Source organism: Nocardioides sp. BGA-UO-ETr-FS32, assembly GCF_059567905.1.
Map to the genome: position 1 here is coordinate 54,722 of NZ_JCAQOX010000007.1, position 112,928 is coordinate 167,649.

Genomic DNA, 112,928 nt, shown 5'->3' on the forward strand with positions numbered 1-112,928 from the left:
GGTGTCCTCGGCGTTGGTGGTCGGGTAGACCGTGGTGGTGGCACCGGCGGCGCACATGATCGCGAGGTCGGCGAGGATCCACTCGTAGCGCGTGCCGGACGCGATGCCGACGCGCTGCTCGGGCTCGACGCCCAGCGCGATCAGTCCCGCGGCGAGCGCCTCCACCTTGTCGCCGGCCTGCTTCCAGGTGACCGACTCCCAGGCTTCGCCGCGCGGGAACCGGAAGGCCTCGGCGTCGGGGGTCGCGGCGACCCGGTCGAAGAACTGGACCGCCACGTTGGGCGGCATCGTGTCGAGGAACGCCGTGTCGATGGTGATCGGCATCTGCTACCTACTCATTCGTCGAGGGCGTGACGCGGGGGCGCCACAGCGGGGGCGTGCTGGCTGACTTGGCTGTAACCTAGATCACGGGGTTTACCGAGCGGTAGCAAACACGGCGATTTCTCACGTGGAGTGGCCCAGAAGCAGACTTTCGGCCCGTCCGGCGGTCGTTCCCGGTCCTGCACGTCACTCCTGCACGGCCTTGGTGATCGCGATGCAGCGGGTGATCCAGTCCTGCTCGTCGACACGCAGGTCGCGCCCTGCCCGCCGCGCGTCCTGGACGCTCCAGCCGGCGTTGAGGACCATGCGGACGACCACCCAGTCGCGCGCCCTGTCCTCGTCGAGGCCGGCCGCGTCGACGACCTCGTGGAAGCGCCGGCGCAGTCCGTCGCGCAGGGAGCCGACGGCACCGGGGCCGCTCAGCTCGTCCATCCGGTTCCACAGCAGGGGCGCGGGCTCGTAGTGCGGGTCCCCCGCCATCGGCTTGGGGTCGATGGCGACCCACTCCCCCGTGTCGTCCGCCATCACGTTGGCGTAGTGGAGGTCGCCGTGCACCACCACGGGATCGCCTCCGGACGCGAGCAGGTCGGGACCCAGCGACAGCGCCTGCTCGACGTACCTCCGTGGGACGGGGATGTCGCGCCCGAGCTCCTCGAGGTCGCGCAGCCAGCGCTCGACGTACGCCGCGACGCTCGCGAGCTGGGGCAGCGCGGAGATGTGGAGCCGGCCGTAGAGGTCGCCGACCACCCCGCACGCCTCGACGTCCCACGTGTCGCCGAGGTCCGGGCCGGGAAGCCAGTCCAGCAGCAGCGCGCGCCGGCGCGGGTCGGCCCTGCGGAGGCGTACGGCTCCGCGTCCGGCCCAGTGCTGGAGCGCGAGCCCTTCGTGACGGGACTCCTCGTCGCCGTCGAAGCTGATCTTGAGGGCGGCGAGGGCTCCGTCGACATCGGACACCGGCAGGACCAACGAGCAGTAGCCGTGCAGCGCTGCACCCGCCGGACGCAGCTGCCACTCGCCGAGCAGCTCGTCCGCGAGTCGCGGCAGCCGGTCCAGCCAGCGACCCCAGTCCGCCCCGAGCGTCCGCTGGGCCAGCAGCCCGTCCGGGATCCGGGGCGCGGTCACCCGATGAGGGCGAACGGGAGCACGCCCCCGACGAGTGCGAGGACGATCCCGCCGAGGTAGGGCAGCGCGCGGGCGTACGTCCACCCCACGACGAAGCAGCCGATGGCGGGCACCGCCAGGGCGGGCGCCAGGAGCGACCACGGGTTCTCGCCGCCGCTGTAGACGATGGCGAGGTGGATGTAGCTCAGCGCGAGCACGGCACCCACGGCGGCGACGAGTCGGTTGACGTAGAAGAAGTTGCTGTGCGTCAGTCGCCACCAGAACGCCGACAGCAGCGCCCGCTCAGCCATCGCGCTCCTCACGGCCGGCGCGACGCTGGAGGTCGCGGAGGAGGTCGGCGAGCTCGTCGTCGTCGTGGACCAGCTGCTCGACCCCGTCGGACAGCTCGCGGCCGAAGCGCTCGCGGTGCTCGACCGCCGTCCAGTGGTCGTCCTCGCCGGAGTAGACGGCCCGCCAGGTCGTCCGCCCGGTGAGCACCCGCTCGAGCAGCGCCCGGTCCTGGGCAGGCACCTGGCCGTTGTTGAAGTCGTGCCGGAGCTCGGCCATCGCCGCCTCGCGATCGGCCCGGGCGCGCTCCGCCCGCGGCTCCAACGCCGCCTTGGCCTGGACCATGCGGTCGCGGAAGGCCGCCGTCTCGGCGCGCAACCGGCTCACGGTCGTACGGAGCTCGGCCATGTCGGCCGCGCGCCTGTCGCGTCCGGACATCAGCGCCCCCTCGGGAACGACGGGAGGTGGTCGGACGCGTCGTCGGCCTGGTCGGCGACGTCGGAGTTGTTCTTCGCCGTCGAGCCGAGCACGACGAAGTCCAGTCCCCGCATGACCACCGACACGGCCGCGGCGGTCTTGGTGAGGGCCGGGACCAGGTCGGCGAGCTCCTCGAGGATCCGGACGACGTCGCGGGCGAGGGAGATGATCTCGCGGATCCGGCGCCCGCCGGTGAAGATCTCCTTCGCCAGCTTGGCGAGGCTGCCGGCGAAGTACATGCACAGGTCGTCGATCAGGCTGAGCGTCGTGGCGACGACCTCCATCGCTGCCTTCGTGGCGGCCAGCATGTCGCCGATCGCCATCTGGATCATGTCCACGCACTCGGAGGCGTCGGCCATGCTGTCGCCGAACTCGTCGAGCTTCGCCGTGAGCGCGACCGCGGCGTCCCCGGTCCACACCTCGGGGATGGCCTCGGCCATGGCGCGGTAGTTCTCGGCGAGGATCCCGGCGGCGATGCCCGTGCGCCGCCAGTCCTCGGCCATCACGCTGACGGTGGAGAAGTCGCCGGCGAGCTTGTCGAAGAGGGCGTCGAGCAGGTTGATGCCGATCTGCTCCAGCACCCAGTTGATGCCGCGCACCACGAAGCCGCAGTTGTCCTTGATCTGCTCGACCAGGTCGCCGTCGGCGCCTGCCGGGCCCGAGACCAGGACGCCGCGGGGGTCGCGCAGGGTCACGGCGTAGCTCATCGTTCGCGCCTCTTCCTGTCGAGGTACTGCTGCATCGTCTCCTCGTCCTGCTGTGCCTCGTCGTTCTCACCGGCGTGGTGGACGACGTTCATCGTGGCCTCGATCGCGTCGAGCGGCGCGAGCGGCGAGTGGGTCGGGGTGTGCGACGCCGCGTGCTGCGGCGGGTTGGGCCCGGAGTTGCGGATGGCGTCGTCCACCTCGGGTGAGTTCAGGGCGGAGTGCACGGTGTTGCCGGCCGTCAGCGGGCCCTTCACCGGGTCGGACCAGCCCGGAACGTCCATGCCCGGTCCCATCCCCGGCTGCACCTGCTCGGTGCGCACCTGCAGGGTCGCCTGCGACTCCGTGACGTCGCGGTCCGCGCGGAGGATGTCGCGGCGCGCGTCGGCGATGGCGTCCTCGAGCTCGAAGGCCGCGTGGTAGGCGTCGTCGAGGCACTGGCGGAGGTCGTTGTAGGCGGAGGTGTACTCGCCCTTGAACAGCCCGAGGAACCCGCGGAACGCGTCCGTCTGCTCCATCGCCGAGTTCCACCCCACGAAGGAGTGGGCGTGGGAGGTCTGGCTCCCCAGCTCGTGCATCGTCCGCACGACCTGCGCGCTGCCCTCGCGCGAGATGGACACTTCTCTGGCCACGTCGTCCCCCTGTCGTCTCGACGCCCCGGCACACTCTGCCACGGCGACGCACGAGGTGGCGGGCCGACGCGTGCGGTGCCACGCTGTCAGCCATGAGCGAGCGCAGCGAGCTCGTCATCAAGCACAGCGCGTCATGTGCCTCATGCGCGCACGGAGCGAAGCGAGTACGCGTATGAGCCTGCGTGAGCAGCCGTGGTCGGACGACCCCGTCGGACAGGGCCGCATCCTGGTCCTCACCGACAACCCGATCGCGCGCAGCATCGCCGTGATCGCCTCGACGGTCGGGCGCACCGTGGTCGTCGAGGCCGCCGACGACGGCGGGCCGGGCCTGCACCCGCGGCCCGGTGACGCGGTGGTGCTGTGCGACCACGACGCCCCTGACGCACCTGCCGTGCTGCGCGCGGCGCTCGCCTCGGAGGCCTCGTACGTCGCCATGATGGCCAGCCGCGGCCGGGCTGCGGGACTCCTCGACGACCTCCTCGCCGAGGGCGTCGACGTCAGCACCCTGCACGTGCCGGCGGGCCACGACCTCGGCGGCAAGAATCCGGGTGAGATCGCGCTGTCCGTGGTGGCGGAGATCGTCGCCGAGTCCTACGGCCGCACCGGCGGCCCGATGCGCGGCTGAGCGTGGTGCTCGGCTGGGACGACCTGGCCGCCGCTTCGCTGGCCCGGCAGTTCCCCGACGACCCGGGCACGGTGGCCGCGCGGGTGGACGCGATCGGCGACCTGCAGACGCAGACCGCCCGGTCGGCGTTCATCGGCCTCGGGGCACGCTTTCCCGGCACCACCCACGCGGAGATCAGCGAGGCGTACGCCTCCGGGGCGATCGTCCGCGGCAGCACGATCCGCGGGACCGTGCACACCGCGAGCCCGCGGGCCTACACGGTGCTGGCCGAGGCCACCCGGATCGGGCAGCACCCGCGCTGGGCGCGGATGCTGGGGCTCGCCGAGGAGCAGCTCGCGACGCTGTGGGACTCCGTCGAGGAGTTCGCCCACGAGTGGCGCACGCCCGACGAGCTGCGCGCCCACGTCGACGACTGGCTGGCCCGGCACGCCCCCGGCTCGCTGGCCGCGGCCGCGGCCGGGCCCGGGCGCTACCTCGGCTTCGCACACGGCGCGCTCGTGCGCAGGCCGGCCTCGGGCGAGAAGTGGGAGGGCCAGGGCAAGCCGGTCTACGCGACGTTCGAGCGGACGGGGCCGGCGACGGTCTCCGACGTCGTGCGCCTGCACCTCACGGCCCACGGACCGTCGTCGCGCCAGGACGTCGCCTGGTGGTCGGGCATGCCGGTGGCGGCGGTCGAGGAGGGACTGGCCGGGCTCGACGTGGTCGAGGACGTGGGCCCGGACGGCCGCGCCTACGTCGACCTGTCCGACGCGCCGCCGCCGCGGGACCTGCCTGGCGTGCGCCTGCTGCCGGAGTTCGACGCGCTGCTGTGCGGCTACGACTCGAAGGTCCGCGACCGGTTCGTCACGCCCGAGCGCCACCGGCGCCTGTGGAACGAGTCCAACGGGATGCTGCTGCCCCCGCTGCTCGTCGACGGCCGGATCACCGGGTTCTGGCGGGCGGCCGGGACGGCGAGGCGACGGCCGCTCGAGGTGACCTGGTTCGCCCGGACCCGCCGCCCGCGCCGGGCCGAGCTCGACGAGCCGGTCGCCGCGCTCCAGGCGGCTCTCGACATCACCGTCACGGAGGTCTCGCTCATCCGCGAGCAGGTGTAGCGGCGCGGATCTCCTCGGCCACCATCGCCATGGTGGTGCGGGCCCGCACCGGGTCCTCGGTCAGGAAGTAGTGGTCGACGTCCGGGGTCACGTCGTGCACCACCCGTACGCCGGCCGCCCGCAGCCGGTGGGCGTACGCATCTCCCTCCGCACGCAGGACGTCGCGCTCGGCGGTCAGCACGACGGCGGGCGGCAGCCCTCGCAGGTCGTCGGCCAGCAGCGGGGAGGCGTACGGCTCGAGGCGGGTCGCCGGGTCGGGGAAGTAGACGCGCCTGACCAGGCGCCGCAGGTCCGGCGAGATCATCCCGGGGTCGTCGTCACGTGGCTCGGCCGACAGGTCCAGCGCCGGGATGCCCAGCACCTGGAGCGTCGGGGTGAAGGCGCCGGAGTCGCGGGCCTGGAGGGCGACCGACGCCGCCAGCCCGCCACCGGAGCTGAAGCCGCCGACCGAGACGGGCGTGCCGTCCGCGGCCAGGTGTGCGGCGACGTCGTGGGCCTGGTGCTGTGCCACCGGGTAGGTCACGCGCGGGGCGACCTCGAAGTCGACGTTGGCGACCACGACGCCGGCGGTGGCGGCGACGTAGCGGCACCACCAGTCGTCCATCCCCGAGTGGCGCATCAGGAAGGCGCCGCCGTGCAGGTGCACGTGCACGGGGAGCGACCCCGGACCGGGACGGTAGAGGCGCACCGGGACCCGTCCGTGCCGCGTCGGGACGTGCGTACGGGTCGGCCGCGGCAGGTCCTGGCCGGCGAAGCGCAGGTCCTCGCCGTAGGACACCGTGAAGCGGGCACCGGCGCGGATCAGCTCGACGCGGATCCGGTCGGCGAGGAGCATGCCGGTTCTTCGCGGCGGCGGGCCGGCACGGATTGGTCGGCCCGGCCCGGCGACAGCCTCAGGGGGCGTCGGCCGGCTCGAGTCGTAGCGCGATCTCGGGCACCCGGCCGACCGTCGGGCTGCAGCCGCCCGGATCGAGCCGGGGTTCACCGAGGGCATCGACCAGCGCGGTGCCCGCCGCAGGTCCGGTGACCCGGAACTGCCACCGGCCGGCCGTTCCCGCGAGCCCGCAGGGCAGGTCGCAGACCAGACGACCACCGTCGAGGGAGAGCCCGGCGGACCGGGGCGAGGAGACCAGGAGGCGTCGATCCACCGGCACGCCGTCGAGGCGCAGGCGGGACAGCTCGAGGACGCGCACCGGCTCGCCGTCGACCCCGGTCGCCGAGTCGAGGACCAGCGAGGGGCCGACCTCACGGACGACGTGGGCGCCGGCCTCGCACTGCGAACCGTCGGCACACCCGGTGAGGAGCGAGCCGACGACGAGCACCGCCGCTGCGCACGTCCTGCGGGCCGTCATGGCAGGTGTGACGAGCAACGTCGTGCTGCGGTTCCACCCGCCGGGACGGACCGACGGACCGGTCAGCCGACCCGCTCGAGGGTGACGACCGCGACGGTGCACCGACCGACGACCTCTCCCGGTCCGGCGACCAGGCTGCTCATCGCGAGGTCGCCGCCGCCCTTCACGACGTACGCCGCCTGGTCCGCCGCGAGCGGCAGGGTGGACGAGCGGCCGAGCTCCAGCACCGTGACGTACGCCGTGACGCCCGGGTCGGCGATCACGTTGAGCGCGCGCACCGGCCCTTCCGGCACCGAGGCGACGACCTCGGCGTCGCCCGGGAAGGCGAACGGCCGCTGCGGCTCCACGACGTGGGCCTCGCCGTCGACGTCGAGCGAGAGCACCGGGCCGTCGACCACGGTGAGCACCCGGTGCTGGCCCCCGAACACCGAGAACGGACCGTCGGAGACGATCTCGGCGAGGCTGATCCGCCACGAGCGGTCAGCCGCACGGAGCAGCTCACGCGTCGTGCCGCCGCCGTTGGGCCACGGCTGCGGCGCGACGTCCTCGGCCCGGACGACGGTCACTTCTTGCCGGACTTCTCCGTCGGCTGCGTGGTCGACAGCGCCGCGACGAAGGCCTCGGGCGGGACCTCGACGGTGCCGATGTTCTTCATCCGCTTCTTGCCGGCCTTCTGCTTCTCCAGCAGCTTGCGCTTGCGGCTGATGTCGCCGCCGTAGCACTTGGCGAGCACGTCCTTGCGGATCGCGCGGATGTTCTCGCGGGCGATCACGCGGGCGCCGATGGCGGCCTGGATCGGCACCTCGAACTGCTGGCGCGGGATGAGGTCCTTGAGCTTGCCGGCCATCATCACGCCGTAGCCGTAGGCGGCGTCCTTGTGCACGATCGCCGAGAACGCGTCGACCGGCTCGCCCTGCAGCAGGATGTCGACCTTGACCAGGTCGGCCGCCTGCTCGCCGGAGCGCTCGTAGTCGAGGGAGGCGTAGCCCTTGGTGCGGGACTTGAGCTGGTCGAAGAAGTCGAAGACGATCTCGCCCATCGGCAGCGTGTAGCGCATCTCGACGCGGTCCTCGGAGAGGTAGTCCATCCCCTGCAGGCTGCCGCGCTTGGTCTGGCAGAGCTCCATGATCGTGCCGATGTAGTCGCTCGGGCTGAGGATCGTCGCCTTGACCACCGGCTCGCGGACCTCGGCGATCTTGCCCTCGGGGTACTCGCTCGGGTTGGTCACCGTGACCTCGGTGCCGTCCTCCATCACCACCTCGTAGACCACGTTGGGCGCGGTGGAGATGAGGTCGAGGTCGAACTCGCGCTCGAGCCGGTCACGGGTGATCTCCATGTGGAGCAGGCCGAGGAAGCCGATGCGGAAGCCGAAGCCGAGCGCGCCGGAGGTCTCCGGCTCGAAGGTCAGCGCGGCGTCGTTGAGCTGGAGCCGCTCCAGGGCGTCGCGCAGCGTCGGGTAGTCGTCGCCGTCGATCGGGTACAGCCCGGAGTAGACCATCGGGTTGGGGTGCTTGTAGCCGCCCAGCGCCTCGGTGGCCCCGTGGTGCTGGCTGGTGACGGTGTCGCCGACACGTGACTGGCGCACGTCCTTCACGCCGGTGATGAGATAGCCGACCTCGCCGACCCCGAGGTCGGCGGCCTTGACGGGCTCGGGGCTGATCACGCCCACCTCGAGCATCTCGTGCACGGCGCTGGTCGACATCATCTTGATGCGGTCGCGGTGCGTGAGCTTGCCGTCGACCACGCGGACGTAGGTGACCACGCCGCGATAGGTGTCGTAGACGGAGTCGAAGATCAGGGCGCGCGGGGGCGCGTCGGCGTCGCCCACCGGGTGCGGCGTCTGCTTGACGATCTCGTTGAGGAGCCCGGCGACGCCGACACCGGTCTTGGCGCTCACCCGCAGCACGTCCTCGGGCTCGCAGCCGACGAGGCCGGCCAGCTCGGCCGCGTACTTGTCGACCATCGCACCGGGCAGGTCGATCTTGTTGAGCACCGGGATGATGTGGAGGTCGGCGCCCATCGCGAGGTAGAGGTTGGCCAACGTCTGGGCCTCGATGCCCTGGGCGGCGTCGACGAGCAGGACCGCGGCCTCGCACGCCTCGAGCGAGCGGGACACCTCGTAGGTGAAGTCGACGTGGCCGGGGGTGTCGATCATGTTGAGGACGTAGGTGCCCGGCTCGGCGCCCTCCTCGTTGTCGCCCGGCACGGTCCACGGCATCCGCACGGCCTGCGACTTGATCGTGATGCCGCGCTCGCGCTCGATGTCCATCCGGTCGAGGTACTGCGCCCGCGCCGCGCGCTCGTCGACGACACCGGTCAGCTGGAGCATCCGGTCGGCCAGCGTCGACTTGCCGTGGTCGATGTGCGCGATGATGCAGAAGTTGCGGATGATCGACGGGTCGGTCGAGCCAGGCTGGGGCGCGTTCTTGAGGCTCACGGACTGCTTTCGGGAGTACGACGGCGGGGTCGGGTCATTCTTCCACGCGGTGCGTGGCGTGCCGAACCGACGACGATCGTTAGCGTGACCGCGTGACCCGGCCCCCGCGAGCAGCGCACCTGCCCCTCGTCCCCGCGGTCGCCTTCGTCCTGGTGTGGTCCTCGGGCTACATCTCCGGGCCCGCCGCCGTGCGGGCGGTCGCGCCGTTCACCGTGCTCGGCTGGCGCTTCGTGCTCGCAGCCGTGCTGGCCGTCGCGCTCTCGCTGGCGCTGCGCCGCCCCACCCGCATGGATCGGGCGACGCTGGGCCGCGTCGCCGCGGTCGGCCTGGTGATGAACGCGGTCCAGTTCGGCCTGATGTACGTCGCCTTCGACCTCGGGCTCGGCGCCACCCTGGCCTCGCTCTTCCACGCGCTGAGCCCCGTGCTGACCGCACTGCTGGCGGCCGCGATCCTCGGCGAGCGCGTCTCGTTGCTGCAGGTCGGCGGCTTCGTGGTGGGCGTCGTCGGCGTGCTGCTGGTCCTGGGGGCCGACCTCGGTCGCGCCGGGGGCCCGGCCGCCGTCCTCATCGGCTCCCTCAGCATGCTCACCCTGAGCCTGGGTACCCTCGGCCAGCGCTGGATCGGCGCACAGCCCGACCTGCTGTGGTCGGCCGCCGTCCAGTTCGCCGTCTCCGCTCCCCCGCTGCTGGTCCTGGGGTGGACCACCGAGGGCGCCTGGCCGGTCACGGACGGCCGCCAGGCGCTGGTCGCCGTGCTGTTCCTCGCGATCGTCAACTCGATCGTCGGGCTCGTGCTGCTGTCGCTGCTGGTCCTGCGCGGGGGCTCGGGCGCCGCGGCCAGCCTGTTCTTCCTCAGTCCGCCCGTGACGGCGGTCCTCGCCTGGGTGGTGCTCGACGAGACGCTGTCGGTGCTGCAGCTGGTCGGGCTGGTGGTGGCGGTCGTCGGCGTCGGCGCCGCGACGCGGACCCGGACGGCCGCCATCCCGCCCGCGGGATGACTACCGCGCCGTCGGCACCCAGTAGCGCCGCTTGTCCCGGCGTACGTCCTCCAGCGTCCCGCCGGCGGCCTCGATGACCCGGATCGACCCGACGTTGTCGTCGTCGCAGGTGACGAGGGCGGAGTCGATGCCCAGCGTGTGCGCCCACGGGAGCGCCTGGCGCAGCATCGCGGTGGCGTGGCCCTCACGCCGGCGGGAGGGGCGTACGTCGTAGCCGATGTGCCCGCCGACGTCGAGGAGGAAGTCGTTGAGCCGGTGCCGGATCGCGAGCCGACCGAGGTAGTCCTCACCGTCGACCCACCACAGGGTGGTGCACGGCACGTGCTGCTCGGGCCGCGGCGTCTCCTCGAGGGCGTCGGCCCTCACGGCCTCGACGAACACCTCGAACGCCGTGGGCTCCTGCCATCCCGGGGCGTTGTGCTCGATCCACGCGGCGGTCTGGCTGTTCTCGGCGCCCTCGGCGACGAACTCGTCCATCGCCTCCAGGAACGACGCGTGGACGGACGTGGTCGGCAGGACGAGCTCGGGCATGGCGCCATCGTGCCGTGCCGCTCCCGCGGCCCGCACGCGGGTTTCGGAGGACCGGTCTCAGAACACGACGCGCGTGGCCCGCAGCCGGTCCGCTGCCGACTGGTCGCCGACCGTGGCGAGGGCGCACTCGTCGGAGCGACCCGACAGCAGCCGCATCAGGGCGACGGCGTCCTCGGTGATCGTCGCGATGGGCGTGCCCTCGCCGACCTGCCACCGACCGCCGCCTCTCCCCGTGAGCTCGAGGACCAGCGCCGGACCGGACCAGGCGCGGTCGAGGTCGCGCACCACCTGGGCGACGACCTCGTCCTCCCCCGCGCCGAGAGGCATCTCGCGCCCGGTCGCCCGGTGGAGGTCGACCCGGTGGAGCCAGACGTCACGGACGTAGATGACGTCGAGGAGGTACGCCAGCCGCGCACCGCGCCCCAACCCGGCGAAGGCGGGCAGGACCGTGCGCCGCAGCAGCCGCGGCTGGCGGCGCCGCCCGTCGGGCGCTCCCGCGGCCCAGCGCCGCAGGTCGGCGGCGAGCTCGGTGTCCGACAGGTGGGTCCGGTCCCCGATCTGCCGCTCGCACAGCAGGTCGACGAGGTCGCCCCGTCCACGGCGCAGGTCCACGACCGCACCGCCCAGGTGTCGCAGCATCACCGGCAGCCGACAGGCCTCCTCCGCGGCTCCCGCCAGGTGGGCCACCATGTCGCGCACCCGCCACTCGGTGCAGTCCGTGGGGCGGCCCCAGTCGGCTGCACCGAAGGCGTCGACGGCCAGGAGCAGTCCTTCGTACTCGGCGGCGGCGACGTCGCGAGCGGTGTCCCGCGAGGTCTGCGGGAGTGCGGCGGCGCGGGTCGCGGTGGTGGTCATGGCTGGCTCCGGGGTGAGTAGTGGGTGACGAACATCCGCACGAGGGCGGATCGGTGGCGGGAGGTGCGCCCGAGGTCGGCCGGCACGCCGGGCTCGTTGGAGAGCTGCTGCGAGATCACGCCTGCGGTCAGCGCGGCCCACACCTGCACCAGCTCCTCGACGTCGTGGGACCGGTCGACGAGACCGAGCTCCTGCGCCGTGGCGAACGCGGCGCCCATCTGCGCCACGGCCGCCTCGGCCGGCCCGTACGCAGCCGGGGACGGCTCCCACCGGGCGATGGGGCGCCAGAACATCAGCTGGGCCTCCGCCGCGTGGTCCAGGGCCCAGCCCACCGCGACGTCCATCGCCTCGGTGAGCAGCGCGTGGAGGTCGGTGTCCTCGTCGGGGACGAGGTGCTCCACCGCACCGCCGAAGTCCGTCCAACCCCGCCGGAACAGCTCGTCGCACAGGTCGGCCCTGCTGTCGACGTAGCCGTAGAGCGACGGGGTGCGCATGCCGACCCGACGCGCCACCTCGCCCAGCGTGAGCCCGGCAGCGCCCTCCTCGGCGATCACGGCGCGGGCAGCCGCGACGATCGAGTCGGTCGTACGCGCCCGCCGGTCGGCCACCTTGCCCATGCCACGAACGATTCTCCTAATACCATTAGGAGTCAAGGCCGGTGCAGACCTGGGTATCGGGTCGATCCGCGACACGTCCGTGGGGAAGGATGCCGCCATGTCGCGCTCGCCCCTGGCCCCCTACCCCGCCCCGCACGGGAAGACTGCCCGGCGCCTGGAGTGGGCCTTCCTTCCGGCGAACCTGCGGGCCTACATCGAGCGCAAGTGCGGATCCCCCGTCGTCTCCGCCATCTCGCAGACGGGCGGGTTCACCCCCGGCTTCGCGTCGGTGCTGGTCTGCGAGGACGGCTCGCGCCACTTCGTGAAGGCGGCGTCGGTCAAGGCGCAGCGGACGTTCGCCGACTCCTACCGCGAGGAGGCCCGCAAGCTCGCGGCGCTGCCCGTCGCGGTCCCCGCGCCGAGGCTGCTGTGGCACCTCGACGACGACTGGGTGGTGCTGGGCATCGAGTACGTCGCGGCCCGCGCGCCCCACCGACCGTGGGTGCGCGAGGACCTCGACGCCCTCCTCGACACGCTGGAGGACGCGGCCGACGCGGTCACGCCGCCGCCCGCCGGGCTCGCCCTCGACGCCGCCGCCGACGACTTCGCTCCCCTCGTCGAGGGGTGGGCGGAGCTGCGGGAGCGGCGTACGGACCTCGATCCCGCGCACCTCGCGGAGGCCGAGGCGCTTGCCCGGCGCTTCGCCGAGGTCGTCGGCGGCGACACCCTCGTGCACACCGACATCCGCTCCGACAACGTGATCATCGACCCGGACGGCCGGGCCCTCGTCTGCGACTGGAACTGGCCGGTGCGCGGCGCGGCGTGGTTCGACTCGTTCGCGGCGCTGATCGGACCGCGCGGCGAGGGCGTCGACGTCGACGCGGTGATCGGCGAGCGACGGCTGCTGTGCGACGTCGCCCCGGAGGCGTACGACATCAACCTCGCGCTCTACGTCGGCTACTTCCTCACCCAGTGCGAGCTGCCGGTGCCGCCGACGTCGCCCCACATCCGCGACCACCAGCGGTGGCAGGGCGAGGTGTGCTGGGACTGGCTGGCGGAGCGCCGGGGCTGGTCGTGACGACGCCCCGCGCCGTCGGCGTACGCCTCGCCTACAACGCGATCCCCGCTGCGGTCCGGGACTGGGTGGACGCCGAGCTCGGGTCCCCGGTCACCTCGACGGCGGAGCAGCTCGGCGGGATGTCGCCGGGGTGCGCGACCAGGTTGACCTGCGCCGACGGGACCCGCGCCTTCGTCAAGGCGGTCGGATCCGGGCTCAACCCCGACACGCCCGGGTTGTTCCGCCGCGAGGTCGCGGTGCTCTCGCACCTCGGCGAGCACGAGCTGTGGGCGCGACTGCTGGCGGCGTACGACGACGGCGAGTGGGTCGCGCTGCTGATCGAGGACGTCGAGGGCCGTCACCCCGACTTCGACGACCCGGCCGAGCTCGACGCGGTCCTCCACGGGGTCGACCGGCTCTCGGAGGTCCTGCAGGAGCGCCACCTGCCGGCCTCCGTGCCGCTGGTCGAGCTGTCCCAGCGCTTCCGGCTCTGGTCCGACACCCTCACCGCGTTGCCGCAGGCGCCCCGCGAGGCACCCGTGCCCGCGTGGGTGCACGCCCGGGCTCCGCACTGGGCCGCGCTGCTGCGGGACCTGGCCGAGCAGCCGGCATCGCACGTCGCCCACTGGGACATCCGCGTCGACAACCTGCTGCGCCGACCGAGCGGCGAGCTGGTCTTCCTCGACTGGGGGATGGCCGCCCGTGGTCCGGCGTGGGCGGACCCGCTCCTCGCCCGCCTCGAACGCGTCGAGGACCCCTGGTTCGACGCCTCGATCCCCCTCTCGCCGGCCCTGTCGGAGGCCGGCGAGGAGGTCGTCACCGCGTTCCTGGCGGGGTTCGGCACCCACCTCGCCGTACGCTCGGTCGTGGCCGTCGACGTGAACCTGCCGACGCTCAACGATTTCCGTCTGCGGGAGTCGCGCCGCATCCTGGAGGCAGTCGCCCGCCGCACCGGCCGACCCCGCGTCTGAGCGATTTGGGCGCGCGCGCGCCGTGGCGGTAGTGTTCCTCCTTGCGTGTCCGGCACCCGACCCTCCCCGTGCCGATCTTGGGAGGGGTTGCCTGGCAGCCGACAAGCACAGACTTTCCCATTCCGGTCAAGCCCTTCCGGTCGAGCACTCAAGGATCCACACGTGGCGAACATCAAGTCCCAGATCAAGCGCAACAAGCAGAACGAGAAGGCGCGTCAGCGCAACCAGGCCGTCAAGTCGCGCCTGAAGACTGCTGTCCGCAAGTTCCGCGAGCTGTCCGACGCCGGCGACAAGGACGCCGCCGTGACCGCCGGTCGCGACGCCATGAAGGCGCTCGACAAGGCCGCGTCGAAGGGCGTCATCCACGCCAACCAGGCCGCGAACCGCAAGTCGTCGATCGCCAAGAAGGCCGCGTCGCTCTGACCCGGACCTTCCCGCTGGACACCCGCCCCCGTGGCGGGTGTTTCGCATTTCGGGGGGTCAGCGGGCCGGCGGGGGTGGGTACGTCATGGCGCCCGGCTGCCCCAACGACCACCTGCCATGACGTACGGGCAGGAGGTCATGGCGTCCGGTCGCTGCGTCAGCGGCTCTCGCGCAGCCCTGCCACCGTGAGCACGAGCCGCTCGAGCGTGTAGGACGCGTCGTGCGCCTGACCCTTGATGTCGGCATCGGCGACCGCGACCGCCCGGACCGCGGCGGCGATGCCCTCGGGGTTCCACGAGCGGGACTGGTCCCGGACGGTGCGCACCTTCCACGGCGGGACGCCGAGGTCACGCGCGAGGTCGGCGTCGCGAGCCCCCCGCGGGGCGCCGAGGTAGCGCGCGAGGCCGCGGGCCGACGCCGCCATGGCCGAGGTGACCAGGACCGGGGACGTGCCGGAGTCGAGCGCCCAGCGCAGCTCCTCCAGCGCGACCGCCCGCCGGCCGGCGAACGCGGCGTCGGCGACGGTGAAGGACTTCGCCTCCGCGCGGCCGCCGAAGTAGCGCTGGACCTTGTCGACCGTGAGGTGCTCGCCGTGGAAGTCGTTGGTGAGCTGGTCGGCGGCGGCCGCCAGCGACCGCAGGTCGGTGCCGACGGCCTGGACGAGGAACGCGGCCGCGTCGGAGTCGATCCGGGCGCCGTGCGAGGCGACCTCGGAGGACACGAAGGCCGGCATCTCGTTGGCCCTGACCTCCTCGGACTTCACCTCGGTGACCGGGCCGAGCTTGCGGAGCTTGGTGAGCACGCCGCTGCCCTTCTGCCCGCCGGAGTGCACCAGGACGAGCGCGACGTCGTCGGCCGGGGCCGCGCAGTAGGCGAGCAGGCCGTCGACCGACTCGTCGGGCAGGTCCTCCAGCCCGCGTACGACCACGCACCGGATCGAGGAGAACAGCGACGGTGCCGACATCTCTCCCAGCGACGCGAGAGTGAGGTCGGACGCGGGCGACTCGGCCATCTCCGCCTCGGCGTCGTGGGCGCGCACCGCGTCGCGGACCGAGGCGACCGTGCGGGCGGAGAGGTATTCCTCCTTGCCCGTCACGAGGACGACGTGGCCGAGGACCTGCGCGGCGGAGGGGGTGCGTGCCATGGTGCGCCCACCCTATCGACCGGCGGCGACACCGACCTCGCCGTCGGTGACCACCACGACCACGTCGCCGGCGAGGTCGGTGCGCCACACCTGCGCGCCCGAGGCCGACAGAGCGGCCAACAGGTCCGCCGCGGGATGCCCGTAGTCGTTGCCCTCCCCCACCGACACCAGGGCGAGCCGGGCGCCGAGCGAGGTCAGCCAGTCCACGTCCTGGTGCCGGCTGCCGTGGTGCGGCACCTTGAGCACGTCGACGCGGAGCCCGCCGAGATCACGCGCCAGTGCGGACTGCGCGGACGGCTCCACGTCACCGGTCAGCAGGATCCGTACGCCGGCGACCTCGGCGAGCAGCACGACGCTGGCGTTGTTGGGTGCACTCTCCCCCGCGTCGCCGGCGGGAGCGCCAGGCCGCGGCCACACCGACTGGAGGGTCACCTCACCCACCCGGCGCGTGAGTCCGTACGCAGCGGTCTCGGGCGCGCCGCCCGCCGCCGCCTCGACGTCGCGCACGCCGCCGGCCGGCTCGAGCAGCGCCGTCGCCTCGACGGATTCCACCTCGCGCCCGTCGCCGACCCCCGCCAGGCCGCCCACGTGGTCGGCGTGGAAGTGCGTCAGCACGACCAGTGGGACGCTCGTGACGTCGAGCCGGTCGAGGCAGACGTCCATGGCCGCGGGGTCGGGTCCGGCGTCGACCACGACGGCGGAGCCGGGTCCGGCGCGCAGGACGAGCCCGTCGCCCTGGCCCACGTCGCACATCGCCAGCACCCACCCCTCGGGCGGCCAGCCCGGCGTGGGTGGCCGGGCCGCCATGACCACGACGAGCAGGCCGGTGCAGGCGAGCGACGAACCCGGTCGGGCGAGCAGCCGCGGAGCGAGGGGCACCGACAGCAGGCACAGGACGGTGAGGGCGGCCAGCGGAAGCGGACCGGTGCCCCAGCCGACCGCTGCGGTCGGCACCGCCGCTCCCCACCGGGCCACGGCGATGATCCACGCGGCGGACCACGCGGCAGGCGCGGCCACCACCACGCCGAGCGGCATCCACAGCAACCCCAGGAGACCGCCCGCGAGGCCGAGCACCGTGGCGGGCGCGACGGCGGGTGCGGCGAGGAGGTTCGCGCCGACTGCCACGAGGCTGACCTGCCCGGACAGCGCCGCCACCACCGGCGTGCAGGCCACCTGCGCCGCGAGCGGCACCGACACCGCCTCGGCCACCCAGCGCGGCGTCCACCGCATCAGGGCGTCGCGCCACACCGGTGCGAGGAGCAGGATGCCGGCGGTCGCCAGTGCGGACAGCGCGAACCCGGCCGTCACCGCCAGCTGGGGTCGGAAGAGGAGAAGGCCGAGGACCGCCACGCCGAGACCGCGTACGCCGCGTGAGCGCCCGTTGCGCCCCATCCCGACGAGGGCCACCGCCCCCATCGCGGCGGCGCGCACGACGCTGGGCTCGGCTCGTGCGGTCAGCACGAACCCGACGATGCCGACCACACCGAGCGCGTAGAGCCACGGACCGCGCATGCCGATCCACCGGCCGAGGACCAGCAGCGAGCCGACCACCAGCGTGAGGTTGGTGCCGCTCACCGCCAGCAGGTGCGTCAGCCCGGTGGTGCGGAAGTCCTCGGCGAGGTCGGGGTCCAGGCCGCCGTCGTCGCCGACCACCAGTGCCGGCACGAGCTCGCGGGCGTCCGCGTCCCGACCCGAGACCGCCTCGCGCACCGCCCGGCGTACGGCCGCGGCAGCGTCCCACCACACGTCGGGCCGGGACGTCACCCTCGGCGTGCCCGTGGGCCGCACCAGCGCAGCGACGTCGTCGTCGCCCGGCACCAGCCGTACGGTCGTCTCGAGCCTGGTGCCCAACGGCTGCCGCGGCCAGTCGGCGTCGGCCATCACGACGACCGGAGCGTCGAGGCGCCACGTCCTCCCTCGCCCCTCGAGGCGGGTCACGTCGGCCCGGAGGACCTGGAGCTCGCCGTACTGGCCGGGCACGACCCGCACGTCGGACGTCACCTCCAGGTGCACGGACGCCACCGCGCGCTGCTCGGCCAGCACGGCGAGCGGCGACGTGACGACCAGCGCCTGGTGGAGGGCGGCGACCCCGGCCACGGCCACGAGTGCCGCCAGCGGTGCCAGCCACGCGGCCCTCCACCACCGGCGCAGCACCCCGGCGCCGACGAGCACCACGATGCCGCAGGTGCCGCCCAGGGCTGCCCAGCCGGGCAGGAGGAGCACCAGCAGGGCGCCCACCCAGGCTCCCCCGCCGAGGGCGATCGCGCGCAGGTCCGGCACGGGTCGCGGTCAGCCGCGGTCAGAGCGTGACGTGGGGCGCCAGGTCGGCGAGGGTGGCCTCGCCGATGCCGTCGACCTCCAGCAGCTCGTCGACCGAGGTGAAGCCCCCGTTGGCGTCGCGCCAGCTGAGGATCGCCTCCGCGGTCACCGGACCGACCCCCGGGAGGGTGTCGAGCGCAGTCTGGTCCGCGGTGTTGAGGTTGACCAGGGCATCTGCGTCGGGGACCGTCGAGCCGAGCGATCCGGCCACGCCTGCAGCCGCCTCGACGCCGACCAGGATCTGCTCGCCGTCCACGACCGGCCGGGCGAGGTTGAGCGACGTCAGGTCCACCCCGCGCCGAGCCCCTCCGGCTGCCTCGAGCGCGTCCACTACCCGCGAGCCGGGCGGCAGCACCGCGATGCCCGGACGACGCACCTTGCCGGCGACGTCGACGACCAGCTCCTCGGTCGGCGCAGCAGCCTCGGACGCCCCGCCGGGTGGGGCGACGGGGGCGAGCGGTGCGGGAGAGGCGGCCGCGTCCGCAGACGGCGCCACGGGCACCACCTCGGCCTGGTCCCGTACGGCCCACCAGGCCGCCAGGCCGACGGCGACGGCAGCCACGCAGCACACCACAGCCAGGTGGGCCGGCCCGAGCTGGAGCCCGCCGATCCGGAGTCGCCGCGACGCGTGCCGTCCCGGCACGGGCAGCACCACCGGGGCGGGCGGGTCGTCGGGACGCTCGCGGACCCGGGTGTGCGCGGGCACGGGCACCTCGTCGGCCTCACCTCGGACCGCGGCCAGCTCGGCGCTCAGGGTCGCCAGCCGGCGCGACACCGCCTCGGCGTGCTCGGAGGACGACTGGGATCGGCGCATGGCTCCACGCTAGGAACGCCACCCGGCCCTCCGACAGGGGCGGCCGGCAATCTGTGGACAGGGCCGCGCAGATCGCGACGGCTCAGGTGGATCAGTCCCGCGGGGCCACGCAGACGGCGACCATGCCGGGTCCGACGTGCGCGCCGAGCACGGCCCCGAGCTCCCCGCACATCACCTCGCGACCCTCCAGCCCCTCGGCCAGCCGCTCGGTGAGCGTCGCCGCGAGCTCCTCGGCCCGGCCGGCGTTGGCGAGGTGGGAGACGCACACGTCGACGGGCCGGTCCCCGGCCGCCTCGACGGCGAGCTCGGCCAGCCGCGCCAGGGCCCGGGAGGCCGTACGCACGCGCTCGCGCGGCGCGACCTTGCCGCCGGCGATCTCGAGCAGCGGCTTGACCGACAGCGCACTGCCGAAGATCGCGGCGGCCGCGCCGATCCGTCCGCCGCGGCGCAGGTACTCGAGGGTGTCGACGTAGAACAGCGAGGTGGCGGCCTCGCCGCGGGCCAGCGCGGCCTCGGCCGCCTGCTGGGCGGTGCCCCCTGCCGCCAGCACGTCGGCGGCGGTGAGGGCGGCGTAGCCGGTCGCGATGCCGACCTGGCCGGAGTCGACGACGTGCACCGGCAGGTCGACCTCCAGCGCGGCCAGCTGGGCCGACTCGAAGGTGCCGCTCATCTCACCCGACAGGTGGATCGAGACGATCTCGTCGACGCCGTCCGCCTCGAGGGAGCGGTAGAGCTCGGCGAAGAGAGCGGGTGCCGGCCGGGACGTGCTGACGGGCACGAAGTCGCGCAGGGCCTTCGCCACCACCTCGGGGGTGGCCCCGTCGGGTCCCTCGTCGAGCACCCGCGCACCGATGACGACCTGCAGCGGCACCACCCGGATGCCGTGCGCCTGCGCCACCTCGGCGGGCAGGCTCGCGGTCGAGTCGGTGACGATCACGGTGCCGGACACACCCGAAGGCTAGTGGCAGCCACGGGCTGCGGGAGCAGCCGCTCACCGTGCGGCGGCGTGTTGCAGGCCTCGGGGGCCTCCGCTTGGATGTCCGGATGCGTGACAGGCCCGGGACCTTCGCCGACGCACTCAGGTCTGCCATCGACGCGCGCGGACTCAGCCTGGACCGGATCACCGACCACCTCGCCCAGCGTGGCGTCTCGGTCAGCTCGGCGACCCTGAGCTACTGGCGCTCGGGCCGCAGCGAGCCCGGGCGGAGGTCGTCCCTGGCGGCCCTGCCACACCTCGAGGAGGTCCTCGGCCTGCCCGCAGGCACCCTCACCGCCGCCCTTCCCAGCACGCGCGAGCGCGCGCCGCGGCACGCCGTACGGGGACTCGACGTCCTGTGGCCCGAGGAGCCCCACTCCGCGGTCCTCGGTCGGCTCGACACGAGCTGGGACACCGAGCTGGCGCGGGTGTCGGTCCACGACGTCCTGCACATCGGCCCCGACCGTCGCCAGGTCCGCCTCACCGTGCGGCAGGCGATGCGCGCCCGTGCCGACGGCCCCGACCGCCGCGTCGTGATGCACTCCCAGGACGACCTGGACGCCGGGCTGCCCGAGATCCGCCCGCTCCGCGGGTGCGCGCTCGGACGGGTGGAGCGCGACCCCGAGGCGGGCGTCGTCGGCGCCGAGCTGGTCTTCTTCCGGCCGCTGCGCCGCGGCGAGACCGTGATCGTGTCGTACGAGGTCGTCTCCCCGACCCCCGGCCCCCGCGAGCACGAGTACACCCGCCGCCTGCGCCTGCCGATGCGCGAGTACCTCCTCGAGGTCGCGTTCGACCCGTGTGCGCTCCCGGAGGGCGTGACTGCCTTCACCGAGGGCCGCGAGCAGCGGATCACCCTGGACGGCGACCGACGCGCGCACCTCGTCCACACCGACACCGCACCGGGGACGACGGGGATCCGCTGGAGCTGGCCGAGTTAAGTGTTAAGCGGGGCCTGCCCCTTGCCCGGGACCGGGTCGGAAGGTCAAGGTCAGCCTCGTCCATCTGTCTCGGGAAGGATCCATCGATGAACCATGCACGCCCCCGACTGGCGGCAGGCCTGATCGCCTCGCTCGCCGGTGCCGCACTCGCTGTCTCGCCGACCGCCACCCACGCGGCCGGAACGGAGAAGCCGCAGGAGGCCCCGCAGGCCTCCGCCGCCGACGACGGCCTCGCGCCGGTCCTCGGCTCCTCGGCCGACGACCGCTACATCGTGGTGCTCGACAAGGAGGCGCCCGGCAAGAGCCTCCGCGCCGCCAAGGCCGACGTCCGCGCCGAGGGCGCGAGCATCACCCACACCTACACCTCGGTGATCGACGGCTTCGCCGCCAAGCTCAACAGCGAGGCGCTCGCCGCGCTGCGCAAGAACCCCAACGTCGCCTACATCGAGGCCGACAAGCCCGTGCAGCTCGACGCGACCCAGTCCCCCGCCACCTGGGGCCTCGACCGGATCGACCAGCGCGACCTGCCGCTCAACAACGCCTACACCTACAACGCCACCGGTGCGGGGGTGACGGCCTACATCATCGACACCGGCGTGCTCAACACCCACACGCAGTTCGGCGGTCGTGCGGTCTCTGGTTACACCGCGATCAACGACGGCCGCGGCACCACCGACTGCAACGGCCACGGCACGCACGTCGCCGGCACGGTCGGCGGCTCGACGTACGGCGTGGCCAAGGGCGTACGCCTCGTCGCGGTCCGCGTCCTCGACTGCAACGGCAGCGGCTCGAACTCCGGCGTCATCGCCGGCGTCGACTGGGTCACCCAGAACCACACCGCCGGCTCGCCGGCCGTGGCCAACATGAGCCTGGGCGGCGGCATCTCCTCCGCCCTCGACACGGCCGTGTCGAACTCGATCGCCGACGGCGTCACCTACGCGCTCGCCGCCGGCAACGACTCCGGCGCCAACGCGTGCAACAGCTCGCCCGCCCGCGTCGCCGCCGGCCTCACCATCGGGTCGACGACCAACACCGACGCGCGCTCCAGCTTCAGCAACATCGGCTCGTGCCTCGACATGTTCGCGCCCGGCTCCAACATCACCTCGGCCTGGCACACGGGCACGTCGGCGACCAACACCATCAGCGGCACGTCGATGGCGACCCCGCACGTCGCGGGCGCAGCAGCGCTCTACCTGCAGTCCAACCCGTCCGCCTCCCCGGCGACGGTCAACAACGCGCTGATCTCCACCGCGACCACCAACAAGGTCACCAACCCCGGCACGGGCTCGCCCAACCGCCTGCTCTACGTCGGCACCGGTGGCACCACCCCGCCGCCGGACCCGGAGCCCACCACCTGCAGCACCATGCCCGAGAAGGAGACCGGCTCGCTGAGCTCCGGTGGCGTGGCCTACCACCCCGGCACGAGCGACTACTACTACTCCGGTGCCGGCACCCACGTGGGCTGCATCTCGGGCCCGTCGGGCACCGACTTCGACCTCTACCTCGAGAAGTGGAACGGCTCGACCTGGGTCGTGGTCGCGCAGGGCATCAGCAGCACCTCCGAGGAGAAGATCACCTACACCGGCACCGCGGGCTACTACTCGTGGCGCGTGGAGTCCTACTCCGGGTCGGGCAGCTACACCTTCGGCCTCGACCGGCCGTGAGGGTCAGCAGCTGACCAGCACACCTGAGCACGCCGAATGACGACCGGCCCCGCGGCACTGCCGCGGGGCCGGTTCGTCGTTGCGTGGGGTCGCCGAGGTCGGAACGGGTTCAGACGACGACGTTGACCAGCTTGGGCGCGCGCACGATCACCTTGCGCACGGTGGCGCCGTCGATCGCGCGCTGCACGCCCGCGTCGGCGAGGGCAGCGGCCTCCAGGTCGGCCTCGGAGATGTCGGGCGACACCTCCAGGCGCGCCTTGACCTTGCCCTTGACCTGCACCACGGCGGTGACGGTGTCCTCGACCAGCAGCGCCTCGTCGACGACCGGCCACCCGACGCGGGCGACCGTGGGCTCGTGGCCCAGGCGCTCCCACATCTCCTCGGCCGTGTAGGGCGCGACCAGCGACAGCAGGACCGCCACCGCCTCGGTCGCCTCGCGCACCGCCGGGTCCGCGGGACCGCAGCCCGAGTCGATCGCCTTGCGGGTGGCGTTGACCAGCTCCATGACGCGGGCCACCACGACGTTGAAGCGGTAGGTCTCGACCAGCCCGGCCGCGTCGTGGACGGTGCGCGCGGTCGTACGCCGCAGCGCCAGGTCGCCTGCCTGCACGTCCGCCCCCGGGGCCGAGGTGACGTCGCCGGACAGCCGCCAGGCTCGCTGCAGGAAGCGCAGCGACCCGTCGGGCGACATGTTGGCCCAGTCGATGTCGTCCTCCGGCGGACCCGCGAAGACCAGGGTCAGCCGCACCGCGTCGACACCGAAGGCCGCGAGCTGGTCGCCCAGGTTGACGCCGTTGCCCAGGGACTTGCTCATCTTCTTGCCCTGGTTGATCACGAAGCCCTGGTTGAGCTGGGCCGACCACGGCTCGCGGAAGTCGACCAGGCCCATGTCGTTGAGCACCTTGGTGAAGAACCGGCCGTAGAGCAGGTGCAGCACCGCGTGCTCGACGCCGCCGACGTAGAGGTTGCACGGCATCCAGGCGTTGACCTTGGCGCTGTCGAAGGCCTGGGTCTCGTCGTGCGGCGAGCAGTAGCGGAACATGTACCAGGACGAGTCGACGAAGGTGTCCATGGTGTCGGTGTCGCGGGTCGCCGGGCCGCCGCAGGTCGGGCAGGTCGTGTTGACCCACTCGCTCGCGCCGCCCAGCGGCGAGGTGCCCTTGGGCTTCAGGTCGGCACCGGTCAGCACCGGCAGCGTCACCGGCAGCTGGTCCTCGGGCACCGGGACCTCGCCGTCCACCGGGCAGTGGATGATCGGGATCGGCGCGCCCCAGTAGCGCTGGCGGCTCAGCAGCCAGTCGCGCAGGCGGAAGTTGACCGTTCCGCGGCCCAGCCCCTGGCCTTCCAGGTAGGCAATGGTCGTCGACTTGGCCTCGGCGACCGCCAGGCCGGACAGGTCGATCTCGTCGTTGGCGGAGTTGATGGCCGGCCCGTCCCCGGTGAAGGCCTCGCCCTCCCAGCCGTCCGGCGGCTGGACGGTCCGGATCACCGGCAGGTCGAACGCCTCGGCGAACTCCCAGTCACGCTGGTCCTGGCCGGGGACGGCCATGATGGCGCCGGTGCCGTAGTCGGCCAGCACGTAGTCGGCGGCGTAGACCGGGATCTTCGTGCCGGTCAGCGGGTTGGTCGCGTGCACGCCCAGGAAGACGCCGGTCTTGGGCCGGTCGGTGGACAGCCGGTTGATCTCGGTCTCCTTGCGGACCTCCACCAGGTAGTCCTCCAGGGCCGGTCGCTGCTCGTCGGTGACCAGCTCACCGGCCAGGGCGGCGTCGGCGGCCACGACCATGAAGGTCGCGCCGAACAGGGTGTCCGGCCGCGTCGTGTAGACGGTGACCGGCTCGTCGCGGCCGTCGATGACGAAGTCGACGTGGGCGCCCTCGGATCGGCCGATCCAGTTGCGCTGCGCGGTGACCACGCGGTCGGGCCAGGTCTTCTCCAGCTCGTCCAGGCCGTCCAGCAGCTCCTGCGCGTAGTCGGTGATCTTGAAGTACCACTGGGTCAGCTCCTTCTTGGTCACCTCCGCCCCGCAGCGGTCGCAGACGCCGCCGACGACCTGCTCGTTGGCCAGGACGGTCTGGTCGTTGGGGCACCAGTTGACCGGGCTGTTCTTGCGGTAGGCCAGGCCCCGCTCGTGGAACTGCAGGAACAGCCACTGCGTCCACCGGTAGTAGTCGGGGTCGCTGGTGTTGAAGGTCCGCGACCAGTCGAACGACGCGGCGTACTTCCGGCACGACTCGATCGAGCGCGCGATGTTGGCGCGCGTGTAGGTGTCGGGGTGCTCGTCGTTGCGGATCGCGGCATTCTCCGCGGGCAGGCCGAAGGAGTCGAAGCCCATCGGGTTCAGCACCTCGTAGCCGCGCTGCCACCAGTAGCGCGCGACCACGTCGTGCAGCGCGAACACCTCGGCGTGGCCCATGTGCAGGTCGCCGCTCGGGTAGGGGAACATCGTCAGCGCGTAGCGCTTCTCGCGCGGGCTGTCGTCGTCGGCCCGGAAGGGGTCGAGCTCCTCCCAGACGCGCTGCCACTTCGTCTCGGTGGCCGCGATGTCGTACGTCGCGCGCTCGGCGTCGTGGGCTCCGCTGTCCTGGCTCATGGCGTGTCCTCTTGTTGCGGTCTGCTGGTGTGTCGCTGCGATGGCATGAAAAAACCCCTCACATGGAGGGGTGGCCGCGTGTCGGGTCCGGTGGGACGCGATCAGCGCGGCTGTCGAAGAAGGAGCTGCTGGCGCACGAGGCCATCCTAGCGTGTCCCCGCCACCGGCCGCGAAGGGATACTGCGATCGTGACCGCCGACCTGGACAGGTACTCCGACGTGCTCGCGCTCCTGCGCGAGCTGCCGACGCTCTGCCCCGGCGTACGGGTCGTCGTGGTGAGCGGGTCCGCGGTGACCGGGGGCTACGACGCTCACTCCGACCTCGACGTCCAGGTGTGGACCGACGGTCCCGCGACGGCGACGTACGACGAGGCGCTGACACTCGTCCACGACCGCCTCGACGTCGACCACGTCTGGCGGGTGGCCGCCGACCGCTGGCCGACGGCGGCCCAGGGCTTCATCCACCTCCAGCCGGACGCCGCCGACCTGTCCCGACCCACGCGGCTAGTCGACTTCTTCGTCGACCGGCTGCCGGAGCGGCTGACCATCGACGTCCGACGGCACGGCACGCCCGAGGTGCTGCACGACCCGGACGGCCTGCTCCACCTCGAGCACGACGACGAAGGGGCGATGGAGTCGCAGCGCAGGCGGGCGGTTGAGCAGGCGGCCGCCCGTCGCCAGACCGGGGCCTGGCTGGTCGAGCATGCGGTGGCCCGTGGTGACGTGGCAGAGGCGACGTGGTTCCACATGCGGTTCGCGCTCGAGCCGCTGGTGACCCTCCTGCGCATCCGGCACTGCCCGGCCCGCCACGACTTCGGCCTGCGCTACCTGCGCACCGACCTGCCGGAGGGGATGGCCGAGCGGGTGGAAGCACTGCTGCCCGGGCCGGACCTCGTGGACCGGACCCGGGCGGCGTTCGCGTGGCAGGACGAGGTCCTGCGCGAGCTCACGTGAGGCTCAGCTGACGAACCGCGGCGTGAGCGGCGGGTTCCACCACTCGCCGTTGTAGGCCTTGACCGCCCCGACCACGTGGAGGATGCCGGCGATCACCGGCGGCACGAAGAACACCGGCAGGAAGACGAGGAAGCCGACGCCGAGGGTGATGATGCCCAGGACCACGTAGAGGACCGTGACGACCACCAGCCAGATGAACATCGAGATCTGGACGTTGAGCGAGTTGGCGGCGTGGGACCGGACGAAGGGACCGCGGTCCTTGTACATCACGTAGACCACGATCGAGGCCAGGAACCCGAGGAAGCCGGCGGAGAACACCATGGCCGCGACGGCTCCGGCGTGGCTGATGGCGCCCCACGTGCGCTCCTCCTGCGGCGAGATGGTCGTCGGCGCGGCGCGGTAGGCGGTCTCGGGCTGCTGGCCGAAGGACTGCTGGCCGTAGGGCCGCGTCGGGTCGGGTCCCTGCGCATCGCTGGGGTACTGGTCGGACATCTCACTCACTCCTCGACGGGCCGGGTGCCCTGCTGTCGAGGACAAGCCAACCACGCACCCCAGCCGTTTTCACCCCGTTCCGGGGTCGAGTCAGGGTGCGGTCAGGGTCGCACCCGGGACGACCTCCCAAGAAGTGTTTGACAGTCGTCGCGTACTGCCGCACACTCACTCCCCAAGAACTCTTGGAGGGATACGCCGTGGTGGACGAGACCGAGACCGACGGACAGGCGGTGGCCCGGCTGCGGGCGACCGCGCACCCGGTGCGGCTGCGCATCATGTCGCTGCTGACCGCGCAGGCGATGAGCGCCGCGGAGGTCGCCCGCGAGCTCGAGCTCACGCACGCCAACGCGTCGTACCACCTGCGGGTGCTCCACGACATCGGCGAGCTGGTGGTCGAGAGCGAGGAGAAGATCCGCGGCGGGACGGCCAAGCGCTACCGCTACGACGCGTCCCGTGAGCTCGCCGACCGCAGCAGCGGCATCGACGACCGGATCGCCTACGCACGCGCCAACGCCGTCGAGGTCGAGCGCCGCCTGCGCGACGCGGCGAAGGGCGCGGCCTCGTCGAGCGACCTCGAGGCCTGGGTCCCCGTCGAGGTGTGGCACCGCGCCCTCGACCTGCTCCACGAGGCGTCGCACCTCCTGCACGCCGAGGCCCGACCGGCAGGTACGCCGGACACCGTCCACGTCAGCGCCACCACGAATGCGTTCACGATGACCGGCGGGCTCGACGGCGAGACCGTGCGCTGGATCCCGGCGAGGAAGATGCAATGACCTGGGCAGCCGCGATCGCGCCGCTGCGCAACCGCAACTTCGCGTGGTACTTCGCGTCGCGGTTCGTCAACACGCTCGGCAACATGATGGCCAGCATCGCGCTCGCCTTCGCCGTGCTGGACATCACCGACTCCCCCACCGCCCTCGGTCAGGTGCTGGCCGCCCACACGATCCCGATGGTCGCGCTGCTGCTCTACGGCGGGGTGATCGCCGACAGGTTCCCGCGCACCCTGGTGCTCCAGTTCTCCAACCTCGCCTCGGCCGTGAGCCAGGGCGCCATCGCGGTCCTGGTGCTGACCGGTGAGGCCGAGGTCTGGATGCTCGTCGTGCTCTCGGGCGTGCACGGTGTCGTGTCCGGAGTCGGTTTCCCGGCGATGGCCAGCGTCCTGCCGCAGCTGGTCGAGCGCGCTGACCTCCAACCGGCCAACGCACTCGTCTCCCTGACCCGCAACGGCATGATGGTGCTCGGTCCGACGATCGGCGCGCTCCTGGTGGTCACGGTCGGCTCGGGCTGGGCGCTCGCGGTGGACGCCGCCACCTGGCTGCTCGCCGCACTGCTGCTCCTGCCGGTGCGGCTGCCCGCCCGCCAGCCGCGGGGGGAGGCTCCTGACACCGTCCGCGAGCTGCGCGAGGGCTGGTCGTTCTTCTGGGCCACCCCCTGGCTGTGGACCGTGGTCGTCGGCTTCGGCGTGCTCAACGCGATCCACACGGGCGCGTGGTTCACCCTCGGCCCTGCGGTCGCCGACGACACCATCGGACGCCAGGGCTGGGGCTACGTGCTGTCCGCGGAGGCGGCCGGCCTGCTCCTCACGACCGTGGTCCTGCTGCGCGTACGCCTCGAGCGCCCCCTCCTGCTGGGGATGCTCGGCGTGGCGATGATGGCGCCGCCGATGCTCCTGCTCGGCGTCTCCCCCACCCTGGTCGGACTCGTCACCACGGCCTTCCTTGCCGGCGCCGGCACCGAGATCTTCGGCATGGGCTGGAACCTGGCCATGCAGGAGAACATCGAGGACGGCATGCTCTCGCGCGCCTACTCCTACGACGCGCTCGGCTCCTTCGTCGCGATGCCCATCGGCCAGCTCGCCTACGGTCCGCTCGCCGTGGCCTTCGGCTTGAAGCCGGTGCTGGTCGTCTCCGCGATCGCCTATGCCGGTGTGGTGGCGCTGGTGCTCAGCTCCCGCTCCGTACGCGAGCTGCCGCGCGCACCGGTGACCCCTGCGTCCGCGGTGACGACCACCACGTCCTAGGGTCCCGGCATGGGAGTCATGGAGATGTTCCGCCTGGACGGCAAGGTCGTCATCGTCACCGGCGCCTCGAGCGGGCTCGGAGTCGCGTTCGCCCACTGCTTCGCAGAGGCTGGCGCCGACGTCGTGCTCGGCGCGCGCCGCGTCGAGAAGCTCGAGCGGGTCGCCGCATCCGTACGCTCGACGGGCCGCCGGGTGCACACGGTGGCCACCGACGTGGCCGATCCCGAGCAGTGCCAGCGACTCGTCGACGAGGCGATGGCGAAGTTCGGCCGGGTCGACGTGCTCGTCAACAACGCCGGCGTCGGCACGGCCGTCCCCGCGACCCGGGAGACGCCCGAGCAGTTCCGCTCGGTCATCGACGTCAACCTCAACGGCTGCTACTGGATGGCGCAGGCGTGCGGGCGCGTCATGGAGCCCGGGTCGAGCATCATCAACATCTCCTCGATCCTCGGCATCACCACCGGCGGCCTCCCGCAGGCGGCGTACTCCGCCTCGAAGGCGGGCCTTGGCGGGCTCACCCGCGACCTCGCCCAGCAGTGGACGGGCCGCAAGGGCATCCGGGTCAACGCCCTCGCACCGGGCTTCTTCACCTCCGAGATGACCGAGACCTATCCCGACGGCTACCTCGACCTCGCCCTCCAGCGTGTCCCCGCCGGCCGCAAGGGCGACCCTCACGAGCTTGCCGCGACGGCCGTCTGGCTCGCGTCCGACGCCGCCGGATACGTCACCGGGCAGATGATCCCGGTGGACGGCGGCCTCACGATCGCCTGACGCGGCGCACGACGATGTCCCACGGGGACTACAAGGCGTTCTTCGCCGCCGCCTGTGCCGGTGACGTGAGCCTGGTCGAGCACCACCTCGACGCCGGCGTCGACGTCGACTTCGTGCATCCCGAGCTGCAGTCGACAGCGCTGGTCGCGGCGATCGAGGAGGGGCGCGCCGATGTGGCGCTGCTCCTGCTCGACCGCGGCGCCTCGCCGACCTTGCGCTCGCCGCTGGAGGGCATGACACCGCTGGAGGCCGCCCGCGCCGCCGGGCTCGACCGGGTCGTGGACCGGCTGGGCTAGAGCCAGGGCTCCCCGCGGACCACGCCGTCCGTACGCCGTCCCACGGCCGCCTCGTCCAGCCACCGCTGCTGCTCGCCCTCGGCGAAGCGCCCGCTGCTCCCTGACCCGTTGAAGTGGCGCACCACCGACCGGTCGCCGTCGCGGACGGCGTACACGCCCCCGCTGAGGGCGTGCACGAACGCGTCGTCGACGCGACCGACCTGTTCGGTGACCGGCGGGTCGCCGATGGTGGGCTGGCGCTCCAGCACCTCGACCGGGTCGCCGATGCCGACCACGACGACACCGTGACGGTCCAGCGGGTGCACTCCCGTGACCACCGTGACGGGCTGAGTTCCGGCCGGTCCGACGAGCCGCACCGACCTGACGACGTCGACCGCTATGCCGTCGGCCCAGACGACGTCGACGTCCCGAGCGGCGCCGAGGCCTGCGTCCACGACGGCCTCGACCCACGCCTGCGCGCGCTCGACCGCCGACCCCGATCCGGCCGAGGGCTGCAGGGCCGACGCGGGGAAGCGCCGCCGGTCCGGCCAGGCGACGACACCGACCCCGTCGATCGTGAAGTGCGTGAGGTCACCGGACGCGGTCCTGAGGGCGAGCCTCGCCACCGGCTCGCCGTCCTGGCCCCAGGACATCGACCACGCGCTGCCTCCGACCGGCTCGCCGACCGGGTAGAGGGAGACCCGCACGCCCGCGACGTCGTGGAACACCCGCCGCGGCCAGTGCGCGCTCGGCTCCAGGCCCAGGGCGAGGAGCAGGTCGGCCACCCGCTCGGGGTCCGGCGGGGTGAGCGTGACCTGCTCGACGACCGGGCCGTCGGCGGGGCCAGGACCCATCGGCGTCGTCCACTCGATGAGGAAGGGCAGCGACCCGTCGTAGGGCCCGGGTCCGACGTCGCAGACCTTCCACTCCACGACGTCACCGTCGGGCGTGCGACGGGAGCCGGGCACCGCGTAGCCCGGTTCGGAGCCGGCGTCGGCCAGCGCCGTACGCGCCGCCTCGATGTCGTCGACCGCGATCGCCCACGAGATCGGGCCGCGGGCCGAGCGGACACGGTCCAGCCACGGGTTGGACGCGTCGCTGCCGGGAGCGATCAGCTCGACGTACGCCGGCCCCGGCCCGCGGACCAGGGCGTTGACCGTGCCCACGGGGTGCGCTCCCCCGCGTGCGGCGGGGACACCGGCTGCGGTCCACCGGGCGATGGCGTCGTCGAGGTCCTCGACGGCGACGACGAGGTGGTCGAACCGCGCGGACACGGTCGGCTCAGGCAGCGGCCGCGAGGATCTCGGTGACCGCGGCGACCAGTCCGGCGATGTCCTCGTCGCTGGCCACCAGCGGCGGGGCGAAGCGGACGGTCGAGCCGTGGGTGTCCTTGGCGAGGATGCCGCGGGCCATGAGCGCCTCGGACATCTGGCGCCCGGACATCAGTGACGGGTCGATGTCGATGCCGGCCCAGGCGCCGCGGACGCGTACGTCGGACAGGCCGTTGCCCACCAGGGGGCCGAAGCCGGCCTCGAGCTGCGCCCCGATCTCGGCGGAGCGCGCCTGGAAGGTGCCCTCCTCCAGCATCGCGACGACCTCGGTGCCGATGGCGGCGGCGAGGGGGTTGCCGCCGAAGGTCGAGCCGTGGGAGCCGGGCGTGATGACGTCCATGACCTCGCGGTCGGCCGCGATCGCGGAGACGGGGTAGATGCCGCCGCCGAGCGCCTTGCCCATGATGTAGATGTCGGGGACGACGTCCTCGTGGTCGCACGCGAAGGTGCGGCCCGAGCGGGCCAGGCCCGACTGGATCTCGTCGGCGACCATCAGCACGTTGCGCTCGGTGCAGAGCGCGCGCAGGTCGCGCAGGAAGCCCTCGGGCGGCATCACGACGCCACCCTCGCCCTGGATCGGCTCGAAGAGGACGGCGACCGTGGTCTCGTCGATGGCCGAGGCGATGGCCTCGATGTCGCCGTACTTCACGCCGCGGAAGCCGGTGGTGAACGGGGCGTAGCCCGACGTCGCCACGTCGTCGTCGGAGAAGCTGACGATCGTGGTGGTGCGGCCGTGGAAGTTGCCCTCCATGGTGATGATCGTGGCCTGGCCGGCCGGCACGCCCTTGACCTCGTAGCCCCACTTGCGGCTCACCTTGATGGCGGTCTCGACGGCCTCGGCGCCGGAGTTCATCGGCAGGATCATGTCCTTGCCGGTGAGGCGGCACAGCGCCTCGGCGAAGCCGCTCAGCCTGTCGTTGAAGAACGCGCGGCTCGTCAGCGTGAGCCGGCCGAGCTGCTCACGCGCGACCGCGACGAGGCGCTCGTTGGAGTGACCGAAGTTGAGCGCCGAGTAGCCCGCGAGGCAGTCGAGGTAGCGCTTGCCGTCGACGTCGACGACCCACGCGCCGTCGCCCTCGGCGAGGACCACCGGGAGCGGGTGGTAGTTGTGCGCCGCGTAGCGCTCGGTGGCCTCGATGTGGGCGCTCGTGAGCTCGGAGAGCTGCGGCGACGTGGTGCTGGTGGAGAGGTCGGTCGCGGTCATGAGCACATGGTGCCACCGCCCCGATCCGTTCGCCGACTCGGCGATGCCCGAACGCGCGAAGAGGCCGGACCTCACGGTCCGGCCTCTTCGTTGGTGGAGCTGAGGGGACTCGAACCCCTGACCCTCTGCATGCCATGCAGATGCGCTACCAGCTGCGCCACAGCCCCAACAGCCGAGAACATTAGCCGACGTCTCCCGGAGGGTGAAATCGGGGTCCCGGTTCCACGAAGGATCAGGTGATCCAGCGCCACAGGAGCCAGATCCCGAGCACCGTGGCGGCGATCCCGGCAAGGAGCGGGACCACCATGAGCGCCACCGCTCCGGCGACGTACGCCGGGCTCGGGGGCTCGCGCAGCGGCTCGCGCTCGACCTCGCGGAGCAGCAGCCGCAGGTTCTTGCGATTGGCCCGGTGGGCGACGTCGAGGAGGTCCCCGATGCCGGGCACGAGGCCCAGGACCGCGTCGATCACCAGGTTGAGCCCCATCCGCGCGAGCACCACCATCGGCACGCGGGCGCGTACGGCGTCGCGGACGATCACGCCCGACAGGGCGCTGCCCACGACGTCGCCGATGCCCGGCACCAGGCCGATCACGGCATCGAGCCCGACCCCGATGCGCGTGCCGGGCACGGTCACCGCGTCGTCCATGACCCGGGCGAGCTGTCGACTGAGCGCCACGTCGACCTCACGCGCTCGCTCGCTCGCCGGCGGCCTCACGGGGTCGCGACCCGGTTCCAGGCCGTCAGCCGCCACCGCTCCGCGCCACCGGTCCAGAACGACGCGGAGTGCTCGAGCTCGACCCACCCGCAGTTGGCCAGGCCGCCGAGCGCCTCGCCCGCTCCGCGGCCCCAGCCGAGGAAGGCGGGCACGGCAGTCCGCAGCGCGGCGCCGTGCGAGACGACGAGACCGGTCTCCCCGTCCCCCAGCGAGTCGGCGTACGTCTCGAGCGCGGGCAGGAAGCGCGCGAGCACGTCGTCGTCGGTCTCGCGCCCGGGGATGCCGGCGATATCGCCCGCCAGCAGGGCGGCGTACTCCTCGGGGAACGCGGCGGCGTACTCGTCCGTGGTCAGGCCCGTACGGTTCGGGCCCACGTCGAACTCCCGCAGCCGCGCGTCGAGGGACGGCTCCGTGCCGCACTCGGCCGCGACGGCCTCGGCCGTGGCCGAGGCGCGCGCCAGGTCCGAGGACCAAACCGACACGGGCGCCATGGCGGCCAGGAGTGGCGCGACCTCCTTCGTCTGCGCCAGGCCGACGTCGTCCAGCGGCACGTCGGCGTGCCCCTGGGCGCGACCGGCGTCGTTCCAGGCGGTGCGCCCGTGGCGCAGGAGGACCAGACGCCTCACGTGAGGGTCAGCGGGATGAGCGGGCAGTCGCTCCAGAGCCGCTCGAGGGCGTAGAACGAGCGCTCCTCCTCGTGCTGGACGTGGACCACGATCTCGCCGTAGTCGAGGAGCACCCAGCGGCCCTCCTTGTGGCCCTCGCGCCGGATCGGCTTCGCACCGGACTCGCGGAGCTTGTCCTCCACCTCGTCGACGATCGCGCCGACGGCCCGCTCGTTGCTCGCGCTGGCCAGCACGAACGCGTCGGTGATCGCGAGCTGGTCGCTCACGTCGAAGGCCAGGACCTGGTCGGCCTTCTTGTCGTGCGCGGCCTGGGCCGCGACGGCGACGAGCTCGAGGGCGTGGTCGGTGGCAGTCATGCAGTGTCCTTGCTGGTGTCGGGTGCGGCGTAGAGGTCGTGCTTGGCGATGTACTGCACCACACCGTCCGGCACGAGGTACCAGACGGGCTCCCCGCGACGCTTGCGCTCGCGGCAGTCGGTGGACGAGATCGCCAGGGCCGGGATCTCGACCATGGTGACCCGGTCGGCGGGGATCCTGGCGAGCGCCTCGGGGTCCATCTCGTAGCCCGGCCGGGTGCAGCCGACGAAGCTCGCGAGATCGAAGAGCTCCTCGGCGTCACGCCAGGTGAAGATGTCGGCCAGGGCGTCGGCGCCGGTGATGAAGAACAGGTCCGCGTCGGGCATCTCGGCCTTGAGGTCGCGCAGCGTGTCGATCGTGTAGGTCCTGCCCGCACGATCGATGTCGACCCGGGAGACGTTGAAGCGAGGGTTGGCGGCCGTGGCCACCACTGTCATGAGGTAGCGGTGCTCGGCCGCGGTGACCGCGCGGTCGCTCTTCTGCCAGGGGTCCCCGGTGGGCACGAAGACGACCTCGTCGAGGTCGAACCAGGCCTGTACCTCGGACGCGGCGACGAGGTGGCCGTGGTGGATGGGGTCGAACGTGCCGCCCATCACCCCGACGCGACGCCGGGCCACAGGAGCCGCCACCGGATCAGCTGTGCTCGCGCCCGCCACCGAAGGAGACCACGGCCAGGAGCAGCACCATGAGGAGGACCAACGTCACGCCACCGATGACGTAGGGGTGGACGGCGGGCTCGCTCTCGGCCTCGGCGGCAAGCGTGATGACGGTGCTCAGCATGGGCTCACCCTACCGGCATCACCGCACGTGGCCCTCGCCGACCACGACGTACTTGCTCGATGTCATCTCCGGGAGGCCCATCGGACCACGCGCGTGGAGCTTCTGGGTCGAGATCCCGATCTCGGCGCCGAAGCCGAACTCGCCTCCGTCGGTGAACCGCGTGGACGCGTTCACCATCACCGCGGCGGAGTCGACCGCGGCGACGAACCGGCGGATCGTCGCCTGGTCACGGGCCACGATCGCCTCGGTGTGGCCCGAGGAGAACCGACGGATGTGCTCGATCGCGCCCTCGACGTCGGCGACGACCGCGGCGGAGATCTCCAGCCCGAGGAACTCCGCGGCGTGGTCCTCGTCGGTGACCGGGACGACGTCGTCGTACTCGGCGAACGCACGGTCGCCGTGCACGAGCACCCCGGCGTGCTGCAGCGCCTCCACCACGAGCGGCAGGAACTCGTCGGCGACGTCCTCGTGCACCAGCAGCGACTCGGCGGCGTTGCAGACGCTGGTGCGGTGGGTCTTGGAGTTCATCACGATGGCGAGCGCCTGCTCGAGGTCGGCCGAGGCGTCGACGTAGACGTGGCAGTTGCCCACGCCCGTCTCGATGACCGGCACGGTCGACTCCTCGACCACGCTGCGGATCAGTCCCGCCCCGCCGCGCGGGATCAGGACGTCGACGAGCCCGCGTGCGCGCATGAGCGCCTTCACCGAGTCGTGGGTCTCGCCCGGCACCAGCTGTACGGCGTCCTCGGGCAGCCCGCTGCCGGCGAGCGCACCGCGCATCGCCGCGACGATCGCCGCGTTGCTCGACCGGGCACTCGACGAGCCCCGCAGCAGCACCGCGTTGCCGGACTTGAGGCAGATCCCGGCGGCGTCGGCGGTGACGTTGGGGCGGGCCTCGTAGATCATCCCGACCACGCCGAACGGCACGCGCACCTGGCGCAGCTCGAGCCCGTTGGCCAGGGTGCTGCCGCGCAGCACCTCGCCGACGGGGTCGGGCAGTGCGGCGACGTCGCGCAGCCCCTGGGCCATGGCCTCGAGCCGGTCCTGGTCGAGGCGCAGGCGGTCGACGATGTTGGCGGGAGTCCCGCCGGCCTCGGCCCGGGCGACGTCCTCGGCGTTGGCGGCCAGGACACCCTCGGCGCTCGCCACGAGGGCCTCGGCCATCGCGTGGAGCGCGGCATCCTTGGTCGCCCGGGTGGCCGTGGCCAGCTCGTGGCTGGCGGTCCGGGCGCGCCGCGCCACCTCCCGGACGTCTTCCTCGCTGCTCATGGGACCGAGCGTAGGCCGATCACGCCTATCCTCGGTCCATGTCTCGCATCACGGGGGTGATCGTCGCACTGGCGACGGCAGCGGCTGTCCTGACCGGCTCGACCGTGGGCGCGGCGCCGGCTCCGGTCGACGCCACCGGCGCGGACGACCTGCCACGGGAGGTCGAGGGCGGCGTCGAGCTGACGTTGGTCGACGGCGACGTGCTCCGCGTCTGGGTCGACGACGACCACCGGGCGGTCTGGAGCAAGCGCTACGACGCCGTCACCCGGGCGTGGGGCGGGCGCCAGGAGGTGCTGCGGAAGGAGAACCTCTCCTGCGGGGACGTCGAGGGCCGTACGTCGGGGGGAGCCGTCGCGCTCGTCGCGCCGTGCGACCGCGGCGGCTACTCGGAGGACCAGGCGCCCACCGCGTCCCACGCGCTGTGGTCGGCCGACACCGTCACCTGGTCGTCGTTCCCCCTCCAGGGCGAGGCGTACGACGAGCCCGGCGTCTCCCCCGACGGGAGTCGGGCGGTCTGGCTCGAGTTCCGCGGCTACGTCACGTGGGGTCCCGAAGGTTTCACCCGCCGCGCCCTCGAGACCCCGGGGCGCGAGTACACGGCGACCGCGACCATCACCGACGACGCCCAGGTCTCCTACCTCTTCGGCGCGCACGTGTCCCGTCGCCGGTGCGCCATGGTCGTGCTGACCCGGACCGGAGACGCCCCACCGACGCGCCAGGAGGTCGAGATCGACGACGCCTGCCAGGACCGCAACTTCGCCAACGTGGATGCGAACACCGCCGTGTTCGGGGAGTTCGCCCTCCCCTCCTCCGTCGCCGTCATCTCGCGCCCCGACGCCTCGTCCCCCTGGGCTGTGACGCGCCGGCCCCCCATCACGGCGCCGGGCCTCACCCTGGTCGAGCGTGGCCTCGACACGGAGTTCTTCACCGCTCCCGGGGCCCCGCTCGTGGCCCTGGGGTCGCGGACGGGTCGGCGGGTCCGGGCCCAGGTCTACGACCCGGTCGCCCAGGCGTGGGGTGCGGCGGTCACGGTGCACGAGTCGCGCACCCGGTGCCGCTGGGGAGCCGACGGGACCGTCCGGCCTCTGGCCGTCATCGTGGCGGTCGTGAGCTGCGGGGGCAGCAACGTGGTGCTCACCACCCGCGACGGCGTGGCCTGGCAGGCGCTGCGGATGGGGCAGCGCACGCTGGGCCAGTCGTCTGACGGACGGTACGTCGCCGTACCGGGCCCGGACGCCATCCACGTCATCTCGCCCGAGCTCGGCGTCGTGACCCTTCCGGGCGGCACCACCGGACGGTGCGACGTCGTGGTGCCGGACGGTCCGCAGGACGCTGTCCAGCTCGTCGCCGCGAGCGGTCCACGGAGGTGGCCGACACTCCTCCGCCACGTCTCGTCCGACGGCACGGAACGTCTGGGGCGCTTCCCCACCCGCACCCGCGGGAGGTGCGCCGGGGTCGAGCAGTCCTACGACCGGCCCACCCGCTTCGAGATGGACAGCACCCGCACCGGCCAGGGCCAGACGGTGCAGATCGCGCGGCGGGCCGACGGTTGGACGGTGCGGGTCGACCGCTGGTGACCCGGCTCCGGATGCACGAACGCCCCCGGCCGTGGGGCCGGGGGCGTTCGACGTCTCGGGCTGCTCAGCCCTTGCGCTCGGTGATCTTCTCCGTGGCCGCGGGGAGGACCGTGTGGAGGTCGCCCACGACACCGAAGTCGACGAGCTCGAAGATCGGGGCCTCGGGGTCCTTGTTGACCGCGACGATGGTCTTCGAGGTCTGCATGCCGGCGCGGTGCTGGATCGCACCGGAGATGCCGTTGGCGACGTAGAGCTGCGGCGAGACCGTCTTGCCGGTCTGGCCGACCTGGAAGGCGTGCGGCATCCAGCCGGAGTCGACCGCGGCACGCGAGGCACCCACGGCCGCACCGAGGCTGTCGGCGAAGCCCTCGACGGGCTCGAAGTTGCCCCCGGTGCCACGGCCGCCGGAGACCACGATCGCGGCCTCGGTCAGCTCGGGACGACCGGTGGACTGGCGCGGCTGGGTGGCCACGATCTGCGCACCCTTGGCGGCGTCCGACACGGTCACGGCGAACGCCTCGACCGCACCGGCGCCCTCGGCCTCCTCGGGGGCGGCCGAGTTGGGCTTGATCGTGATGATCGGCGTGCCGGTGGTGACCTTGGCCTGCACGGTGTAGTTGCCGGCGAACACGCTCTGGGTGGTCACGCCGCCCTCGGCGACGTCGACGGCGTCGGTGATCAGCCCGGAGCCCAGCTTGATCGCCAGGCGACCGGCGACCTCCTTGTTCTCGAACGTCGACGGCAGCAGGATCGCGGCCGGGCCATCTCCACCAGCCTTCTCGGCCAGCTGCTTGGTCAGTTGTTCGAGCGCCTCGGCCTTCGGTGCGACGAGGAAGCCCTTGATCTGGGCGTCGTCGACGACGTAGAGCTTCGCGGCGCCGTACTTCTTGACCTTCTCGGCCACGGCGTCGCCCTGGTCGGGCGAGCCGAAGAACACCGCGGACGGCTCGCCGAGCCGGCGCGCGATGGTCAGCAGCTCGTAGGTCGGCTTCTTGACCTCGCCGTCGGCGTGGTCGATGACAACAAGAACCTCAGACATGTCTACGCAGCTCCTCAGATGAACTTCTTCGAGGCGAGGAACTCGACCAGCGCACCAGCGCCCGAGCCGTCCTCGTCGGTGACGACCTCGCCGGCCGTACGGGGCGGACGCGCGGTGGTGTCCTCGACCTGGGTGTAGGCCACCGAGAGGCCGACCTGGTCGGCGTCGAGGCCGAGGTCGGTCAGCGACCACGTCTCCAGCGGCTTCTTCTTCGCGGCCATGATGCCCTTGAAGGACGGGTAGCGGGCCTCGCCGGACTGGTCGGTCACGCTCAGCACGATCGGCAGCGTCGCGCCGATGACCTCGGTCGAGCCCTCGTTGTCGCGCTTGATGCGGACCTGGTCGCCCTGCGACTCGATCACCGAGGCCAGCGTCACCTGCGGCATGCCCAGGCGCTCGGCCAGCATCGCCGGCACCACGGAGCCCGAGGCGTCGGTCGAGGCCATGCCGCAGACCACGAGGTCGGCGCCGGTGTCGGCCTTGATCTTCTCGATCGCCTTGGCGAGCACCAGCGAGGTGCCGAGGTAGTCGGAGCCGGCGATCGCGTCGTCGACGACGTGGACGGCAGAGTCGGCACCCATCTGCAGCGCCTTGCGCACCGCGTCGACGGCCTTCTCGGGGCCCACGGTCAGCGCGGTGACGGTGATCTCCTCGCCCTCGCGCTTCTCACGGAACTGCAGGGCCTGCTCCACGGCGTACTCGTCGAGCTCGGACAGCAGGCCGTCGACGCCGACGCGGTCGACGGTGTAGTCGTCCTCGAACTTGCGGTCGGCCGTGGCGTCCGGCACGTACTTCACACAGACAACAATGTTCATGGTGTGTGGCCTCGCGGCCCCTCCTGTGCAGTCGGATGTGCTCGTGAGGTTACTAGCCGGTCAGCGCCCACCGGAATGGCGATCCGGGTGTGGTCGCTCACAGTGACGCTGTCACGGTGAGATCACGGCAGGCGTCGGGTCAGGGCTTGACGATCCGGTCCAGGACCCGGCCGACGACGAGCCAGGCGATCGCCCCGAGCCCCCAGTTGAAGAGCGCGTTCTTGACCTGCGCGCCGTCGCCGCGGAACTGCTTGATGCCGTCCTGGCGGGAGAAGACCCCGACGTCGACGTAGTCGGCGGCCCGCAGGACGAAGTCGACCAGCGAGTTGGACGTGTTGGCGTCCAGGGCGATCAGCAGGGCGCCGATGGCCAGCACCAGGGCGCACAGCGCGCACACCAGCCAGATCAGCTGCGCCAGTCTCGCCCGGATCTTCGTTGCCACAGTCGTCGTCTCCCTTGGTCGTGTCGGGTCTTGTCGTGTCGGCGCTCGTCTCGTGGTGTCGCTCATCGACCCACGAAGGTCGCCTTGCCCGGTCCGTTCTCAACGAACGAGGTGATGCCGCGGGTACGGTCCTCCGTCGCGAAGACGCCGGCGAACTGCTGCCGCTCGATCTCCAGGCCGGTGTCGAGGTCGACCTCGCTGCCCCGGTCGATGCACTCCTTGGCGGCCCGGATCGCCAGGGCGGCGGCCCCGCTGAACTGGGCGGCCCACGCCACGGACTCCTCCAGCACCTTGTCGGCCGGGACGACCCGGTCGACCAGGCCGATGCGCAGGGCCTCGTCGGCCTTGACGAAGCGGCCGGTGAAGATGATGTCCTTCGCCCGGGAGGCGCCCACGAGTCGCGCGAGGCGCTGGGTGCCGCCGGCTCCGGGGATGATGCCGAGCAGCACCTCGGGCTGGCCGAGGACGGCGTCCTCGGCGGCGAAGCGGAGGTCGGCGGCCAGGGCGAGCTCGCAGCCCCCGCCCAGGGCGTACCCGTTGACGGCGGCGACCACCGGCTTCGGGATGCGTGCGATCGCGGTGGTGGCGGAGCTGACCGAGGCGGAGACCTTCACCATGTCGGAGTAGGTCAGCTCGGCCATCTCCTTGACGTCGTTGCCGGCCGCGAAGACCCGCTCACCGCCCCACAGGACCACGGCGCGGACGTCGTCGCGCTCGGTGAGCTCCGCGGCCGCCTCACGCAGGTCGGCCTGGACCTGCACGCTGATCGCGTTCATCTTCGGGCGGTCAAGCCGCAGGATCGCGACCCCGTCGGTCACGTCGATCGAGACGAACTCCATGGTGGCTCCTCATCGTGGTGCGGTCGTGGGTGCGGGCGCCGTGCCGCCTCGTGGGCGCATTGTGCCGTGCGTGGACGATGCCACCACAATGGCTCGCGTGACACCGCCCCCCGAGACGACGACGGCCTGGAACCACGACGGCGAGACGATGGCCGTCTGGCCGGGACGCAACTACCCCCTGGGCGCGACGTGGTCGGCCGAGTCCACCAACTTCGCCGTGTACGCCCCTGCCGCCACCGCGATGTGGGTGTGCCTGTTCGGGGACGACGGGACCGAGGTCCGCCACCGGCTGACCGAGCACTCGCTCGGCGTGTGGCACGGCGCGCTGCCCGGCGTCTCGCCCGGCACCCGCTACGGCTACCGCGCCGACGGCCCGTGGGACCCGGAGGCCGGCCTGCGGTTCAACCCGTCGAAGCTGCTGCTCGACCCCTACGGCAAGGCCGTCTCGGGCGACCTCCTCGTCGACGACGCGATCTTCGGCTACACCAAGGACGACCCCGACACGATCAGCGACCTCGACTCCGCGCCGTACGTGCCGCGCAGCGTCGTGGTCTACGACGACTTCCAGTGGGGCCCGGACACCCCGCCTCGCCGCCGCTGGCGCGACACGGTCATCTACGAGATGCACGTCAAGGGCATGACGATGCTGCACGACCGGGTGCCGGAGGACCTGCGGGGCACGTACGCCGGGCTCGCGACGCCCGCGGTGACCGACTACCTCAAGGACCTCGGCGTGACGGCGGTCGAGCTGCTGCCGGTGCACCAGTTCTTCTCCGAGCCGGCGCTCGCCGAACGGGGCCTGGTCAACTACTGGGGCTACAACTCACTGTGCTTCTTCGCCCCGCACAACGCCTACGCCGCCTCCGGCGACCGCGGGCAGCAGGTCACCGAGTTCAAGCAGATGGTCAAGGACTTCCACGCGGCCGGCCTCGAGGTGATCCTCGACGTGGTCTACAACCACACCGCCGAGGCTGGCCCGCTCGGTCCGACGCTCAGCTTCCGCGGGCTCGACGACCGCGGCTACTACCAGCGCGTCGCGGCACCGGCGACAGAGGCGGGCGAGGAGCCCGGGCCGGTGCGCTACTGGGACGTCACAGGCTGCGGGAACACCGTCGACTCCACGCACACGCAGAGCCTGCGGATGATCCTCGACTCGCTGCGCTACTGGGTCAGCGAGATGCACGTCGACGGCTTCCGTTTCGACCTGATGAGCGCCATCACCCGGACCAACCAGGTCGTCGACATGGGCTCGCACCTGCTCACCGCGATCGGCCAGGATCCCGTGCTGCGCCACGTGAAGCTCATCGCCGAGCCGTGGGACGCCTCGATGGACGGCTACCGGGTGGGCCAGTTCCCGCCACCATGGATCGAGTGGAACGACCAGTTCCGCGACACGGTCCGCGACTTCTGGCGCGGCCACTCCGGCGGCGTGCGCACCGTCGCGACCCGGCTGGCGGGCTCGAGCGACCTGTACGCCGACGACGGCCGCTCGCCGTATGCGTCGGTCAACTTCATCACCGCCCACGACGGCTTCACCGTGCGTGACCTGGTGTCCTACAACGAGAAGCACAACGAGGCCAACGGCGAGGAAAACCGCGACGGCACCGACAACAACCGGTCGTGGAACTGCGGCGTCGAGGGTGAGACCGACGACCCGGAGATCATCGCGCTGCGGCGCCGCCAGGCCGCCAACCTGATGGCCACCCTGTGCTTCTCCAGCGGCGTGCCGATGCTGACGGCCGGCGACGAGCGCGGTCGTACGCAGGGCGGCAACAACAACGCCTACGGCCAGGACAACGAGACCTCGTGGATCGACTGGCGCCCCGACGACGCGTGGCTCGACGTCTACGACATCACCAAGACCGCACTGCGGCTGCGCCGCGAGCACCCGGTGCTGCGGCAGCGCCACTGGTTCGAGGGGCGCCCGACGATCAAGGGCGGGATCAAGGACCTGGTGTGGGTGCACCCCACCGGCCGCGAGATGACCGTCGACGACTGGAACGACGACTCGATCCGCACGATCGGCATGTTCCTCAACGGAGCTCCGCTGCGCTCCCCCGGGCCGCGCGGCGAGCAGGTCCGCGACCAGTCGTTCATGATCTGGCTCAACTCCGGCGCGGACGACGTGGAGCTGGTGCTGCCCGACAACCAGTGGGTCCACCACGGCGAGGTCGTGCTCTCCACGAACGCCGACCTCGCGGTCGGCACCCCGGTCGTGGCCGGGGGGACGCTGGACCTCCAGGCCCGGTCGGTGCTCGTCCTGCGCCAGACCTGAGGCAGGTCTCAGGAAGCCGGCTCGAACACCTCGACGGGGTTGCCGGCCGGGTCGAGGACGAGGACCTGGCGACCGCCCGGTCCCGCGACCAGGTCGCCGAGCGGCTCCACCCCCGCCTCCCGGAGGCGCGCGAGCTCGGCGTCGAGGTCGTCCACCACCAGGTGGATCCGGTTGCGCCCCGGTCCGGCGAGCTCGTCCGGCGTCGCGCGCGCCCCGGAGGTCTGCGGTCCCGAGAGCATCAGGCGCAGCGGTCCTCGCACGACGTCGGCGAACGGCGGCGCCGGGCGGCTGAGCAGGGTGAACCCGAGGACGTCGGTGTAGAACGCGACCGCGGCATCGACGTCGTCGACGAGGTAGCGGACGCTGGCGTACTGGTCGTCCGGCATGGCGGACCTCCTTGTGGACCACGCTGTCCTCCCACACTCGCCCCGGGTCCAGCGGTGGTCAAGGGGCGCATGCGTCAGGTCGCCGGCTCGGCCATCCACTCCATCGGGTCGCCTGCGTCGAGGTCGGTGACGCCGTACGTCTCGAACGCGCCGAGCACGACCAGCCGGCGTACGGCGGCGAAGGTGAGCACGTGCGCGACCATCCCGCCGTAGGTGAACACCCTCGGGGGCTCACAGGTGACGTCGACGAAGGTGTCGTCCAACCGCCCCTCCTCGACCGTGGTCCGCACCTGCTCGAGGAACGCCGGCCCTTCCTCGGAGAGCTCACGCCGCAGCGTGCTCAGCGACTTCCCGCGCTCCTGGGCGAAGTCGTACGGACGCTGCTCGACCGCGGTGTTCCACTGGGCGAGCTGGCCGACGAGCCGGCCGAGCACCGAGCGGATCGACATGTCGTCGTCGATCGTGCCGATGGGCACCTCGATCGGGGCGTCGAGCTGCCCGTCGGTGAGCCGGCCGGCCCGGTCGATCATCTCGCCGGTCAGCCAGACGTGGTGCTCGATCATGCGCGTCATCAGGTCCATCGGGGTCACCTTTCGCGAGGTCGGCAGCCGGAGGCTCCCGGGCGGGTGGAAGTGCACGCCGCTCGGACCCTCGATCCGGGTCCGGGTGGGGTGCTGACGCCAGCGGCTGGGCGGCGCGCCGTACTCCCGCGAGAACGCCCGGGTGAACGCCTCGTGGGAGCCGAAGCCGGCCTCGAACGCGATGTCGACCACCGGCTGCTCGCTGGTCACGAGGCGGTACGCCGCGCGTTCGAGCAGCAGGCGGCGCCGCATCCGCTCAGGCGGCTCACCGCCCGTCGCCGACACCACGCGATCGAGGTGGAACCGCGAGAGGTGGAGCCGCTGCGCTCGCTCCTCGCTGCGCAGGTCGAGGGTCTCGGCCAGGACGTCGAGGAACGCGGCGAAGGTGTCAGCCGCTGTCGTCATGGCCACCAGCCTCGTCCCGGCCGCTCCCCCGCGCTTGATCGCACTTGCCGAGTGTGCACCGGTTCGGCGGCCGTCGGCCCGTCTGGGATGATGTCCGCATGGCCAGCAGCGTTCCCGCGCGACGTACGGAGAAGGGTCGCAGCCACCTCCTCGACCTCGACGCACCCCGTCAGGTGATCAAGGACCCGGAGAAGGACGCGCGCGACCTCGCGCGGGTGCAGCGCTGGGTGATGTCGACGCTGGCCGTCACCACGATCCTGCACCTCGTCGTGGGCCTGGTCGTGGCCGGTGTCATGCTCGACGGGCCGATGTCGTCACGGGTCGGCCTCCACGTCATCGCCGGTGCCTTCGGTGCCATGGCCGTCGCGGCGGGGCGGGCGATCCACGGCAAGGCGATCCTGTCGCCCTGGCTACTGCTCGGGCTCGTCCCGACCGCGGTCGGGCTCTGGCTGACCCTCGGCTGATCCTCCGGGCGCTACGCCGCGACGCGGGACGACTGGCCACAGCGACCGTCGTACGGACCGAGTGGCCGGCCCGGCCCGGCGCACACGCGGCACTCGAGTCCTGCTGAGCGCGTTCGGTCCGTCCGACGGCCGCGTAGACACGCGGACAGAACCCAGAGGTCGCCGGGCCGCCCCCGCTCAGGTGACCGGTCCGGCCGCACTTCTGTCCGCGTGTCCACGCCGTCCACGGTCGGGCTCGGCCGCCGGACTCACCGCGAGGACCGATGACCCTGCCGAGTCCGGCGCGGAGGCTCGTCGCGCAGCACGACCGGCGACGGGAACCGCACCCGGTCGCGCGACCACGGCCGGGTCGCGTCGGAGCGGAAGTAGCCCGTCGACGACGTCACGCGCACGCTCAGCGGGCCGGCAGGGATGCATCGCTGCGGAACGGTCAGGCGCACCCGGTCGGTCCGGCCGAGCACCTGGGCACGCAGGGGATCGCAGGCGATGTAGCTGCCCGCTCCATCGACGTCGTGGGCCGCATGGGCAAGCCGTCGGCGCTGCGGACTGAACGAGACCCCTGCCGTCCCGGTGGCCGCCGAGCCCGCCGCCGGGGTGAGCGACAGGACCACGATCTGCTGGAACCGGCGGGTGGTCAGCACACGACCGAGCCACACCGTGATCCGCACGCTGCTCGCGCGCACCTCAAGGTCGACCCGTCGGATGTCGATCGAGGTCCGCTCGGTCCGACTCAGGCCCCTGACCTCGGCGAAGGTACGGACGTCGCCGGCCCGGTCGCGCACGCTCGTGGTCTCCGGGGGACGGACGGTGGGCGCCGGGACCCCTCCTGCCTGCACACCGGCGAGCACGGTCGCGGTGGTGAGCAGCGCAGCACAGATCCCCATGTCACGAACCTAGGGCGGTCCACGCGGGGAGAGGTCATGTGATTCGGGGACATCCCTACTGACGGGACTCTCGCCCCGGACCTCGGCCTGCGCCCTGTGCGAGGCCTCAGGCGGGCTCGGCCACCAGCCCCAGCTCGGCCACCGACGCGAGCGCGTCGTTCTTGGGCAGGGCACGCACCGTGTAGCCGAACGCGCCGGAGTGGTCGAGCAGGACGGTCGCGTCGAAGCGGTGGCGGTTGCCGTCGTAGGACTCCCCCACCGTCATCGGCGTCACGGACGTCGCGGTCAGCTCGTCGTCCGAGCCGATCTTGCCGTGCACCACCTGTACCTCCACGTCGGACGGCGACAGCGACCCGAGCGCGACCCAGGCACGTACGGCGAGGGTGGCGCCGACCTCGGCCTGGTCCCCGACGCCCTCGGAGTCGACGTGCTCGACCCGGACGCCGTGCCAGGCCGCGCGGACCGACTGCTTCCAGGCGGACAGCTCGTGGGCACCGGCGTAGTCGGAGTTGAGGGAGCGCGCGGTGTGCGCCGCGGGGGCGTAGAGCTCGCGGACGTAGTCACGCACCTGGCGGGTGGCGAGCACCTTGGGGCCCAGCGACTTCAGCGTGTGGCGCACCATCTCCAGCCAGCGCGGAGGCACGCCCTCGTCGTTGGTCTCGTAGAAGCGCGGGACGACCTCGGTCTCGAGGAGGTCGTAGAGCGCGTTGGCCTCGAGGTCGTCGCGACGGTCGGGGTCGTCGATGCCGTCGGCCGACGGGATCGCCCAGCCGTTGTTGCCGTCGTACCACTCGTCCCACCACCCGTCGAGGATCGACAGGTTGAGGCCGCCGTTGAGCGCGGCCTTCATGCCGGACGTCCCGCACGCCTCGTAGGGGCGCAGCGGGTTGTTGAGCCACACGTCGCAGCCGGGGTAGAGCGGCTGCGCCATCGCGATGTCGTAGTTGGGCAGGAACGCGATGCGGTGCCGGATCTCCGGGTCGTCGGCGAAGCGAACCATCTCCTGGATCAGTCGCTTGCCGGTCTCGTCGGCCGGGTGGGCCTTGCCGGCGATCACCAGCTGGATCGGGCGCTCGGGGTCGAGCAGGAGCTTCTTGAGCCGGATCGGGTCGCGCAGCATCAGGGTGAGCCGCTTGTAGGTCGGCACACGCCGCGCGAAGCCGATGGTCAGCACGTCGGGGTCGAGGGCGCTGTCGATCCAGGTCGTCTCGGCGGCGGCGAAACCGCGCTTGGCCGCCGAGCGGCGCATCCGGTCGCGGGCGTCGTCGACGAAACGGGTGCGGAGCGTGCGCTTGAGGTCCCAGATCTCGCGGTCGCCGATGTGGTCGACCATCGGCCAGAGCGCGTCGGTGTCGTCCCCGTCGATGTCGGCGCCGCGGCTCGCGGCGAGCTCGATGACCTCACGGGCGATCCAGGTCGGGCCGTGCACGCCGTTGGTGATCGAGGTGATCGGGACCTCGGCCTCGTCGAAGGCGGGCCAGAGTCCGTTGAACATGCCGCGCGAGACGTGGCCGTGCAGCTGGGACACGCCGTTGGCGCGCTGGGCGAGACGGAAGCCCATGACCGCCATGTTGAAGACGCCGGCGTCGCCGCCGTCGTAGTCCTCCGCACCGAGCGCCAGGACGCGGTCCACGGGGACGCCCGGGGTGGGGCTGTTGCCGCCGAAGTACTGGGAGACCAGCTCGCGGGGGAAGCGATCGATGCCGGCCGGGACCGGGGTGTGGGTCGTGAAGACCGTGCCTGCCCGGGAGACCTCGAGCGCGGTGTCGAAGTCGAGGTCAGGACCGCCGTCGCCGACGGTCAGCTCGCGGATCCGCTCGATGCCGAGGAAGCCGGCGTGCCCCTCGTTGGTGTGGAAGACCTCCGGGGCCGGGGCCCCGGTGATGCGCGACCACACGCGCAGGGCACGTACGCCGCCGACGCCGAGGAGCAGCTCCTGGCGCAGCCGGTGCTCGGAGTTGCCGCCGTAGAGCCGGTCGGTCACGTCGCGGTAGTGGGCGCTGTTGTCCTCGATGTCGGTGTCGAGCAGCAGCAGCGGCACGCGGCCGACCTGCGCCACGAGGATCCGGGCCACGAGGTCGGGACCGTCGGGCAGCGCGATCGAGACGGTCGCCCGGCTGCCGTCGGCCTCGCGCAGCTGGGTGAGCGGGAGCTCGTCGGGATCGAGGACGGGATAGCTCTCCTGCTGCCAGCCGTCGCGGTCGAGAGCCTGCTTGAAGTAGCCGTGCCGGTAGAACAGCCCGACGCCGATCAGGGGGATGCCGAGGTCGGAGGACGCCTTGAGGTGGTCGCCGGCGAGGATGCCGAGACCTCCGGAGTACTGGGGCAGCACCGAGCTGATGCCGTACTCCGGGGAGAAGTACGCGATCGCACGGGGGGCTCCGCCCCCCGTGTCCCCCCCAGGAACGAACGTGCCGGCCTTCCGGGCGTACCAGCGGTCCTCGGTGAGGTAGCGCTCGAGGTCGGCGTGCGCCGCGTCGAGGCGGGCCCGGAACTCGTCGTCGCCGGCCAGCTCGTCGAGGCGCTCACGGCCCACGGCGCCGAGGAGGCGCACCGGGTCGCACTTGACCTGGCGCCACAGCCCGGGGTCGATCGACGAGAACACGTCCTGCGTCGGTGGGTGCCACGACCAGCGGAGGTTGCCGGCCAGGACGGACAGCGCCGCCAGGGGCTCGGGCAGGACAGGACGGACGGTGAATCGTCGGAACGCTCGCACGGTCCTGCACGCTAGGGCATTTCTTGGAACGATCCAAGCGCTCGCGCCGGACCCGTGAGTAACCTCCGCGGGCATCCCGCCGTTGTTGCGGCATGACGCAGCCCCGCCACCGCCTCGGTCGCACCATCCTCGCGACCGTCTCGATCCTCGCGATCTCGACCCTCACCACGATCGCCGCGCCGGCCACCGCCGAGCCCGAGACGATCACGCCGGGCCCCGCCCCCCGCGACGTGCGCACGCTCGGCGACCCGGTGGCCGGCCCCGCCGACATCGACTCCCGCGGCACCGCGCTCCCCTCCGCAGCGCAGCGCCAGGCCGTGGACGCCCTCGGCGGCGTCACCGCCCGGTGGAACTCGCTCGGCACCCCCGCGTCGATCCTCCCGGACGGCGGGAGCCTCGGTGCAGCGCCGGGAGCGCCCGTGGCCGGTGCCCGCGCCTGGCTGCGCGAGCACGCCGCCGCATTCGCCATGTCGGCCGCCGACGTCGACGCGCTCGAGGTGGTCAGCTCCCAGCCCTTCACGCAGTCCGGTGCCCGCGCCGTGCTGTTCCGCCAGGACTTCGGCGGGGTCGCTCCCGCGCTGGGCGGTCTCGTCACCGTGGGCGTCGCCGACGGGGAGGTCGCCTACGTCTCGTCCTCGCTCGCCCGGACGACCGGCTCGATGCCGGCGGCCACGCTGACGCCGCTCGAGGGCTGGCTCGAGGCCGCGAGCGACCTGTCCGTCGGCGTACCGGCAGCCCAGGTCGCGGACATCACGAGGACCGTCAGCGGCGGCTGGACCCGGCTCACCGTCCCCGGCTTCGCCCAGGAGCAGCAGGTCCGCCTGCGCGCCCTGCCGATGGCCGACGGCTCGGTCCGGCCGGTGCTCGAGGCCAACGTCGTCAACGTCACCGGCGGCGCGACCCTGGCCTTCACCTCGCTGGTCGACGGTGTCACCGGCGAGGTCCTCGCGCGCCACAACAAGACCGAGAACTTCGCCTACAACGACGTCTTCACCGGCGCGGTCGACCTGGCGACCGGCTGCGGGCCCAAGCACCCGTTCGACCTCGAGGACGACCTGACCCGGTCGATCACCGCGGTCGCCACCGGGTCGCCCACGGACGACTTCGTCCTCAAGCTCTTCCAGGGCTCGACGCTCATCGCCGGGCAGGACCTCGCCACCAACCCGGAGGCCCTCCAGTACTCGGCCGCCAGCATTCCCGGCGGCACCTACTCGCTCCAGGTCTGCGAGTTCGAGCCCGGCACCGTCGTCCTCGGTCAGTACACCCTCGCCGTCACCACGAGCGACACCGCGGCGCCCGGGACCGGCGACCTCGCCGCCAACCCGCGCTGGCGCCTCTTCACCGCCAACCCGACCCTGGACTCCCCCGAGGAGACCCCGACCAACTCGGTCGTCGGCTGCTGGAAGGTCGCGGCCGACGAGTGCGCCGACTCCCCCACCCCGCTCGCCAACGTCGCGGCCTTCGGTCCCTGGGACACGGTCGGCGCCCTGCCGACCTTCACCACGGTCGGCAACAACGCCAACACCCATGAGGCATGGGCCAGCCCGCTGACGCCGGGGGGCCTGGCCCAGGCGCCGACCTCCCCGGAGCGGCACTACACCGAGGAGTTCGAGGACCACTGGAACAACAGCCGGTGCGACGTCGCCCAGCTCGTGCCCGGCGGCAACGACATCAACGCCTCGGTCGGCAACCTGTTCGCCGCGCACAACCGGATGCACGACTACTCCTACTACCTCGGCTTCACCGAGGAGAACTACAACATGCAGCTCGACAACGGCAGCCGCGGCGGCGTCGGGGGCGACCAGGAGGTCGGCAACGCGCAGGCCGGCGCGATCACCGGCGGCAGCCCGAGCTTCCTCGGCCGCGACAACGCGAACCAGGTCACGCTGCAGGACGGCACGCCCGGCATCACCAACCAGTACCTCTTCGAGCCGATCGCCGGCGCCTTCTACGCCCCCTGCACCGACGGGGGCCTCGACATGGGCATCGTCGGCCACGAGTACACCCACGCCATCAGCAACCGCATGGTCGCCGGCCCTGACGAGGGCCTGACGTCCGAGCACGGCGGGGCGATGGGCGAGTCCTGGAGCGACCTGGTCGCCGGCGAGTACCAGTTCGCGCACGGCTACAGCAACGGCGGCAACGTGTGGGCCGTCGGCGCCTACGCGACCGGCAACACCGAGACCGCGATCCGCGACTACTCGATCGACGACAACCCGCTGAACTTCTCCGACTACGGCTTCGACTCCACCGGGCCCGAGGTGCACGCGGACGGCGAGATCTGGAACGCGACGATGTGGGAGGTCCGGCAGGCGCTCGTCGAGAAGTACGACGCCCAGTACCCGTACGCCGACGAGGCCCTCCAGCTGGCCTGCGCGCAGGCCACGCCGAGCGCCACGCCGCGTCCGGCGGACACCTGCCCGGGCAACCGTCGCTGGGTCCAGCTGATGTTCGACTCCTTCCTGCTCCAGCAGGGCGCCACCTCGATGCTCGACGCCCGGGACGCGATGATCGCAGCCGACCGGATGCGCTTCGGCGGCGCCGACGAGGACGTCCTCTGGGCGGCCTTCGCCCGTCGCGGCATGGGGGCGGACGCCTCGGTCGTCGACGCCGACGACCACGAGCCGGTCCCGGGCTTCGCCACCCCGACCGGTCCGGTCTCGACGATCACCTTCGCCACGACCGGCAAGGCGAAGATCTACGTCGGCGACTACGAGGCCCGCGTGACCCCCGTGGCCGACACCGACCCGGGCACCGAGCTCGGCGCCGGCGCCCACTTCACCCCCGGCACGTACGAGATGGTGGCGGTCTCCCCCGACCGCGGGTTCACCCGCTGGACGATGACCGTCCTCGCCGACGGCCAGCCGCGCACCGAGACGGTGGGTGACGTGGTCAACCTGGCCGGCGCCGCCGCCGGCGCGTCCGTCATCTCCGCCACCGAGGGGTCCCTCAACGCCGACGCGCTGATCGACGGCACGGAGGCCACCAACTGGGGCGGGGTCACCGCGACCCAGGTCGACGAGTCCCAGCCGTCCGTCTCGGTCGACCTCGCCGGCGACGTCAGCACCGTCAGGCGGGTGCAGGTCAGCGCCTACCTGACCCCGGCGCCCGCGTCCGCGACCGACCTCCCGCTGGCCCAGGAGGACCCCGACTCCGGATCCCGCTTCACCGCGCTGCGGCAGTTCGCCCTCGAGGCGTGCACGGCGGACTGCGCATCGGGCGACGCCACCTGGACGCGCTTCTACACGTCTCCCGCCGACGCCTTCCCGAGCACGCTGCCGCGCCCGGTGGCGCCGACGCTCAACCTGCGGGCGTTCGACGTGCCTGACACGCAGGCGGCCGCCGTACGGCTGGTGACCCTCGAGAACCAGTGCACCGGCCAGGAGGCGTACGCCGGGCAGCAGACCGCGAGCACGACGGTGCTGACCGACTGCAAGGAGGGCTCCGACCGCGGCACGATCGTGCACGCCGCCGAGCTCCAGGTCTTCGGCGAGGACGCCACCCTGCCGCAGCAGCCCGACCCGGCGGGCGGCAGCACGGGCGGCGGCACGAGCGGCACCGGCGGCACGGGCACCGGCAGCGGCACCGGCACCACGGCGCCCACGCAGACGCCCCCGACCACGGCACCGACGACCACCCGCGTGCGTCCGACGGTCTCGATGACCGTGCGGCGCAAGCTCCAGACCGCGCAGAACCGGGCACCGAAGCTGGTGATCGAGGTCCGCTCCGACAGCACGCAGCCCGAGCGGGGCCGGCTGGTGGTCGTCATCGACGGGGAGAAGTGGAAGACCGTCCGCACCCGGACCGGCGAGCGCCGGGTCCTGGTCACCAAGCGACTGCTCCGCGGCCGGCACACCGTGCGGGTGCGCTTCCGTCCCGCCGACCGCAGCGCGTTCGCCCCGGCCCGCAGCCGGCTGAAGCGGATCGTGGTGACCGGGGGGTGACCGGTCGATCGGGCCGCGCCGTGTCAAAGGGGTGAGACCGGGACCCGTCCGGCTTGCGTCGCGACCCCGACCTTCGCAAGTGTGGGGTCATGGTTGGACGGATACCCGTGATGGATGTCTCTCCCGTGGTCGACCTGGGTCGCCAGTCGGCCAAGGCCACCGTGGGCGAACCGATGCCCGTACGGGCGTCGGTGTTCCGCGAGGGCCACGACCAGCTGGCCGCCGAGGTGGTGGCCACCGACCCGAGCGGGCGCACCCGCGAGCCGGTGCGGATGCGTCCCGACGGCGATGCGCCCAACCGCTACGTCGCCCACGTCACCCCCGACGCCCCCGGCGAGTGGACCTTCGAGGTCCACTCCTGGTCCGACCCGGTCGCGACCTGGCAGCACGACGCGGGCATCAAGATCCCGGCCGGGGTCGACGTCGAGCTGATGTTCACCGAGGCCCGGCTGCTGCTCGAGCGGGTGGCGGCGGGCACGGGACCGCAGCGGCTCGACACGACGTCGGCTGCCGTCGTCTCCGGCGCGCTCGCCGCCGCGACCGACACCGAGCGACCCGTCGGCGCGCGCCTCGCCGCCCTGCAGGACCCCGACCTCGACGCCGTGCTGCTCGCCCACCCGCTGCGCGAGCTCCTCACGGTGACCGGCCCCTTCCGGTTCCGCGCCGACCGCACCCTCGCCCTCTTCGGCAGCTGGTACGAGTTCTTCCCCCGCTCCGAGGGCGCCACGCGCGACGAGAAGACCGGCAAGGTCACCACCGGCACGTTCCGCACGGCCACGGAGCGGCTCGACCGGGTCGCCGAGATGGGCTTCGACGTCATCTACCTCCCGCCGATCCACCCGATCGGCGAGGTCAACCGCAAGGGCCCCAACAACACCCTCACCCCCGGCCCGGACGACCCCGGCTCGCCCTGGGCGATCGGCAGCAAGGACGGCGGCCACGACGCCATCCACCCCGACCTCGGCACGTTCGCCGACTTCGACGCCTTCGTCGCGCGGGCGCGCGAGCTCGACCTCGAGGTCGCCCTCGACCTCGCCCTCCAGGCCGCGCCCGACCACCCGTGGGTCACCACCCACCCGCAGTTCTTCACCACGCGCGCCGACGGCACCATCGCGTACGCCGAGAACCCGCCCAAGAAGTACCAGGACATCTACCCGATCAACTTCGACAACGACCCGTCCGGCATCTGCCGCGAGGTCCTGCGGATCGTGAAGCTCTGGATCTCCCACGGCGTGCGGATCTTCCGTGTCGACAACCCGCACACCAAGCCGCTCGCGTTCTGGGAGTGGCTGCTCGCCGAGGTGCGGCGCACCGACCCCGACGTGATCTTCCTGTCGGAGGCGTTCACCAAGCCGGCGATGATGCACGGCCTCGGTGCCGTGGGCTACCACCAGAGCTACACCTACTTCACCTGGCGCACCGGCAAGCGCGAGATCGAGGACTACCTCGTCGAGGTCTCGTCCGAGTCCGACCACTTGATGCGGCCCAACTTCTTCGTCAACACCCCCGACATCCTCCACGCCTACCTGCAGTACGGCGGGCCGGCCGCGTTCAAGGTGCGTGCCGCGCTCGCCGCCACCGGGTCACCGAGCTGGGGCGTGTACGCCGGCTACGAGCTGTTCGAGCACGTGGCGGTGAAGCCGGGCTCGGAGGAGTACCTCGACTCCGAGAAGTACCAGATCCGGATCCGCGACTGGGCGAAGCACGACGCGGAGGGCACCACCCTCGCGCCCTACCTGACGCGCCTCAACGAGATCCGCCGTCATCACCCGGCGCTGCAGCTGCTGCGCAACGTGAGCATCCACCACAGCGACGACGACCACGTGCTGGTGTTCTCCAAGAGGCACGAGGACGACGTCGTCATCAGCGTCATCAACCTCGACCCCCACGGCACCCGGGAGACGATGATCCACCTCGACATGCCGGCGCTCGGCCTCGGCTGGCACGACTCCTTCGTCGCGCACGACGAGATCACCGGCGCCGACTGGAGCTGGAGCGGACACAACTACGTACGCCTCGACCCCGGGTGGGAACCAGCCCACATCATCAGCGTCAGGAGGACCCGTTGACCGACCACCCCACGTCAGCCGAGATGCCGACGGACGCAGGTGCGGCCACGGCAGTCCTCAACGCGGAGCCGGAGTGGTTCAAGACGGCGGTCTTCTACGAGGTCCTGGTGCGCTCGTTCCGTGACTCCAACGGGGACGGCACCGGCGACTTCAAGGGACTCATCGAGAAGCTCGACTACCTCGAGTGGCTGGGCGTCGACTGCCTCTGGGTGCCGCCCTTCTTCACCTCGCCGCTGCGCGACGGCGGCTACGACGTCGCCGACTACAACAACATCCTCCCCGAGTGCGGCACGGTCGAGGACTTCCACGAGTTCCTCGACGCCTGCCACCAGCGCGGCATCCGCGTGATCATCGACTTCGTCATGAACCACACGAGTGACGCGCACCCGTGGTTCCAGGCCAGCCGCAGCGACCCGGACGGGCCCTACGGCGACTTCTACGTGTGGTCCGACACCGACGAGCTCTACCAGGACGCGCGGGTCATCTTCGTCGACACCGAGCCGTCCAACTGGACGTGGGACCCGGTCCGCCAGCAGTACTTCTGGCACCGGTTCTTCCACCACCAGCCCGACCTCAACTTCGACAACCCCAAGGTCCACGACGCGATGCTGGACGCGATGGCGTTCTGGCTCGACATGGGCCTAGACGGCTTCCGCCTCGACGCCGTGCCCTACCTCTACGAGCGGCCGGGCACCAACGGCGAGAACCTGCCCGAGACGCACGACTTCCTCAAGAAGTGCCGCCGCTTCGTCGACGAGCACTACCCCGGCCGCGTGCTGCTCTGCGAGGCCAACCAGTGGCCGGCCGACGTCGTGGAGTACTTCGGCCCCGAGAAGACCGACGACGGCCGCTGGATCGGCACCGAGTGCCACATGGCCTTCCACTTCCCGGTGATGCCGCGCATCTTCATGGCCGTGCGTCGCGAGTCGCGCTTCCCGATCTCGGAGATCCTCGAGCAGACGCCGTCGATCCCCGACGGCTGCCAGTGGGGCATCTTCCTGCGCAACCACGACGAGCTCACCCTCGAGATGGTCACCGACGAGGACCGCGACTACATGTGGTCCGAGTACGCCCACGACCCGCGGATGAAGGCCAACATCGGCATCCGCCGGCGTCTCGCGCCGCTCCTCGACAACGACGTCAACCGGATGGAGCTGTTCACGGCGCTCCTGCTGTCGCTGCCCGGGTCCCCCGTCCTCTACTACGGCGACGAGATCGGGATGGGCGACAACATCTGGCTGGGCGACCGCGACGGTGTGCGTACGCCCATGCAGTGGACGCCCGACCGCAACGCCGGCTTCTCCTCCGCCACGCCGGGCAAGCTCCACCTGCCCGCCATCCAGGACCCGGTCTACGGCTACCAGTCGGTCAACGTGGAGGCGCAGCTGGAGAACACCTCCTCGCTGCTGCACTGGACCCGCCGCCTCGTCCACGCCCGGCGCCGCCACCCGGCCTTCGGGCTCGGCGACTTCACCGACCTCGGCGGCTCCAACCCGAGCGTGCTGTCCTACGTCCGCGAGCACAGCACCGACGAGAGCCGCGACGTCATCCTCTGCGTCAACAACCTGTCCCGGTTCCCGCAGCCGGTGGAGCTCGACCTGCGCCACTGGGAGGGCATGGTCCCGGTCGAGCTGCTCGGCGGGGTGCCGTTCCCGGCCATCGGCGAGCTGCCCTACCTCCTGACGCTGGGAGGCTACGGCTTCCTCTGGCTTCGCCTGACGGATCCCGACGCCACGGGAACGGGAATGGGGGTGGAGCAGTGATCGAGGAGCTGAGGAGCTATGTCGCGGAGGCCCGCTGGTTCGGCGGCAAGGGTCGTGACTGGGAGCTCACGGGCGTACGACGCGTGGGCGAGCTGCCGGACGCCCCGGACGGCCTGCGCGTCACCATCGAGCTCGCGGAGGTGACCTACGGCGGGGACGCCGCCGACACCGAGCTCTACCAGCTGCCGCTCGCCTACTACCGCCACCCGCAGGACCGGCTCGCCCACGCGATGGTCGGCGAGTGGCACGACGACGAGCTCGGCCAGGCGTACGTCTACGACGCCGTGCACGACCGCGAGTCGATGGCGCTGTGGCTGAAGGCGTTCGCCGCTCCCCCGACGAGCACGGCCCGCGGGCTGCTCGCCTTCCACAGCCTCGCCGGCCACGACCTCGACCTCGAGGCCCACTCGACTCTCTTCTCCGGTGAGCAGTCCAACTCCTCGGTGGCCTTCGGCGAGGACGCGTTGATGAAGGTCTTCCGCAAGGTGACCCCGGGCGTGAACCCGGACATCGCCATCCACCAGGTGCTCACCGAGGCCGGCTCGACCCACGTCGCCGCCCTCTACGGCTGGCTCGACCTGGTCGACGAGGAGACCAACACCACCATCCAGCTGGCGATGCTCCAGCAGTTCCTCCGCACCGCCAGCGACGGCTGGGACCTCGCCCTGGCCAGCGTCCGCAACCTCTTCGCCGAGGCCGACCTCCACGCCGACGAGGTCGGCGGCGACTTCGCCGGCGAGGCCGCCCGGCTCGGGGTCGCGCTGGCCGACGTGCACGACGACCTCGCCGAGCACTTCCCGCTCGAGCAGCGCGACGCCGCCGTCGTCGACGGCCTGGCCACCGCGATGGAGCAGCGGCTCACCGCCGCGATCGACGTGGTGCCCGACCTCGCGGCGCACGAGCCCTCGCTGCGCGCGACGTACGCCCGGCTCCGCGAGCTGGACCACATCGACGTGCAGCAGGTCCACGGCGACCTGCACCTCGGCCAGACGTTGCGCACCTCCAAGGGGTGGAAGATCGTCGACTTCGAGGGCGAGCCGGCCAAGCCGCTCGCCGAGCGGCTCAAGCCGGACTCGGCGTGGCGCGACGTCGCCGGGATGATGCGGTCCTTCGACTACGCACCGCGCGTGGTCGCGCTGAACAGCGGCGGCTACGACGCCGAGGAGTCGGACCAGCGGGCCTACCGGGCCGCGGAGTGGTCGGCACGCAACCGCGCCGCCTTCCTCGACGCCTACACCGTCCGGCGCGGGGTGCAGGCCGACAGGGCCGCGGAGATCCTGCTCGACGCCTACCTCGCAGACAAGGTCGTCTACGAGGCGGTCTACGAAGCACGCAACCGACCGGGATGGCTGTCCATCCCGCTGGCAGCGTTGGGAGAGACGCGATGACTGAGACGACACACGCCCCCGGTGAGCTCGACCTGCACCTGATCGGCGAGGGGCGCCACGAAGAGCTCTGGCGGGTCCTCGGCGCGCAGGTGGGCGAGGACGGCACCTCCTTCCGCGTCTGGGCGCCCAACGCGCTGGAGGTCCAGGTCGCCGGCGAGTGGGCCGGCTGGGACGGCTCCGCGCACCCGATGACCAGGCTGGCCGACTCCGGCGTGTGGCACGTGCACGTCGAGGACGTCGGCGTCGGCGCCCAGTACAAGTACCGCCTGCGGGGCGCCGACGGCCAGTGGGGCGACCGCGCCGACCCGCTCGCCCAGTACGCCGAGAAGCCGCCGAGCTCGGCCTCCCGCGTCTGGCGCTCCGAGCACCAGTGGGGCGACGACGCCTGGCTCGAGGCACGACGCGACAGGCAGCCGGCCGACGAGGCGATGTCGACCTACGAGGTGCACCTCGCGTCGTGGCGCAAGCACTACTCAGGCGAGCTCTACTCGTGGGACGAGATCGCCGACGCGCTCGTGCCGTACGTCTCCGACCTGGGGTTCACCCACGTCGAGCTCATGCCGGTCATGCAGCACCCGTTCGGCGGCTCGTGGGGCTACCACGTCACCTCCTACTTCGCGCCCGACTCGCGCTTCGGCGACCCCGACGGGCTCAAGCGCCTCATCGACCGGCTGCACCAGGCCGGCGTCGGGGTGATCCTCGACTGGGTTCCCGGCCACTTCGCGACCGACGAGTGGGCACTGGCGCGCTTCGACGGCACCCCCCTCTACGAGGACCCCAACCCGCAGCGCGGGTGGCACAAGGAGTGGGGCTCCCACATCTTCAACTTCGGTCGCCACGAGGTGCGCAACTTCCTCTACGCCAACGCGGTCTACTGGCTCGAGGAGTACCACGCCGACGGATTGCGGGTGGACGGCGTGGCCTCGATGCTCTACCTCGACTACGCCCGCGAGCACGGCGAGTGGTCGCCCAACGTCCACGGCGGGCGCGAGAACCTCGAGGCGGTGCAGTTCCTCCAGGAGATGAACGCCACCGTCTACAAGCGGGTCCCGGGCGTCGTCACAATCGCCGAGGAGTCAACGGCGTGGCCCGGCGTCACCGGCCCCACCAGCGACGGCGGCCTCGGGTTCGGCTTCAAGTGGAACATGGGCTGGATGCACGACTCGCTCAACTACGTCTCGAAGGACCCGCTCTACCGCAGCCACCACCACGGGCAGATGACGTTCTCGCTCGTCTACGCCTTCGCGGAGAACTACGTCCTGCCGATCAGCCACGACGAGGTCGTCCACGGCAAGGGCTCGCTGCTGCGCAAGATGCCCGGCGACCGCTGGCAGCAGCTGGCCAACCTGCGCGCCTACCTCGCCTACATGTGGGCCCACCCGGGCAAGCAGCTGCTCTTCATGGGCTGCGAGTTCGGCCAGGAGTCCGAGTGGGCTGAGAGCCGCGAGCTCGACTGGTGGCTCCTCGAGCACCCCGAGCACGCCGGCGTGCACGCCATGGTCCGCGACATGAACTCCACCTACGCCGCATCCGGTGCGCTGTGGGGTCGCGACAACGACCCGTCGGGCTTCCAGTGGCTCGACGCCAACGACGCGGGGCGCAACACGTTCTCGTTCGTCCGCCGCTCCCCCGGCCACCCCGACCTCGTCTGCGTCGCGAACTTCGCCGGCAACCCGCACGAGGGCTACCGCCTCGGCCTGCCCAGTGCGGGCACCTGGACGGAGGTGCTCAACACCGACGCCGAGGCCTACCACGGCTCCGGCGTGGGCAACCTCGGCTCGATCACCGCGGCCGAGGGCGACCACCACGGCCAGCCGGCGTACGCCGACATCGTCGTGCCCCCGCTCGCGACGGTCTGGTTCCGCAAGGACGACTGACATGGCGGACCCGGAGGACGCAGGCGTCCTCCGGGTCCGGGACCAGTCACGCGGCGAGGGCCGTCACATGACGTGGATCATCTTGACCATGCCCATCATCGCGTGCGGCATGCCCTTCATCCTCGGGTCCGGGAAGAAGCACAGCAGGACGTACTGCCCGGCCGGCAGCTCGTAGTCCATCGTCATCTGGCGACCCGGGCTCAGCGTGTCGGTCTGGACCCAGGCCGGCAGCAGCCACGCCGGCTCCTCCTCGCTCTGGAGGCCCTCCATGACCTGCTCCATCGTCGTGCCCTCCTGCACCTGCTGGAGCAGTGCGAAGTGGGGCTGGTCGTCGGCGTTCTTGAACCTCAAGGTGCCCTTGGTCGGCAGGTGGCTCGGGCCGCCCCACTTCAGGCCGTTGCGCGCCTTGATCGTGGCGTCGACCGACGGCGCCTTCGACGCCTTCACCGCGCCGACGCGGAAGGTCGTGGGCGCCATGATCCTGTCGGCCATGACCAGGGCGGTGTAAGTGCCCGCCCGGGGCAGCACGATGGTGCCGGTGCTGCCGGTCATCAGGCCACCGTGCCAGGTGGTGTTGGCGATCGCGCGCTTCAGGGCCTTCATGTCGCCCTTGTTGGAAGCGGCGTAGTCCCTGGCCATCTCCCGCAGGGTGTAGCCCCTGGCGAGGGACACGATGCTCACCGGAGCGGGCTTGCCCTTCACGGCGAGCTTGATCCGGCCGGCCCGGAGGCCGTTGACCCCCTGGAGCCTGAGTGACCCCTTGGCCACGGTGATGGTGAGTGACTGACCGGCCTGCTGCTCGGTCGTCATGGCGGACGCGGACGTGGTGACCAGTGCCGGCACGGAGATCATGGCTCCGGCGCAGACCAGGGCCATCCCTGCGCGCAAGTGAGTGAACATGCGGTGCTACCCCCGACGAGTGATGTGATGAGGCGCCCATGTTGCGACGCACCCAGCGGGCAGTCATCAGCAATTCTGGGGTGGTCCAGACCTCACCGAAAAGTGTGTTGTGGGGGACGCCCGTCGGCGGATAATCCCTGCGATGAGGGGGAGATCTCGCACGATCATGGCGCTGGTGACGGCCACCGTGCTGGCCGTGCTGGCGCCGGCGCTCGGCACCGGCGGTGACTCCGGGCTCGCCGCCCGGACGGGTGCCCAGGCTGCGGCACCGCGCTCGGCGACGCTCGTGATCGAGGCGCGCGGATCGACGTACGTGCCCGCCACGGTGACGGTCGGTGGCGGCGGCACGCTGACGGTGGTCAACCTGGACACCTACGACCACACCGTGACCTCGACCGCCGTGGACGAGCGGGGCGAGCCCCTGTTCGACGTACGGGTCGCCGCCGGCACCACCGCGACGGTGACCGGGGTCGAAGCCCTGGCGAACGGTCGCTACGACTACTACTGCCGCTTCCACCCCTTCATGCGTGGCGTCCTGGTCGTGGAGGACTCGACCGGCGAGGTCGGAGCCGATCCGGTGGCGTTCGAGCAGCCGTTGGTCGTCCCGAGGGTCGTGCGCGGCGCCGACGTCCGCCTGGTCATGCGCCGGGCGAAGGTGCGCATGCTGCCCCGCGGCCCCCGCACGACCATGTGGACCTACGGCGGCAGCTATCCCGGCCCGACGATCGTGGGCCGCGCAGGTCGCGAGAGCCGGGTCACCTTCGTGCACCGCCTCCCGAGGAAGGCGGGGCCGCTGACGACCCACCTGCACGGGGACCACCACGCCGCCAGCGAGGACGGCCAGCCGACGACCAACCTCATCCGGCGAGGACGCTCCCGGACCTATCGCTATCCGTTGACCTACGGCGGTGAGCCGGAGCCGGCGTCGTTCTTCTTCTACCACGACCACCGCATGGACCGGACCACCCGCAACAACTGGCGCGGGCTCCAGGGGATGTTCATCGTCGAGGACGCGACCTCGCGTCGGCTCCGGCTCCCGAGGGGCCGCCGCGACCTCCCGCTGATGATCTCCGAGCGCTCCTTCACCCCGCGCAACCAGCTGACCGACCCGTTCGCCCACGGGCCGACCATGCAGGGGCACCACGGGACGATGGCGTTCACCGGCCCCGGCAGCCCGCCGGACGACCACACCGTGGGCTCGCACGTGGTCGTCAACGGTCGCTACGCGCCGTTCCACCGGGTGACGGCCTCCCGCTACCGGTTGCGCCTCCTCAACGCGGCGCCGTTCTCGGCGTACAACCTCTCGCTCTCGGACGGCCGCCCGTTCGTCCAGATCGGCACGGGCAACGGCTTCCTGCGGACACCGGTCGTCCGGACCCAGATCAACCTCGGACCGGCCCAGCGTGCCGACGTGATCGTCGACTTCTCCGGGGCGTCCGGGCAGGACGTCGTCCTGCAGTCCGTCCCCGCCGACGACGAGCGCGGCACCGGGTCGCGCGCGGCACCGGTGATGCAGTTCCGCGTCGGCGACCCCGCGCGCGACCGGTCGCGGCTCCCGGCTCGGCTCCCCTCCCCCGACCTGGTCGCCGCTCCGGACAAGGTCACCAAGACCTGGACCTTCGACATCGGCGGCGACAAGCGGCACGGCACGTTCTGGGCGATCAACGGCAAGGCGTTCGACCCGGCCCGCAGCGACCACCGCGCCCGGCTCGGCAGCGTCGAGCGCTGGCGGCTGCGCAACACCAGCGACATGACGCACTACGTGCACATCCACGCCCAGCAGTGGCGCACCGTCTCGCGCAACGGCACGCGGCCGCCGCCGTGGGAGCGCGGGCTGGAGGACACCTGGCGGCTGGACCCCGGCGAGTACGTCGACGTCGCGGCCCGGTTCGCCGACCACACCGGACCCTTCATGATCCACTGCCACATGCTCGACCACGAGGACCACGGGATGATGGCGCGCTTCGACGTGGTGCGCTGACCGAGGTCGGCTGCCCCGACCGGGCTCTGGCTAGGGTAGCCCGGTGCCTGCCGAACAGCCGACGCTGACTGACGGGACCGTCACCCTGAGGCCGTGGCGCGACGACGACGTCGCCGAGGCCGTGGCCGGTCACGACGAGGAGATGGCCCTCTGGTTCGGGTGGGACCCGGCCGACGTCACCGAGCAGTCGCACCTGGCGGCGATCTCCCGCTGGCGCGAGCGCTACCGGGCCGGCGAGCAGGCGTCCTTCGCCATCGAGCACGACGACCGGCTGGTCGGCAGCGTCGAGCTGACCCGGGACGGCACCGCGGGAGCCAGGCTGAGCTGGACCCTGTACGCCGGCCACCGGGGCCGGGGCCACGCTGCCCGGGCCGTACGGATCCTCGTGGACTGGGCCTTCGCCGACCCCGAGCAGGGCGGGTGGGGCCTCCAGCGTGTCGAGGCCCGCATCGACCCGCGCAACGACCGCAGCCGTCGGGTGGCGACCCGCGCGGGTCTGCGGCTCGAGGGCGTGCAGCGCGTCAGCCCGGGCATGGGCGACCGTCCCGATGCGACCTCGTACGCCGTGTTCGCGCGCCTGGCCACCGATCCGCCGCTGAGCGACCCGGAGAGCTTCCGGGCGCTGCTCAACTCGTTCCTGCCGCGCAAGCGCGCCATCTCCCAGATGCTCGTGCGCGACCTCGAGGGTCGCGTGCTGCTGTGCCAGCTGACCTACAAGCGCGACTGGGACCTGCCCGGCGGCGTGGTCGAGGTCGGTGAGTCGCCGCAGGTCGCGGTGCAGCGCGAGGTCGAGGAGGAGCTCGGGCTGTCGATCGAGCCGCGCGGGCTACTGCTCACGGACTGGCTGCCCCCGTGGGGTGGCTGGGACGACGCCGTGTGCCTGGTGTTCGACGGCGGCACGCTGCCGCACTCGGCGCTGGCGGACGTCGTGATGCAGGAGCGGGAGATCCGCGACGTGCGGTTTTGCACGCTCGAGGAGGTCGACGAGCTCGCCGCCGACTTCACCGCGCGCCGGGTCCGAGCGGCCGTCACCGGCGAAGGGACGTATACGGAGTCCGGTCGCTGAGGCAGGATGCCTCCATGACCTGGGTCTACGACTTCGCAGAGGGCAGCAAGGACCAGAAGGACCTCCTGGGCGGCAAGGGGGCCAACCTCGCCGAGATGACGAACCTCGGCCTGCCGGTGCCGCCGGGCTTCACCATCTCGACCGAGACCTGTCGGGCCTACCTGGCCCTGAAGGAGACGGGCGAGGGCGGTGAGCCCGACGGCCTCTCCGAGGAGGTCACCGAGCACCTCGCCTCGCTCGAGGAGGCGATGGGCAAGAAGCTCGGCGACGCCGACGACCCGCTCCTGGTGTCCGTGCGCTCGGGCGCGAAGTTCTCGATGCCCGGGATGATGGAGACCGTCCTCAACGTCGGTCTCAACGACACGTCCGTGGGCGGGTTGGCCGCTCGCAGCGAGTCCGACAGGTTCGCCCTGGACTCCTACCGGCGGTTGCTGCAGATGTTCGGCGGGACCGTGCTGCACGTCGACTCCGACCTCTTCTCCGAAGCGCTCGACGAGGCGAAGCGGGCCAAGGGCACCGACAACGACCTCGACCTCGACGCCGACGACCTGCGCGGGGTCGTGGAGTCCTTCAAGGCGATCATCCGCGAGCAGACCGGCCGCGACTTCCCGCAGGACCCCCGTGAGCAGATGGACCTCGCGATCGGGGCGGTCTTCGACTCCTGGAACACCGACCGGGCGCGCCTCTACCGGCGCCAGGAGCGGATCCCCGAGGACCTCGGCACGGCGGTCAACGTGCAGGCGATGGTCTTCGGCAACTTCGGCATGGACTCCGGCTCCGGCGTGGCCTTCACGCGCGACCCGGCGAGCGGCACCCAGGGCGAGTACGGCGACTACCTCCAGAACGCCCAGGGTGAGGACGTCGTCGCCGGCATCCGCAACACGGTGTCCCTCGCCGACATGGCCGAGATCGACCGGAAGTCCCACGACGACCTGATGGAGATCATGACGCGCCTCGAGCGCCACTACCGCGACATGTGCGACATCGAGTTCACGGTCGAGCGTGGCAAGCTGTGGATGCTCCAGACCCGGGTCGGCAAGCGCACGCCCGAGGCCGCGTTCCGGATCGCGGTGCACATGGTCGACGAGGGCATGATCCAGATGGACGAGGCGGTGCTGCGGGTCACCGGCGACCAGCTCGCCCAGCTGATGTTCCCCCGGTTCGACGCGACCTCCGAGCGCACCCTGCTCGCGACGGGCATGAACGCCTCCCCCGGCGCGGCCGTCGGCAAGGCGGTCTTCGACTCCGACACCGCGGTGGAGTGGGCGGCGCGCGGCGAGGACGTGATCCTCGTGCGCAAGGAGACCAACCCCGACGACCTGCGCGGCATGGTCGCCGCTCGCGGCATCCTCACCAGCCGGGGCGGCAAGACGTCGCACGCCGCGGTCGTGGCGCGCGGCATGGGGCGTACGTGCGTGTGCGGCGCCGAGTCCCTCGACGTGGACAAGAAGGCCAGGGAGTTCCGCGTCCGCGACGGCGAGACCGTCCGCGAGGGCGACGTGATCTCCATCGACGGCACCACCGGTGAGGTGTTCGCCGGGGCGGTCCCGGTGGCCGACTCCGTCGTCGTGCGCCACTTCGAGGGCGAGAAGCTCGACGACGACCTCGCCCACGCCGTCGCGCGGATCATGGCGCATGCCGACGGTGCCCGGCGCCTGCGGGTGCGCACCAACGCCGACACCCCGGAGGACGCCGCCCGCGCCCGCCGCTTCGGCGCCCAGGGCATCGGCCTGTGCCGCACCGAGCACATGTTCCTCGGCGAGCGGCGCGAGCTCGTCGAAAAGCTCATCGTCGCCGAGGACGAGGCCGGGGTCGAGTCCGCGCTCGCCGCGCTGCTGCCGCTCCAGCGGCAGGACTTCACCGAGATCCTCGAGGCGATGGACGGACTGCCGGTGACGATCCGGCTGCTCGACCCGCCGCTCCACGAGTTCCTCCCCGACCTCACCGACCTCAGCGTCGAGGCCGCCCTCGCCGAGGAGCGCGGTCAGGTCGACGAGCGCGCGGCGACGCTGCTCACCCACGTACGCCGGCTCCACGAGCAGAACCCGATGCTCGGCCTGCGCGGCGTCCGCCTCGGCATCCAGATCCCCGGGCTGTTCCGCATGCAGGCGCGAGCGATCGCGGAAGCAGCGGCAGACCGCCTGGAGGTGCACGGGCGGCCGCAGGCCGAGATCATGGTCCCGCTGGTCGCCAGCGTGCGCGAGCTGCACATCGTGCGGAACCAGCTCGAGCGCGAGATCGCCGAGGTGCAGGAGTCGCGCGGGGTCAGGCTGGACATCTCGATCGGCACGATGATCGAGCTGCCGCGCGCTGCCTTCCTCGCCGACCGGATCGCCACGGCCGCCGACTTCTTCTCCTTCGGCACCAACGACCTCACCCAGATGGCGTGGGGGTTCTCCCGCGACGACGTCGAGTCGTCGTTCTTCGCGACCTACTTCCAGCACGGCATCTTCGACGTCTCACCCTTCGAGTCGCTCGACCAGCTCGGCGTGGGCGGCATGGTCGAGATGGGCACGACGAAGGGACGCGAGACCAAGCCCGACCTCAAGGTCGGCGTCTGCGGTGAGCACGGCGGCGACCCGCTGTCGGTCCACTTCTTCGACCGCGTCGGGCTCGACTACGTCTCCTGCTCGCCCTTCCGGGTGCCGGTCGCCCGGCTCGAGGCCGGCCGGTCGGTGCTGGAGAAGCGCTGATCAGAACAGGGCGGACGCCAGGTTGCGTCGCCCGGCGAGCACGCGCGGGTCGTCGTTGCCGACGGCGGCGAACAGGCCAAGCAGGTGGTCGCGCGCCTTCTCGCGGTCCTTGTCGCTCGTGCGGGCGACGAGGTTGACCAGGCGGGTGAACGCGTCCTCCACGTGCCCGCCGAGCATGTCGAGGTCGGCGACCAGCGTCTGGGCGTCCACGTCGTCGGGGTTCTCGGCGGCGGCCGCACGGGCCGCGTTGAGGTCGACGCCCTGGGTGCGCTGCATGACCTTGGCGATCGCCAGGCCACCAGCGGCCTCGACGTCGGCAGGATTGGCGTCGACGAGCTTCTGGTACTCGGCGACGGCCGCATCGACGTCTCCGGCGGCCAGCGCGTCCTGGGCGGGGGCGTAGCGCGGGTCGACGACCTCCTCCTCGCCGTCGGCGGCGGGTGCCCCGCTCGAGCGCGGCTGGTGGCGGCCCGTGATGCCCTGCGCGGTGAGCTGCTGGCCGACCTGCGTCAGTGCGGTGCGCAGCTCCTCGATCGGCAGCGGGTCCTGCAGCAGCGGCATCGGACGACCGTCGACGACCGCGACCACCAGAGGGATCGAGGGGATCTGCATCGCCTGGGCGATCTGCGGGACCGCGTCGATGTCGACGAGGCCGAGCAGGAAGCGTCCCTCGTGCTCCTCGACCACCGTGGCGAGGTCGTCGGCGAGCTGTCCGCTCTCGGGCATCCGGGTGCGCGAGTAGAACGCCAGGAGCACCGGCGCGGTCATCGACTGCTCCAGCAGGCCCTGGAAGCCCTGCTCGTCGACCAGCACGCTGTAGGACGCCCCGCCGCCCGCCGGGGCGGCGGGCCGGCCGGTCGGGGCTCCCGCCTGCGGGGCGGGCTGCCCCAGCCCGGAGAGGTCGATGGCACCTGGACGGCTGAAGGGCTGCTGCGTCATGGCTCAATCCTAGGGAGCCGCGCCATGGAGCGGTCCCCGGGTCGGTAGCCTCGCGGCCATGGGATCCCGGGGTGCCGTGCTGTCACCACGCCACCGGCGCAACGTGGCACTGCTCGTACGCTTCGGCGCCGTCGGCGCCTCGGGAGTGGTGGTCAACCTCCTCACCCTCGTGCTCCTGCAGCGCCTCGGCCCGCACTTCGACGACGCCGTGGCCTCGCTCGGCGGCACGGACTACAACCTGCGCTGGTACCACGTCTACTCCACCGCGGCGTTCCTCGTCGCCAACCTGGCCAACTTCCAGCTCAACCGCACGTGGACCTTCCGGAGCACCCGGGCGGCCGCCTGGGCGCGCGAGTACTGGCCCTTCCTCGCCGTGGGGCTCGGCGCGCAGGCGATCGGCCTCGCGCTGCTCACCCTGCTGATGCACCCGCACTCGCCCGTCAGCCTGCCGAGCGACGTCTTCGACGACTCGTCCGGCCTGCGCAACCGCCTCTACTGGTCACAGCTGGTCGTGATCGCGCTCGTCACGCCGGTGTCGTTCGTGTTCAACAAGCTGTGGACCTTCGCCGCCGTCCGGTCGTGGCGGCTCGACCTCGGACCGTGAGGTGGGACAGGAGGTCGGACGTGGGGTGGGAGGGGTGCCTGGTGCGCATGTGACGGGCGCCACGAAGTGTGTCCGAACTGGGCAGGGGCGCGCCTGTCACCGCTCCCCTACCGCGTGGTAGAAAGTGCGGCGGAGCTCGACGGGAGGGACGCCAGGGCATGACGACATCGGGGTCGTACGACTTCACCGGATACCAGGTCCTGGTCATCGGTGGCACCCGCGGTGAGGGCCACACCATCGCCTCCTCCTTCGCGGCCTGCGGTGCCTCCGTGACGGTGACGGGCACGATGATGCTGCGCTCGCTCTACGAGAGCGACCTGTCGGCCTTCGACTACGAGTCGGTCAACCTGGCGCGCCAGCAGTCGATCGACCACCTGGTCGGCACGATCGACCACATCGACGTCCTCGTGCTCGCGGCGTCGTGCCACCTCCCCTACGGCTTGCCGCCGGGCGAGGAGGCGTTCATCGCCGAGGCGACCCGGTCCGGGCTGCTGGGCCCGACCTTCCTCACCACCCGCCTGCGCCTCAAGCTCGGCCAGAGCCCCGCCCTGGGCGGTGGTTGCGTGGTCAACACGGGCGCGGTGACGTCGTGGCTGCAGCTCGCGACGACGCCCGAGGCCGCCCAGCGCGAGCTCGTCGAGTCCACCGCACGGGCGGGCGACAACTGGGCCGGCCTGGGCGTGCGGGTCAACTCCGTGCTCCAGACCCAGCGGTCCGTCCTGCCGCGCCAGTACGCCCCGGCCTCGACACCGTCCGGCGGCAGTCGCGCCGCGGGCGGCACGCTGGTCCGCACCGCGCAGCCGCACGTGGGCGACGCCGTGGCCGACGCGACCCTGTTCCTGGCGAGCAGCGCCGCCGCGCGCATCACGGGGCAGACGCTGCGCATCAGCTGAGCGCGCTGCGACGTCGCATTCGCGCGAGTTCGGCGAAATGCCCTGCAGGCCGGTCTGGTCCAGTTACATTTCCCCCACACGGAAGCCACGAGAGATCCACAGGGTCTCGCCGCCGTCTCGGGTCGGTCGCTCCCTCGTCGCCAGAAAGGACGTCCCCTTGACCGCCGAACTCATCTCCCCGCCCTCCACCCGGAGCGGCACGTCCTGGGCCGCTCGCGCCTCACGGCGGCGCCGCGAGCAGCTCCTCGCCCGCACGCCCGCTGCCGACTCGCCCGTGCACCACCTGTGGGCCTCCCTCGTCGACGTCCTCGGTGCGATCGACGGCCCGTCCACCGCCCTCCTCGCCACCGCGAGCGGCGACCCGGTGGCGGCGCACGGCCTCGCCGGGTCCGACGTGGCACGCGTCGCCCGGCAGGACCGGGCGGTCTTCGGGGCGCGTCTCCCGTCTCCCGTGCCCGATGGTCCGGCGCCGGTGGAGACGGTCGAGCTGACCCTGGGCCTGCGCCACACCGTCATCGCGTCGGTGCCCGCGGGCGGGGGGCACCTGCTCTCGGTGACCGCGCAGGGCGTCAGCATCCAGGTGCTGGAGGCGTGGACGCGCCGACTCGCCGAGGACATCCGCGCGGCGCTCTCAGCCGCGGCCCGGTAGCCCGTCCAGCAGCTCGTCGGCCGCGGCGTACGGATCCACGTCGCCACTCGCCACCCGCGCTGCGAGGGCGTCGAGGTCGGCACCGGAGCCTGCGCTCCCCCAGCGCTCCTGCAGGGCGGCCAGCGCGACCGCCTCGACCTCGCCGCGCGCCCGTGCCGTACGCCGGCGCGTGAGCTCGCCCGACTCCTCCAGCCAGGCGGCGTGCCTGTCCAGCTCCTCCAGCAGGCGGTCGATGCCCTCCCCCGTGCTGGCCACGGTCTGCAGGACAGGTGGCCGCCACGCGCCGTCGCGGCGCTCCCCCATGCCGAGCATGGTGCGCAGCTCCCGCCGGGTCCGGTCCGCACCCTCGCGGTCGGACTTGTTGACGGCGTAGACGTCGCCGATCTCGAGGATCCCGGCCTTGGCGGCCTGGATGCCGTCGCCCATGCCGGGCGCGAGCAGCACCAGCGTCGTGTCGGCGAGGCCCGCGACCTCGACCTCGCTCTGGCCCACCCCGACGGTCTCCACGATCACCACGTCGCAGCCGGCCGCGTCGAGCACGCGCACCGCGTGCGGGGTCGACCAGGCCAGTCCGCCGAGGTGCCCGCGGGCCCCCATGGAGCGGATGAAGACCTCGCGGTCGAGGGCGTGGTCGCCCATGCGTACGCGGTCGCCGAGCAAGGCGCCCCCGGAGAACGGGGAGGACGGGTCGATCGCCAGGACCCCGACGCGCTTGCCGGCGCGGCGCATGCCGGTGACGAGGGCGCTCGTGGACGTCGACTTGCCGACGCCCGGGGCCCCGGTGATGCCGAGCACGTGCGCCCGCCCGGCGGTGCCCCGGAGGGCTGACATCACCTCCCGCAGGAGCGGCGACGCCGTCTCGACCAGCGTGATCAGGCGGGCCACGGCCGCCGGATCGCCCTCACGGGCGCGCGCGACGAGGTCGGGGACCGCGTCGGCGCCCCGCCCGCGCACGCGCCTCGCCGCACCCGCAGCGCCGTGGCTCACGCCATCCTCACGCAGAGGGGACGCGGATGATCAGGGCGTCGCCCTGGCCTCCGCCGCCGCACAGGGCGGCCGCGCCGACGCCGCCGCCGCGCCGCTGGAGCTCCAGCGCGAGGTGCAGCACGATGCGGGCGCCGGACATGCCGACCGGGTGACCGAGGGCGATCGCGCCACCGTTGACGTTGACCTTGTCGACGCTGACGCCGAGCTGCCGGGCGGACTCGATGCCGACGGCGGCGAAGGCCTCGTTGAGCTCGAAGAGGTCGATGTCGGAGACCTCGATGCCCTCCTTCTCCGCCGCCTTGGCGATCGCGTTGGCGGGCTGGAGCTGGAGCGAGGAGTCGGGGCCGGCGACCTGGCCGGAGGCGCCGATCTCGGCGAGCCAGGTCAGGCCGAGCTCCTCGGCCTTCGCCTTGCTCATCACGACCACGGCGCAGGCGCCGTCGGAGATCTGCGAGGCGGATCCGGCGGTGATGCTGCCGTCCTTGGCGACGGGCCGCAGGCCGGAGAGCGACTCGACGGTGGTGTCACCGCGCACGCCCTCGTCCTCCGCGACCGTGACGTCGCCACGGCGGCTGGAGATCGTGACGGGGACGACCTCGTCGTCGAAGACGCCGTTCTTCCAGGCCAGCGCCGCGCGCTGGTGGGACTGGGCGGCGAAGGCGTCCTGCTCCTCGCGGGTGAGGTTGGCGCCGGCGGCGTTGCAGCCGTCGGTCAGGCTGATCATCGCCTGGTCGGTGAACTGGTCGTAGAGAGCGTCGTAGGCCATCGAGTCGACGAGCGCGGTGTCGCCGTACTTGAAGCCCTCGCGGCTCTTCGGCAGCAGGTGGGGCGCCTGGGTCATCGACTCCATGCCGCCCGCGACGACGACCTCGTGCTCGCCCGCGCGGATCAGCTGGTCGGCCATCGCGATGGCGTTGATGCCCGACAGGCACACCTTGTTGATGGTGATGGAGGGGACGTTCATCGGGATGCCGCCCTTGACCGCCGCCTGGCGGGCGGTGATCTGCCCGGCGCCGGCCTGGATGACCTGGCCCATGATCACGTAGTCGACCTGCTCGCCGGTCACGCCGGCCTTCTCCAGGGCGCCCTTGATGGCGACGCCGCCGAGGTCGGCGGCCGACTGGTCCTTGAGACCGCCGAGCAGGCGGCCGATCGGGGTGCGAGCCCCTGCGACGATGACGGAACCGGTCATGAGAGTCCTCCAGGCGTGCGGGTGTGGGTGCTGCTCCTTTGGACGATACCCATGCGGACGCCTCCACCGGCAGGGTGTGCGACCCGGCCGTCGTGAGGCACACGTCACACCCCCTCGCGGCCCCCCTGCGCCGGAGTGCACGATGGGCCCATGAGCACCCCCGACCTCCCGGACGACGTCCGGCACCTGTTCACCGCCATCGACCACGTCGGCATCGCCGTGCCCGACCTCGACGAGGCGATGGCGTTCTACCGCGACGCGTACGGCATGCAGGTCCTCCACGAGGAGGTCAACGAGGAGCAGGGCGTGCGGGAGGCGATGGTCGGGGTCGGCGACTCCGGCTCGTGCATCCAGCTCCTGGCTCCGCTCACGCCGGAGTCCACGATCGCGAAGTTCCTCGACCGCAACGGCCAGGGCATCCAGCAGCTCGCCTTCCGCGTCGACGACGTGGAGCACGTCGCGGACGTCCTGCGCGAGCGCGGGCTGCGCCTGCTCTACGACGCCCCGAAGCGCGGGACGTCGGACAGCCGGGTCAACTTCATCCACCCCAAGGACGCCGGCGGCGTGCTGGTCGAGCTGGTCGAGCCCGCCGCCGCACCGCACTGAGCCGGACGGGTCACGGCACGAGGTAGTCGCTGTCGCGCGCGTCCGTGACGAGCATGTGGCCCGGCGCATGCGCGATGGCCAGCGGCGGGCGCGACTCCATGACCGCTGCCTGCGGCGTGACACCGCACGCCCAGAACACCGGGACCTCGCCGGGGCGTACGTCGACCGGGTCGCCGAAGTCGGGCCTGGAGAGGTCGGCGATGCCGAGCGCCGCCGGGTCGCCCACGTGCACGGGCGCCCCGTGCACGGCGGGATAGCGCGAGGTGATGCGCACGGCGTCGGCGACCTGCTCGGCCGGCACCGGCCGCATCGACACCACGAGCGGCCCGGAGATCGCCCCGGCCGGTCGGCACCGCCGGCTGGTGACGTACATCGGGACGTTGACCCCCTGCTCCACGTGGCGCACCGGCACCCCGCCCTCGACCAGCGCGGACTCGAACGTGAAGCTGCAGCCGACGAGGAACGACACGAGGTCCTCGCGCCACCACCCCGAGACGTCGGTCGTCTCCTCGGCGAGCTCGCCGTCGACGTAGACGCGGTAGGCGGGGAGGTCGGTGCGGACGTCCCCGTCGAGCAGCGGACCGGACACCTCGCCCGCCTCGAGGACGTCGAGCACGGGGCACGGCTTGGGGTTGCGCTGGGCGAAGACCAGGAAGTCGAGGGCCAGGTCGCGCGGCAGCACCATCAGGTTGGCCTGGGTCCACCCGCGGCTCCAGCCGGCCGTCGGCGTCACCATCCCCTCGCGGAAGAGCTGCCTGGCCGCGCGCGGCGTGAGCCCGGCACGATCCCGGGAGTGGTCGTCGGTCGGGTGGGACGTCATGGGGCCTCGATCCATCGGAAGCGCACGGGGTCCCCCGGGCGCAGCTGTGCGGCACGGTCGACGTCGGCGTCGACGACGACTGCGACCACCGGATAGCCGCCGGTCACCGGGTGGTCGGCCAGGAACAGCACGGGCTCCCCGCTCGGCGGCACCTGTACGGCGCCCCGCCAGGCGCCCTCGCTGGGCAGCTCCTGGTGGCGGGCCGGACGCAGGGAGTGCCCACCGAGGCGCATGCCGACGCGGTTGCTCCGCTCGGTCACCGCCCAGGTGCTCGTCACGAAGGCGTCGACGTCCTCGACCCAGCTGTCACGCGGCCCGCGCACTGCGCGCAGGACCACCTCGCCGGAGAGGTCGGGCGCGGCGACGGAGTCGACCTCGGGGAACCGGTCACCCGGGGTGCCGACCGGCAGCACGTCGCCGGCCGTGAGCGGCGCCGGTCCGAGGCCGGAGAGGACGTCGCTGGCGCGGGACCCGAGCACCCGCTCGGCCGCCACACCGCCGCGGACGCCGAGGTAGGACCGCAGGCCGGCGGCGGGTTGGTCCAGCACCACGCGGGCGCCCGGCGCGGCGAAGAACACCGCGTGCGAGCCGATGTCGCGGCCGTCGACGCGCACCGGGCAGGGCGCACCGGTGACGCAGCACCACAGGCCCTCGTCGAGCACCACGACCTCCAGGCCGCCGTAGGTGACCTCGACGGCCGCGGCGTCGTCGGAGTTGGCCAGCGCGCGGTTGACCTGCCGCAGGGCCCCTCGGTCGGCCGCACCCGAGCGGCCGACCCCCACGCCGGACAGTCCGCGGCGGCCGAGGTCCTGCACCAGCGCCAGCGGTCCCGTCGCGTGCACGCGCAGCGCCCGGGTCACGACGTCACCTGCACGAAGCGGACGCGCACGCCCGGGGAGAGCAGGGCCGCCGGGTCGCGCTCGAGGTCCCACAGGGTGGCGTCCGTGCGCCCGATGAGCTGCCAGCCGCCGGGCGAGGGGCGCGGGTAGATGCCGGAGTACTCCCCCGCCAGCCCGACCGCACCGGCCGGCACCCGCGTCCTGGCCTCCGTCCGGCGTGGCACGTGCAGGCGCTCGTCCTCCCCGAGCAGGTAGCCGAACCCGGGGGCGAAGCCGCCGAAGGCCACCCGCCAGGTCTGGCCGGTGTGGGCGGCGACGACGTCGTCGACCGAGAGGCCCGTCAGCTCCGCGACGTCCGCGAGGTCGTCGCCGTCGTAGGTGACCGGCACCTCCACCAGCGGGCTGTCGTCCACGCCCGCGGCGTCCGGCTCCGGCGAGACGCCCGCGAGGACCTGCCGGAGGTCCGCGACCGCGACGGCGTCGCTGGCCACCACGAGGACCGTGCGCGCGGCAGGGACGATCTCGCCGACCGCTCCCGAACGGCACGAGCGCAACGCGGCGGCGTACGCCACGGCCTCCGCCGTCGAGCCGAGCTCGACCAGGACCGCCCGGTCGCCGTAGGGCAGCAGCTCGACCCGTGGAGTCGTCATGCGAAGGCGCCCAGCTCGACGCCCTGCGCGGCGAGCGCGTCGCGGACGGCCGCCGCCATCGCGACGGCACCGGCGCTGTCGCCGTGGACGCAGACCGAGTCGGCCTCGATCCGCACGACCGATCCGTCCGCCGCGACCAGGGTGCCCTCGGTGACCAGGCGCACCACCCGGGCCGCGACCTCGTCGGGGTCCGACAGCACCGACCCCGGCTCCGTACGCGGCACGAGCGTCCCCTCGGGGGTGTAGGCCCGGTCGGCGAAGGCCTCGCGGACCGTGCGCAGGCCGGCCTCCTCCGCCGCCGCCAGCAGCCGCGACCCGGGCAGCCCGAGCACGGGCAGCGACGGGTCGTACGCCCGCACCGCCGCGACGACCGCCCGCGCCTGCGCGTCGTGGTGCACGGTGGCGTTGTAGAGGGCGCCGTGCGGCTTGACGTAGGCGACGCGGGTGCCGGCCACGCGCGCGAGCGCCTCGAGGGCTCCGATCTGGTAGGTCACGTCGTCCGCGAGCTCGACGGGGTCGTAGTCGACGAACCGGCGCCCGAAGCCGGCCAGGTCGCGGTAGCCCACCTGCGCCCCGACGACCACCCCGTGCCGCGCCGCGGTCTCGCAGCACTGCCGCAGGGTCGAGGCGTCGCCGGCGTGGAACCCGCAGGCCACGTTGGCGCTGGTGACGACCTGCAGCACCCGCTCGTCGTCACCGAGCTCCCAGCGTCCGAACGACTCACCGACGTCGCTGTTGAGGTCGATCCGCGGGACGCTCACAGGTCGCCCAGCAGCAGGAGTGCGTTGTAGCCGAGGTAGAGCGTCAGCAGCCAGGCGATCGCGCCGACGGCCAGGAGCCACCCCGGGTAGCGGTAGCCGTGGAGCAGGTCGCGACGGCGCCAGGCCACCCACAGCAGCACCCCGAACCCGATCGGGAGGATGAGCCCGTTGAAGGTGCCGGCGAAGATCAGCAGCTGGGTGGGCGCCTGCTCGATGATCAGGTAGATCACCGCGCAGAAGGCGATGAAGGTGACCGTGATGAGGCTGCGGGTGCGCTCGGCCGTCGCCGACGTGGTCACGAACGAGACCGACGTGTAGGCCGCGCCGATGACCGACGTGAGCGCGGCCGACCACAGGATCACACCGAAGACGCGGAGACCGGCCTCGCCCGCCGCGGCGCTGAAGGCGGCGCCCGCGGGCCCGCCGACCGCGTCCTGCGAGAGCACGGCGCCGCCCGCGACGACGCCCAGGATCGCGAGGAAGAGCAGGATCCGCATCAGGCCGGTGACGAGGATGGACACGACGGAGCTGCGGGTGATGTCGCCGACGTGCTCGGGGCCCGTCAGCCCGGAGTCGAGCAGGCGGTGGGCGCCGGCGTACGTGATGTAGCCCCCGACGGTGCCGCCGATGATCGTGGTGGTGGCCACGAAGTCGAAGGTGTCGGGGCGCACGACGCTCACCAGCGCCTCCCCGACCGGCGGCGACGAGCTGACGGCGATCCCGAGGGTGGCCACGATCATGAGCAGGCCCAGGAGCACCACGATCCGGTCGAGCGCCACACCGGCGCGGCGACTCAGGAAGATGCCCACCGCGATGGCGGCCGACGCCGCGCCGCCGATGCGCGGGTCGAGGCCCAGCATGGCGTTCACGCCGAGACCGGCGCCGGCGATGTTGCCGATGTTGAAGACCACTCCGCCGAGGAACACCAGCCCGGCGAGCAGGAAGCCGACGCCCGGCAGCACGGCGTTGCCGAGCTGGTGGGCCCGCAGGCCGGAGACGCCGATGACCCGCCACACGTTCATCTGCACGGCGATGTCGACCACGATCGAGATGACGATCGCGCAGGCGAAGGCCGCGCCCAGGGTGATCGTGAAGTTCGCCGTCTGGGTGATGAAGCCGGGCCCGATGGCGCTGGTCGCCATCAGGAACACGGCGCCCATCACCGCCGTACGGCTGAACCCGGACGCCCCGTGGGGCTGGCTTCCGGCGGGCTGGCCGGCGGGAGTGCCGGCTGGTGTGTGCTGGGTCATACCGGGACATTAAGGATTGTTCAACAATTCTTCAATACCCCTCATGTTAATGATCCATTACGCTGCGACACATGGGCACCACTGACCCCTCGAGCACCACGGGTGACGGACGCAGCGCACTCGACGCCGTGCTCGACGAGGTCCTCGCGGCCCGCCGCGCGGAGCGCACTGTCATGAGCACTTCTGCGGACCGCGCGGCCCGCGTGGTGCGCGAGCAGGTCGTGGAGGGCCACCTCCGCTCCGGCACCCGCCTCCCGGAGGAGCGCCTCGCCGGCGCCCTCGGCGTCTCCCGGAACACCCTGCGCGAGGCCCTGAGCCAGCTGGTCGCCGAGCGGATCCTGGTGCGCGAGACCAACCGGGGCGTCGTCGTCGCGACGCCGGCGGTCGTGGACGTCGAGGACGTCTACCGCGTACGCCGCCTCGTCGAGCCCGCCGCCCTCGCGCGGGGCACCGGCCACACCCCCGAGCGCATAGCGGCCGTAGCCGCGGCCGTGACCGAGGGGCGCGAGGCGGGTGAGCGCGGCGACTGGGACGGGGTCGCGTCGGCCAACCAGCACTTCCACCGCGCCGTCGTGTCGCTGGCGGGCAGCCCGCGCCTCGACGCCCAGATGGACCTGCTCCTCGCCGAGATGCGCCTGTTCTTCCACCAGATGGGCGCACCCGAGCGGTTCCACCGGCCATACCTGGAGGAGAACGCCGCCATCGCCGGACTGCTCACCTCGGGCGACCGGCAGGGCGCGGCGGACCGGCTCGACGCCTACCTGGCCGCCGCCGAGGGCCAGCTCGTGGCCGCCTTCCGCGACCGCGACTGAGACCCCGTCAGCTCGAGAAGCACCCGCACCAACCCCGCTGGATCGATCCAAGGAGCCTGCGGCCGCGGCATAGGTCACACTCGGGTGACACGGCATATACCCGTCGGTACCTTTCACGCACCCGAGCCCCGACGCCCCCGATGCCCCAGGAGCCAGCACGTGCAGAACATCCTCGAAGCGATCCAGTCCGGCAGTGCGACCTCGGAGGACTTCGCCAGCCTCGAGCTCCCCGAGTCCTACCGCGCGGCCTTCGTGAAGAAGGACGAGGTGGACATGTTCGAGGGGTTGGCCTCCAAGGACAAGGACCCCCGCAAGTCCCTCCACGTCGACGAGGTCGCGCTCCCCGAGCTCGGCCCCGGCGAGGCGTTCGTGGCCGTGATGGCCAGCGCGATCAACTACAACACCGTGTGGACCTCGATCTTCGAGCCGGTCTCCACCTTCGGCTTCCTCGAGCGCTACGGCCGCAACTCCGAGCTCACCAAGCGCCACGACCTGCCCTACCACGTGGTCGGCTCCGACCTGTCCGGCGTCGTGCTCAAGACCGGCCCCGGCGTGACCAAGTGGAAGCCCGGCGACCGCGTGGTGGCCCACTGCCTGTCCGTCGAGCTCGAGGGCCCCGACGGCCACAACGACACGATGCTCGACACCGAGCAGCGGATCTGGGGCTTCGAGACCAACTTCGGCGGTCTGGCCGACGTCGCGATGGTCAAGGCCAACCAGCTGATGCCCAAGCCCGAGCACCTCACCTGGGAGGAGGCCGCCTCCCCCGGCCTCGTCAACTGCACCGCCTACCGCCAGCTCGTCTCCAAGAACGGCGGCGACATGAAGCAGGGCGACAACGTCCTCATCTGGGGCGCCTCGGGCGGCCTGGGCGGCTTCGCGACGCAGTACGCCCTCAACGGCGGCGCCACCCCCGTGTGCGTCGTCTCCAACGAGGAGAAGGCCGCCATCGCCCGCAGCATGGGCGCGGAGCTGATCATCAACCGCTCCGAGGAGGCCTACAAGTTCTGGAACGACGAGGGCACCCAGCAGGACCCGAAGGAGTGGAAGCGCTTCGGCGCGAGGATCCGCGAGCTCACCGGCGGCGAGGACATCGACATCGTCTTCGAGCACCCCGGTCGGGAGACCTTCGGCGCCTCGGTGTTCGTCACCCGCAAGGGCGGCACCATCACCACGTGTGCGTCGACCTCGGGCTACATGCACGAGTACGACAACCGCTACCTGTGGATGAACCTCAAGCGCATCATCTCCAGCCACTTCGCCAACTACCGCGAGTCGTGGGAGGCCAACCGCCTCATCGCGAAGGGCAAGATCCACCCCACCCTGTCGAGGACCTACACCCTCGAGGAGGTCGGCCAGGCCTCGCTCGACGTCCACCACAACGCCCACCAGGGCAAGGTCGGCGTCCTCTGCCTGGCGCCCGAGGAGGGACTCGGCGTCCTCGACCACGAGATGCGCGCCCAGCACGAGGACGCCATCAACCGGTTCCGCGGCGTCTGAGCCAGGTTCCACCAGCGCCTGAGATCTTTCACACCCCGGTTCGCGCGACTCCGACGGGAGTCGTCCGCGAGCCGGGGTGTGTCAATCGGTCGGCATCGGACAGACTGGCACCGACGCAGTCCGTACGACGTGAGAGTGGGTGCCGCAGCATGGCTTCCGACCAGGGCCTGTCCATCTTCGACGAGCCGGAGTCCGGCGACGGGGCGAAGAACGCCGACAACGCCGCGGAGGAGACGCAGGTGCTGCCGGTGACCCCGAAGGACGAACCACGCGCCGCAGGGTCGCGGCCCGCGGGCGAGAAGGCAGCGGGCGAGAAGGTCGCGGCCGAGAAGCCTGCGGCGAAGCCGGAAGAGCCCGAGCCGACCGTGAAGGCGCCGGTCATCCCGCCGCCGGCGCAGCGTCCGGCCTCGACGCCTGCCCCGGTCGCCCAGCGCCCGGCCTCGCCTGCCACCACCCCTGCCACCACCCCCGCCAGCCCGCCCGTGACCCCGCCCTCCCCTGCGGCGGCCCCGCTGCCGGTCGTGCGACGGGGCGGCTACGACAAGGCTGCGGTCGACCAGCGCGTCGGGCAGCTCCAGACCGAGAAGTCCGGCCTGGCCACCAGCCTCGCCAGCAGCGAGCAGCGCGTCATCGAGCTCGAGGACGAGCTCGAGCGGCTGCGTGCCGAGGCCGCCGAGAACGCCAACCCGACGTACGCCGGGCTGGGCGGTCGCGCGACGTCGATGCTCAAGCTGGCCGAGGACGAGGCCGCCGACGTGCGCACCGCCGCGCGACGGGAGGCCGACGAGATCCGCGCCCAGGCCGAGCGCGACGCCCACAGCATCCGCGCCGACGCAGCCCGCGAGGCCGACGACATGCGGATGGTGCAGCTCAAGGAGCTCGACGAGATGCGCGCGCGGATGACCGCCGACGCCGAGACCGAGCGCAGCCTGGCCAAGGCCGAGGCCGAGGACCTGCTCGCTGCCGCGCGCCGCGAGTCCGACCAGATCCGCCTGGCCGCGGAGCAGGAGACCAACGAGATGCGGGTCACCGCGACGCGCGAGGCCGAGCAGGCCCGCGCGGCCGCCGACCGCGAGGTGCAGGAGGCGAGGCGCACGCTGGCGGTGGAGAAGGAGCGCCTGACGCGCGAGGCCGCCGAGCACCACAGCAACGCCACCGCGGAGACCCAGCGCCTCGTCGCCGAGGCCGAGGCGCGTGCCACCGCTGCCGAGCAGCGGGCGCGGGAGGCCACCACCCAGGCCAACACCCACCGCCAGCAGGCGCAGTCGGAGTCCGAGGGCCTGCTCGCCCGGGCCCGTCGCGAGGCCGAGCAGATCGTCGCGTCGGCGCGCACCCAGGCGGACTCGATCGGGGCGACCCGCATCGCCGAGGCCGAGCGCGAGCTCGCCAACATCCAGGCCGAGGTTGATCGCGCCGCCAGGCGACGTGACGCCATCACCGCCCAGCTCGGCGCCCTGCGCGACGTCGTCGCCGGCTTCGACGAGGACGAGTCCTGAGCTGGCGCGACCGGCTCCGCGGGGTCCTGGGCTCCAGCGGCGCCGGCTCCAGCGGCGCCGGCTCCGCTGACACCGGTCCCGCGGACGCGGAGACTGAGTCCGCGGCCGAGCCTGCGAAGGCGTCCGCGCCGCCCGCGCGGTCCGCGCCGGCCGAGCCGGCGCCCGCACCCCTGCTGCTGCGCCACTCCCCCTTCAACATCGGGTTCTTCGGCGCCCTGGGTGCACTCATCGCGATCTTCCTGAGCCAGCAGCTGCTGAGCATCTCCTCGGTGCTGATCCTGCTGGTGATGTCGATGTTCCTCGCGATCGGCCTCAACCCGGTCGTGGAGTCCTTCATGCGCCGCGGCATGCGTCGCGGGCTCGCCGTCCTCCTGGTCCTCGTCGTCGTGATCGGGGTGCTCGCGCTCTTCGTCGTCGCCATCGCACCGGTGATCAGCGAGCAGATCACCGCCATCACCCGCAACGCCCCGGGCTGGCTCGACGACCTCCAGAGCAACGCGCAGATGCAGAAGCTCGACGCCAAGTACGACGTCATCGCCAAGGCCCGCGACTACATCCAGAACGGCGACTTCGGCCAGCGTGTCTTCGGCGGAGCGCTCGGCGTCGGCCTCAGGGTGCTCTCGGCCCTGGCCAACAGCCTGATCGTGGTCGTGCTGATGATCTACTTCCTCGCCTCGCTGCCGAGCATCAAGAACGCCGCCTACTCCCTCGCCCCCGCCTCGAAGCGGGCCCGGGTCAGCGAGCTCGGCGACCAGATCATCCGGTCGATCGGCGCCTACGTCGCCGGCGCTTTCGTCGTCGCCCTGTTCGCCGGAGTGAGCACGCTCGTGTTCTCGTTCATCGTCGGGCTCGGCGACTACGCCTTCGCCCTCGCCTTCGTCGTCGGGCTGTTCTCGCTGATCCCGGTCGTCGGAGCGTTCGTCTCCGGGGCGCTCATGACGCTCCTCGCCCTGACGGTCTCGCCGACCGTCGCCCTGGTGGCGCTGGTCTACTACATCGCCTACCAGCAGCTGGAGTCCTACCTCATCTACCCGCGCATCATGAAGAAGTCGGTGGACATCCCGGGTTCGGTCACCGTTGTCGCAGCGCTCGTGGGCGGCTCGCTGCTCGGGATCATCGGCGCCCTGCTCGCCGTCCCGGTCGCGGCAGCCCTCCTGCTGCTGCACCGCGAGGTGTTCCTCAAGCGGCAGGACGCCCGCTGAGTGACTCCTCGGGCTCCGGCAGGGGCTCGACGACGAGCGGCACCCGGCCCTCGCCCAGCTTGACCACGACGACGCCGGCGAGCACGAGCAGCCCGCCGGCCAGCTGGATCGGGCGCGGTAGCTCACCGAGCAGTGCCCACGTCCACAGCACGGCCGCCAGCACCTCGCCGAGGGCGACGAAGGAGGCGAGCCGGCTGCCGAGCCGACGGCCCGCCGCGATGCCGGTGACGTAGGCGAGGGCCGCGGTGACGAGTCCGAGCGCGACGACGGCGACCCACCACGGCACCGCGACCCCGTCGTAGACGGCGTCGTCGGTGGACCAGTCGAAGGGCAGCAGGCCCGAGCCGCCGGCCACCACGAGGACGGTGGCTCCCACCACCAGGCCACCCGCGGCGAGACTGAGGCCCGGCAGGCCGTTGCTCTCGTCGGCGGAGATCACGAAGTAGGTGGCGGCGCCCACCATCGCGCCGAGCGCCCAGAGCACGCCCGCCGTGCTCAGCTCGGCCCCGGAGACCACGTCGAGCACGAGAGCGAGCCCGCCCATGGCGAGCAGGCCGCCCAGCACCGTGAGCCGCGACGGGCGGTGGCCGTGCCGCAGCCAGAGCCACACGACCACGGCGACGGGAGCGGTGTACTCGAGCAGGAGCGCGACGCTGACCTGCATGTAGGTGACGGCGTAGAAGTAGCACAGCTGCGCCCCCGCGACGGCAGCGATGCCGTAGACGGTGACCAGTCCCGCGTTGTCGCGCAGGAGGTGCCAGCGACCGCGCAGCGCCAGCGCGCCGGGCACGACGAGGACGACAGCCGCGAGCAGCACCCGTACGGTCACCGCCGCACCGGCGCTCCACCCCGTGTCGAGCAGCCCGCGCGCGAGGGCGCCGGACAGTCCGAACGAGGTGGCCGACGCCACCGCGAGCACCAGCCCGGCGGCCGTCCGGGAGGACCGCGTGTCATGAGTCAAAGACGTCACGGTCATGACCGTAGGCGCGGCTGATGTAATGTGTCAACATGCTTTTCACGGATGACACCGACGCGGCGCTCCAGGCCGCGGTCGCCCTCGTCAACTCCACCGACGAGCCCGGCGACCCGCTCGGGTCCGTGGACGACCTGTCAGCGTTCCTCGCCGCCTGGTCCTACACCGGTCGCCACGACGCCACGCCCCAGGAGCTGGAGTCCGTACGCCGGTTGCGCCCGTCGCTCAAGGCGCTGCTGCTGGCCGGTCGCGACGAGGCCGCCGGACTCGTCAACGCGATGCTGGCGCAGGCCAGGGCACTCCCCCAGCTCCAGCGCCACGACCACTGGGACTGGCACCTGCACGCCGTCGACCCCGACCGTCCGCTCGACGAGCGGGTCGTGGTGGAGACGGCGATGGCGATGGTCGACGTGATCCGCGCCGACGAGATGTCGCGGCTCGCACGCTGCGCGGCCGACGACTGCGACGACGTGGTGCTCGACCTGTCGCGCAACCGCTCGCGGCGCTACTGCTCCACCACCTGCGGCAACCGCGAGGCCGTTGCCGCCTACCGCGCCCGGCAGCGGGCCTGAGCCGCACCGCCGGCGGTCAGGTCGGCGAGGCCGGCGAGGCCGGTGCGGCCGCTCAGGCCAGGAACCGCCGCATCACCTCGAGGAAGACCTCCGGCTGCTCCGAGTGCACCCAGTGGCCGGCGTCCTTGATCAGGACCCGCCGGTTGCGCGGGAACCTGCGGTCCATCTCGACCGCGTACTCGTCGGAGATGTAGTCCGACCGCGCGCCGCCGACCCAGAGCACCGGTCCGTCGTAGGTCGCGTCGCCGAGCTCGTCACCGGGCCACCCCACGAGGTCGGCCATGTGCTCGCCGAGCAGGTCGAGGTTGAGCTGCCAGTGCCAGCCGTCGTCACCGCGCCGCAGGTTCTGCAGCAGGAAGCTCCGCACGACCCGGTTCGGGACGGCGTCGCGCAGCGCTGCCTCCGCCTGGTCGCGCCGCTCCAGGGCGCCGAGGTCGAGGGAACGCATGGTGTCGATGTAGCCGACGAACTCCCGCCCGCTCTCGTACGTCACGGGGGCGACGTCGACGACGGCCAGCCGCTCGACGAGGTGGGGGTGTCGCAGGGCCAGGCACATCGCGATCTTGCCGCCCATCGAGTGACCGACGAGGGCGACCGGCTCGTCGCCCAGCTCGGCGGCGACCAGGTCGGCCAGCTCGAGGTAGTCGAAGGTCTCGGTCCACGGCGAGCGGCCGTGGTTGGGCATGTCGAGGAGCAGCACGCGATGGTCGGCGCTGAGCGCCTTGCCGGCCTGCGTCCAGTTCTTGCCCTGGCCGAAGAGTCCGTGGCAGAAGACGACGCGCTGCCCGGACTCGCCGAGCTCGGTGCGGTGCAGGCTCACGTCACCATCCTGCCGCAGCGCGACCGAGCGGTGCGTGCGGGGCCCGACGACGCTCAGAAGTCGAAGCCGTCGAACAGGTCGCCGATGCCGTCGCCGATCCCGCCGAACATGTCACCGATGCCCTCGCCGATCGCTCCGATGCCCTCGCCCAGGCCGTCGAAGCCACCACCGAAGAGCATGCCCATGAACATCCAGTCCATCGGACCGAAGCCACCGAAGTAGCCCTGGGCGTAGGGCTGGTAGGCGCGGCCGCCCTGCCAGTAGGGCACCCGGCGCGAGCCCACCATGACCTTGCGGATGTCGGGCTCGGCACCGGCCCGCACCCGCTCCACGTCGAGGGCACACGCGGGCACGTCGCGCGCCGCGCCGCCCGGCGGCGTCCACGGCACGTCGGCGACGGACAGGCCGTGGCGCGGGTCGAAGAAGCACGGCGGGCGTCGCTGCGGCAGGGGCTCGCCCGCCACCCGGGCGCGTACGCATGCCATCGCGTAGCGGCCGTCCTCGAGGATCTCGGTGACGTTCCTGACCTCCTCCGGCCTGGTCAGGGCAGCGGCCGCGGTCTTGGCCGACTCGTAGGAGTCGAGCGCACGCTGGTAGTCGGCGTTGGCGCCGGGGTCGAGCGGCTCGCCGGCCAGCTCGATGTCGAGGTCCTGGAGCTCGACGCCGAGGGCGGTGACGTCCTCCTCGGCGAGCTTCTTCACCGGGGCGACCTCGGCCTCGACGCGGGCGAGCTCACGCTTCTTGCCCGACTTGCCGGCAGCCACCGCGACCGCCGTCAGCCCGCCGAGGACGACCAGCACGAGGACGAGTTCCATGGACCCAGAGTACGCAGCGGCGGCAAGGCAACAGGGGCGCACACAGGAGCCTCGAACCTGCGAGAGCAGGCCGCCCATCGACCCCCGACGATGTGCGGCCTGCTCCGACAGGCGGCCGGTCGGCTGCGAGACCATCCCCTCGTGCAGTCCCGTCGCCCCGGCGTACGAGAAGGATCCCGCGAGACGGTGCTGCCCAGCATCCGTAGTCCTACGTATCTCTCGGGCCCGGGAGCGATAGGTTCGATCCGTGCTGTCCCCCTGCCTCGGTCGTGACGACGTACGGCGCGCGCTGCACGAGGCGCTCGGGGAGTCCCGCTGGGTGAGCGTCGTGGGCCCGCCCGGCAGCGGCAAGACCCTGCTGGTGCGCCACGTCGCCGCCGAGACGACCGCCGGGACGACCGCCGGGACGGCCGACGGGACGACCGACGGGGCTGCCGCTGGATCGACCCTCGCCTGGGTCGACGCCCGCACCCTGCGCACCCTCGACGACCTGCTCGTGGCCGCGCTCGAGAGCCTGGACTCCGAGACGGCTCCCGGCGACGCCCTCGTCGGCGCCCTCGGCCGTGCGGTCGACGGACGCGCGTGCCTGCTGGTCCTCGACGGTCTCGACCTCGACGCCACGGGGGCCGGCCCGGTGCTCCAGGCGATGCTGGAGAGCACCACCGACGCCCGCGTGGTGGTGACCGCGCTGACGACGGCCGGCGAGCCGCTCGAGTCGGTCGTCCGGGTCGGTCCGCTCCCCGTGCCGGCCCATCGAGCGCCGCTGGAGGGCCCGGCCGTCGAGCTGTTCCTGCGCCGGATCCGCGCGGCCGGCGGACAGCTGGTCGACCTGGACGCACAGGCGCACGAGGTACGCCGCCTGCTCGGCGCGACCGGCGGACTGCCGCTGCTGATCGAGCAGGTGGCGGTGCAGTCCGCCCTGGTCGGGCTCGCCAACGCGATGTCGACGGTCAGCCTCGACCAGGCCGTCGACTCCGCGCACGACCTGCTGGACGACGCGAGCGCGACCGCGCTGCGCCGCATCGGGCTGTTGGACTTCCGCGTCGGCCTCGGCGTGCTCGCCCGGGTGCTGGACGTCCCGGTCTCCGAGGCCGCGGAGATCGCCGGCAACCTCGTGCGTCGCAGCCTGCTCGAGGTGGACGTCCGGGGCCAGTTCGACATGCTCTCCCCCATCCGCGGTCGCTCGCGCGCACTCGCCCGCCCGGAGGACCACGACGCGGTCGCCGCGGGCCTGCTGGCGTGGGCCGAGGCGAACGCGCCGGCCCACGACAACTACGGGGCCGCCGATGCCGAGTGGTTGCGCGACCTGCCGGCGATGCGCCACGCGGTGCTGACCGCCTGCGCCGACCCTGCGACGCGGGCCGAGGGCTACTCCGTGGCCAACCGCATCTTCTCCTCGCTCTACACCTCGATGCGCACGCGCGGGGCCGTCGAGATCCTCGAGGGCGCGCTCGCGTTCGGCGACGGACCACCGACCCTCGGCGCACAGATCGCCCGACGCGCCGGGATCGCAGCCTCGGAGATGCGTGGCACCTACGAGGGGCTGTGGTTGCTCGACCGTGCCGACCAGCACGCCTCCTCCGCGCCGCGCCCCGAGGAGCAGCTCGCCAAGACCGCCTCGATCCGCGCCGAGATGCACCTCGACGCGGGTGATCTCGCCAGCGCGGAGGCGGAGGCCAAGCGCGCGCTCAGCCTCGACCCGGAGGGTTCGATCAGCCGGCAGGCCACCCGCACGCTCGCCGACGTGTACGCCTCGCAGGGCCGCTTCGCCGAGGCGACGCAGGCCGCGAGCGAGGCCATGCCTGCCCGCACCACGGGTGACGAGCGCTGGATCGACCTCTCGCTCCGGACGGTCCTCGCCCGGATCGCGCTCGAGCAGGGCCGCATCGCCGAGGCGGTCGCCGGGACGCGGGCCGTGGTCCTGGAGGCGCGCGAGCTGGCCGAGGACCGCGTCGGCCTCCTCGCCGAGACCCTCCTGCGCGGCCTCGACCCCACCTGGGAGCCGACCGAGGTCGTGCGGGAGACCCTGCCGTGGGCCGTACGCCTCCCCGTGCTGGCCCAGGACGGTCGCGACCTGCTGGTGCGCGGCGAGTCCAGGCAGGCTGCCGGCCTGGCCGCCGACGTCGTGGCGCTCGCCGACTCCGCGAGGCTCGGCCGCGACGGCGTGGACGCGCGCCTGCTGCTCGGCCGCGCGCTGGTGGACCTCGGCGACCTCGACCAGGCGACGACGACCTACCTCACCGCCCTCGAGCACTGCCGCTCGATGCGGCTCCCGCTCCGCGCCGCCGACGTCCTCGACGGCCTCGCCGCGGTGGCGCGCGCCCGCGACATGTCGGAGGCCCGGTCGCTCGCCGCCGCCGCCTTCGCCCTCCGTACGCCCCGGATGGCCGTGCGCTGGGGCTACTCCGCCGACTTCGACATCGTCCCGGCGAGCCGGCCCCCGGCAGGGTGGATCGACGGGGACGAGCTGTCCGCGGACGCCGTCACGCTGGTCACGGCCGTGTTCAACCGGCCCACGTCGGCGCAGCCGTCCGTGCTCGACTCGCTCACGGCGGCGGAGCGGCAGGTCGCCGAACGGGTGGCACACGGGCTCACCAGCCGGCAGATCGCCGAGGAGCTGTTCGTCTCGCCGCGCACCGTGGACGCCCACCTCACCCACATCTACCGCAAGCTCGACATCAACACCCGCGCCCGGCTGGCCGCGCTGGTCGTCGACAGCCGCTGAGGCCGTGGCTCCGGTCGGCCCGGGGCGGCTCCGGTTGGCGTCCGGGCAGTCGCCGGCGTGCCAACTCACCGGTTGGCGGGCCAACTCGTCAGTTGGCGACTTGGGGGACCCGGCAGGCCCTTCCAGTCCACCCAGCTCGCCAACCGGCGAGTAGCGACGCTGTCGGTGGGGAGGGGCACGATGGGCTCCATGAGCCGCACGATCCAGGTCACCTTCGACGCCCACGACCCCGAGGCGCTCTCGCGCTTCTGGGCCGACGCGATGGGCTACGTCAACCCAGCCCCGCCCGGGCGCGAGCTCGCGCCGGGACAGGACCCGTTCGAGGCGTGGCACGACTTCCTCGCCGAGGTCGGCGTCCCGGAGTCGGAGTGGAACTCGGCGTCAGCCGCGCAGGACCCCGACGGCGAAGGCCCGCGGCTGTTCTTCCAGCGGGTCCCCGAGGGCAAGACCGCGAAGAACCGGGTGCACCTCGACCTCCGCGCCGCCCCCGGTCTCGAGGGTGAGGAGCGGATGGCCGCGCTCGAGGCGGAGGCCGTACGCCTCGTCGCGCTCGGCGCGACCCGGGTGGAGCGGCACGAGCCGTCGCCGCCCATGACCGCCGGCCACATCCAGATGTCCGACCCCGAGGGCAACGAGTTCTGCCTCGATTGACCAGCCGGGTCCGAGGAACGAGGTCCCGGCGTGGGGTCAATCGGGTTGAGCAAGCGCAGCGACCGAGCCTGCGAGGGCGCGAAGCGTGTCGAAACCGACTGACCGGTCAGCGGGCGCTGTAGTCCCGGAAACCGCGACCGGTCTTGCGACCGAGGTAGCCCGCGGTCACCAGGTGCTCCAGCAGCGGAGCCGGGGCGAAGCCGGGCTCACGGAACTCGAGGTAGAGCTCCTTCTGGATGGCCAGCGACACGTCGTTGCCGACGACGTCGAGCAGCTCGAAGGGGCCCATCGGCAGCGCACAACCCTGCTTCATCGCGGTGTCGATGTCGTCGGCGGTGGCGTAGTGCGCCTCGAGCATCTTGACCGCGTCGTTGAGGTAGGGGAACAGCAGCGCGTTGACGATGAAGCCGGAGCGGTCACCGCACTTCACGGCCACCTTGCCGACCTCGTCGCACAGCGCCAGCACCGTCTCGGTGACGGCCTCGTCGGTGGCGACCGTCGAGACGACCTCGACGAGCTTCATGATCGCGGCCGGGTTGAAGAAGTGCATGCCGATGACGTCCTGGGGACGCTTGGTCACCTTGGCCATCGAGATGATCGGCAGCGACGACGTCGTGGTGGCGAGGATCGCTCCTGGCTTGCAGATCTCGTCGAGGTTCTCGAAGAGCGTGGTCTTGATCGCGAGGTCCTCGGCGATCGCCTCGACCACGATGTCGACGTCCTTGAGATCGTCGAGCGACGTGGTGCCGCGCACCCGGCCCAGCACCTCGGACTTCTGCTCCTCGGTCGCGCGACCACGCTGGATCTGCTTGTCGAAGTTCTTGGTGATGGTCGCGACCACGCCGTCGACCTTGTCCTGGCCGCGCCCGGTGAACAGCACGTCGTAGCCCGCCTTGGCGAAGACCTCGACGATGCCCGAGGCCATCGTGCCCGTGCCGACGACGCCGACCAGCTTGATGTCGTGGCGCAGCCGGGGCTTGTCGTCCGCGCTCGGCGTGTGCGCGTCCGCGACGACGACGGGGCTGTCGGGAGCCTCGTAGGTGTAGAACCCGCGGCCCGACTTGCGGCCGAGCAGCCCCGCGGTGACGTACTGCTTGAGGATCGGCGCCGGCGCGTGCAGGCGGTCGCGGCCCTGCTTGTACATCGTGTCGAGGATCTCGTAGGCGGTGTCGAGGCCGATCAGGTCGAGCAGCGCCAGCGGACCCATGGGGTAGCCGCAGCCGAAGCGCATCGCGGCGTCGATGTCCTCGCGCGAGGCGTACTTGCCCTCGTACATCGCGACCGCGTGGTTGAGGTAGCCGAAGAGCAGCGTGTTGGCGATGAAGCCGGCCTTGTCGCCGCACACGACCGGGTTCTTGCCGAGGCTGCGCAGCAGCTCCTGCACGTCGGCGAGCACGTCGGGCTCGGTCACGACGGTGCGGATGATCTCGACGAGGTTCTGCACGGGCGCCGGGTTGAAGAAGTGGACGCCGACGACGCGGCCGGGCTTGCCGTTGGCCGTCGAGATCTCGGTGACGCTCAGCGAGGAGGTGTTCGTGGCGAGCACCGCGTCGGGGCGGACGACGTCGTCCAGCGCCCGGAAGATCGACTTCTTGACCTCGAGGGACTCCACGACGGCCTCGACGACGAGGTCCGCGTCGGCCAGGTCCTGCATGTCCGTGGTGAGGGTGATCCGGCCGAGCAGCTCGTCGGCCTGCTCCTGCGTCAGCTTCTCGCGCTTCACCGCACGGCCCGTCGAGTGCTCGAGGTGCTGGCGCCCGCGCTCGAGGCCCACGTCGTTCTGCTCGACGCCGACGACGGTGAAGCCGTTGCGGGCGAAGACCTCGGCGATGCCGGCACCCATGGTGCCGAGGCCGATCACGCCGACGGTGGTGAACTCGCGGGTAGCCGTCTCAGTCATGGACGCATGCTCCCATGCCGTCCCCGCATCACGGATGTGGGAAGCGTCACTCCACCTGGGCGCCCGTGGGCCGTACGACGCGCACCTCGTCACCGGGACGGACCGGGCCCGGGCGCACCACCTTGGCGCACAGCCCGCGCAGCCGCCGGGGCTTGCCCTCGGGGCCGTTGACGAAGGCCATCGCGTCCTTGCCGAAGCGCGCGATGAACTTGCCGCACCCGTTGTGGGGCTGGTCGGTCACCACGATGACCGCGCCCTCCGGCCCGCCGATGTGGAGCTCGCTCCACTCGGGCAGGTGCTCGTGGGACAGGTCGAGGTCGAGGAACATCTGGTCGCCGGCGAGCTGCTCGCGCGCCGGGTCCTGCGCCAGGAACTCGATGAGGCGGTGGTTCATCAGGTTGAGCTGCATGTCGGGGTGCGGCGATCCGTCCGGCGTACGCCTGCTGCGCCGCGCTGCCCACGTGTCCCCGACGAGCCCCTCGGTGACGTCGAGGTGGCCGACCTCGAGCACCTCGCGCTCACCCGGGGCCGGGCGGCGTACGACCGCGCGCAGCGTCCCGACCTCGCGCGGGGCCGCGTCGAGCTCGGGCAGCAGCGCCGCGAGCTCGTCGACGGTGCGGTGCGAGCGGAGCACCCTTCGCACCAGCACCCGGCCGGCCTCCTCGCCGCGCGACACCAGGGGTCCCGGCAACGGCTCGTCCGCCGGGACCTCGGTGAAGCCGAGCCCGGCCAGGGTCGATGCGTCCGGACCCGCGTAGGGATGGGCGGTGAGCTGCCCGTGCCCGCGCGCGGACAGGCGCTCGCAGACCGCCTCCACCAGCGCGCGGCGGGTGCTGCCGTGCAGGTCGACGCCGACGACGAGGTCCGCGAGGTGGGCGTGCCCGTCGAGGAGCTCCACCCGCGCGTGGCCGACCGGCGGGTCACCCGCGACCATGACGAACCCCGTCGTGGCGGGGTGGTCGGCGAGGTCGAGGTGCGCGAGGTCTCGCTGGCGCGCGGGACGTACTGCGTGGTCGGTCACGGGGTCACTGTAGATTCGCCCGTCGTGAGGATCGTCGTCGCACGCTGCCAGGTGGACTACGCCGGACGGCTCTCGGCCCACCTGCCGCTCGCCACCCGCGTCCTGATGCTCAAGTCGGACGGCTCGGTGCTGATCCACTCCGACGGCGGCTCCTACAAGCCGCTCAACTGGATGTCGCCGCCGTGCACGGTGCGTGAGGGGACCTCCGAGGACGGGCGCCCGGAGTGGCTGGTGACCGCCACCAAGACCGACGACACCCTGCGCATCCTCATCGACGAGGTGCTGCACGACTCCTCCCACGACCTCGGCGTGGACCCCGGGCTGCAGAAGGACGGAGTCGAGAAGCACCTCCAGGAGCTCCTCGCCGAGCACCCCGCCACCCTCGCCGACGGGCTCACCCTCGTGCGCCGCGAGTTCATGACCGCCATCGGGCCGGTCGACCTGATGTGCCGTGACGCCGAGGGCCTGTCCGTCGCGGTCGAGATCAAGCGCCGCGGCGAGATCGACGGCGTCGAGCAGCTCACCCGCTACCTCGAGCTCCTCAACCGCGACCCGATGCTCACCAGCAGGGGCCCGGTCCGCGGCATCTACGCCGCCCAGGAGATCAAGCCGCAGGCCCGCGTGCTCGCGACCCACCGCGGCATCACCTGCGCGCTGGTCGACTACGACGCGCTGCGCGGCATGGACGACCCGGAGCACCGGCTCTTCTGAGGCGCGCCCTGGCGCCCAGACCCTCAGCTGTCGCTACCCTCCCACGGTGACCGACGCGCGTCCCGAGCACCTCCCCGAGCGCATCTTCCACATCGCCACCGCGGCCGACTGGCGTACGACGCTGGCGACGGGCACCTACACCACCTCGACCGTCGGCCGGAGCCTCGCGGAGGAGGGGTTCATCCACGCCAGCAGGCGCGAGCAGGTGCAGGGCGTCTTCGACCGCTACTACCGCGGGATCGGCGAGGACCTGGTGCTGCTGACGATCGACCCGGCCCGCCTCGAGTCGGAGGTCCGCGTCGACCCGGTCGGCGAGGACACCTACCCCCACGTCTACGGGCCGATCAACCGCACCGCGGTCGTCGATGTCGTGCCGCTGAACCGCCGGGGCGGCACCGAGACGCTGATGTCGTTGTGGGTCACGGGCATGGCCGTACGCATGGGGGTGGCGGTGCTGGTCATGGTGATCGTCGCCGCGATCATCCTCGGGCTCCAACGCCTGACCTGACGCGGCCTGCGCCTCAGGCGGCCTTCTTCGAGCCCTTCTTGGCGGCCTTGCCGGGCTTGCCGCCCTTGACCGTGACGTCGACCTTGACCAGCTTGCGCTTCTTCACGGTGTAGCCGGCGGGCAGCGTGCCCTCCTTGAGCATCCGCAGCGGGCAGCGGTTGCACTTCGTGGTGGAGACGCAGCACTTCTTCTTCGGCAGCTTGGCGACCTTGGCCTTGCCCGCCTTCTTCGAAGCGCTCCTGGAACCCACCCCTGCACCCTACAGCATGGTTAGGCAAGGCTTACCTAGTCGTCCCAGGGGATGGCGGTCCCGGCCCACGACCGCGCGGTCCACCCGTCGGCGTCTACCTCGAGCGCGACCACGTCGCAGTTGGCGAGGGGCTGGTCCCAGCCGTGCGCGGGCGCGAGGTTGGTCGCCAGCGCAGGCGCCGCGAGGCAGATCGCGCCGCCGTGGCTGATCACCAGCACGGCCTCCCCGCGATGGGTGTCGGCGATCTCGGCCAAGACGTCGGTGAACCGGCCGACCACCTCCGCACCGCTCTCGGCCCCCGGGATGCGGGTGTCGAGGTCGCCCGCCAGCCAGGCCGCGAACGTGTCGCGGAATGGATCGGAGTCGTATGTCCCGCCCGCGTGGTCGCCGACGCCGAACTCGCGCAGCCCGTCGCGCACGACGACGTCGACCCCGAGCACCCCGGCGGCGAGCTCCGCGGTCTGCACCGCGCGCGCCATGGAGCTGCACCACACGGCCGCGACGCGCTCGGTCGCGAGGCGGGCGCCCAGCTCGCGCGACTGCTGCCGCCCCAGGGGGCTCAGCCAGCCGCCCGAGTCGCTCAGCAGCTCGGACTCGTAGAGGGCCTCGCCGTGCCGGGCCACGAACACCCGGGCAGCGCACTGGAGGTCAGTCACGCGCCAACCCCACCACGTCGTCCGCGCAGCCCCACGACAGGGTGACCCCGGCGCCGCCGTGGCCGTAGCAGTGGATCACGTCCTCGACCCGCTCCACGCGGACCTCCGGCCGTGCCGGCCGGAGGCCGACCTTGTGGCGCAGCACCCGGGCCCCCTCCAGCGCCGGGACGAGCCCGGTCGCCCGGTGCAACACCTCCTCCGCGACGCCCGGGTCGGGCGTACGGCTCCACTCCCCCTCCACGTCGGTCCCGCCGACGACGATCTCGCGCGTGCGCGGCACCACGTAGGTGAGCCCCGCGCCGTCGAGCGTCCAGCGGTCGAGGCCGACCTGCTCGAGGACGACCACCTGCCCGCGCACGGGGTGCACGGAGGGGTCGGCGCCGAAGTGCCGCGCGCCGAGCCCGGTGGCGTTGACGACGAGGCTCCCGTCGCCCGGGAGCGCGGACAGGTTCATCCGGGTCAGGGTGCCGCCGAGCTCCTCGATCCTGGTCGTCAGCCACCGGAGGTGGACCGGCATGTCGATCACCGGGGCGACGAACGTCCAGCCGTCGGCGTACCCGGGCGGCAGTGCCGTCTCCCGGTCCAGCGCCGGCACCGCGCTGCGCCACCAGGGCTCGGGCTGCCGCTCGCGCAGCACCTCGGTGCCGGTGAGCATCCGTACGCCGGTGCGCGCGTCGGCGGACAGGCCCTCGAGGACGGCGTACGACGTCGCGGCCCACGCGGTGACCTCGTCCTGCGGCAGCGCGCGGTAGGGGTACCAGAGGGCCGCGGCGACGGCCGAGGTCGTCTCGAGCGGGAGGTCGCGCGCCACGACGTCCACGCGGTGGCCGGCCTCGAGCAGGCGCACGGCGCAGGTCAGGCCCACGACGCCGGCTCCGACGACGATCACGCGTCGCTCAGTGGTGGGCACCTGCCCATCCAAGCACGTCCGGGCCTGCCCGGACGGGGTGTCAGTCGAGGCCGTTGGCCTCGCGGATCACGTCGACGATCCCGCCCATGATCTCGGTCAGGCCGTAGTCCTTGGGTGTGTAGACGGCTGCCACGCCCAGCTCGCGCAGGCGGCGTCCGTCGGAGTCCGGGATGATCCCCCCGACGATCACGGGGATGTCGGCCAGGCCGGCCTCGCGCAGGCCGTCGAGGACGTCGGGCACGAGCTCCATGTGGGACCCGGAGAGGATCGACAGGCCGATGCAGTGCACGTCCTCGGCCACCGCGGCGGCCACGATCTGCTGCGGCGTGAGCCGGATGCCCTGGTAGACGACCTCGAAACCGGCGTCGCGGGCGCGCACGGCGACCTGCTCGGCGCCGTTGGAGTGCCCGTCGAGCCCCGGCTTGCCGACCAGCAGCCGCAGCCGGCCGCCGAGCTCCTCACCGGTGGCGCGGACCCGCTCGCGCACGGCCGCCAGCTCGGCGCCCACCTCGGCGACGGCCGCGCCGGTGACGCCGGTCGGGCCGCGGTACTCGCCGAAGACGTCGCGCAGGGTGGCGGCCCACTCCCCCGTCGTCGCGCCCGCGCGGGCGGCGACCAGGGTCGGCGCCATCAGGTTCGCGTCCGTACGGGCGGCGGCGGCGAGCGCCTCGAGCGCCTCGGCGACCTCGGCCTCGTCGCGCTCGGACTTCCACGCCTCGACGCTGGTCCGGGCGGTCTTCTCCGCCTCGGGGTCGGCGGCCATGATCGCGCCGTCGAGGTCGGCCGTCAGCGGCGACGGCTCGGTCGACTCGAACTTGTTGACGCCGACGATGACCTCCTCGCCCGACTCGATCCGGGCGCGGCGGGCGGCGTGGGAGGAGACCAGCTCGGACTTCATGTAGTCGACGGCCGCGATCGCACCGCCCATCTCCTGCACCCGGTCGATCTCGGCCTTCGCGCCCTCGACCAGCTCGGCGACCTTGGCCGCGATCACGTGGCTGCCGTCGAAGATGTCGTCGTACTCCAGCAGGTCGGACTCGAAGGCCAGCACCTGCTGCAGGCGCAGCGACCACTGCTGGTCCCACGGGCGGGGCAGGCCGAGTGCCTCGTTCCACGCCGGCAGCTGCAGCGCGCGGGCGCGGGCGTTTTTGGACAGCGTGACGCCGAGCATCTCCAGCACGATGCGCTGGACGTTGTTCTCCGGCTGGGCCTCGGTGAGGCCGAGCGAGTTGACCTGCACGCCGTAGCGGAAGCGGCGCATCTTCGGGTCCTGGACGCCGTAGCGCTCGCGGGTGATCTCGTCCCAGAGCTGGACGAAGGCCCGCATCTTGCAGGTCTCCTCGACGAAGCGGACGCCGGCGTTGACGAAGAAGGAGATCCGCCCGACGACCTTCTCGAAGTCGTCGTCGGAGACCTGGCCGGAGGCCTTCACCTGGTCGAGGACCGCGATCGCGGTGCTCAGCGCGTAGGCGAGCTCCTGCGTGGGCGTGGCACCCGCCTCCTGCAGGTGGTAGCTGCAGATGTTGATCGGGTTCCACTTCGGGATCTGGTGGACCGTGTAGGCGATCATGTCGGCGATCAGCCGCATCGAGGCCTCGGGTGGGAACGCGTAGGTCCCGCGGGAGAGGTACTCCTTGATGATGTCGTTCTGCGTGGTGCCGGCCAGCTGGGCGGCGACCTCCTCCGGCGACAGGTCGGGGTTCTGCTCCTCGGCGACCACCTGGTACATCGCGAGCATCCACATCGCGACCGCGTTGATGGTCATCGAGGTGTTCATCTCGGTCAGCGGGATCCCGGTGAACAGCTTGCGCATCTCACCCAGGTGCGGGACCGGTACGCCGACCTTGCCGACCTCGCCGCGGCTGAGCGGGCTGTCGGGGTCGTAGCCGGTCTGCGTGGGCAGGTCGAAGGCGACGCTGAGGCCGGTCTGCCCCTTGGCCAGGTTGGTGCGGTAGAGCGTGTTGGACGCCTCGGCCGTGGAGTGGCCGGCGTAGGTGCGCATCACCCAGGGCCGGTCCTTCGCGGGGCGGTCCGTGTGACCAGAGTCCGTCATGGTCGACAGAGTAGGGCGACGGTTACCCGGGAGTCACCGGGCTGGAGGTGTGACGGATGCCTCAGGCGGACGCGGCGACGCGCTCGACCTCGATGGCGTGGGCCAGTCGGGCCAGGTGCGCCATCCGGCGGACCGCGGGCCCGGGGTTGCGCACGGTGAGGTGGTGGCCGGAGAGCCAGGCGTGCCGGGTGGCGACCGCCAGCAGCCGGAGGGCGGTCACGTCGATCGTGGACACGTCGGTCATGTCGACGACCACGTCGTCGTCGAAGGTGTCGATGCGCTCGTAGATGGCGTTGCGCACCTCCCACGTGCTGCGCACGTCGAAGTCGCCGTGCAGGACCAGCGTGTGCCCCTCGGTGACGATGTCCATCCGGTGCTCCTGACCGACGTCCCCCGACGCCATGCTGTGACTGCTGTCACTCCTACTGACGTAGTTGTACCCCTCCCGGTTGCATCCATGCTTCACCTTTTTCGGCGAGTCACCGCGAGGTCGGTCCCGAGGGGTCCCGCCAGTAGGCTCCGCCCATGGTCAACCTGACGCGCATCTACACCCGCACCGGCGACGCCGGACGGACCCGGCTCGGCGACATGAGCGAGACGTCGAAGACCGACCTGCGCCTCGAGGCGTACGCCTGTGTCGACGAGGGCAACGCCCACATCGGCGTCGCCCTCGCCCAGGGCGACCTCGACGACGACGTGGTCGCCGTGCTCACCCGTGTGCAGAACGACCTCTTCGACGTCGGCGCCGACTTCTCCACGCCCGTCGTGGAGGACCCGAAGTACCCCCCGCTGCGGGTCGAGCAGGACTACGTCGACCGCCTCGAGGCGTGGTGCGACCACTACAACGAGGAGCTCCCGGCGCTGCGCTCGTTCATCCTCAACGGGGGCACGCTCGGCGCGGCCCACCTGCACGTCGCGCGCACGGTCGTACGCCGGGCCGAGCGCGCCGGCTGGGCCGCGTGGGCGGAGCACGAGGACACCATGAACGTCCTCGCCATCACCTACCTCAACCGGCTCTCCGACCTCCTGTTCATCCTCGCCCGCCACGCCAACCGCGAGAACGGCGACGTCCTGTGGGTGCCGGGCGGGGAGCGCTGACCCTCCCCTCTCCACCCGGGCCGGGGCCTGTGGAGAGCGACCGCCCGGTGTCGCCGGGCGGTGACACGATGGGCGCGACATGGACATCCGCGACGCGCTCACCGACTCCTACCTCGCCGGGTTCTTCGACCTCGGCGCGCTGGTCCGCGCCCGGGGATACACCGACGCGGTCGAGGACCTCGAGGTCGTCCACGAGACCGACAGCAGCCTGACGGCGACCGCGTCCGTGTGGGGCACCGCCCCGCACCCCTACCGCGTCCAGCTCCACGCCGAGGTCGACGCCGCCGCCGCCGACTGGGTCTTCAGCTCGTGCTCGTGCCCCGTGGGGCGGATGTGCAAGCACGGTGCGGCGGTCGCGCTGCGCCTCCGGGCGCCAGCGCGGTTCTTCGATGCCGCACAGGGACCCGCCCACGACGGCGCCCGGGCCGAGCTGCCGTGGCGACGCCAGCTCTCGCGGCTCACCGACGAGCTCGAGGCGCGGGCGAGGTCGACCCTCAGCGGCCAGGGGCTCGGCCTCGAGGTCGCCCGCCGGCCGCCGTCGCGCTGGTCGCGCAGCACGGCCGGCGAGCTGTCGATGCGACCGGTGCGACCCGGTGCCCGCCGTGGCTGGGCCCGCAGCGGAGCCGAGTGGAGCGACCTCGCCGGCCCCGTCGCGAGGTCGCGCTACGTCCCCGCGCAGGTCGACGCCCTGCAGGCCCTGCACCGCGGTCTCGTGTCGCGGCACTCCTACCTCGTGGCCGGCGCGGCCCCCCTGCTCGACGACTACGGCGACCGGCTCGTGCCTGTCCTGCGCGAGGCGCTCGCCCGGGGCGTCACCCTCGTCGCCGGCGCCGGGCTGTCCTCGGTGAGCGTCGCCGCGGAGCCGGCGGCGGTCGTCGCCGACCTCACGGAGGTCGACGGCAGGCCCACGCTGGAGGTCTCGGTCCGGACCGACGACCGGCGCTGGCGGGCGGGCGAGGTCGTGCCGATCGGCCGGCCGGCGACGTCGGTGGCGCTCGTCGACGGCGACGACGTCGTCCTCACCGACCTGTCCGAGCCCTGCCAGGACTCCGTGATGGACCTCGTCCTGGGCCGTCCCGTCGTCGCCGCACCCGACGAGCGCGCAGCCTTCCTCGAGGCCCTCGCGCCCGTGGTCCGGGGGCTCAGGATCGAGTCGTCCGACGGCTCCGTGGAGGTGCCGGCCGCTCCTCGACCACGCCTCTCCCTGACGGTGACCTGGCAGTCGTCCACGCAGGCCGACCTCGACTGGTCCTGGGTCTACGGCGAGCGGCGCTCGCCGCTGTCGAGCCCGGACGCCCTCGGCGGCGTACGGGACCCGGAGGTCGAGCGGTCGATCCTCGCCGACGTGCCGGCCGCACTGCTCGACACCGCGACGGCCGCGGGCGGGGACGCGCTCGCCCTCGCCCTCCACGACCTGCCCCACCTGCGTACGCTCCCCGACCTCGAGGTCGAGGAGGTCGGTCCGCCCGACTTCCGGGAGTCGACCGCGGCACCCGAGATCGCCTTCGTCCTGGCCGACGCGCAGCCCGACCACACCGACTGGCTCGACCTCGAGGTGCTGATCAGCGTCGACGGCGAGCAGGTGCCGCTGCCCGACGTGCTGGCTGCGGTGACGCGCGACGAGGAGTTCCTGGTCCTGCCGAGCGGCACCTACGTCTCGCTCGACCGACCGGAGTTCTCCCGACTCCACGAGGCGGTGGCGCTCGCGGCGCAGCTGCGCGAGTCCGAACCGGGGCGGCTGAGCGTCGGCAGCGGCGACCTCGGGGCCTGGGCGGAGCTGGCGGAGATCGGCGTCGTGGACGCGCGGGCCGCGACGTGGGTCGAGCGCGCGACGGCCCTGCGCGACGTCGACGAGATGCCCCGCCCCCGCATCCCGGACGGCCTGACCACGACGCTGCGCCCCTACCAGCTCGAGGGCTTCTGGTGGCTGGCCTTCCTCCACGAGCACGGCCTCGGCGGGATCCTGGCCGACGACATGGGGCTGGGCAAGACGCTCCAGGTGCTCGCCCTCGTCCAGCACGCCAGGTCCGCCGGCGACGAGTCGCCGTTCCTCGTCGTCGCCCCCACCAGCGTGGTCTCCGCGTGGCGGCAGCAGGCCGCCACCCATGCGCCCGGGCTGCGCGTCGGGGTCGTACGCCGGCGCAGCGACGACGTCGCGGCCATCGCCGCCACCAGCGACCTCGTGGTCACCACCTACGCGATGCTCCGCCTCGAGCGGGAGCAGTTCGCCTCCCGCCAGTGGGGCGGTCTCGTGCTCGACGAGGCGCAGCAGGTCAAGAACCACCAGGGCAAGACCTACGCCGCCGCGCGGGCGATCGACGCCGACTTCCGCCTCGCCGTCACCGGCACCCCCTTCGAGAACCGGCTGCTCGAGCTGTGGGCGCTGCTCTCGCTCGCCGCCCCCGGCCTCTACCCCACCGCCCGCCGCTTCCGCGACGTGGTCGTGGGGCCGGTGGAGAAGGACGGCGACGAGGCGGCCTTGCGGCGCTTCCGCACCCGCATCCGGCCCTTCGTGCTGCGACGCACCAAGGACCTGGTCGCGACCGAGCTGCCGCCCAAGCAGGAGCAGGTGCTCGACGTCGACCTGGGGCCGCGGCACCGCAGGATCTACGACACCCACCTGGCCAAGGAGCGCCAGAAGATCCTCGGCCTCGTCGAGGACTTCGACCGCAACCGGGTGGCCATCTTCTCTGCGCTCACCAGGCTTCGGCAGCTGGCCCTCGACCCGGCGCTGGTCGACGCCGCCCACCACCACGTCGGCTCGGCCAAGACCGACCTGCTGAGCGAGCACCTGGTCGAGATCACCGCCGAGGGCCACCGTTCCCTGGTGTTCAGCACGTTCACGACGTTCCTGCGCCGGGTGCGCGACCGGCTGACCGAGGAGGGCGTCGCGACGGTCTACCTCGACGGCACGACCCGCGACCGCGAGGCCGTCATCGACGCCTTCCGCGCCGGTGAGGCCCCGGTGTTCCTGATCAGCCTCAAGGCCGGCGGCACCGGGCTGACGCTCACCGAGGCCGACTACGTGTTCCTCCTCGACCCCTGGTGGAACCCCGCCGCGGAGGCGCAGGCCGTGGACCGCGCCCACCGGATCGGGCAGTCGCAGCACGTCCACGTCTACCGCCTCGTCGCGACCGACACCATCGAGGAGAAGGTGATGGCCCTCAAGGCACGCAAGGCCGAGCTCTTCGCCAAGGTCATCGACGGTGGCGGTGCGTCCACGACGGGGATCACTGCCGCGGACATCCGCGGCCTCTTCGACGACTGACGCGACGCAGTGCTCGCCGCGTCAGGACCTGGCGGCCCCGACGGGGCTCTCGCGCTGTTCCCGCGCGGCCGGGACGACGAGCGCCGCCGGCATCAGCAGGACGGCGACCACCAGCAAGGCCTTGAGGGTCCCGACCTCGTCACCGACGAAGCCGAGGAAGGGGGGGCCGGCGAGGAAGGCCGCGTACCCGATCGTGGAGACCACGCTCACCCGCGAGGCCGCCCGGGCCGGGTCGTCGGCAGCCGCGCTCATCCCGACGGGGAATCCCAGCGAGGCGCCGACGCCCCACAGGACGATGCCGGTGACGACGAGGGCCGGGTGCTCGGCGAACACGATGAGCAGCACGCCTGCGCCGGCCACCGCCATCGTGCTCCACAGGACGGCCACCCGTCCGAAGCGGTCGATGAGGCCGGTCCCGGCGAACCGCCCCGCCGTCATGGCGAGCACGAACACCGCGAAGCCGGCGACACCCACGGCGTGCGAGACGTCGTGGCCGTCGACCAGCGCCACCGCGAGCCAGTCGTTGGCCGTGCCCTCGGTCATCGCCAGCGCCAGCACCATGACCCCGATGAGCAGCGTCCGCGGCTCGAGCCACGCACGCGCGGCGGAGACGGTGGTCTGCTCGTGCCTCTCCACGACGGGCAGGAAGCTCGGGGACGTACGCCACACGAGCGCGACGGCGAGCAGCACGACGCCGACGAGGTGCGCCACCGCGGGGACGCCGAGCTCGATCAGCAGCGCTCCGGCGAGGGCGCCGACGACGGTCCCGCCGCTGAAGCCGGCGTGGAAGCGCGGCATGATCGTGCGGCGCAGACCGCGCTCGACCTCGGCACCCTCTACGTTCATGGCCACGTCCCAGACGCCGATGCCCAGGCCGTAGACGAAGAGCCCGGCCACGGTCAGGGGCAGCACCTGACCCAGGCCGAGGGCCGCGGCCACCATGCCGACGGTCGCAGCGGCCGCGCCCAGGCGGACGATGCGGACAGTGCCCAGGGCATTGATCGCGGCACCCGTCGTCGGCAGGGCCAGGACCGAGCCCATCGCGATCGCGAGGAGCACCAGGCCGAGCTGGCCGTTGGTCAGCTCGAAGCTCGACCGGACCTCGGGGATGCGCGACACCCAGCTGGCGAAGACCAGTCCGTTGAGGAAGAAGGTGAGCCCGACGGCGTTGCGGGCGGCGTTCAGGGTGGGCACGGGACAGCTCCTGGGCGGCGCGGTGGCGAAACGTTTCGATCGAAACGTTTCGATGCTATCGTCCGATCTCGTGTCCGGTCCAACCCGCGCCCCCACCCTGGCCGACGTCGCCACGGAGGCAGGGGTGTCCCTGTCCACCGCCTCGCACGCCTTCTCCGGCACCAAGCCCGTCTCCACGGCCACCCGCGAGCGGGTGCTCGCGGCTGCATCCTCTCTCGGCTGGACGGGCCCCAACCCGCTGGCACGCAACCTGCGCCGCGGGCGCAGCGGCGTGGTCGGCATCGCGGTCGGACGGTTGAGCACCGCGTTCCGCGACCCGGCGGCGCTCGCGATGCTCGACGCCGTCTCCGAGGTGCTGGACGCGGCCGGCCTCGGCCTGCTGCTGATGCCCGACGACGCCGAGGTGGGCCTGCCCCTGGACGCGGTGATCTACGACATCTGCGGCCGGGAGACGTGGGGGGCGTACGCCGACCTGGTCGCCCGGGACGTGCCGCTGGTCGTCGTGGAGGGCCCGGCGTGGCCGGGCACCACCTTCATCGACATCGACCACCGCGCGGGGGCTGCGGCCCTGGGCCGGCACCTGCACCACCTCGGCCACCGGCGCGTCGCGACGCTCACGCTCGAGGCCTCCCACCCCCAGCGTGAGCGGGAGGCCGGGCTCCGCGAGGTGTTCCCCGAGGTCGAGGTGATCGGTGCCTGCGCGAGCGACGTCGCTGCGGCACAGGAGGCCGTGGGCTCGTGGTGGGACGGCGGGTCGACCGCGACGGCCGTGGTCTGCCAGAGCGACGTGCAGGCCGCCGGGGTCGTCGTCGAGGCACGTCGCCGGGGGCTCGACGTCCCGGGCGACCTCAGCGTCGCGGGGTTCGACGGGGTGGTCCTGCCCTGGCTCGACGTCGAGCTGACCACCGTGGTCCAGCCCCTGGCCGAGAAGGGCCGGGCGACCGCGCGAGCCGTCCTCGCGCGCATCGCGGGCGAGGACGTCGACGACGTCCTGCTGCCGGTCCGGCTGCGCATCGGCGCATCGACCGGCCCGGGCTGAGCCGCGTGGGCCCGGGGGTCCTGCCTAGCGCCTGTTCCAGTCGGTGCCCGGAGGACCGGACTCCAGCCAGGACTGGAAGCCGGTGAGCGAGGCCTCGCTCATCGCGATCTCGAGCGGTTCGCCGGCGTAGTGGCACGACGCGACGACGTGACCGTCGTAGAGCGACATCTCCTCGGTGCCGGCCGGCGCGCGACGACCGGCGTACTCGAGCAGGTCACGCGCCCACACCCGCTTGGGGCGAGGCGACAGGGAGAAGATGCGGAACCACTCCAGCGACTGGCCGGAGTAGCGGCCGATGCCGAGCAACCATCCCCTGCCGGGATGGTCGGTGCGTACCCGGTAGCTGAGCTCGAAGGTGCCGCCGTGCCGGGCGAGGAGCCGCCGGCGGACGATGAGGGCGATGCCGTAGAGCAGGGCGAGGAGCAGGCAGAGCCCGACGATGTCGAGCGCCCATTCCCAGACCGGCATCCACACCCTCCACACGCAGTGAGCGCACGAACCAACCGGTTCGTGCGCTCACCCTAGCGTCAGCTTCTGGACAGCTGTCAGGAGGCCCGCTCCACGGCACGGATCCGTGCCTCGGCGCGGCGTACGGCCTCGTGGGCAGCGTCGTCGTTCTCGCCGGCCTCCTTGGCCCGCTCGAGCTCCTGGCGCGCCTTCTCGAGGTCGATTTCGTGCGACATCTCGGCCCGCTCGGAGAGGATCGAGACGCGGTTGTCGGCCACCGAGATGAAGCCGGCGTCGACGGCTGCGACCCAGGTCTCCCCCTCCGCCGTCTGCACGTCCACGACGCCCTCGATGATCGAGGACAGCAACGGCGCGTGGTTGGGCAGGATGCCGACGTCGCCCTCGGTGGTGCGGGCGATGACCATCGTGGCCTGGCCCGACCAGACGAGGCGGTCGGCAGCGACCAGCTCGACCTGGAGGACCTTGTCGGTGGAGCCAGCCATCAGAGGCTCTTCTGGATCTCGGACCACTTCTTCTCGACGTCGTCCAGACCGCCGCACATGAAGAAGGCCTGCTCGGCCACGTGGTCGTACTCGCCGTCGGCGATCTTGTTGAACGCCTCGATCGTGTCGGCCACCGGGACGGTCGAACCCTCGATGCCGGTGAACTGCTTGGCGACGTAGGTGTTCTGCGACAGGAACCGCTGGATGCGACGGGCCCGGGAGACGATGATCTTGTCCTCCTCGGAGAGCTCGTCGACACCGAGGATCGCGATGATGTCCTGGAGCTCCTTGTTGCGCTGGAGGATCTGCTTGACCCGCACTGCGCAGCGGTAGTGGTCCTCGCCGATGTACTGCGGGTCCAGGATGCGCGAGGTCGAGGTCAACGGGTCCACGGCCGGGTAGATGCCGAGCGAGGCGATCTCGCGCGAGAGCTCGGTGGTCGCGTCGAGGTGCGCGAACGTGGTGGCCGGTGCCGGGTCGGTGTAGTCGTCGGCGGGGACGTAGATCGCCTGCAGCGAGGTGATCGAGTGACCGCGCGTCGAGGTGATGCGCTCCTGCAGCTGACCCATCTCGTCGGCCAGGTTGGGCTGGTAGCCCACGGCGGACGGCATGCGACCGAGCAGCGTGGAGACCTCGGAACCGGCCTGGGTGAAGCGGAAGATGTTGTCGATGAAGAGCAGCACGTCCTGCTTCTGCACGTCGCGGAAGTACTCCGCCATCGTCAGGGCCGACAGGGCGACACGCAGGCGCGTGCCCGGCGGCTCGTCCATCTGGCCGAAGACGAGGGCGGTCTGGCCGAGGACGCCGGCCTCCTCCATCTCGACGATGAGGTCGTTGCCCTCACGGGTGCGCTCGCCGACACCGGCGAACACCGACACACCGCCGTGGTCCTTCGCGACTCGCGCGATCATCTCCTGGATGAGCACGGTCTTGCCGACGCCGGCACCACCGAACAGGCCGATCTTGCCGCCCTGGACGTAGGGGGTGAGCAGGTCGATGACCTTGATGCCGGTCTCGAACATCTGGGTCTTGGACTCCAGCTGGTCGAAGGCGGGCGCCTTGCGGTGGATGCCCCAACGCTCGGCGGGCTCGAAGGTCTCGCCCTCCTCGAGGTTGAGCACGTCGCCGGTGGTGTTGAACACCTTGCCGAGCGTCGCGTTGCCCACGGGGACGGTGATCGACTCGCCGGTGTCGGTGACCTGGCCGCCGCGCACCAGGCCGTCGGTGGGCTTCATGGAGATGGCACGGACCATGCCGTCACCGATGTGCTGGGCGACCTCGAGGATGATCGACTTGGTCTCGCCGCTCAGCTCGAACTCGCAGGTCAGTGCGTTGTAGATGGCGGGCATCGAGTCGGTCGGGAACTCGATGTCCACGACGGGGCCGATGACCCGGGCAATGCGGCCGACAGCGCCGCCCTTGCTCTCGGTGGTCGTCTCTTCAACAGTGGCAGTCATGTTCACTCACTCCCGGCTTGTGCGTCGGCAAGGGCGTTGACGCCACCGACGATCTCGCTGATCTCTTGGGTAATGCCAGCCTGGCGGGCCTGGTTGGCGATGCGCTTGTACTTCTTGATGAGCTCGTCGGCGTTGTCCGTCGCGGCCTTCATCGCCTTCTGGCGGGCGGCCAGCTCGGAGGCGGCCGCCTGCAGCAGGGCGAAGAAGATGCGGCTCTGGACGTAGCGCGGCAGCAGGGAGTCGAGCACCTCCGAGGGGGACGGCTCGAACTCGTAGAGCGGCAGCAGGTCGGCCTTGTCGGGGGCCTCGGTGCCCTCGACCACCTCCAGCGGCAGCAGGCGCACGGCGGTCGGCTCCTGGCTGAGCATCGAGCGGAACCGCGTGTAGACCACGTGGACCTCGTCGACGTCACGGACGTCGGAGTCGCTGTCCTCGCCGTCGGCGAGGAAGGCCGCGATCAGCGTGGCGCCGATCTCGGCCGCGACGTCGTAGGTCGGCTGGTCGGAGAAACCCGTCCAGGCCTGCACGACCGCGCGCTGGCGGAACTTGAAGTAGGCCTCGCCCTTGCGACCGCTGGTGTAGAGGTCGACCTCCTTGCCCTCGTCCTTGAGCTTCTCGACGAGGCGCTCGGCCTCCTTGATGACGCTCGAGGAGTAGGCACCGGCGAGTCCGCGGTCGGAGGTGACGATGAGGATCGCGGCCTTCTTCGGGTCCTCCGGCTCGGTGGTCAGCGCGTGGTCGACGTTGGAGAACGTCGCCACGGCCGACACCGCACGGGTCAGCTCGCGGGCGTACGGCGCTGCCGCCTGCGCTCGCTGCTGGGCCTTGATGATCCGCGAGGCAGCGATGAGCTCCATCGCGCGCGTGATCTTCTTCATCGACTCCGTCGACTTGATCCGCGCGCGGTACTCGCGTACGGAGAGAGCCATTGCGTCAGCTCCGCTTCTGCTTGACGATCTGCTCCTGCTCGACGTCCTCGTCCTCGAGGGCGACGTGCTCTTCCTTGCCGGCCTTGATGCTCTGGCCGTCGGAAGTCTCGAACTGGTCGAGGAAGGAGTCGTAGGCCGAGGCGAGCTGGTCCTCGGTGGAGTCCTCGAACTTCAGGCTCTCGCGGATGCCGGCGAGGATGCCCTCGTGGCTACGACGCAGGAAGTCGAGGAACTCGTTCTCGAAGCGCAGCACGTCGTCGGTCGGGACCTTGTCGAGCCGACCCGAGGTGCCCGTCCACAGCGAGACCGTCATCTCCTCGACCGGGTAGGGCGAGTACTGCGGCTGCTTGAGCAGCGCCATCAGGCGCTGGCCGCGGTCGAGCTGCTGGCGGGACGCGGCGTCGAGGTCGGAGGCGAACATCGCGAACGCCTCCATGGCGCGGAACTGCGCCAGGTCGACCTTGAGCGATCCGGTGACGGCCTTCATCGCCTTGGTCATGGCCGAGCCACCCACGCGCGAGACCGAGACGCCCACGTCGATGGCGGGGCGCTGGTTGGCCGCGAACAGGTCGGACTGCAGGAAGATCTGGCCGTCGGTGATGGAGATGACGTTGGTCGGGATGAACGCCGAGACGTCGTTGGCCTTGGTCTCGATGATGGGCAGACCCGTCATCGAGCCCTTGCCCATCTCGTCGGAGAGCTTGGCGCAACGCTCGAGCAGCCGGCTGTGCAGGTAGAACACGTCGCCGGGGTAGGCCTCGCGGCCCGGCGGACGACGCAGCAGCAGCGACACGGCGCGGTAGGCCTCGGCCTGCTTGGTCAGGTCGTCGAACACGATCAGGACGTGCTTGCCCTCGTACATCCAGTGCTGGCCGATGGCCGAGCCGGTGTAGGGGGCGAGGTACTTGAAGCCGGCCGAGTCGGACGCGGGCGAGGCCACGATGGTGGTGTACTCGAGCGCGCCGGCCTCCTCGAGGGCGCCACGCACGGCGGCGATGGTCGAGCCCTTCTGACCGATCGCGACGTAGATGCAGCGCACCTGCTTGTCCGGGTCACCGGACTCCCAGTTGGCCTTCTGGTTGATGATCGTGTCGATGGCGATCGTGGTCTTGCCGGTCGACCGGTCACCGATGATCAGCTGGCGCTGACCGCGGCCGATGGGCGTCAGGGCGTCGATCGCCTTGATACCGGTCGCGAGGGGCTCGTGCACCGACTTGCGCACCATGACGCCCGGAGCCTGCAGCTCCAGCGCGCGACGGCCCTCGAGCGGGGTGATCTCGCCGAGACCGTCGATCGCGGTGCCGAGCGGGTCGACCACGCGGCCGAGGTAGCCGTCGCCGACGGGCACCGAGAGGATCTCGCCCGTGCGACGCACGACCTGGCCCTCCTCGATCTTGTCGAAGTCGCCCAGGACCACGACGCCGACCTCGCGGGTGTCGAGGTTCAGCGCGATGCCGAGCGTGCCGTCCTCGAACTCCAGCAGCTCGTTGGCCATCACGGAGGGCAGGCCGCTGACACGGGCGATGCCGTCCGCGGCCTCAGCCACGGTGCCGACCTCTTCCTTGCTGGCCGACTCGGGCTTGTAGTCCGACACGAAGCGCTGAAGAGCGTCGCGGATCTCGTCCGGACGGATGGACAGCTCCGTCATTTCATCTCACCTGTTCTCTGGGTCTGCTCGAAAAGTTCTTGGATGTCGGTCACGGGTCAGCCGGCGAGCTTGCGCCCGGCCTCGTCGAGGCGGGTCGAGACGGTTCCGTCGATGACGTCGTCGCCGATCTCGACGCGGATGCCACCGATGACGTCGCGGTCCACGATGACGTTGAGGTGCACCTCGCGACCATAGGTGCGTGCGAGGGCCGCGGCCAGCCGGTCACGCTCGACCTGGGCGAGCGGCTGCGCGACGCGGACCGTCGCCACACCCTGCCCACGGACCTCGGCGGCCACCTTCTGGTAGCTGGCGAGGGCCACCGTGACCGTGCGGTGGCTGCCCGAGAGCGACTGCTGCACGAGGGCGATGGTCGCGGGAAGGACCTTGTCGCCCAGCAGGCCGCTGATCAGGGCGGACTTGTCGTCGCGGCTGCGAGCAGGGTCGGAGAGCGCGTCGCGCAGCTCCGGGTTGGCCTGCACGAGCCGACCCACGGCGAAGATCTCGTCCTCGAGGCGGGCCACGTCGCTGCCGGACGAACGAACCGCTGCCACGACGCCCAGCTCCTCCAGGGCATCGGGCAGGTCGCGCCCGGCGCTCCAGCGCTGGGAGACAGCCGCGCTCACCACGTCGAGGGCCTCGGTCGAGACCTTCCCGGTGAGCACGCTGCGGAGCAGCTCCGCCTTGGCCGCGCCGGGGACCGACGCGTCCGTGGCGACGCGCCGCAGTCCCGGCTCGGAGCGGACCAGGTCCGAGACTCCGAACAGGTCCTGAGCCACCCGGCCGAGGTCGCCGGAACCCGGAAGGGCCTCGGCAGCTGCGGCGTAGGCGTCGGCAGACGCTCCTCGCATCATCAGTTGACGCTCCCCGAGGTCGTGTCGTTGTGCGCCTCGAGCTCGGTGAGGAAGCGGTCGACCACGCGGCTCTGGCGAGCCTCGTCGTCGAGGCTCTCGCCCACGATGCGGCCGGCCAGGCCGGTCGCCAGGGCGCCCACCTCGGCACGCAGCGAGGTGACCGCCTGCTGGCGCTCCGCCTCGATCTGCGTCTTGCCGTGCTCGACGATGCGGGTGGACTCGGCCTGGGCCTGCTCCCGCATCTCGGCGATGATCGCAGCACCCTGCTCGCGAGCCTCCTCACGGATGCGCGCGGCCTCGTGCCGGGCGTCGGCGAGCTGCTTCTCGAGCTCGGCGAGCTTGGCGTCGGCCTCGGCCTGCTTGGACTCGGCCGCGCTGAGGCCTCCCTCGATCGCCTGAGTGCGCTCCGCGAAGGTCTTCTCGAAGTTCGGTACGACGAACTTGCGCATGAGGACGAAGAGGATCGCGAAGACGATCAGGGCGAGGATGACCTCTGACCAGACCGGCAGCACCGGACTGTGGGTCTCGCCCTCCGCCGCCGCCAGGACGATGTGGTCCATGAGTCGAACTCCTACGGTCTAGAGCTGGGGTGCGACGGTCGTCAGAGAGGCAGGACGAACGCGAGCGCGACGGTGATGATGAAGAGCGCCTCGGCAAGAACGAAGCCAAGAATGGCGATCGACTGCAGACGGCTCTGAGCCTCGGGCTGGCGCGCGACACCGGAGATGAACGCGGCGAAGATCAGGCCGATACCGACACCGGGACCGATGGCGGACAGGCCGAGACCGACCAGGTTGATGGAGCCTTCCACGGCTTTTCCTTTCGTCGGCGACGCGTCTCTCGCGCCGCTGTTTGGCGAAACTTGTGGGGTTTGTTGCGGATCAGTGCTCGTCGGCGAGGGCTTCGCCGATGTACATCGAGCTCAGGAGCGTGAAGACGTAGGCCTGCAGGAACATCACCAGCATCTCCAGGAAGCTCACGCCGATGCCGAGCCCGAAGGACAGCACGCCGACGGCGCCGTAGAGGACGTTGCCGCTGGCCAGCAGGGCCGCGCCACCGGTGGCGAACAGGATGAGCAGCAGGTGGCCGGCGAACATGTTGCCGAACAGACGCAGGGTGAGCGTGACGGGCCGGATGATGATGTTGGAGAAGAACTCCAGCGGCACCAGCAGCAGCAGGATCGGGCCCTTGACGCCGCCGGGCATCGTGGCGTGCTTGAGGTAGCCGAGCGGGCCGTGCTTCCAGATGCCGGCGCCGACGTAGATGCCCCAGCTCAGCATCGCGAGCGGGACGATGAAGCCGATCCGCGAGAAGCTGGGGAACTGCAGGAACGGGATCACGCCGTAGTAGTTGTTCACCAGGATGAAGGTGAAGAGCGTGAAGAGGTAGGGCACGAACTTCATGTAGTGCTCGCTGCCGATGTTGTCTCGCGCCATGTTGTTGCGCACGAAGCCGTAGACCATCTCGCCGGCGTACTGCAGGCGGTTCGGCACCAGCGAAGCGCTGCGCGAGGCGGCGTAGAAGAAGCCGAACACGATCACGGCGGAAAGCACCAGGAGCACCATCGGCTTGGTGACGTCACCGAAGATCGGCGGCAGCTCGAAGCTTCCGGGGCCGGGGGCCGTGAAGCCCGAACCGCCCTCTGCCGCCACAGGCTGGGTGATGCTCACTCCGACTCCTCGTCGCTCGTCGTGTTGCTCGTCGTGTCGCTCGTCTTGCTGCTGTCGTGTCCCTGCGCGGCATCGGTCTGCCGGCGGAGAGCCACGACCATCATGTAGGTGCCCAGACCACCGCCCAGCAGGACCCCCGCCGCCACCAGGAAGCGGGTGCCGAGCCACTGGTCCAGCAGCCACCCGACGAAGCCGTAGAACAGCACACCGGCCACCAGGTAGCTCGGGGCACTGCTGCTGCGCGGGGGTTCGGAGGAAGTGGCGCTGGACTCGGCCATGGCGCTGCGGACTTTAGCAGTCGCGGTGGTCATGACTCACCCCCGGTCGGGAGGTCGAAGTAGGGGGCGCGCTCCCGGGCGGTGAGCACCAGGTGGGCGGTGGTCCACACGAGCGTGGCGACCACCATCGAGGCGGCCAGCCAACCGCGCGCCAGGTCACCGGAGAAGGCCCCTCCGCGCGTGATCGCGAGGAACACCAGGAGCACGATCGCCAGCTGCGTGGCGTAGGTGACCAGGGCGACGAGCAGCGAGGCCGACGGCATCGCGCTCGCGACCACGTGGAGCGAGAACGTCCCGAACGACACGACCAGGGCGACCAGCCCGGCGCCGACCGCCGCGGCGGCCGCGGGCTCGGCGCCGTGCACGATCGCGGCCGTCCCCGCGAGGAGCGCGCCCGCGAGCAGCGTGAGTGCCGCCGCCCGGCTGACGACCCGTACGCCCGGCGCGAGGCTGCTGCGACGGGGGGTCGCACTGCTCTCGGTCGTCATGGCGGCGGCCGTTCCTGTCGGGGTCTGCGGGGCCTGTCCGGGCCCCTGAGAGGGCCTCCGGAACTGCTCGTGAAAACTATCACAAAGTCCCGGAGAGCCTGCAAACCGGGGTCAGGGGACGCTCTCCCCCGGTTGTCGGGACGGCTCCACGACACCCTGTGCGGGGGCGTCGGCCACGTCCTCGTCGTCGACGCGACCCTCGACGGCGTCGTTCTCCGGCAGCCCGGTGTCGCCGAGGCCCGTCTTGCGCGGTCGGTGCACCTGCGGCAGCACGAACGTCATGGCGACCGTGAGGGCCAGCATCGTGCCGAGGCTCCACCAGACCCACCAGCGGTCGACCAGGCTCACGATCACCGCTCCCGCGGCGATGGTGGCCGCCCACATCCACATGATCAGCACCGCACGGCGCTGCGAGTGGCCGATCTCGAGCAGGCGGTGGTGCAGGTGCTGCTTGTCCGCGCTCATCGGCGAGCGACCCGCACGCGTGCGGCGTACGACGGCGAGCACCAGGTCGACCATCGGCACCATCAGCAGCGAGATCGGCAGCAGCACCGGCAGCACCGTCACGAACAGGCTGTTGCCCGTGGTGACCGGCATGCCGACGAACTGTCCGGTCAGCGTCAGCGCGCTCGCCGAGAGCACCAGCCCGATCAGCATCGACCCGGAGTCGCCCATGAACAGGCGGGCGGGGTGGAAGTTGTGTGGCAGGAACCCGGCACAGGCCCCCGCCAGGGCCGCGCTGAGCAGCGCACCCGTGGTGGCGAGGGTGAGGTTGTTCTGGGCGGAGACGAAGTAGCAGTAGAGGAAGAACGCCGCGGCGCCGATCCCGACCACGCCGGCCGCCAGCCCGTCGAGGCCGTCGACGAAGTTGACGGCGTTCATGGTCCCGATGACCACCACCAGGGTGAGCACCGCCCCTTGGACGTCGTCGAGCGAGAACTGGGTGCCGTCCGCGCCCGGGAAGTAGTAGAACCGGACCCCCAGCGCGACCAGGAGGCCGGCGGCCAGCACCTGTCCCCCCAGCTTGGTCAGGGCGTCGAGCTCGAAGATGTCGTCGATCACCCCGACGGCACACACCAGCGCGCCGGCCATGAGCACCACGCCGGCGTCCTTGAAGACGAAGCCCTCGCTGCGCAGGCCGAGGAAGGGCAGTTCCCGCGCCACGACGTACGCCGCGCACAGGCCGCCGAGCATCGCCAGCCCCCCGAGGTAGGGGATCGGCGCGGCGTGCACGTCGCGGTCGCGCACCTGGGCAACCGCGCCGGTGCGCAGCGCGATCTCGCGGGCGACGACCGTGAGCAGGTAGGTGACCGTCAGGGCCACGAGGAAGACGAGGAGGTACTCCCGCATCGCCGCCTAGCCCTGGTCGTGGAGCACGACCCCGTGCTCGGCGATGGCGGCGTTGAGGGTCTCGAGGGAGAGCGCGCCGACCCGCAGCACGCGGCCCTCGGGGACGGTGACGTCGACGATCGTGGAGGCCTCGCCCCCGGGGGACGTGCCACCGTCCACGATCACCGCGACGGCGTCGCCGAGCATCTCCTCGGCCTGGTCGGCGTCGGTCGCCGCGGGGCGCCCGGTGAGGTTGGCCGAGCTGACGGCCAGCGGACCGGTGCGCTCCAGCACGGCGAGGGCCACCTCGTCGTCGGGCATCCGCACCGCGACGGTGCCGCGGGTCTCCCCCAGGTCCCACATGAGCGAAGCCTGCTGGCGGCACACCAGGGTGAGCGGGCCGGGCCAGAACTGATCGACGAGCGTCCGGGCCCACGTGGGGACGCCCTCGGCGAGCGCGTCGAGCGTGGTCGCCGCCGACACGAGCACCGGCGGCGGCATCTCGCGGCCGCGGCCCTTGGCGTCGAGCAGCAGGCGCACCGCGTCGTGTGAGAAGGCGTCGGCCGCGACGCCGTAGACGGTGTCGGTGGGGATGACCACCAGCTCACCGCGTCGTACGGCACCGGCGGCGGCGGTCACCGCCGCCTCCCGCTCCTCCTCGGTCAAGGTCGCAAGCCTGTCCACGTCGCTCATCGTGCCAGCCTCGCGGTCACGTAGCGCGCCCGACCCGCGAGGTCGCGGTGGTCGGCCACGTCCAGCCACCGGCCGCTGGCGGCGAAGACGGCCGGGGCCGATGCGCCCTGCACGTCGGCGTGCTCGGCACCGACCACTCCCCCGGGCCGGAGCAGCTGCGCCGCGCGGCGCTCGAGGACCCGCATCGCGTCGAGGCCGTCCTGGCCCGAGAAGAGGGCCAGGTGCGGGTCGTGGTCGCGGGCCTCGGCGGCCACGGACTCCCACGCCTCGAGGGGGATGTAGGGCGGGTTGCACACCACCACGTCGACCGTGCCGAGCAGGTCGTCGAATGCGGTGGCCATGTCGCCCTGGCGCAGGTCGACACCGGTGCCGGACAGGTTGCGCTCGGCCCAGGCGTACGCCTGCTCGTCGAGCTCGACGGCGTGGACGTCGGCGTGGGGGACCTCGTCCTTGACGGCAGCCGCG

At 72.0% G+C, this 112,928-nt stretch carries 109 protein-coding genes and 1 tRNA gene (2 of these 110 running past the window's edge); 40 read left to right on the forward strand and 70 right to left on the reverse strand.

The features are described 5' to 3' along the window. The 6 genes from AC57BS_RS03030 to AC57BS_RS03055 form a co-directional block, all read right to left on the reverse strand. Positions 1-324, reverse strand: the start of a protein-coding gene (locus tag AC57BS_RS03030) for an AMP-dependent synthetase/ligase (RefSeq protein ID WP_496409995.1). 1,497 nt of this gene lie to the left of the window's left edge; only the first 324 of its 1,821 coding nucleotides appear in the window; its start codon is at positions 322-324; its stop codon lies beyond the left edge, outside the window. A 183-nt stretch (positions 325-507) separates the two neighbouring features. Beyond that, positions 508-1,443, reverse strand: coding sequence for an aminoglycoside phosphotransferase family protein (locus tag AC57BS_RS03035; RefSeq protein WP_496409996.1), 936 nt, complete (start codon positions 1,441-1,443; stop codon positions 508-510). Further along, positions 1,440-1,733 (reverse strand): hypothetical protein, encoded by a 294-nt coding sequence (locus AC57BS_RS03040; protein WP_496409997.1) that lies wholly within the window; start codon positions 1,731-1,733, stop codon positions 1,440-1,442. Before AC57BS_RS03040 ends, AC57BS_RS03035 begins: the two co-directional genes overlap by 4 nt. After that, the gene (locus tag AC57BS_RS03045) at positions 1,726-2,148 is read right to left on the reverse strand and encodes a hypothetical protein (protein ID WP_496409998.1); all 423 of its coding nucleotides are present in this window, start codon (positions 2,146-2,148) and stop codon (positions 1,726-1,728) included. The genes AC57BS_RS03040 and AC57BS_RS03045 overlap by 8 nt, the downstream gene beginning before the upstream one ends. Further along, complete coding sequence (locus AC57BS_RS03050; RefSeq protein WP_496409999.1) at positions 2,148-2,894, reverse strand: hypothetical protein; 747 nt, start codon at positions 2,892-2,894, stop codon at positions 2,148-2,150. The genes AC57BS_RS03045 and AC57BS_RS03050 overlap by 1 nt, the downstream gene beginning before the upstream one ends. Further along, the gene (locus tag AC57BS_RS03055; protein ID WP_496410000.1) at positions 2,891-3,523 is read right to left on the reverse strand and encodes a hypothetical protein; all 633 of its coding nucleotides are present in this window, start codon (positions 3,521-3,523) and stop codon (positions 2,891-2,893) included. Before AC57BS_RS03055 ends, AC57BS_RS03050 begins: the two co-directional genes overlap by 4 nt. Before the next feature lie 172 nt (positions 3,524-3,695). On the opposite strand from AC57BS_RS03055, the gene AC57BS_RS03060 reads away from it, so the two are divergent. Next, the gene (locus tag AC57BS_RS03060; protein WP_496410001.1) at positions 3,696-4,148 is read left to right on the forward strand and encodes an XdhC family protein; all 453 of its coding nucleotides are present in this window, start codon (positions 3,696-3,698) and stop codon (positions 4,146-4,148) included. Positions 4,149-4,150: 2 nt separating this feature from the next. After that, on the forward strand, positions 4,151-5,242 hold the full coding sequence (locus AC57BS_RS03065) for a winged helix DNA-binding domain-containing protein (protein WP_496410002.1): 1,092 nt from the start codon (positions 4,151-4,153) through the stop codon (positions 5,240-5,242). Here the strand turns inward: AC57BS_RS03065 and AC57BS_RS03070 are convergent. The 4 genes from AC57BS_RS03070 to lepA form a co-directional block, all read right to left on the reverse strand. Further along, a complete protein-coding gene (locus AC57BS_RS03070) occupies positions 5,223-6,077 on the reverse strand; it encodes an alpha/beta hydrolase fold domain-containing protein (protein WP_496410003.1) in 855 nt (284 codons plus the stop codon). The two genes, AC57BS_RS03065 and AC57BS_RS03070, sit on opposite strands and share 20 nt — an antisense overlap. A gap of 58 nt (positions 6,078-6,135) precedes the next feature. Further along, entirely contained in the window at positions 6,136-6,594 is a 459-nt protein-coding gene (locus AC57BS_RS03075) for a hypothetical protein (protein ID WP_496410004.1), read from the reverse strand. A gap of 62 nt (positions 6,595-6,656) precedes the next feature. Beyond that, on the reverse strand, positions 6,657-7,160 hold the full coding sequence (locus tag AC57BS_RS03080) for a HutD/Ves family protein (protein ID WP_496410005.1): 504 nt from the start codon (positions 7,158-7,160) through the stop codon (positions 6,657-6,659). Continuing rightward, the gene (lepA, locus tag AC57BS_RS03085) at positions 7,157-9,031 is read right to left on the reverse strand and encodes a translation elongation factor 4 (protein ID WP_496410006.1); all 1,875 of its coding nucleotides are present in this window, start codon (positions 9,029-9,031) and stop codon (positions 7,157-7,159) included. Before lepA ends, AC57BS_RS03080 begins: the two co-directional genes overlap by 4 nt. Positions 9,032-9,123: 92 nt before the next feature. On the opposite strand from lepA, the gene AC57BS_RS03090 reads away from it, so the two are divergent. After that, positions 9,124-10,029, forward strand: a complete 906-nt coding sequence (locus AC57BS_RS03090) for a DMT family transporter (RefSeq protein WP_496410007.1) — start codon at positions 9,124-9,126, stop codon at positions 10,027-10,029. Here the strand turns inward: AC57BS_RS03090 and AC57BS_RS03095 are convergent, their stop codons facing one another. The 3 genes from AC57BS_RS03095 to AC57BS_RS03105 are packed head-to-tail and all read right to left on the reverse strand — an operon-like array spanning position 10,030 to position 12,032. Further along, the gene (locus AC57BS_RS03095; protein ID WP_496410008.1) at positions 10,030-10,560 is read right to left on the reverse strand and encodes a GNAT family N-acetyltransferase; all 531 of its coding nucleotides are present in this window, start codon (positions 10,558-10,560) and stop codon (positions 10,030-10,032) included. A 57-nt stretch (positions 10,561-10,617) separates the two neighbouring features. Beyond that, positions 10,618-11,415, reverse strand: a complete 798-nt coding sequence (locus tag AC57BS_RS03100) for a maleylpyruvate isomerase family mycothiol-dependent enzyme (protein WP_496410009.1) — start codon at positions 11,413-11,415, stop codon at positions 10,618-10,620. Continuing rightward, on the reverse strand, positions 11,412-12,032 hold the full coding sequence (locus AC57BS_RS03105) for a TetR/AcrR family transcriptional regulator (RefSeq protein ID WP_496410010.1): 621 nt from the start codon (positions 12,030-12,032) through the stop codon (positions 11,412-11,414). Before AC57BS_RS03105 ends, AC57BS_RS03100 begins: the two co-directional genes overlap by 4 nt. 97 nt (positions 12,033-12,129) lie before the next feature. On the opposite strand from AC57BS_RS03105, the gene AC57BS_RS03110 reads away from it, so the two are divergent. From AC57BS_RS03110 to rpsT, 3 genes are all read left to right on the forward strand, one after another. Then, the gene (locus tag AC57BS_RS03110) at positions 12,130-13,089 is read left to right on the forward strand and encodes a phosphotransferase family protein (RefSeq protein ID WP_496410011.1); all 960 of its coding nucleotides are present in this window, start codon (positions 12,130-12,132) and stop codon (positions 13,087-13,089) included. Next, positions 13,086-14,039: a phosphotransferase gene (locus AC57BS_RS03115; protein ID WP_496410012.1), complete on the forward strand. Its 954-nt coding sequence runs from the start codon at positions 13,086-13,088 to the stop codon at positions 14,037-14,039. The genes AC57BS_RS03110 and AC57BS_RS03115 overlap by 4 nt, the downstream gene beginning before the upstream one ends. 162 nt (positions 14,040-14,201) lie before the next feature. Further along, on the forward strand, positions 14,202-14,462 hold the full coding sequence (rpsT, locus tag AC57BS_RS03120) for a 30S ribosomal protein S20 (protein WP_496410013.1): 261 nt from the start codon (positions 14,202-14,204) through the stop codon (positions 14,460-14,462). A 157-nt stretch (positions 14,463-14,619) separates the two neighbouring features. On the opposite strand, the gene holA is transcribed toward rpsT, so the two are convergent. The 4 genes from holA to AC57BS_RS03140 all read right to left on the reverse strand — a co-directional run bounded on the left by holA (position 14,620) and on the right by AC57BS_RS03140 (position 19,688). Next, complete coding sequence (gene holA / locus AC57BS_RS03125) at positions 14,620-15,606, reverse strand: DNA polymerase III subunit delta (RefSeq protein WP_496410014.1); 987 nt, start codon at positions 15,604-15,606, stop codon at positions 14,620-14,622. Positions 15,607-15,618: 12 nt separating this feature from the next. Next, entirely contained in the window at positions 15,619-17,886 is a 2,268-nt protein-coding gene (locus tag AC57BS_RS03130) for a ComEC/Rec2 family competence protein (RefSeq protein ID WP_496410015.1), read from the reverse strand. A 19-nt stretch (positions 17,887-17,905) separates the two neighbouring features. After that, on the reverse strand, positions 17,906-18,739 hold the full coding sequence (locus AC57BS_RS03135) for a ComEA family DNA-binding protein (protein WP_496410016.1): 834 nt from the start codon (positions 18,737-18,739) through the stop codon (positions 17,906-17,908). Positions 18,740-18,830: 91 nt separating this feature from the next. Next, positions 18,831-19,688, reverse strand: a complete 858-nt coding sequence (locus AC57BS_RS03140) for a DegV family protein (RefSeq protein ID WP_496410017.1) — start codon at positions 19,686-19,688, stop codon at positions 18,831-18,833. A 95-nt stretch (positions 19,689-19,783) separates the two neighbouring features. Here AC57BS_RS03140 and AC57BS_RS03145 point away from each other — a divergent pair, with 95 nt between their 5' ends. After that, positions 19,784-20,653 (forward strand): helix-turn-helix domain-containing protein, encoded by an 870-nt coding sequence (locus tag AC57BS_RS03145; protein ID WP_496410018.1) that lies wholly within the window; start codon positions 19,784-19,786, stop codon positions 20,651-20,653. Between the two features lie 86 nt (positions 20,654-20,739). Next, positions 20,740-22,317 carry a S8 family peptidase gene (locus AC57BS_RS03150; protein WP_496410019.1) on the forward strand — a complete coding sequence of 526 codons (1,578 nt, stop codon included), beginning with the start codon at positions 20,740-20,742 and terminating at the stop codon, positions 22,315-22,317. Positions 22,318-22,426: 109 nt separating this feature from the next. Here the strand turns inward: AC57BS_RS03150 and leuS are convergent, their stop codons facing one another. Continuing rightward, the gene (leuS, locus tag AC57BS_RS03155) at positions 22,427-24,910 is read right to left on the reverse strand and encodes a leucine--tRNA ligase (RefSeq protein WP_496410020.1); all 2,484 of its coding nucleotides are present in this window, start codon (positions 24,908-24,910) and stop codon (positions 22,427-22,429) included. Positions 24,911-25,098: 188 nt separating this feature from the next. Between leuS and AC57BS_RS03160 the strand changes: the two genes are divergently transcribed. After that, a complete protein-coding gene (locus tag AC57BS_RS03160; RefSeq protein ID WP_496410021.1) occupies positions 25,099-25,863 on the forward strand; it encodes a hypothetical protein in 765 nt (254 codons plus the stop codon). A 3-nt stretch (positions 25,864-25,866) separates the two neighbouring features. Here AC57BS_RS03160 and AC57BS_RS03165 read toward each other — a convergent pair whose 3' ends face one another. Further along, on the reverse strand, positions 25,867-26,355 hold the full coding sequence (locus AC57BS_RS03165; RefSeq protein WP_496410022.1) for a DUF4870 domain-containing protein: 489 nt from the start codon (positions 26,353-26,355) through the stop codon (positions 25,867-25,869). A 197-nt stretch (positions 26,356-26,552) separates the two neighbouring features. Here AC57BS_RS03165 and AC57BS_RS03170 point away from each other — a divergent pair, with 197 nt between their 5' ends. From AC57BS_RS03170 to AC57BS_RS03185, 4 genes are read left to right on the forward strand one after another with little or no spacing between them, the layout of a single operon-like run. Beyond that, on the forward strand, positions 26,553-27,128 hold the full coding sequence (locus tag AC57BS_RS03170; protein WP_496410023.1) for an ArsR/SmtB family transcription factor: 576 nt from the start codon (positions 26,553-26,555) through the stop codon (positions 27,126-27,128). Continuing rightward, positions 27,125-28,375 (forward strand): MFS transporter, encoded by a 1,251-nt coding sequence (locus AC57BS_RS03175; protein ID WP_496410024.1) that lies wholly within the window; start codon positions 27,125-27,127, stop codon positions 28,373-28,375. Before AC57BS_RS03170 ends, AC57BS_RS03175 begins: the two co-directional genes overlap by 4 nt. Positions 28,376-28,384: 9 nt before the next feature. Then, complete coding sequence (locus AC57BS_RS03180) at positions 28,385-29,146, forward strand: SDR family NAD(P)-dependent oxidoreductase (protein WP_496410025.1); 762 nt, start codon at positions 28,385-28,387, stop codon at positions 29,144-29,146. A gap of 14 nt (positions 29,147-29,160) precedes the next feature. Further along, complete coding sequence (locus AC57BS_RS03185) at positions 29,161-29,442, forward strand: ankyrin repeat domain-containing protein (protein WP_496410026.1); 282 nt, start codon at positions 29,161-29,163, stop codon at positions 29,440-29,442. Here the strand turns inward: AC57BS_RS03185 and AC57BS_RS03190 are convergent. The 9 genes from AC57BS_RS03190 to AC57BS_RS03230 all read right to left on the reverse strand — a co-directional run bounded on the left by AC57BS_RS03190 (position 29,439) and on the right by AC57BS_RS03230 (position 35,702). Then, a complete protein-coding gene (locus AC57BS_RS03190) occupies positions 29,439-30,695 on the reverse strand; it encodes a VOC family protein (RefSeq protein ID WP_496410027.1) in 1,257 nt (418 codons plus the stop codon). The two genes, AC57BS_RS03185 and AC57BS_RS03190, sit on opposite strands and share 4 nt — an antisense overlap. Before the next feature lie 7 nt (positions 30,696-30,702). Then, positions 30,703-31,956: an ornithine--oxo-acid transaminase gene (gene rocD, locus AC57BS_RS03195; RefSeq protein WP_496410028.1), complete on the reverse strand. Its 1,254-nt coding sequence runs from the start codon at positions 31,954-31,956 to the stop codon at positions 30,703-30,705. Positions 31,957-32,047: 91 nt separating this feature from the next. Continuing rightward, positions 32,048-32,123, reverse strand: a tRNA-Ala gene (locus tag AC57BS_RS03200). A gap of 65 nt (positions 32,124-32,188) precedes the next feature. Next, positions 32,189-32,632 carry a DUF4112 domain-containing protein gene (locus AC57BS_RS03205; protein WP_496410029.1) on the reverse strand — a complete coding sequence of 148 codons (444 nt, stop codon included), beginning with the start codon at positions 32,630-32,632 and terminating at the stop codon, positions 32,189-32,191. A 35-nt stretch (positions 32,633-32,667) separates the two neighbouring features. Further along, a complete protein-coding gene (locus AC57BS_RS03210; protein ID WP_496410030.1) occupies positions 32,668-33,297 on the reverse strand; it encodes a histidine phosphatase family protein in 630 nt (209 codons plus the stop codon). Next, positions 33,294-33,653 carry a ribosome silencing factor gene (gene rsfS, locus AC57BS_RS03215; protein WP_129453541.1) on the reverse strand — a complete coding sequence of 120 codons (360 nt, stop codon included), beginning with the start codon at positions 33,651-33,653 and terminating at the stop codon, positions 33,294-33,296. Before rsfS ends, AC57BS_RS03210 begins: the two co-directional genes overlap by 4 nt. Then, the gene (gene nadD / locus AC57BS_RS03220; protein ID WP_496410031.1) at positions 33,650-34,282 is read right to left on the reverse strand and encodes a nicotinate-nucleotide adenylyltransferase; all 633 of its coding nucleotides are present in this window, start codon (positions 34,280-34,282) and stop codon (positions 33,650-33,652) included. Before nadD ends, rsfS begins: the two co-directional genes overlap by 4 nt. Positions 34,283-34,286: 4 nt before the next feature. Beyond that, on the reverse strand, positions 34,287-34,433 hold the full coding sequence (locus AC57BS_RS03225) for a hypothetical protein (protein WP_168218513.1): 147 nt from the start codon (positions 34,431-34,433) through the stop codon (positions 34,287-34,289). 18 nt (positions 34,434-34,451) lie between these two features. Further along, on the reverse strand, positions 34,452-35,702 hold the full coding sequence (locus AC57BS_RS03230; RefSeq protein WP_496410032.1) for a glutamate-5-semialdehyde dehydrogenase: 1,251 nt from the start codon (positions 35,700-35,702) through the stop codon (positions 34,452-34,454). 38 nt (positions 35,703-35,740) lie between these two features. Here AC57BS_RS03230 and AC57BS_RS03235 point away from each other — a divergent pair, with 38 nt between their 5' ends. Beyond that, positions 35,741-37,279 carry a hypothetical protein gene (locus tag AC57BS_RS03235; RefSeq protein WP_496410033.1) on the forward strand — a complete coding sequence of 513 codons (1,539 nt, stop codon included), beginning with the start codon at positions 35,741-35,743 and terminating at the stop codon, positions 37,277-37,279. Between the two features lie 64 nt (positions 37,280-37,343). On the opposite strand, the gene AC57BS_RS03240 is transcribed toward AC57BS_RS03235, so the two are convergent. From AC57BS_RS03240 to AC57BS_RS03255, 4 genes are all read right to left on the reverse strand, one after another. Continuing rightward, positions 37,344-38,318: an electron transfer flavoprotein subunit alpha/FixB family protein gene (locus AC57BS_RS03240; protein WP_496410034.1), complete on the reverse strand. Its 975-nt coding sequence runs from the start codon at positions 38,316-38,318 to the stop codon at positions 37,344-37,346. Between the two features lie 14 nt (positions 38,319-38,332). Beyond that, positions 38,333-39,133 (reverse strand): electron transfer flavoprotein subunit beta/FixA family protein, encoded by an 801-nt coding sequence (locus AC57BS_RS03245; protein WP_496410035.1) that lies wholly within the window; start codon positions 39,131-39,133, stop codon positions 38,333-38,335. Positions 39,134-39,272: 139 nt separating this feature from the next. Then, positions 39,273-39,575, reverse strand: coding sequence for a hypothetical protein (locus AC57BS_RS03250; protein WP_496410036.1), 303 nt, complete (start codon positions 39,573-39,575; stop codon positions 39,273-39,275). Between the two features lie 62 nt (positions 39,576-39,637). Next, positions 39,638-40,414: an enoyl-CoA hydratase/isomerase family protein gene (locus AC57BS_RS03255; protein ID WP_496410037.1), complete on the reverse strand. Its 777-nt coding sequence runs from the start codon at positions 40,412-40,414 to the stop codon at positions 39,638-39,640. A 97-nt stretch (positions 40,415-40,511) separates the two neighbouring features. Here AC57BS_RS03255 and glgX point away from each other — a divergent pair, with 97 nt between their 5' ends. Continuing rightward, a complete protein-coding gene (gene glgX / locus AC57BS_RS03260; RefSeq protein WP_496410038.1) occupies positions 40,512-42,689 on the forward strand; it encodes a glycogen debranching protein GlgX in 2,178 nt (725 codons plus the stop codon). A gap of 8 nt (positions 42,690-42,697) precedes the next feature. On the opposite strand, the gene AC57BS_RS03265 is transcribed toward glgX, so the two are convergent. Then, entirely contained in the window at positions 42,698-43,075 is a 378-nt protein-coding gene (locus tag AC57BS_RS03265) for a VOC family protein (protein WP_496410039.1), read from the reverse strand. 74 nt (positions 43,076-43,149) lie between these two features. After that, positions 43,150-44,061: a helix-turn-helix transcriptional regulator gene (locus AC57BS_RS03270; RefSeq protein WP_496410040.1), complete on the reverse strand. Its 912-nt coding sequence runs from the start codon at positions 44,059-44,061 to the stop codon at positions 43,150-43,152. 98 nt (positions 44,062-44,159) lie between these two features. On the opposite strand from AC57BS_RS03270, the gene AC57BS_RS03275 reads away from it, so the two are divergent. Then, positions 44,160-44,525 (forward strand): hypothetical protein, encoded by a 366-nt coding sequence (locus AC57BS_RS03275; RefSeq protein WP_496410041.1) that lies wholly within the window; start codon positions 44,160-44,162, stop codon positions 44,523-44,525. 248 nt (positions 44,526-44,773) lie between these two features. Here the strand turns inward: AC57BS_RS03275 and AC57BS_RS03280 are convergent, their stop codons facing one another. Both AC57BS_RS03280 and glgP read right to left on the reverse strand, forming a co-directional pair. Then, positions 44,774-45,409: a hypothetical protein gene (locus AC57BS_RS03280; protein ID WP_496410042.1), complete on the reverse strand. Its 636-nt coding sequence runs from the start codon at positions 45,407-45,409 to the stop codon at positions 44,774-44,776. 106 nt (positions 45,410-45,515) lie between these two features. Further along, positions 45,516-48,125, reverse strand: a complete 2,610-nt coding sequence (gene glgP / locus AC57BS_RS03285) for an alpha-glucan family phosphorylase (RefSeq protein ID WP_496410043.1) — start codon at positions 48,123-48,125, stop codon at positions 45,516-45,518. Positions 48,126-48,217: 92 nt separating this feature from the next. Here glgP and AC57BS_RS03290 point away from each other — a divergent pair, with 92 nt between their 5' ends. From AC57BS_RS03290 to glgB, 5 genes are all read left to right on the forward strand, one after another. Beyond that, positions 48,218-52,069, forward strand: a complete 3,852-nt coding sequence (locus AC57BS_RS03290; protein WP_496410044.1) for a M36 family metallopeptidase — start codon at positions 48,218-48,220, stop codon at positions 52,067-52,069. Between the two features lie 89 nt (positions 52,070-52,158). Further along, positions 52,159-54,138 carry an alpha-1,4-glucan--maltose-1-phosphate maltosyltransferase gene (locus AC57BS_RS03295; RefSeq protein WP_496410045.1) on the forward strand — a complete coding sequence of 660 codons (1,980 nt, stop codon included), beginning with the start codon at positions 52,159-52,161 and terminating at the stop codon, positions 54,136-54,138. Between the two features lie 23 nt (positions 54,139-54,161). Beyond that, a complete protein-coding gene (gene treS / locus AC57BS_RS03300) occupies positions 54,162-55,901 on the forward strand; it encodes a maltose alpha-D-glucosyltransferase (RefSeq protein WP_496410186.1) in 1,740 nt (579 codons plus the stop codon). After that, positions 55,898-57,289 carry a maltokinase N-terminal cap-like domain-containing protein gene (locus AC57BS_RS03305; protein ID WP_496410046.1) on the forward strand — a complete coding sequence of 464 codons (1,392 nt, stop codon included), beginning with the start codon at positions 55,898-55,900 and terminating at the stop codon, positions 57,287-57,289. Before treS ends, AC57BS_RS03305 begins: the two co-directional genes overlap by 4 nt. Beyond that, on the forward strand, positions 57,286-59,166 hold the full coding sequence (gene glgB / locus AC57BS_RS03310) for a 1,4-alpha-glucan branching protein GlgB (RefSeq protein WP_496410047.1): 1,881 nt from the start codon (positions 57,286-57,288) through the stop codon (positions 59,164-59,166). Before AC57BS_RS03305 ends, glgB begins: the two co-directional genes overlap by 4 nt. Before the next feature lie 63 nt (positions 59,167-59,229). On the opposite strand, the gene AC57BS_RS03315 is transcribed toward glgB, so the two are convergent. Continuing rightward, positions 59,230-60,066: a cupredoxin domain-containing protein gene (locus AC57BS_RS03315; RefSeq protein WP_496410048.1), complete on the reverse strand. Its 837-nt coding sequence runs from the start codon at positions 60,064-60,066 to the stop codon at positions 59,230-59,232. Positions 60,067-60,208: 142 nt separating this feature from the next. Between AC57BS_RS03315 and AC57BS_RS03320 the strand changes: the two genes are divergently transcribed. From AC57BS_RS03320 to ppdK, 3 genes are read left to right on the forward strand one after another with little or no spacing between them, the layout of a single operon-like run. Further along, positions 60,209-62,047 carry a multicopper oxidase domain-containing protein gene (locus AC57BS_RS03320; protein WP_496410049.1) on the forward strand — a complete coding sequence of 613 codons (1,839 nt, stop codon included), beginning with the start codon at positions 60,209-60,211 and terminating at the stop codon, positions 62,045-62,047. Positions 62,048-62,090: 43 nt separating this feature from the next. Beyond that, positions 62,091-63,113 carry an NUDIX hydrolase gene (locus tag AC57BS_RS03325; protein ID WP_496410050.1) on the forward strand — a complete coding sequence of 341 codons (1,023 nt, stop codon included), beginning with the start codon at positions 62,091-62,093 and terminating at the stop codon, positions 63,111-63,113. A gap of 14 nt (positions 63,114-63,127) precedes the next feature. Continuing rightward, positions 63,128-65,806 carry a pyruvate, phosphate dikinase gene (gene ppdK, locus AC57BS_RS03330; RefSeq protein ID WP_496410051.1) on the forward strand — a complete coding sequence of 893 codons (2,679 nt, stop codon included), beginning with the start codon at positions 63,128-63,130 and terminating at the stop codon, positions 65,804-65,806. Here ppdK and AC57BS_RS03335 read toward each other — a convergent pair whose 3' ends face one another. Then, positions 65,807-66,745 carry a co-chaperone YbbN gene (locus tag AC57BS_RS03335; protein ID WP_496410052.1) on the reverse strand — a complete coding sequence of 313 codons (939 nt, stop codon included), beginning with the start codon at positions 66,743-66,745 and terminating at the stop codon, positions 65,807-65,809. A 58-nt stretch (positions 66,746-66,803) separates the two neighbouring features. Between AC57BS_RS03335 and AC57BS_RS03340 the strand changes: the two genes are divergently transcribed. The 3 genes from AC57BS_RS03340 (at position 66,804) to AC57BS_RS03350 (ending at position 68,891) form a co-directional block, all read left to right on the forward strand. After that, complete coding sequence (locus AC57BS_RS03340; RefSeq protein WP_496410053.1) at positions 66,804-67,349, forward strand: GtrA family protein; 546 nt, start codon at positions 66,804-66,806, stop codon at positions 67,347-67,349. Between the two features lie 158 nt (positions 67,350-67,507). Then, on the forward strand, positions 67,508-68,242 hold the full coding sequence (locus tag AC57BS_RS03345) for an SDR family oxidoreductase (RefSeq protein ID WP_496410054.1): 735 nt from the start codon (positions 67,508-67,510) through the stop codon (positions 68,240-68,242). Between the two features lie 157 nt (positions 68,243-68,399). After that, complete coding sequence (locus AC57BS_RS03350; protein ID WP_496410055.1) at positions 68,400-68,891, forward strand: hypothetical protein; 492 nt, start codon at positions 68,400-68,402, stop codon at positions 68,889-68,891. Here the strand turns inward: AC57BS_RS03350 and meaB are convergent. Together meaB and AC57BS_RS03360 are read right to left on the reverse strand one after the other, a co-directional pair. Continuing rightward, complete coding sequence (gene meaB, locus AC57BS_RS03355; protein ID WP_496410056.1) at positions 68,874-69,878, reverse strand: methylmalonyl Co-A mutase-associated GTPase MeaB; 1,005 nt, start codon at positions 69,876-69,878, stop codon at positions 68,874-68,876. The genes AC57BS_RS03350 and meaB overlap by 18 nt on opposite strands. 7 nt (positions 69,879-69,885) lie before the next feature. Beyond that, positions 69,886-71,070, reverse strand: coding sequence for an acetyl-CoA C-acetyltransferase (locus AC57BS_RS03360; RefSeq protein ID WP_496410057.1), 1,185 nt, complete (start codon positions 71,068-71,070; stop codon positions 69,886-69,888). A gap of 150 nt (positions 71,071-71,220) precedes the next feature. Between AC57BS_RS03360 and mce the strand changes: the two genes are divergently transcribed. Then, the gene (gene mce, locus AC57BS_RS03365) at positions 71,221-71,676 is read left to right on the forward strand and encodes a methylmalonyl-CoA epimerase (RefSeq protein WP_496410058.1); all 456 of its coding nucleotides are present in this window, start codon (positions 71,221-71,223) and stop codon (positions 71,674-71,676) included. 10 nt (positions 71,677-71,686) lie between these two features. Here mce and AC57BS_RS03370 read toward each other — a convergent pair whose 3' ends face one another. From AC57BS_RS03370 to AC57BS_RS03390, 5 genes are read right to left on the reverse strand one after another with little or no spacing between them, the layout of a single operon-like run. Then, entirely contained in the window at positions 71,687-72,496 is an 810-nt protein-coding gene (locus tag AC57BS_RS03370; RefSeq protein ID WP_496410059.1) for a putative hydro-lyase, read from the reverse strand. Further along, entirely contained in the window at positions 72,493-73,356 is an 864-nt protein-coding gene (locus tag AC57BS_RS03375) for a 5-oxoprolinase subunit C family protein (protein WP_496410060.1), read from the reverse strand. Before AC57BS_RS03375 ends, AC57BS_RS03370 begins: the two co-directional genes overlap by 4 nt. Beyond that, positions 73,353-73,985 (reverse strand): 5-oxoprolinase subunit B family protein, encoded by a 633-nt coding sequence (locus tag AC57BS_RS03380; RefSeq protein ID WP_496410061.1) that lies wholly within the window; start codon positions 73,983-73,985, stop codon positions 73,353-73,355. Before AC57BS_RS03380 ends, AC57BS_RS03375 begins: the two co-directional genes overlap by 4 nt. Next, positions 73,982-74,746, reverse strand: a complete 765-nt coding sequence (locus AC57BS_RS03385) for a LamB/YcsF family protein (RefSeq protein WP_496410062.1) — start codon at positions 74,744-74,746, stop codon at positions 73,982-73,984. Before AC57BS_RS03385 ends, AC57BS_RS03380 begins: the two co-directional genes overlap by 4 nt. Further along, positions 74,743-75,996, reverse strand: a complete 1,254-nt coding sequence (locus tag AC57BS_RS03390; RefSeq protein ID WP_496410063.1) for an NRAMP family divalent metal transporter — start codon at positions 75,994-75,996, stop codon at positions 74,743-74,745. Before AC57BS_RS03390 ends, AC57BS_RS03385 begins: the two co-directional genes overlap by 4 nt. A gap of 71 nt (positions 75,997-76,067) precedes the next feature. On the opposite strand from AC57BS_RS03390, the gene AC57BS_RS03395 reads away from it, so the two are divergent. The 4 genes from AC57BS_RS03395 to AC57BS_RS03410 all read left to right on the forward strand — a co-directional run bounded on the left by AC57BS_RS03395 (position 76,068) and on the right by AC57BS_RS03410 (position 81,006). Further along, on the forward strand, positions 76,068-76,808 hold the full coding sequence (locus AC57BS_RS03395; protein ID WP_496410064.1) for a GntR family transcriptional regulator: 741 nt from the start codon (positions 76,068-76,070) through the stop codon (positions 76,806-76,808). A gap of 159 nt (positions 76,809-76,967) precedes the next feature. Further along, positions 76,968-78,308, forward strand: a complete 1,341-nt coding sequence (gene ccrA / locus AC57BS_RS03400; RefSeq protein WP_496410065.1) for a crotonyl-CoA carboxylase/reductase — start codon at positions 76,968-76,970, stop codon at positions 78,306-78,308. A 149-nt stretch (positions 78,309-78,457) separates the two neighbouring features. Further along, complete coding sequence (locus AC57BS_RS03405) at positions 78,458-79,804, forward strand: hypothetical protein (protein WP_496410066.1); 1,347 nt, start codon at positions 78,458-78,460, stop codon at positions 79,802-79,804. Positions 79,805-79,830: 26 nt separating this feature from the next. Then, the gene (locus tag AC57BS_RS03410) at positions 79,831-81,006 is read left to right on the forward strand and encodes an AI-2E family transporter (protein WP_496410187.1); all 1,176 of its coding nucleotides are present in this window, start codon (positions 79,831-79,833) and stop codon (positions 81,004-81,006) included. Here AC57BS_RS03410 and AC57BS_RS03415 read toward each other — a convergent pair. Beyond that, the gene (locus tag AC57BS_RS03415; protein ID WP_496410067.1) at positions 80,984-81,976 is read right to left on the reverse strand and encodes an EamA family transporter; all 993 of its coding nucleotides are present in this window, start codon (positions 81,974-81,976) and stop codon (positions 80,984-80,986) included. The two genes, AC57BS_RS03410 and AC57BS_RS03415, sit on opposite strands and share 23 nt — an antisense overlap. A 38-nt stretch (positions 81,977-82,014) precedes the next feature. On the opposite strand from AC57BS_RS03415, the gene AC57BS_RS03420 reads away from it, so the two are divergent. Then, positions 82,015-82,551, forward strand: a complete 537-nt coding sequence (locus AC57BS_RS03420) for a CGNR zinc finger domain-containing protein (protein ID WP_496410068.1) — start codon at positions 82,015-82,017, stop codon at positions 82,549-82,551. A gap of 52 nt (positions 82,552-82,603) precedes the next feature. Here AC57BS_RS03420 and AC57BS_RS03425 read toward each other — a convergent pair whose 3' ends face one another. Further along, entirely contained in the window at positions 82,604-83,371 is a 768-nt protein-coding gene (locus tag AC57BS_RS03425; RefSeq protein ID WP_496410069.1) for an alpha/beta fold hydrolase, read from the reverse strand. Positions 83,372-83,424: 53 nt separating this feature from the next. Continuing rightward, on the reverse strand, positions 83,425-84,186 hold the full coding sequence (locus AC57BS_RS03430; protein WP_496410070.1) for a hypothetical protein: 762 nt from the start codon (positions 84,184-84,186) through the stop codon (positions 83,425-83,427). 247 nt (positions 84,187-84,433) lie between these two features. Here AC57BS_RS03430 and AC57BS_RS03435 point away from each other — a divergent pair, with 247 nt between their 5' ends. Then, entirely contained in the window at positions 84,434-86,911 is a 2,478-nt protein-coding gene (locus AC57BS_RS03435; RefSeq protein WP_496410071.1) for a LuxR C-terminal-related transcriptional regulator, read from the forward strand. Between the two features lie 189 nt (positions 86,912-87,100). Further along, positions 87,101-87,562 carry a VOC family protein gene (locus tag AC57BS_RS03440; RefSeq protein ID WP_496410072.1) on the forward strand — a complete coding sequence of 154 codons (462 nt, stop codon included), beginning with the start codon at positions 87,101-87,103 and terminating at the stop codon, positions 87,560-87,562. A gap of 106 nt (positions 87,563-87,668) precedes the next feature. Here the strand turns inward: AC57BS_RS03440 and AC57BS_RS03445 are convergent, their stop codons facing one another. Continuing rightward, positions 87,669-89,462: a 3-hydroxyacyl-CoA dehydrogenase family protein gene (locus AC57BS_RS03445; protein WP_496410073.1), complete on the reverse strand. Its 1,794-nt coding sequence runs from the start codon at positions 89,460-89,462 to the stop codon at positions 87,669-87,671. 46 nt (positions 89,463-89,508) lie between these two features. Next, positions 89,509-90,483 carry a hypothetical protein gene (locus AC57BS_RS03450; RefSeq protein ID WP_496410074.1) on the reverse strand — a complete coding sequence of 325 codons (975 nt, stop codon included), beginning with the start codon at positions 90,481-90,483 and terminating at the stop codon, positions 89,509-89,511. Here AC57BS_RS03450 and nucS point away from each other — a divergent pair. Together nucS and AC57BS_RS03460 are read left to right on the forward strand one after the other, a co-directional pair. After that, a complete protein-coding gene (gene nucS, locus AC57BS_RS03455) occupies positions 90,472-91,194 on the forward strand; it encodes an endonuclease NucS (protein WP_496410075.1) in 723 nt (240 codons plus the stop codon). The genes AC57BS_RS03450 and nucS overlap by 12 nt on opposite strands. Before the next feature lie 46 nt (positions 91,195-91,240). Further along, complete coding sequence (locus AC57BS_RS03460; RefSeq protein WP_496410076.1) at positions 91,241-91,702, forward strand: DUF952 domain-containing protein; 462 nt, start codon at positions 91,241-91,243, stop codon at positions 91,700-91,702. Positions 91,703-91,715: 13 nt separating this feature from the next. On the opposite strand, the gene AC57BS_RS03465 is transcribed toward AC57BS_RS03460, so the two are convergent. From AC57BS_RS03465 to AC57BS_RS03485, 5 genes are all read right to left on the reverse strand, one after another. Continuing rightward, positions 91,716-91,952 carry a hypothetical protein gene (locus AC57BS_RS03465; protein ID WP_496410077.1) on the reverse strand — a complete coding sequence of 79 codons (237 nt, stop codon included), beginning with the start codon at positions 91,950-91,952 and terminating at the stop codon, positions 91,716-91,718. A gap of 35 nt (positions 91,953-91,987) precedes the next feature. Further along, positions 91,988-92,608 carry a histidine phosphatase family protein gene (locus AC57BS_RS03470; protein ID WP_496410078.1) on the reverse strand — a complete coding sequence of 207 codons (621 nt, stop codon included), beginning with the start codon at positions 92,606-92,608 and terminating at the stop codon, positions 91,988-91,990. Further along, entirely contained in the window at positions 92,601-93,518 is a 918-nt protein-coding gene (locus AC57BS_RS03475) for an FAD-dependent oxidoreductase (RefSeq protein WP_496410079.1), read from the reverse strand. Before AC57BS_RS03475 ends, AC57BS_RS03470 begins: the two co-directional genes overlap by 8 nt. Before the next feature lie 40 nt (positions 93,519-93,558). Beyond that, positions 93,559-95,571 (reverse strand): protein meaA, encoded by a 2,013-nt coding sequence (locus AC57BS_RS03480; protein ID WP_496410080.1) that lies wholly within the window; start codon positions 95,569-95,571, stop codon positions 93,559-93,561. Positions 95,572-95,632: 61 nt separating this feature from the next. Continuing rightward, positions 95,633-95,941 (reverse strand): STAS domain-containing protein, encoded by a 309-nt coding sequence (locus AC57BS_RS03485; RefSeq protein WP_496410081.1) that lies wholly within the window; start codon positions 95,939-95,941, stop codon positions 95,633-95,635. A 155-nt stretch (positions 95,942-96,096) separates the two neighbouring features. Here AC57BS_RS03485 and AC57BS_RS03490 point away from each other — a divergent pair, with 155 nt between their 5' ends. Next, positions 96,097-96,669 carry a cob(I)yrinic acid a,c-diamide adenosyltransferase gene (locus AC57BS_RS03490; protein ID WP_496410082.1) on the forward strand — a complete coding sequence of 191 codons (573 nt, stop codon included), beginning with the start codon at positions 96,097-96,099 and terminating at the stop codon, positions 96,667-96,669. Positions 96,670-96,748: 79 nt separating this feature from the next. Continuing rightward, complete coding sequence (locus tag AC57BS_RS03495) at positions 96,749-99,937, forward strand: SNF2-related protein (protein WP_496410083.1); 3,189 nt, start codon at positions 96,749-96,751, stop codon at positions 99,935-99,937. Positions 99,938-99,958: 21 nt separating this feature from the next. Here AC57BS_RS03495 and AC57BS_RS03500 read toward each other — a convergent pair whose 3' ends face one another. Further along, positions 99,959-101,131 (reverse strand): MFS transporter, encoded by a 1,173-nt coding sequence (locus AC57BS_RS03500; RefSeq protein WP_496410084.1) that lies wholly within the window; start codon positions 101,129-101,131, stop codon positions 99,959-99,961. Between the two features lie 70 nt (positions 101,132-101,201). Here AC57BS_RS03500 and AC57BS_RS03505 point away from each other — a divergent pair, with 70 nt between their 5' ends. Continuing rightward, on the forward strand, positions 101,202-102,170 hold the full coding sequence (locus AC57BS_RS03505) for a LacI family DNA-binding transcriptional regulator (RefSeq protein WP_496410085.1): 969 nt from the start codon (positions 101,202-101,204) through the stop codon (positions 102,168-102,170). A gap of 24 nt (positions 102,171-102,194) precedes the next feature. On the opposite strand, the gene AC57BS_RS03510 is transcribed toward AC57BS_RS03505, so the two are convergent. The 14 genes from AC57BS_RS03510 to prmC all read right to left on the reverse strand — a co-directional run. Continuing rightward, positions 102,195-102,638, reverse strand: coding sequence for a DUF2550 domain-containing protein (locus AC57BS_RS03510; protein WP_496410086.1), 444 nt, complete (start codon positions 102,636-102,638; stop codon positions 102,195-102,197). 77 nt (positions 102,639-102,715) lie between these two features. Continuing rightward, the gene (locus AC57BS_RS03515) at positions 102,716-103,120 is read right to left on the reverse strand and encodes a F0F1 ATP synthase subunit epsilon (protein WP_496410087.1); all 405 of its coding nucleotides are present in this window, start codon (positions 103,118-103,120) and stop codon (positions 102,716-102,718) included. Beyond that, the gene (atpD, locus tag AC57BS_RS03520) at positions 103,120-104,577 is read right to left on the reverse strand and encodes a F0F1 ATP synthase subunit beta (RefSeq protein WP_496410088.1); all 1,458 of its coding nucleotides are present in this window, start codon (positions 104,575-104,577) and stop codon (positions 103,120-103,122) included. The genes AC57BS_RS03515 and atpD overlap by 1 nt, the downstream gene beginning before the upstream one ends. A gap of 2 nt (positions 104,578-104,579) precedes the next feature. Further along, on the reverse strand, positions 104,580-105,506 hold the full coding sequence (locus tag AC57BS_RS03525; protein WP_496410089.1) for a F0F1 ATP synthase subunit gamma: 927 nt from the start codon (positions 105,504-105,506) through the stop codon (positions 104,580-104,582). A 4-nt stretch (positions 105,507-105,510) separates the two neighbouring features. Next, complete coding sequence (atpA, locus tag AC57BS_RS03530; RefSeq protein WP_129453592.1) at positions 105,511-107,154, reverse strand: F0F1 ATP synthase subunit alpha; 1,644 nt, start codon at positions 107,152-107,154, stop codon at positions 105,511-105,513. Positions 107,155-107,210: 56 nt separating this feature from the next. Continuing rightward, the gene (locus AC57BS_RS03535) at positions 107,211-108,005 is read right to left on the reverse strand and encodes a F0F1 ATP synthase subunit delta (protein WP_496410090.1); all 795 of its coding nucleotides are present in this window, start codon (positions 108,003-108,005) and stop codon (positions 107,211-107,213) included. After that, complete coding sequence (locus tag AC57BS_RS03540; protein ID WP_496410091.1) at positions 108,005-108,565, reverse strand: F0F1 ATP synthase subunit B; 561 nt, start codon at positions 108,563-108,565, stop codon at positions 108,005-108,007. Before AC57BS_RS03540 ends, AC57BS_RS03535 begins: the two co-directional genes overlap by 1 nt. 41 nt (positions 108,566-108,606) lie before the next feature. After that, on the reverse strand, positions 108,607-108,816 hold the full coding sequence (gene atpE / locus AC57BS_RS03545) for an ATP synthase F0 subunit C (RefSeq protein WP_030482691.1): 210 nt from the start codon (positions 108,814-108,816) through the stop codon (positions 108,607-108,609). A 70-nt stretch (positions 108,817-108,886) separates the two neighbouring features. Continuing rightward, on the reverse strand, positions 108,887-109,675 hold the full coding sequence (gene atpB, locus AC57BS_RS03550) for a F0F1 ATP synthase subunit A (RefSeq protein WP_496410092.1): 789 nt from the start codon (positions 109,673-109,675) through the stop codon (positions 108,887-108,889). After that, positions 109,672-109,953, reverse strand: coding sequence for a hypothetical protein (locus AC57BS_RS03555; protein WP_496410093.1), 282 nt, complete (start codon positions 109,951-109,953; stop codon positions 109,672-109,674). The genes atpB and AC57BS_RS03555 overlap by 4 nt, the downstream gene beginning before the upstream one ends. A gap of 29 nt (positions 109,954-109,982) precedes the next feature. After that, complete coding sequence (locus AC57BS_RS03560; protein WP_496410094.1) at positions 109,983-110,441, reverse strand: hypothetical protein; 459 nt, start codon at positions 110,439-110,441, stop codon at positions 109,983-109,985. Between the two features lie 111 nt (positions 110,442-110,552). Beyond that, positions 110,553-111,791, reverse strand: coding sequence for an MraY family glycosyltransferase (locus AC57BS_RS03565; RefSeq protein WP_496410095.1), 1,239 nt, complete (start codon positions 111,789-111,791; stop codon positions 110,553-110,555). Between the two features lie 6 nt (positions 111,792-111,797). Continuing rightward, the gene (locus tag AC57BS_RS03570; RefSeq protein WP_496410096.1) at positions 111,798-112,463 is read right to left on the reverse strand and encodes an L-threonylcarbamoyladenylate synthase; all 666 of its coding nucleotides are present in this window, start codon (positions 112,461-112,463) and stop codon (positions 111,798-111,800) included. Continuing rightward, positions 112,460-112,928 carry the 3' portion of a peptide chain release factor N(5)-glutamine methyltransferase gene (prmC, locus tag AC57BS_RS03575; protein ID WP_496410097.1) on the reverse strand. The gene runs 437 nt beyond the window's last position, so only the last 469 of its 906 coding nucleotides appear in the window; its start codon lies beyond the right edge, outside the window; its stop codon occupies positions 112,460-112,462. Before prmC ends, AC57BS_RS03570 begins: the two co-directional genes overlap by 4 nt.

Excerpts from the sequence above, each read along its gene's own strand:
- AC57BS_RS03290 (WP_496410044.1), top strand. The coding sequence starts at position 48,218 with ATGACGCAGCCCCGCCACCGCCTCGGTCGCACCATCCTCGCGACCGTC.
- AC57BS_RS03390 (WP_496410063.1), bottom strand. The coding sequence starts at position 75,996 with ATGACCCAGCACACACCAGCCGGCACTCCCGCCGGCCAGCCCGCCGGA.
- atpD (WP_496410088.1), bottom strand. The coding sequence starts at position 104,577 with ATGACTGCCACTGTTGAAGAGACGACCACCGAGAGCAAGGGCGGCGCT.
- AC57BS_RS03135 (WP_496410016.1), bottom strand. The coding sequence starts at position 18,739 with ATGCGCCGATCCCAGTCGTCCTCCGAGCACGCCGAGGCGGTGTCGCGC.
- AC57BS_RS03110 (WP_496410011.1), top strand. The coding sequence starts at position 12,130 with ATGTCGCGCTCGCCCCTGGCCCCCTACCCCGCCCCGCACGGGAAGACT.
- AC57BS_RS03380 (WP_496410061.1), bottom strand. The coding sequence starts at position 73,985 with ATGACGACTCCACGGGTCGAGCTGCTGCCCTACGGCGACCGGGCGGTC.
- AC57BS_RS03540 (WP_496410091.1), bottom strand. The coding sequence starts at position 108,565 with ATGGACCACATCGTCCTGGCGGCGGCGGAGGGCGAGACCCACAGTCCG.
- AC57BS_RS03515 (WP_496410087.1), bottom strand. The coding sequence starts at position 103,120 with ATGGCTGGCTCCACCGACAAGGTCCTCCAGGTCGAGCTGGTCGCTGCC.
- AC57BS_RS03345 (WP_496410054.1), top strand. The coding sequence starts at position 67,508 with ATGACGACATCGGGGTCGTACGACTTCACCGGATACCAGGTCCTGGTC.
- AC57BS_RS03275 (WP_496410041.1), top strand. The coding sequence starts at position 44,160 with ATGGCCAGCAGCGTTCCCGCGCGACGTACGGAGAAGGGTCGCAGCCAC.
- AC57BS_RS03235 (WP_496410033.1), top strand. The coding sequence starts at position 35,741 with ATGTCTCGCATCACGGGGGTGATCGTCGCACTGGCGACGGCAGCGGCT.
- AC57BS_RS03395 (WP_496410064.1), top strand. The coding sequence starts at position 76,068 with ATGGGCACCACTGACCCCTCGAGCACCACGGGTGACGGACGCAGCGCA.
- AC57BS_RS03145 (WP_496410018.1), top strand. The coding sequence starts at position 19,784 with ATGCGTGACAGGCCCGGGACCTTCGCCGACGCACTCAGGTCTGCCATC.
- AC57BS_RS03560 (WP_496410094.1), bottom strand. The coding sequence starts at position 110,441 with ATGACGACCGAGAGCAGTGCGACCCCCCGTCGCAGCAGCCTCGCGCCG.
- AC57BS_RS03070 (WP_496410003.1), bottom strand. The coding sequence starts at position 6,077 with ATGCTCCTCGCCGACCGGATCCGCGTCGAGCTGATCCGCGCCGGTGCC.
- AC57BS_RS03100 (WP_496410009.1), bottom strand. The coding sequence starts at position 11,415 with ATGACCACCACCGCGACCCGCGCCGCCGCACTCCCGCAGACCTCGCGG.
- AC57BS_RS03480 (WP_496410080.1), bottom strand. The coding sequence starts at position 95,571 with ATGACGGACTCTGGTCACACGGACCGCCCCGCGAAGGACCGGCCCTGG.
- rocD (WP_496410028.1), bottom strand. The coding sequence starts at position 31,956 with ATGACCGCGACCGACCTCTCCACCAGCACCACGTCGCCGCAGCTCTCC.
- AC57BS_RS03320 (WP_496410049.1), top strand. The coding sequence starts at position 60,209 with ATGAGGGGGAGATCTCGCACGATCATGGCGCTGGTGACGGCCACCGTG.
- AC57BS_RS03495 (WP_496410083.1), top strand. The coding sequence starts at position 96,749 with ATGGACATCCGCGACGCGCTCACCGACTCCTACCTCGCCGGGTTCTTC.
- AC57BS_RS03335 (WP_496410052.1), bottom strand. The coding sequence starts at position 66,745 with ATGACGCAGCAGCCCTTCAGCCGTCCAGGTGCCATCGACCTCTCCGGG.
- AC57BS_RS03535 (WP_496410090.1), bottom strand. The coding sequence starts at position 108,005 with ATGATGCGAGGAGCGTCTGCCGACGCCTACGCCGCAGCTGCCGAGGCC.
- AC57BS_RS03075 (WP_496410004.1), bottom strand. The coding sequence starts at position 6,594 with ATGACGGCCCGCAGGACGTGCGCAGCGGCGGTGCTCGTCGTCGGCTCG.
- AC57BS_RS03245 (WP_496410035.1), bottom strand. The coding sequence starts at position 39,133 with ATGAACATTGTTGTCTGTGTGAAGTACGTGCCGGACGCCACGGCCGAC.
- AC57BS_RS03440 (WP_496410072.1), top strand. The coding sequence starts at position 87,101 with ATGAGCCGCACGATCCAGGTCACCTTCGACGCCCACGACCCCGAGGCG.
- AC57BS_RS03315 (WP_496410048.1), bottom strand. The coding sequence starts at position 60,066 with ATGTTCACTCACTTGCGCGCAGGGATGGCCCTGGTCTGCGCCGGAGCC.
- AC57BS_RS03265 (WP_496410039.1), bottom strand. The coding sequence starts at position 43,075 with ATGCCGGACGACCAGTACGCCAGCGTCCGCTACCTCGTCGACGACGTC.
- AC57BS_RS03445 (WP_496410073.1), bottom strand. The coding sequence starts at position 89,462 with ATGACTGAGACGGCTACCCGCGAGTTCACCACCGTCGGCGTGATCGGC.
- AC57BS_RS03430 (WP_496410070.1), bottom strand. The coding sequence starts at position 84,186 with ATGGAACTCGTCCTCGTGCTGGTCGTCCTCGGCGGGCTGACGGCGGTC.
- ppdK (WP_496410051.1), top strand. The coding sequence starts at position 63,128 with ATGACCTGGGTCTACGACTTCGCAGAGGGCAGCAAGGACCAGAAGGAC.
- AC57BS_RS03175 (WP_496410024.1), top strand. The coding sequence starts at position 27,125 with ATGACCTGGGCAGCCGCGATCGCGCCGCTGCGCAACCGCAACTTCGCG.
- AC57BS_RS03225 (WP_168218513.1), bottom strand. The coding sequence starts at position 34,433 with ATGCTGAGCACCGTCATCACGCTTGCCGCCGAGGCCGAGAGCGAGCCC.
- atpA (WP_129453592.1), bottom strand. The coding sequence starts at position 107,154 with ATGACGGAGCTGTCCATCCGTCCGGACGAGATCCGCGACGCTCTTCAG.
- glgB (WP_496410047.1), top strand. The coding sequence starts at position 57,286 with ATGACTGAGACGACACACGCCCCCGGTGAGCTCGACCTGCACCTGATC.
- AC57BS_RS03525 (WP_496410089.1), bottom strand. The coding sequence starts at position 105,506 with ATGGCTCTCTCCGTACGCGAGTACCGCGCGCGGATCAAGTCGACGGAG.
- AC57BS_RS03420 (WP_496410068.1), top strand. The coding sequence starts at position 82,015 with ATGCTTTTCACGGATGACACCGACGCGGCGCTCCAGGCCGCGGTCGCC.
- holA (WP_496410014.1), bottom strand. The coding sequence starts at position 15,606 with ATGGCACGCACCCCCTCCGCCGCGCAGGTCCTCGGCCACGTCGTCCTC.
- AC57BS_RS03490 (WP_496410082.1), top strand. The coding sequence starts at position 96,097 with ATGGTCAACCTGACGCGCATCTACACCCGCACCGGCGACGCCGGACGG.
- AC57BS_RS03095 (WP_496410008.1), bottom strand. The coding sequence starts at position 10,560 with ATGCCCGAGCTCGTCCTGCCGACCACGTCCGTCCACGCGTCGTTCCTG.
- AC57BS_RS03280 (WP_496410042.1), bottom strand. The coding sequence starts at position 45,409 with ATGGGGATCTGTGCTGCGCTGCTCACCACCGCGACCGTGCTCGCCGGT.
- AC57BS_RS03565 (WP_496410095.1), bottom strand. The coding sequence starts at position 111,791 with ATGCGGGAGTACCTCCTCGTCTTCCTCGTGGCCCTGACGGTCACCTAC.
- AC57BS_RS03370 (WP_496410059.1), bottom strand. The coding sequence starts at position 72,496 with ATGACGTCCCACCCGACCGACGACCACTCCCGGGATCGTGCCGGGCTC.
- treS (WP_496410186.1), top strand. The coding sequence starts at position 54,162 with ATGCCGACGGACGCAGGTGCGGCCACGGCAGTCCTCAACGCGGAGCCG.
- AC57BS_RS03360 (WP_496410057.1), bottom strand. The coding sequence starts at position 71,070 with ATGACCGGTTCCGTCATCGTCGCAGGGGCTCGCACCCCGATCGGCCGC.
- AC57BS_RS03555 (WP_496410093.1), bottom strand. The coding sequence starts at position 109,953 with ATGGCCGAGTCCAGCGCCACTTCCTCCGAACCCCCGCGCAGCAGCAGT.
- AC57BS_RS03570 (WP_496410096.1), bottom strand. The coding sequence starts at position 112,463 with ATGAGCGACGTGGACAGGCTTGCGACCTTGACCGAGGAGGAGCGGGAG.
- AC57BS_RS03295 (WP_496410045.1), top strand. The coding sequence starts at position 52,159 with ATGGTTGGACGGATACCCGTGATGGATGTCTCTCCCGTGGTCGACCTG.
- leuS (WP_496410020.1), bottom strand. The coding sequence starts at position 24,910 with ATGAGCCAGGACAGCGGAGCCCACGACGCCGAGCGCGCGACGTACGAC.
- AC57BS_RS03185 (WP_496410026.1), top strand. The coding sequence starts at position 29,161 with ATGTCCCACGGGGACTACAAGGCGTTCTTCGCCGCCGCCTGTGCCGGT.
- AC57BS_RS03180 (WP_496410025.1), top strand. The coding sequence starts at position 28,385 with ATGGGAGTCATGGAGATGTTCCGCCTGGACGGCAAGGTCGTCATCGTC.
- AC57BS_RS03050 (WP_496409999.1), bottom strand. The coding sequence starts at position 2,894 with ATGAGCTACGCCGTGACCCTGCGCGACCCCCGCGGCGTCCTGGTCTCG.
- AC57BS_RS03165 (WP_496410022.1), bottom strand. The coding sequence starts at position 26,355 with ATGTCCGACCAGTACCCCAGCGATGCGCAGGGACCCGACCCGACGCGG.
- AC57BS_RS03340 (WP_496410053.1), top strand. The coding sequence starts at position 66,804 with ATGGGATCCCGGGGTGCCGTGCTGTCACCACGCCACCGGCGCAACGTG.
- AC57BS_RS03105 (WP_496410010.1), bottom strand. The coding sequence starts at position 12,032 with ATGGGCAAGGTGGCCGACCGGCGGGCGCGTACGACCGACTCGATCGTC.
- AC57BS_RS03040 (WP_496409997.1), bottom strand. The coding sequence starts at position 1,733 with ATGGCTGAGCGGGCGCTGCTGTCGGCGTTCTGGTGGCGACTGACGCAC.
- AC57BS_RS03270 (WP_496410040.1), bottom strand. The coding sequence starts at position 44,061 with ATGACGACAGCGGCTGACACCTTCGCCGCGTTCCTCGACGTCCTGGCC.
- AC57BS_RS03240 (WP_496410034.1), bottom strand. The coding sequence starts at position 38,318 with ATGTCTGAGGTTCTTGTTGTCATCGACCACGCCGACGGCGAGGTCAAG.
- AC57BS_RS03060 (WP_496410001.1), top strand. The coding sequence starts at position 3,696 with ATGAGCCTGCGTGAGCAGCCGTGGTCGGACGACCCCGTCGGACAGGGC.
- AC57BS_RS03045 (WP_496409998.1), bottom strand. The coding sequence starts at position 2,148 with ATGTCCGGACGCGACAGGCGCGCGGCCGACATGGCCGAGCTCCGTACG.
- AC57BS_RS03150 (WP_496410019.1), top strand. The coding sequence starts at position 20,740 with ATGAACCATGCACGCCCCCGACTGGCGGCAGGCCTGATCGCCTCGCTC.
- rsfS (WP_129453541.1), bottom strand. The coding sequence starts at position 33,653 with ATGACTGCCACCGACCACGCCCTCGAGCTCGTCGCCGTCGCGGCCCAG.
- AC57BS_RS03255 (WP_496410037.1), bottom strand. The coding sequence starts at position 40,414 with ATGGAGTTCGTCTCGATCGACGTGACCGACGGGGTCGCGATCCTGCGG.
- AC57BS_RS03230 (WP_496410032.1), bottom strand. The coding sequence starts at position 35,702 with ATGAGCAGCGAGGAAGACGTCCGGGAGGTGGCGCGGCGCGCCCGGACC.
- mce (WP_496410058.1), top strand. The coding sequence starts at position 71,221 with ATGAGCACCCCCGACCTCCCGGACGACGTCCGGCACCTGTTCACCGCC.
- AC57BS_RS03485 (WP_496410081.1), bottom strand. The coding sequence starts at position 95,941 with ATGGACATCGTCACCGAGGGGCACACGCTGGTCCTGCACGGCGACTTC.
- AC57BS_RS03405 (WP_496410066.1), top strand. The coding sequence starts at position 78,458 with ATGGCTTCCGACCAGGGCCTGTCCATCTTCGACGAGCCGGAGTCCGGC.
- AC57BS_RS03510 (WP_496410086.1), bottom strand. The coding sequence starts at position 102,638 with ATGCCGGTCTGGGAATGGGCGCTCGACATCGTCGGGCTCTGCCTGCTC.